At 53.7% G+C, this 115,343-nt stretch carries 100 protein-coding genes and 1 riboswitch (2 of these 101 running past the window's edge); of the genes, 46 read left to right on the top strand and 54 right to left on the bottom strand.

Going from position 1 to position 115,343, the window contains the following annotated elements; all coding sequences use genetic code 11:
- The 15 genes from U5L07_17240 to U5L07_17170 all read right to left on the bottom strand — a co-directional run.
- A protein-coding gene (locus U5L07_17240) for a cation-translocating P-type ATPase (protein ID MDZ7833493.1) crosses the window boundary here: on the bottom strand, positions 1–946 show its 5' portion. The gene continues 1,607 nt to the left of window position 1, outside the view; 946 of the gene's 2,553 nt are visible here — the first part of the coding sequence; the start codon lies at positions 944–946; its stop codon lies beyond the left edge, outside the window.
- Between the two features lie 169 nt (positions 947–1,115).
- A complete protein-coding gene (locus U5L07_17235; protein MDZ7833492.1) occupies positions 1,116–1,643 on the bottom strand; it encodes a c-type cytochrome in 528 nt (175 codons plus the stop codon).
- Positions 1,640–1,867 (bottom strand): hypothetical protein, encoded by a 228-nt coding sequence (locus U5L07_17230; protein MDZ7833491.1) that lies wholly within the window; start codon positions 1,865–1,867, stop codon positions 1,640–1,642. The genes U5L07_17235 and U5L07_17230 overlap by 4 nt, the downstream gene beginning before the upstream one ends.
- Positions 1,864–2,139 carry a hypothetical protein gene (locus tag U5L07_17225; GenBank protein MDZ7833490.1) on the bottom strand — a complete coding sequence of 92 codons (276 nt, stop codon included), beginning with the start codon at positions 2,137–2,139 and terminating at the stop codon, positions 1,864–1,866. The genes U5L07_17230 and U5L07_17225 overlap by 4 nt, the downstream gene beginning before the upstream one ends.
- A 14-nt stretch (positions 2,140–2,153) precedes the next feature.
- Positions 2,154–2,411, bottom strand: a complete 258-nt coding sequence (gene ccoS / locus U5L07_17220; protein ID MDZ7833489.1) for a cbb3-type cytochrome oxidase assembly protein CcoS — start codon at positions 2,409–2,411, stop codon at positions 2,154–2,156.
- A gap of 12 nt (positions 2,412–2,423) precedes the next feature.
- The gene (locus U5L07_17215) at positions 2,424–3,365 is read right to left on the bottom strand and encodes a cbb3-type cytochrome c oxidase subunit II (protein MDZ7833488.1); all 942 of its coding nucleotides are present in this window, start codon (positions 3,363–3,365) and stop codon (positions 2,424–2,426) included.
- Complete coding sequence (locus tag U5L07_17210; GenBank protein MDZ7833487.1) at positions 3,362–4,735, bottom strand: cbb3-type cytochrome c oxidase subunit I; 1,374 nt, start codon at positions 4,733–4,735, stop codon at positions 3,362–3,364. The genes U5L07_17215 and U5L07_17210 overlap by 4 nt, the downstream gene beginning before the upstream one ends.
- A 64-nt stretch (positions 4,736–4,799) precedes the next feature.
- The gene (locus U5L07_17205; protein MDZ7833486.1) at positions 4,800–5,429 is read right to left on the bottom strand and encodes a cytochrome c3 family protein; all 630 of its coding nucleotides are present in this window, start codon (positions 5,427–5,429) and stop codon (positions 4,800–4,802) included.
- A gap of 10 nt (positions 5,430–5,439) precedes the next feature.
- On the bottom strand, positions 5,440–6,633 hold the full coding sequence (locus tag U5L07_17200; GenBank protein ID MDZ7833485.1) for a hypothetical protein: 1,194 nt from the start codon (positions 6,631–6,633) through the stop codon (positions 5,440–5,442).
- Between the two features lie 3 nt (positions 6,634–6,636).
- The gene (locus tag U5L07_17195) at positions 6,637–7,149 is read right to left on the bottom strand and encodes a DUF3341 domain-containing protein (protein ID MDZ7833484.1); all 513 of its coding nucleotides are present in this window, start codon (positions 7,147–7,149) and stop codon (positions 6,637–6,639) included.
- A complete protein-coding gene (gene nrfD / locus U5L07_17190; protein ID MDZ7833483.1) occupies positions 7,142–8,455 on the bottom strand; it encodes an NrfD/PsrC family molybdoenzyme membrane anchor subunit in 1,314 nt (437 codons plus the stop codon). Before nrfD ends, U5L07_17195 begins: the two co-directional genes overlap by 8 nt.
- Positions 8,456–8,839: 384 nt before the next feature.
- Positions 8,840–11,779, bottom strand: a complete 2,940-nt coding sequence (locus U5L07_17185; protein MDZ7833482.1) for a 4Fe-4S dicluster domain-containing protein — start codon at positions 11,777–11,779, stop codon at positions 8,840–8,842.
- 2 nt (positions 11,780–11,781) lie between these two features.
- Positions 11,782–13,140 (bottom strand): isocitrate lyase, encoded by a 1,359-nt coding sequence (gene aceA, locus U5L07_17180; GenBank protein MDZ7833481.1) that lies wholly within the window; start codon positions 13,138–13,140, stop codon positions 11,782–11,784.
- Between the two features lie 19 nt (positions 13,141–13,159).
- Positions 13,160–14,758: a malate synthase A gene (gene aceB, locus U5L07_17175; protein MDZ7833480.1), complete on the bottom strand. Its 1,599-nt coding sequence runs from the start codon at positions 14,756–14,758 to the stop codon at positions 13,160–13,162.
- A 103-nt stretch (positions 14,759–14,861) separates the two neighbouring features.
- Positions 14,862–15,389 (bottom strand): four helix bundle protein, encoded by a 528-nt coding sequence (locus tag U5L07_17170; protein ID MDZ7833479.1) that lies wholly within the window; start codon positions 15,387–15,389, stop codon positions 14,862–14,864.
- Between the two features lie 113 nt (positions 15,390–15,502).
- Between U5L07_17170 and aceK the strand changes: the two genes are divergently transcribed.
- The gene (gene aceK / locus U5L07_17165) at positions 15,503–17,266 is read left to right on the top strand and encodes a bifunctional isocitrate dehydrogenase kinase/phosphatase (protein MDZ7833478.1); all 1,764 of its coding nucleotides are present in this window, start codon (positions 15,503–15,505) and stop codon (positions 17,264–17,266) included.
- Positions 17,267–17,360: 94 nt separating this feature from the next.
- Here the strand turns inward: aceK and U5L07_17160 are convergent, their stop codons facing one another.
- The 5 genes from U5L07_17160 to U5L07_17140 all read right to left on the bottom strand — a co-directional run bounded on the left by U5L07_17160 (position 17,361) and on the right by U5L07_17140 (position 21,901).
- On the bottom strand, positions 17,361–18,614 hold the full coding sequence (locus tag U5L07_17160) for a saccharopine dehydrogenase NADP-binding domain-containing protein (GenBank protein ID MDZ7833477.1): 1,254 nt from the start codon (positions 18,612–18,614) through the stop codon (positions 17,361–17,363).
- 73 nt (positions 18,615–18,687) lie between these two features.
- On the bottom strand, positions 18,688–18,816 hold the full coding sequence (locus U5L07_17155) for a hypothetical protein (protein MDZ7833476.1): 129 nt from the start codon (positions 18,814–18,816) through the stop codon (positions 18,688–18,690).
- Complete coding sequence (cydB, locus tag U5L07_17150; protein MDZ7833475.1) at positions 18,794–19,819, bottom strand: cytochrome d ubiquinol oxidase subunit II; 1,026 nt, start codon at positions 19,817–19,819, stop codon at positions 18,794–18,796. The genes U5L07_17155 and cydB overlap by 23 nt, the downstream gene beginning before the upstream one ends.
- Complete coding sequence (locus U5L07_17145; GenBank protein ID MDZ7833474.1) at positions 19,812–21,215, bottom strand: cytochrome ubiquinol oxidase subunit I; 1,404 nt, start codon at positions 21,213–21,215, stop codon at positions 19,812–19,814. The genes cydB and U5L07_17145 overlap by 8 nt, the downstream gene beginning before the upstream one ends.
- A gap of 176 nt (positions 21,216–21,391) precedes the next feature.
- Complete coding sequence (locus U5L07_17140) at positions 21,392–21,901, bottom strand: ferritin family protein (GenBank protein ID MDZ7833473.1); 510 nt, start codon at positions 21,899–21,901, stop codon at positions 21,392–21,394.
- A gap of 335 nt (positions 21,902–22,236) precedes the next feature.
- Between U5L07_17140 and U5L07_17135 the strand changes: the two genes are divergently transcribed.
- Entirely contained in the window at positions 22,237–22,917 is a 681-nt protein-coding gene (locus U5L07_17135; GenBank protein MDZ7833472.1) for an OmpW family outer membrane protein, read from the top strand.
- An 80-nt stretch (positions 22,918–22,997) separates the two neighbouring features.
- Here U5L07_17135 and U5L07_17130 read toward each other — a convergent pair whose 3' ends face one another.
- Complete coding sequence (locus tag U5L07_17130) at positions 22,998–24,329, bottom strand: FAD-binding oxidoreductase (protein MDZ7833471.1); 1,332 nt, start codon at positions 24,327–24,329, stop codon at positions 22,998–23,000.
- A gap of 62 nt (positions 24,330–24,391) precedes the next feature.
- On the bottom strand, positions 24,392–25,603 hold the full coding sequence (locus U5L07_17125) for an iron-containing alcohol dehydrogenase (protein MDZ7833470.1): 1,212 nt from the start codon (positions 25,601–25,603) through the stop codon (positions 24,392–24,394).
- A 426-nt stretch (positions 25,604–26,029) separates the two neighbouring features.
- Here U5L07_17125 and U5L07_17120 point away from each other — a divergent pair, with 426 nt between their 5' ends.
- On the top strand, positions 26,030–26,716 hold the full coding sequence (locus tag U5L07_17120) for a hypothetical protein (GenBank protein ID MDZ7833469.1): 687 nt from the start codon (positions 26,030–26,032) through the stop codon (positions 26,714–26,716).
- A gap of 35 nt (positions 26,717–26,751) precedes the next feature.
- Here U5L07_17120 and U5L07_17115 read toward each other — a convergent pair whose 3' ends face one another.
- Both U5L07_17115 and U5L07_17110 read right to left on the bottom strand, forming a co-directional pair.
- Positions 26,752–27,435, bottom strand: coding sequence for a hemolysin III family protein (locus U5L07_17115; protein MDZ7833468.1), 684 nt, complete (start codon positions 27,433–27,435; stop codon positions 26,752–26,754).
- A 52-nt stretch (positions 27,436–27,487) separates the two neighbouring features.
- Positions 27,488–28,042, bottom strand: a complete 555-nt coding sequence (locus tag U5L07_17110; protein MDZ7833467.1) for a gamma carbonic anhydrase family protein — start codon at positions 28,040–28,042, stop codon at positions 27,488–27,490.
- 228 nt (positions 28,043–28,270) lie between these two features.
- On the opposite strand from U5L07_17110, the gene U5L07_17105 reads away from it, so the two are divergent.
- A complete protein-coding gene (locus tag U5L07_17105) occupies positions 28,271–28,693 on the top strand; it encodes a hypothetical protein (protein MDZ7833466.1) in 423 nt (140 codons plus the stop codon).
- An 11-nt stretch (positions 28,694–28,704) separates the two neighbouring features.
- Positions 28,705–29,142: a hypothetical protein gene (locus U5L07_17100; protein ID MDZ7833465.1), complete on the top strand. Its 438-nt coding sequence runs from the start codon at positions 28,705–28,707 to the stop codon at positions 29,140–29,142.
- Between the two features lie 221 nt (positions 29,143–29,363).
- On the opposite strand, the gene U5L07_17095 is transcribed toward U5L07_17100, so the two are convergent.
- On the bottom strand, positions 29,364–30,254 hold the full coding sequence (locus tag U5L07_17095) for an EamA family transporter (GenBank protein ID MDZ7833464.1): 891 nt from the start codon (positions 30,252–30,254) through the stop codon (positions 29,364–29,366).
- Positions 30,255–30,462: 208 nt separating this feature from the next.
- Positions 30,463–31,674, bottom strand: coding sequence for a site-specific DNA-methyltransferase (locus U5L07_17090; GenBank protein MDZ7833463.1), 1,212 nt, complete (start codon positions 31,672–31,674; stop codon positions 30,463–30,465).
- A 156-nt stretch (positions 31,675–31,830) separates the two neighbouring features.
- Here U5L07_17090 and U5L07_17085 point away from each other — a divergent pair, with 156 nt between their 5' ends.
- From U5L07_17085 to U5L07_17065, 5 genes are all read left to right on the top strand, one after another.
- The gene (locus U5L07_17085) at positions 31,831–32,061 is read left to right on the top strand and encodes a helix-turn-helix transcriptional regulator (protein ID MDZ7833462.1); all 231 of its coding nucleotides are present in this window, start codon (positions 31,831–31,833) and stop codon (positions 32,059–32,061) included.
- Positions 32,051–32,647: a hypothetical protein gene (locus U5L07_17080; protein MDZ7833461.1), complete on the top strand. Its 597-nt coding sequence runs from the start codon at positions 32,051–32,053 to the stop codon at positions 32,645–32,647. Before U5L07_17085 ends, U5L07_17080 begins: the two co-directional genes overlap by 11 nt.
- A 27-nt stretch (positions 32,648–32,674) precedes the next feature.
- Positions 32,675–34,882 carry a DNA methyltransferase gene (locus U5L07_17075; GenBank protein ID MDZ7833460.1) on the top strand — a complete coding sequence of 736 codons (2,208 nt, stop codon included), beginning with the start codon at positions 32,675–32,677 and terminating at the stop codon, positions 34,880–34,882.
- A gap of 108 nt (positions 34,883–34,990) precedes the next feature.
- Positions 34,991–35,161 (top strand): hypothetical protein, encoded by a 171-nt coding sequence (locus U5L07_17070; GenBank protein ID MDZ7833459.1) that lies wholly within the window; start codon positions 34,991–34,993, stop codon positions 35,159–35,161.
- Positions 35,143–36,069: a hypothetical protein gene (locus U5L07_17065; protein MDZ7833458.1), complete on the top strand. Its 927-nt coding sequence runs from the start codon at positions 35,143–35,145 to the stop codon at positions 36,067–36,069. The genes U5L07_17070 and U5L07_17065 overlap by 19 nt, the downstream gene beginning before the upstream one ends.
- Before the next feature lie 8 nt (positions 36,070–36,077).
- Here U5L07_17065 and U5L07_17060 read toward each other — a convergent pair whose 3' ends face one another.
- Together U5L07_17060 and U5L07_17055 are read right to left on the bottom strand one after the other, a co-directional pair.
- Entirely contained in the window at positions 36,078–37,388 is a 1,311-nt protein-coding gene (locus tag U5L07_17060) for an SDR family oxidoreductase (GenBank protein ID MDZ7833457.1), read from the bottom strand.
- A gap of 12 nt (positions 37,389–37,400) precedes the next feature.
- Positions 37,401–38,468: a DUF2156 domain-containing protein gene (locus U5L07_17055; protein ID MDZ7833456.1), complete on the bottom strand. Its 1,068-nt coding sequence runs from the start codon at positions 38,466–38,468 to the stop codon at positions 37,401–37,403.
- A 352-nt stretch (positions 38,469–38,820) separates the two neighbouring features.
- On the opposite strand from U5L07_17055, the gene uvrA reads away from it, so the two are divergent.
- Entirely contained in the window at positions 38,821–44,151 is a 5,331-nt protein-coding gene (gene uvrA / locus U5L07_17050) for an excinuclease ABC subunit UvrA (protein ID MDZ7833455.1), read from the top strand.
- Between the two features lie 156 nt (positions 44,152–44,307).
- Here the strand turns inward: uvrA and U5L07_17045 are convergent, their stop codons facing one another.
- Both U5L07_17045 and U5L07_17040 read right to left on the bottom strand, forming a co-directional pair.
- On the bottom strand, positions 44,308–44,526 hold the full coding sequence (locus U5L07_17045) for a DUF2283 domain-containing protein (protein MDZ7833454.1): 219 nt from the start codon (positions 44,524–44,526) through the stop codon (positions 44,308–44,310).
- Complete coding sequence (locus tag U5L07_17040; GenBank protein ID MDZ7833453.1) at positions 44,523–44,765, bottom strand: hypothetical protein; 243 nt, start codon at positions 44,763–44,765, stop codon at positions 44,523–44,525. Before U5L07_17040 ends, U5L07_17045 begins: the two co-directional genes overlap by 4 nt.
- A gap of 407 nt (positions 44,766–45,172) precedes the next feature.
- On the opposite strand from U5L07_17040, the gene U5L07_17035 reads away from it, so the two are divergent.
- Positions 45,173–46,636, top strand: a complete 1,464-nt coding sequence (locus U5L07_17035) for a coniferyl aldehyde dehydrogenase (GenBank protein MDZ7833452.1) — start codon at positions 45,173–45,175, stop codon at positions 46,634–46,636.
- 74 nt (positions 46,637–46,710) lie between these two features.
- Here U5L07_17035 and U5L07_17030 read toward each other — a convergent pair whose 3' ends face one another.
- From U5L07_17030 to U5L07_17000, 7 genes are all read right to left on the bottom strand, one after another.
- Positions 46,711–47,811, bottom strand: a complete 1,101-nt coding sequence (locus tag U5L07_17030; GenBank protein MDZ7833451.1) for an isocitrate/isopropylmalate dehydrogenase family protein — start codon at positions 47,809–47,811, stop codon at positions 46,711–46,713.
- A gap of 190 nt (positions 47,812–48,001) precedes the next feature.
- Positions 48,002–48,127: a hypothetical protein gene (locus U5L07_17025; GenBank protein MDZ7833450.1), complete on the bottom strand. Its 126-nt coding sequence runs from the start codon at positions 48,125–48,127 to the stop codon at positions 48,002–48,004.
- 118 nt (positions 48,128–48,245) lie between these two features.
- Positions 48,246–48,593, bottom strand: coding sequence for an iron dependent repressor, metal binding and dimerization domain protein (locus U5L07_17020; GenBank protein MDZ7833449.1), 348 nt, complete (start codon positions 48,591–48,593; stop codon positions 48,246–48,248).
- Positions 48,594–48,822: 229 nt separating this feature from the next.
- On the bottom strand, positions 48,823–50,115 hold the full coding sequence (locus U5L07_17015; protein ID MDZ7833448.1) for a hypothetical protein: 1,293 nt from the start codon (positions 50,113–50,115) through the stop codon (positions 48,823–48,825).
- 20 nt (positions 50,116–50,135) lie between these two features.
- Complete coding sequence (locus U5L07_17010) at positions 50,136–52,118, bottom strand: TonB-dependent receptor (protein ID MDZ7833447.1); 1,983 nt, start codon at positions 52,116–52,118, stop codon at positions 50,136–50,138.
- Between the two features lie 333 nt (positions 52,119–52,451).
- Positions 52,452–52,656, bottom strand: a riboswitch (cobalamin riboswitch).
- Positions 52,657–52,675: 19 nt separating this feature from the next.
- On the bottom strand, positions 52,676–53,653 hold the full coding sequence (cbiB, locus tag U5L07_17005) for an adenosylcobinamide-phosphate synthase CbiB (GenBank protein ID MDZ7833446.1): 978 nt from the start codon (positions 53,651–53,653) through the stop codon (positions 52,676–52,678).
- Positions 53,650–55,170 (bottom strand): cobyric acid synthase, encoded by a 1,521-nt coding sequence (locus U5L07_17000; GenBank protein ID MDZ7833445.1) that lies wholly within the window; start codon positions 55,168–55,170, stop codon positions 53,650–53,652. The genes cbiB and U5L07_17000 overlap by 4 nt, the downstream gene beginning before the upstream one ends.
- Positions 55,171–55,582: 412 nt before the next feature.
- Here U5L07_17000 and U5L07_16995 point away from each other — a divergent pair, with 412 nt between their 5' ends.
- The 13 genes from U5L07_16995 (at position 55,583) to U5L07_16935 (ending at position 66,974) form a co-directional block, all read left to right on the top strand.
- Entirely contained in the window at positions 55,583–57,412 is a 1,830-nt protein-coding gene (locus tag U5L07_16995) for a hypothetical protein (protein ID MDZ7833444.1), read from the top strand.
- A gap of 149 nt (positions 57,413–57,561) precedes the next feature.
- Positions 57,562–58,170: a MotA/TolQ/ExbB proton channel family protein gene (locus tag U5L07_16990; protein ID MDZ7833443.1), complete on the top strand. Its 609-nt coding sequence runs from the start codon at positions 57,562–57,564 to the stop codon at positions 58,168–58,170.
- 14 nt (positions 58,171–58,184) lie between these two features.
- Positions 58,185–58,592: a biopolymer transporter ExbD gene (locus U5L07_16985; GenBank protein MDZ7833442.1), complete on the top strand. Its 408-nt coding sequence runs from the start codon at positions 58,185–58,187 to the stop codon at positions 58,590–58,592.
- Positions 58,593–58,595: 3 nt separating this feature from the next.
- A complete protein-coding gene (locus tag U5L07_16980) occupies positions 58,596–59,264 on the top strand; it encodes an energy transducer TonB (protein ID MDZ7833441.1) in 669 nt (222 codons plus the stop codon).
- The gene (locus tag U5L07_16975; GenBank protein MDZ7833440.1) at positions 59,261–60,178 is read left to right on the top strand and encodes an amino acid permease; all 918 of its coding nucleotides are present in this window, start codon (positions 59,261–59,263) and stop codon (positions 60,176–60,178) included. Before U5L07_16980 ends, U5L07_16975 begins: the two co-directional genes overlap by 4 nt.
- Before the next feature lie 243 nt (positions 60,179–60,421).
- Positions 60,422–62,455, top strand: coding sequence for a TonB-dependent receptor (locus U5L07_16970; protein MDZ7833439.1), 2,034 nt, complete (start codon positions 60,422–60,424; stop codon positions 62,453–62,455).
- 17 nt (positions 62,456–62,472) lie between these two features.
- Complete coding sequence (locus U5L07_16965; protein ID MDZ7833438.1) at positions 62,473–63,186, top strand: DUF4198 domain-containing protein; 714 nt, start codon at positions 62,473–62,475, stop codon at positions 63,184–63,186.
- On the top strand, positions 63,186–63,656 hold the full coding sequence (locus tag U5L07_16960) for a hypothetical protein (protein MDZ7833437.1): 471 nt from the start codon (positions 63,186–63,188) through the stop codon (positions 63,654–63,656). The genes U5L07_16965 and U5L07_16960 overlap by 1 nt, the downstream gene beginning before the upstream one ends.
- A gap of 129 nt (positions 63,657–63,785) precedes the next feature.
- Positions 63,786–64,418, top strand: a complete 633-nt coding sequence (gene cbiM, locus U5L07_16955) for a cobalt transporter CbiM (protein ID MDZ7833436.1) — start codon at positions 63,786–63,788, stop codon at positions 64,416–64,418.
- A gap of 4 nt (positions 64,419–64,422) precedes the next feature.
- Entirely contained in the window at positions 64,423–65,181 is a 759-nt protein-coding gene (gene cbiQ, locus U5L07_16950; protein MDZ7833435.1) for a cobalt ECF transporter T component CbiQ, read from the top strand.
- A complete protein-coding gene (locus tag U5L07_16945) occupies positions 65,163–65,906 on the top strand; it encodes an ABC transporter ATP-binding protein (GenBank protein MDZ7833434.1) in 744 nt (247 codons plus the stop codon). The genes cbiQ and U5L07_16945 overlap by 19 nt, the downstream gene beginning before the upstream one ends.
- 415 nt (positions 65,907–66,321) lie before the next feature.
- Complete coding sequence (locus U5L07_16940; GenBank protein ID MDZ7833433.1) at positions 66,322–66,567, top strand: ribbon-helix-helix protein, CopG family; 246 nt, start codon at positions 66,322–66,324, stop codon at positions 66,565–66,567.
- The gene (locus U5L07_16935) at positions 66,564–66,974 is read left to right on the top strand and encodes a putative toxin-antitoxin system toxin component, PIN family (GenBank protein ID MDZ7833432.1); all 411 of its coding nucleotides are present in this window, start codon (positions 66,564–66,566) and stop codon (positions 66,972–66,974) included. Before U5L07_16940 ends, U5L07_16935 begins: the two co-directional genes overlap by 4 nt.
- Before the next feature lie 12 nt (positions 66,975–66,986).
- Here the strand turns inward: U5L07_16935 and U5L07_16930 are convergent, their stop codons facing one another.
- Positions 66,987–67,460, bottom strand: a complete 474-nt coding sequence (locus U5L07_16930) for a SelB C-terminal domain-containing protein (protein MDZ7833431.1) — start codon at positions 67,458–67,460, stop codon at positions 66,987–66,989.
- 599 nt (positions 67,461–68,059) lie between these two features.
- On the opposite strand from U5L07_16930, the gene U5L07_16925 reads away from it, so the two are divergent.
- Positions 68,060–69,379, top strand: coding sequence for an alkaline phosphatase family protein (locus tag U5L07_16925; protein ID MDZ7833430.1), 1,320 nt, complete (start codon positions 68,060–68,062; stop codon positions 69,377–69,379).
- A gap of 22 nt (positions 69,380–69,401) precedes the next feature.
- Entirely contained in the window at positions 69,402–69,989 is a 588-nt protein-coding gene (locus U5L07_16920) for a nicotinate-nucleotide adenylyltransferase (GenBank protein MDZ7833429.1), read from the top strand.
- A gap of 86 nt (positions 69,990–70,075) precedes the next feature.
- On the opposite strand, the gene U5L07_16915 is transcribed toward U5L07_16920, so the two are convergent.
- Both U5L07_16915 and rsmG read right to left on the bottom strand, forming a co-directional pair.
- On the bottom strand, positions 70,076–71,779 hold the full coding sequence (locus U5L07_16915; GenBank protein ID MDZ7833428.1) for a YgiQ family radical SAM protein: 1,704 nt from the start codon (positions 71,777–71,779) through the stop codon (positions 70,076–70,078).
- A 182-nt stretch (positions 71,780–71,961) separates the two neighbouring features.
- Positions 71,962–73,428, bottom strand: coding sequence for a 16S rRNA (guanine(527)-N(7))-methyltransferase RsmG (rsmG, locus tag U5L07_16910; protein ID MDZ7833427.1), 1,467 nt, complete (start codon positions 73,426–73,428; stop codon positions 71,962–71,964).
- Positions 73,429–73,572: 144 nt separating this feature from the next.
- Between rsmG and U5L07_16905 the strand changes: the two genes are divergently transcribed.
- From U5L07_16905 to U5L07_16885, 5 genes are all read left to right on the top strand, one after another.
- Entirely contained in the window at positions 73,573–74,337 is a 765-nt protein-coding gene (locus U5L07_16905) for an RNA pseudouridine synthase (protein MDZ7833426.1), read from the top strand.
- A 310-nt stretch (positions 74,338–74,647) separates the two neighbouring features.
- Positions 74,648–75,214, top strand: a complete 567-nt coding sequence (locus U5L07_16900; protein MDZ7833425.1) for a porin — start codon at positions 74,648–74,650, stop codon at positions 75,212–75,214.
- Positions 75,215–75,384: 170 nt separating this feature from the next.
- On the top strand, positions 75,385–76,545 hold the full coding sequence (locus U5L07_16895; GenBank protein ID MDZ7833424.1) for a nitronate monooxygenase: 1,161 nt from the start codon (positions 75,385–75,387) through the stop codon (positions 76,543–76,545).
- Between the two features lie 137 nt (positions 76,546–76,682).
- The gene (locus U5L07_16890; protein MDZ7833423.1) at positions 76,683–77,048 is read left to right on the top strand and encodes a cytoplasmic protein; all 366 of its coding nucleotides are present in this window, start codon (positions 76,683–76,685) and stop codon (positions 77,046–77,048) included.
- A gap of 126 nt (positions 77,049–77,174) precedes the next feature.
- Positions 77,175–79,457 (top strand): Tex family protein, encoded by a 2,283-nt coding sequence (locus tag U5L07_16885; protein ID MDZ7833422.1) that lies wholly within the window; start codon positions 77,175–77,177, stop codon positions 79,455–79,457.
- A 60-nt stretch (positions 79,458–79,517) separates the two neighbouring features.
- Here U5L07_16885 and U5L07_16880 read toward each other — a convergent pair whose 3' ends face one another.
- The gene (locus U5L07_16880) at positions 79,518–80,021 is read right to left on the bottom strand and encodes a four helix bundle protein (GenBank protein ID MDZ7833421.1); all 504 of its coding nucleotides are present in this window, start codon (positions 80,019–80,021) and stop codon (positions 79,518–79,520) included.
- 101 nt (positions 80,022–80,122) lie between these two features.
- Between U5L07_16880 and U5L07_16875 the strand changes: the two genes are divergently transcribed.
- Positions 80,123–80,881 carry a hypothetical protein gene (locus tag U5L07_16875; protein ID MDZ7833420.1) on the top strand — a complete coding sequence of 253 codons (759 nt, stop codon included), beginning with the start codon at positions 80,123–80,125 and terminating at the stop codon, positions 80,879–80,881.
- 33 nt (positions 80,882–80,914) lie between these two features.
- On the opposite strand, the gene U5L07_16870 is transcribed toward U5L07_16875, so the two are convergent.
- The 3 genes from U5L07_16870 to U5L07_16860 form a co-directional block, all read right to left on the bottom strand.
- Positions 80,915–82,429: a PAS domain S-box protein gene (locus U5L07_16870; protein MDZ7833419.1), complete on the bottom strand. Its 1,515-nt coding sequence runs from the start codon at positions 82,427–82,429 to the stop codon at positions 80,915–80,917.
- Between the two features lie 327 nt (positions 82,430–82,756).
- Positions 82,757–83,431: a hypothetical protein gene (locus U5L07_16865; GenBank protein ID MDZ7833418.1), complete on the bottom strand. Its 675-nt coding sequence runs from the start codon at positions 83,429–83,431 to the stop codon at positions 82,757–82,759.
- A 187-nt stretch (positions 83,432–83,618) separates the two neighbouring features.
- Positions 83,619–84,104: a four helix bundle protein gene (locus U5L07_16860; GenBank protein ID MDZ7833417.1), complete on the bottom strand. Its 486-nt coding sequence runs from the start codon at positions 84,102–84,104 to the stop codon at positions 83,619–83,621.
- Between the two features lie 236 nt (positions 84,105–84,340).
- Between U5L07_16860 and U5L07_16855 the strand changes: the two genes are divergently transcribed.
- The 4 genes from U5L07_16855 (at position 84,341) to katG (ending at position 90,915) form a co-directional block, all read left to right on the top strand.
- Positions 84,341–84,916: a hypothetical protein gene (locus tag U5L07_16855; protein ID MDZ7833416.1), complete on the top strand. Its 576-nt coding sequence runs from the start codon at positions 84,341–84,343 to the stop codon at positions 84,914–84,916.
- A complete protein-coding gene (gene recN / locus U5L07_16850) occupies positions 84,906–86,627 on the top strand; it encodes a DNA repair protein RecN (GenBank protein ID MDZ7833415.1) in 1,722 nt (573 codons plus the stop codon). The genes U5L07_16855 and recN overlap by 11 nt, the downstream gene beginning before the upstream one ends.
- Before the next feature lie 268 nt (positions 86,628–86,895).
- Entirely contained in the window at positions 86,896–88,179 is a 1,284-nt protein-coding gene (locus U5L07_16845; GenBank protein MDZ7833414.1) for a citrate synthase, read from the top strand.
- A 537-nt stretch (positions 88,180–88,716) separates the two neighbouring features.
- Positions 88,717–90,915, top strand: coding sequence for a catalase/peroxidase HPI (gene katG, locus U5L07_16840; GenBank protein ID MDZ7833413.1), 2,199 nt, complete (start codon positions 88,717–88,719; stop codon positions 90,913–90,915).
- A gap of 132 nt (positions 90,916–91,047) precedes the next feature.
- Here katG and U5L07_16835 read toward each other — a convergent pair whose 3' ends face one another.
- A complete protein-coding gene (locus tag U5L07_16835) occupies positions 91,048–92,034 on the bottom strand; it encodes an MBL fold metallo-hydrolase (GenBank protein ID MDZ7833412.1) in 987 nt (328 codons plus the stop codon).
- A gap of 224 nt (positions 92,035–92,258) precedes the next feature.
- On the opposite strand from U5L07_16835, the gene priA reads away from it, so the two are divergent.
- Positions 92,259–94,709 carry a primosomal protein N' gene (gene priA, locus U5L07_16830; GenBank protein MDZ7833411.1) on the top strand — a complete coding sequence of 817 codons (2,451 nt, stop codon included), beginning with the start codon at positions 92,259–92,261 and terminating at the stop codon, positions 94,707–94,709.
- Position 94,710: 1 nt separating this feature from the next.
- Here the strand turns inward: priA and U5L07_16825 are convergent, their stop codons facing one another.
- Positions 94,711–96,615, bottom strand: a complete 1,905-nt coding sequence (locus tag U5L07_16825) for a cation:proton antiporter (GenBank protein MDZ7833410.1) — start codon at positions 96,613–96,615, stop codon at positions 94,711–94,713.
- Between the two features lie 256 nt (positions 96,616–96,871).
- Here U5L07_16825 and glgP point away from each other — a divergent pair, with 256 nt between their 5' ends.
- Positions 96,872–98,569 carry an alpha-glucan family phosphorylase gene (glgP, locus tag U5L07_16820; GenBank protein MDZ7833409.1) on the top strand — a complete coding sequence of 566 codons (1,698 nt, stop codon included), beginning with the start codon at positions 96,872–96,874 and terminating at the stop codon, positions 98,567–98,569.
- 6 nt (positions 98,570–98,575) lie between these two features.
- Here glgP and U5L07_16815 read toward each other — a convergent pair whose 3' ends face one another.
- The gene (locus U5L07_16815; GenBank protein ID MDZ7833408.1) at positions 98,576–99,724 is read right to left on the bottom strand and encodes a bifunctional oligoribonuclease/PAP phosphatase NrnA; all 1,149 of its coding nucleotides are present in this window, start codon (positions 99,722–99,724) and stop codon (positions 98,576–98,578) included.
- 243 nt (positions 99,725–99,967) lie between these two features.
- On the opposite strand from U5L07_16815, the gene U5L07_16810 reads away from it, so the two are divergent.
- Positions 99,968–100,459: a metallophosphoesterase gene (locus tag U5L07_16810; protein MDZ7833407.1), complete on the top strand. Its 492-nt coding sequence runs from the start codon at positions 99,968–99,970 to the stop codon at positions 100,457–100,459.
- A 28-nt stretch (positions 100,460–100,487) separates the two neighbouring features.
- On the opposite strand, the gene U5L07_16805 is transcribed toward U5L07_16810, so the two are convergent.
- Entirely contained in the window at positions 100,488–101,870 is a 1,383-nt protein-coding gene (locus U5L07_16805) for an MBL fold metallo-hydrolase (protein MDZ7833406.1), read from the bottom strand.
- A 293-nt stretch (positions 101,871–102,163) separates the two neighbouring features.
- On the opposite strand from U5L07_16805, the gene U5L07_16800 reads away from it, so the two are divergent.
- The 3 genes from U5L07_16800 (at position 102,164) to U5L07_16790 (ending at position 105,604) form a co-directional block, all read left to right on the top strand.
- A complete protein-coding gene (locus U5L07_16800) occupies positions 102,164–102,316 on the top strand; it encodes a hypothetical protein (protein ID MDZ7833405.1) in 153 nt (50 codons plus the stop codon).
- A 1,057-nt stretch (positions 102,317–103,373) separates the two neighbouring features.
- Entirely contained in the window at positions 103,374–104,468 is a 1,095-nt protein-coding gene (locus tag U5L07_16795; protein MDZ7833404.1) for a hypothetical protein, read from the top strand.
- Positions 104,469–104,488: 20 nt separating this feature from the next.
- Positions 104,489–105,604, top strand: a complete 1,116-nt coding sequence (locus tag U5L07_16790) for an NADH:flavin oxidoreductase (protein ID MDZ7833403.1) — start codon at positions 104,489–104,491, stop codon at positions 105,602–105,604.
- Between the two features lie 9 nt (positions 105,605–105,613).
- Here the strand turns inward: U5L07_16790 and glpX are convergent, their stop codons facing one another.
- Complete coding sequence (gene glpX / locus U5L07_16785; protein ID MDZ7833402.1) at positions 105,614–106,597, bottom strand: class II fructose-bisphosphatase; 984 nt, start codon at positions 106,595–106,597, stop codon at positions 105,614–105,616.
- 100 nt (positions 106,598–106,697) lie between these two features.
- Entirely contained in the window at positions 106,698–106,952 is a 255-nt protein-coding gene (locus U5L07_16780) for a hypothetical protein (protein MDZ7833401.1), read from the bottom strand.
- 369 nt (positions 106,953–107,321) lie between these two features.
- Between U5L07_16780 and U5L07_16775 the strand changes: the two genes are divergently transcribed.
- Both U5L07_16775 and U5L07_16770 read left to right on the top strand, forming a co-directional pair.
- On the top strand, positions 107,322–109,151 hold the full coding sequence (locus tag U5L07_16775; protein ID MDZ7833400.1) for a TonB-dependent receptor: 1,830 nt from the start codon (positions 107,322–107,324) through the stop codon (positions 109,149–109,151).
- 177 nt (positions 109,152–109,328) lie between these two features.
- Entirely contained in the window at positions 109,329–109,568 is a 240-nt protein-coding gene (locus U5L07_16770; protein ID MDZ7833399.1) for a MoaD/ThiS family protein, read from the top strand.
- A 31-nt stretch (positions 109,569–109,599) separates the two neighbouring features.
- Here the strand turns inward: U5L07_16770 and U5L07_16765 are convergent, their stop codons facing one another.
- From U5L07_16765 to U5L07_16750, 4 genes are all read right to left on the bottom strand, one after another.
- Positions 109,600–110,472, bottom strand: coding sequence for a pyridoxamine 5'-phosphate oxidase family protein (locus U5L07_16765; protein ID MDZ7833398.1), 873 nt, complete (start codon positions 110,470–110,472; stop codon positions 109,600–109,602).
- A gap of 189 nt (positions 110,473–110,661) precedes the next feature.
- On the bottom strand, positions 110,662–111,648 hold the full coding sequence (locus U5L07_16760) for a glycyl-radical enzyme activating protein (GenBank protein ID MDZ7833397.1): 987 nt from the start codon (positions 111,646–111,648) through the stop codon (positions 110,662–110,664).
- Between the two features lie 56 nt (positions 111,649–111,704).
- Complete coding sequence (locus U5L07_16755) at positions 111,705–114,221, bottom strand: pyruvate formate lyase family protein (protein ID MDZ7833396.1); 2,517 nt, start codon at positions 114,219–114,221, stop codon at positions 111,705–111,707.
- A 22-nt stretch (positions 114,222–114,243) separates the two neighbouring features.
- Positions 114,244–114,972 (bottom strand): FadR/GntR family transcriptional regulator, encoded by a 729-nt coding sequence (locus U5L07_16750; GenBank protein ID MDZ7833395.1) that lies wholly within the window; start codon positions 114,970–114,972, stop codon positions 114,244–114,246.
- A gap of 166 nt (positions 114,973–115,138) precedes the next feature.
- On the opposite strand from U5L07_16750, the gene U5L07_16745 reads away from it, so the two are divergent.
- Positions 115,139–115,343, top strand: the 5' portion of a protein-coding gene (locus tag U5L07_16745; protein MDZ7833394.1) for a hypothetical protein. The gene runs 44 nt beyond the window's last position; only the first 205 of its 249 coding nucleotides appear in the window; it begins with the start codon at positions 115,139–115,141; its stop codon lies beyond the right edge, outside the window.

Raw genomic sequence — 115,343 nt, 5'->3', positions numbered from 1 at the left:
AGAAGCTGCCCAGCTGGGCCTGAACCCGGTCCCGGGTCCAGCTCTCAACAGCCTTTCCGATAAGCACCAGGGTAATCAGCATGGAGGCCGTATCAAAGTAGAGATGGATGCTTCCCTGAAGCCAGTTATAGAAGCTGTAAAAAAAGGCGCTGGCCGCCCCGATTGTGATAAGCGCCTCCATGCCGGGGGCCGCGGCCCGCAGGCCGGCAATGGCTTTTCTGTGAATCGGGGCGCCGCCGTAGACAAAAACAATGCTTGCCATAATCACGATGGGCCATGAAATATTGGCGATGGCGGCTTTCGGGAGATCGGTAAAAAACCCGGAATACAGCGCAAAGGAGAGCATCATGACGTTCATGGTGAGAAATGCCGAAACGCCGAAACGGATGAAGGCTTTGCGCGAACGCTTCCGGCTGCTTTCATCCCCGGGCGGCATGGCCTGGTAGCCGAGCTTTTTGACCCTCTCCATGATGCGCTTGGGCGAGGTTACCACCGGATCGTAATCAAGCTTGACACGGTCCATTGAAAACAGGCAGTTGGCCGCTTTAATGCCTTTGGACTTATTTAAGGTTTCCTCGATTACCCAGGCACAGGCCGGGCACCACATCCCCTCGACGTGTAAATTAAGGGGCAGATAATCCCCTGAGCCCGCGGACGGCTCATCTTCATCCAGCGCTTTTTCCGCAGCCGGGGCCCGCTTTTCTTTTCCGCGGCGATCCTCCAAATCCTCGAGGGATCCCGGAATGATCCCCGCCGCCACGCAGCGCTGGTAAATTTCCGTCTCCCTGAATTGCGCGGGGTCCGCCGCATCGGTTGACTCCATGATCATTATATACACCTGGCGGCAGCCATAACAGCAGAACCGGAGGGTTTTACCGGAAATTTGGGCCGTGACCGCGCCGTATTTAAGCGGCAGGCCGCAGAGGTCGCAGCATTCGGTGGTCATGATAGGCTATTTAAATTCAATGATATTTGCAAAAGATTCCTTTTATCTCCTTCTCCCTCTGGGAGAAGGCCGGGATGAGGGTAAAATGGGGCTGGATGGATTTTTGTGAATATCGGAACCGGTCCATTTTATATAAGAGTAAGATTAAGACGGCAAATATGACGGCAATCTACTGAGGTTGACGGATGCCGAGGGACTTCACAAACGCAACGATGCGCCAGCGGTCCGCCGATGTGATGGTGCCGTGCAAGGCCGGCTGGCGGCCGCCCGGGATGCCATAGCTGATAGTGCGGAACATATAGGCTGCCGGCATGTCCTGAACAGCCGGGCTTCGAAGATCCGCGGGAAGGGGCGCAAAACTTTGCCCGACAGTCCCCATCCCGTCATAGTTTTTGCCGTGGCACATGACGCAGTAATACTGGTACTGGGTTTTGCCGGCGGCGATGATCTCCTCTGTAACTTCTTCAAATGGAGGCTTGAGTTCCTTATCGGGTGTGGCCCGAAGGATTTCTTCGCCCCCCGAAAACGGGACCACGCCATCGGCCATGGCCGGAATCGGCTCTTCCCGCGGCCGGATGACCGGGGTTTCCCACATTCGGCCAAACCGCATGTTGTTGTCATACACGGTAAGGATCGCATAAATCCCGACCAGAACGACCGAGGCAAAAAGCGCCAGAGCGACGATCCGCTTAATCATTCGCCCTTTGCTCCCCTGACGTGCTGCGGATGCGGCAGCAGTTCATAGTCGGCATACGGCGACGCGGCCGGCACGTCTTCCACCGCCCCGTAGTCCCAGTCCGGCATGCCGCGGTCGCCGATCACGGCAAACGCGTAAAACCCCATGGCCAGAATCAACACCACCATCAGGAAAATGTTGACCCAGGATCGAAACAGCGACCCCTGATGTGATAATTCCGTCATATTGCCACCTTAAATACCCCGATTGCCAGAATATAAAAAAACGCCCATACCACCGTCCCGATGATCGTAAGCGTCATGCCCAGCGGAAACGGGGCATTGCAGTCTTCAAACCCTTCCGGAAACCGGTGGATGATTTCCTTTTTCCGCTCTTCGGAGCGGTCTGAGAAAAAATGGGTGTAGCCCAGAAACAGCCCGAAAATAATAATAAAGAGCAGGGCCGGAAAAAAGTAGATGAACAGGTGCTGATGGGCCAGAAGTTCAAAAAAACGCATGGTTCATGCCTCTCCTATTGAAAAAAAAGCGCGAAAATGAGCACCGCCGCACTGGCCGAAAGCCCGGCGCACGCCAGAAATGCCAAAGCATAGATTTCATACCGGCTCATGCGGGAAGGCTTGACGGTTTTTGAATAATCCGTCTCCTCCAGCGGCAGAAACCGCGCCCGCTGCTGATCGCTGAACTGGCCGTTTCTGAGCGCCCAGATAAAAACGATCACCGACACCCCGATGCCCAAACCCATGTATGTGATAAAATACGGAAAATACATAACCTTCTCCTGTCACGGCTCATAGGCCGCATCAATCCCCTTGGGCTCCGCACCCGCATCACTCTGGTTGATAAAATACTCGGCCACGTAATTGCCGACCTCCCATATTTTCTCGGATTCGAGATCCTTCTTAAAATAAGGCATGGCGGTGCCGGTAATGCCGTTCATGATCTGGTAATAAAGAATTCCGCCGGAAATGCCCCGGTCCTTTAAAATGGTAAAATTGAGCGGCGGCGGATAGATATACGGCTGGGCCGGCCCCATGCCGTCGCCCACCGGTCCGTGGCAGCCGATGCAGAAATCCTGGTATACCTTGTGTCCCCGGGCCAGGCCCGCCTCACTGGTCGGATACGGGTTGGGCAGCTCCCGCCAGGGTTTGGGCACATGCTCATGAATCCATTCGACATTTTTCACCGGCCCCTTCTCATAGGCCTCAACCGCGGCCTCCTTCCATTTCTTCTGGCGTGCCACGCGCTTATCCGCCGCCTTGAAGCCGAGGCTCTGGACATAGGCCGTCAAAAGTTCCAATTTGTTCTCTCCCAGGAATTTAAACGCCGGCATTATAGACAGGGGGCTTGTATACCGGGGATTTATAAAATGTGCCATATGCCAGTCATCCGGATGCTCGCCCCCTTCCTGGGACAAATCCGGCCCGGTGCGCTGGGAGCCCAAAAGGATGGGCCGGTCGGCCACATAGTCGCCGGCCTGGGCGATCCGCTCCGCGCCAATGCCCCAGTCCAGAACCCGGATGGACTGGCTGTGACAGTATACGCACCCATTGGCGATATAGATCTCCCGGCCTGCGGCCTCGGCTTCGGTCCGCTCCCGATGAATCCCGGAGGGCGTGGTCTGGCTGGTGTGATAAAACGGAAGGACAATCACCACCGCCACCACGGCGGCCAGAATCATAATGCTTCCGATAAAGATTACTGCAGGGGTCATCTTCATGTTCATGCGGCCGATTCTCCTGCAGGCATCATAAGGCTTCGCATAATATTGTAAAACCCGATCAAGGCGGACGTAAAAATCATCAGCCCCAGTGCCGCCCGTATCACGTAGTACATGTGTACCTCAGGCAGCACCCGGTACACGGTTTCCCCGTTTAACCAGGCATTTCCCTGGATCAGGCCCGCAATGGTTAGAATAACGGTAAAGCCCACGGTTCCGATAAGAATCAGCCAGTATTGAAAATCCGCCAGAAACCGGCTGAACAAGGGCTTTCCGGTAATACGGGGCAGAATAAAGTAGAGCCCGCCCAGGGCGATCATACCGGAGAACCCGAGCACGCCGATATGGGCGTGCCCCACCACCCAGTTGTTGAAGTGGGTGACGCGCTGGACCTGGGGCAGCGACATCATGGAGCCCTGGATACTCACAAAAAAGTAGAAGATGGTGCCGGTAAACACGAACTTGGCGCCGATATCCGCATGAATGGCGCCCAGCTTGCCCTTGGCGGTGTACCAGATGTTAATCAGAAAGGCCATAACCGGAATGACCATGGCGATGCTATCCACAATGGCCACCACCTTAAGCCAGGTGGGCACCGGCACCTGGAGCAGATGATGGGTGCCGATATGGGCGTAGACCACGATCAGTCCCCAGAAGCCCAGCAAAGACAGGGTATGGCTGTATAGCGGCGCCTGGATGGCCTTGGGAATCACGTAATAGGCCACCCCGATGGCCAGCGGTGTTAACAGGAGCCCGAAAATGTTGTGCCCGTAAAACCAGAGCAGAATGGCATCCGGAATCCCTACCAGCGCGCCGACATTCGGCTCCCAAACCACATTGCCCAGGGCATAGGTAATGCCCGTCAGGACTGCCGCTGCGCAGGCATACCAGATGGACACGTAAATGAGCGGCTCTTCCCGTTTGGCAACCGTCATGGCAAAATTGGTGATCACCAGTATAAACAAAAATATGACCAGGATATCCACCGGCCATATCATCTCCGCGTATTCCCGTCCCTGGGAATGGCCGGAAAGAAGGGTGACGACCGAGGCCACCAGCATCACATTCCATAAAACGGCGGTCAGAACCCCCAGTTTTTCGCTGAACAGATCGGTTTTGAGCATCCGGGGAACATAGTAGAACGCCGCAGCCAGCAGCCCCGGTGTCACGAAGCCGAAAAGCACCAGGTTGACATGGGTCGGCCGCACCCGGCCGAATACCATGCCCCCGATGTTTTCCGTCATATCCGGCGCAATCAGCTCGGTTGCGCCCAAAAGCCCCATAAATGTGGCCACAATCATCCAAAGGGCCGAGGTAAAACAAAAGCTCTTGGCTGTTATGTAACTGCTGTCTACTGTCTTTTCTGTTTCAGGCAAACCAATATTTCCTTATTTTCCGTCCGTCTTAATCTTACTCTTACTCTTAATCTTAATCTATCTTTCAGTTATGGCACGCCAGCCAGCAGCCGATATTGGCATTACGCTCACGGTGGCATTCCAGGCAGAACCCCATCTTAAAATGCTTGCCTTTGACCCGGTCCATGGCTTCCACCTTACCATGGCAGGCCTCGCATTGAATCTCTTTTCGTATATGGCGCTGGTGGTTAAACAGCACATGCTCCGGCAGGTAATTCACCTTCCGCCATGGGGTCGGTGTATTGGTGTCGAAATACTCATGCTCCTTCCGGATTTCCGGGTGGTTGGCGATGATGTACTCATGGCAGAACAAGCATTTTTCCACCGGCGGCACACCGGGATACGTCGAGCGTTTCACATAGGGATGGCAAAAACGGCAGTCAATCGCCTTGTGCCCGGCATGCACCCTGTGGGAAAAGGCAATCGGCTGCTCAATGCCGGCGGTGGCCTGAGGGTAAATAAAAATCAGGTAAACAAAGACCAGGCTCACCACGGTTGCCAGGACGACGAAGAAAATCGGCGCCTTGTTCCGGCCGAGGACCGTCATGGTCTCGCCGAAGGCGGTAAAGAACTTCATGGGTTTGCCGCCGGTGCCGACAAGAATGCTGATCACAAGGATGGTTAATACGGTGGCTGTTATCAGAAGTATTTCCATAAATATACGATCACTCGGATGTCCCGGCGCCGGATTCCAGCATTTCCGGAAACTGGTTAAAATATGCAAAAACCGCTGCCATCAAAAGCCCGATAAACCCCAGTGCCACCCCGACCTCGACGGGCGCTACGGGCATGCTTGCCGCGTGGTGGGTAAGCGCCGGCCCCAAAAGCAGGTAGTGCTCAAGCCACATCCCCACAATGACAACGCTGCAAAGCGCGATCATGGCTTTTGGGACGGTTTTTATTTTTCGGTTTAGTAAAATCAGAAACGGCAGAATAAAGCACACGATAAAGACCGTCCAGGCGATCCGGTTCCACGGGGCCAGAACCGTGCGGGCAATGATATATGACGTTTCCTCGGAAATATTGCCGTACCAGATCACCACCAGCTGGCAGTAGAAAAAATCCGCCCAGGCCAGGCAGAATGCGAAAAAAAGTTTACCCATATCCAGAAACTCGGCCGAACTCAGCTCAAACGGCACATTTTTGCTTAAATGAAGAAAGGCCGCCAGAATAATCAACGCCCCGAAGCCGATATAGATCGCCTTGATAAACGCATAAGCCCCGAAAAGGGTCGAGTACCAGTGCGGCTCCGCCGCCATTACCAGATCGTAGCCGATAAGCGAGAGCACAACGGCAAACGCCAGCAGGTAAAGCACCCCGAAGACATAACGCCGATGTTCGTATTTTTCCGCATCCGGCCGGCGCTTCTGCCACCACCGGGAAAGCCGGTTTTTAAGCGCACTTCCCGACGTGTCCGGGCCTATTTTGAACCACAGGGCATAGTAGAGGTATATAAACCCCAGGCCGTACAAAATAAAAAGGGCGACCATATCCCTTGAAAACAAAAAGGGAACGTTTAACCAGACCTCCTTGCCGTGCAGATCATGGTGCAGCCAGGGAAAGACGTACTCCCTGCCGAAAAAGAGGCCAAGGAAAAGAATAAACGAAATCGGAAAAAACGCGGAAAAGGCCTCGGCAATATTGGCGAACCGCCGGCTCCACCGCGCCTGGACGGTATTCATCATGGCCGAAAACAGGACCGCCCCCTGGGCGATGGCCGAGAACAGCAGAAAATTGACGAGATACGCCTGCCAGGCGGTTTCCGGGTGCCCGGTCACCAGGGGCCAGGCAAACGCCAGAAGCCCGATAATCATCAATGCGGCGGCAATATGAAAAATTTTGGTCTTCCGAGGGTCCATGTTTTAATGCCCTGTTTCAATTTTAGCGCCCTGGTTCGCCAGAAACGTTTGAACCGAATCTTTTTCCGCATCCGCACAGGCCACCACCACGGCAAAATCCTCGCCCGAGGCGGCGGCGGAATATCCGGGCAGATCCCTGTAGGCGGGCAGCTGCATGGTCAGAATCAGGCCCACCACATTGCCGAAAACAGAAAACAGCACCGTAAATTCAAACCCCACGATAAAAAACGGAATATAGGCCATGACCGGTTTGCCGCTCACGATCAGCTCCCACCGCAGGGAGGTAAAGGCGGCCAGCAGGTAGCCGGTGATGAACCCGATGATTCCGCCGACCAGGGTAAACCAGCCCACCGGGCTCTTCTTGACGGCCAGGGCCTGAGAAATCATTTCACTCGGGATCGGGCCGTGCACATCCGCCAGCTTCCAGGCGCTTTTCCGAATGCTTTTGATCGCCGCGGCCGCCTTGCTCTCGTCCTTGAAAAGGCCGGTCACTCTCACCGGACTGGCATTATCCATGGGCCGCCTCCTCGTGGACTTTCTCCTTCATCTCGGTCATGGAAACCGACGGCAGGTGCTTTACGAACAGGAAGAATAAAAAGAAAAACAGGCTGAAACTGCCGAGCATGATGCCGAATTCCACCCATGTCGGAAAATACTGCCCCCAGGCATGGGGAATGAAATCATGGGCCACGCTGCTGATGATGATCACATAGCGCTCATACCACATGCCGATATTGATCAGGATGGAAATCGTAAACAGCCAGAAGATGGAGGTCCGGAAATATTTGAAAAAGAACAGCAGCGGGATGATGGTATTGCAGATCACCATGATCCAGAATGCGAGGGCGAATCCGCCGACCGCCCGGAAGCGGAAGATCTCCATCTCCACGGTGTTTCGGCTGTACCAGGCGATGAACTGTTCGGTGCCGTAAGCAAACCCCACGATCAGCCCGGTCAGGACGATGGTCTGGGCCACCCGCTCCAGGACCTTGCCGGTAATTATCCGCTCATAATGAAAAATTTTGCGCAAGGGGATCATCAGGGTCAGCACCATGGCAAGCCCGGAATGAATGGCGCCGGCCACAAAATACGGGGCGAAAATCGTGGTGTGCCACCCCGGAATCACGCCCAGGGCGAAATCCCAGGAAACCACGCTGTGAACCGATATCACCAGGGGCGTGGCAAGCGCGGCGAACAAAAGGTAAGCCCTTGAATAATGCCGCCATTGCTCATACTTTCCCGTCCACCCCAAAGACAGGACCCGAAAAACCTTTTTGCGCACCCCCGTAGCCCGATCCCTAACAATGGCCAGGTCCGGCATCAGACCCGTGTACCAGAAAAGCACGCTCACCGTGAAATAAGTACTGATGGCCACCACGTCGAACATGAGCGGCGACTGAAAATTCGGCCAGAGTGTGCGCTGATTGGGGATCGGGATCATGTAATAGACCATCCACACCCGGCCCAGGTGGATAAAAGGAAAAAGGCCGGCGGTCATCACCGCAAAAACTGTCATGGTTTCCGCCGCCCGCGCGATGGGATTGCGCCACTCGGCCCGTAACAGGTAAAGTATAGCGGAGATTAACGTGCCGGAATGGGCAATCCCCACCCAGAAGACGAAATTGATAAGATAGGTGCCCCAGTTGACCGGATTGTTCTGCCCGGCCACCCCGATGCCCAATAAAATCTGGTATGTCCAGCAGGCAAATCCCACTACCACGCCGGCGAACAAAAGCGTGACAATGGTCCAGTACATCCTTGTCGGCGGCTCAAGGGTGTTTAAAACCGTATTGTCTATTTCGGCGTATGTTAGCTTTTCCATTCTGCCGTCTTCGTCGCCTTAATCTTAATCTTACTCTTAATCTTAATCCTGCTCTTTTTGGTTTCGTAAAAAGCGATTTATGCCGCCATCACGGCATGTTTCGCAGAAAATAACTTTTTGTTCGTACCCGTACTCGTGCTGGTACTCGCAATCGATTGGTCATTTCGAGCGGCAGCGAGAAATCTTACAAACAAGATTCCTCGTCACTATCGTTCCTCGGAATGACAGCGGCGAAAGGGTCCGGAATAACGACATCTATTATTGTGTGCCTTGAAAGTTTCAAGGAACTCACGACCATTTTTTAGAGTAAGAGTAAGATTAAGATTAAGACGGAAAAATGATAAACCATTTCCCTACACCCTACACCCTATACCCTATACCTTGCTACCCCTGCACCACCTTCTTCAAATATATCACCGCCGGCTTGGTATTCAAATAGCCCATCACCTGGTAAGCCCGGCGGTCCCGGACCAGGCGGGAGACACGGCTGTATTCATCCATGAGGCTGCCGAAAACCAGGGCGTCCGTGGGACAGGTCTGCACGCAGGCCGGCGTGACTTCGCCGTCTTTTATCATGCGGCCCTCGTTTTTCGCCTGGTTATGGGCGGCCTTGATCCGCTGGATGCAGAAGGAGCATTTCTCCATCACCCCTTTGGTGCGCACGGTCACATCCGGATTTAACTGGAGATTCAGGGGCTCCGGCCACTTCCATTCAAACCAGTTGAACCTTCGCACCTTATACGGGCAGTTCTGGGCGCAGAACCGGGTGCCGATGCAGCGGTTGTAAATCTGGTTATTCAGCCCCTCCTTGTTATGATGCGGGGCATAAACCGGGCAGACCGACTCGCAGGGGGCGTTATCGCAGTGCTGGCAAAGCATGGGCAGAAAAATGAGTTTTTCCGGGGCCCCGATCTGCTCATAGCGCTCGATATGCATCCATGACATCTCCCGGCCGTTGATCACCTGCTCTTCCCCGACCACCCCGAGGTTGTTTTCCGCATAACAGGCCGCCGCACAAGCATTGCAGCCGATGCAGCGGTCCAGATCCACCACCATGGCCCAGCGGTAGTCCTCGTGGTCATGGGGCGGATAAAAATCGCGCTTCGGGTCATAGCCTTCGGGAAGCGGCAGGGTAAGCGGAAAATCATGCATGGTGAGCCCGTGCTTCTTCGGCAGCGGGGCATTCCTTAATTCGGAAAGCGCGGCGGTGAGCGCGATCTTTCGCTCATGCTGATCAATGCTGCCGTCTGTATGAGAAAGCGCCGGACCGGTTTTTAACTTCCGGATGGAAACCGGCGACGCACTTGCCAAAAGCTCGCCGGACGCGGGATCATATTCTCCGGCCAGCAGCCGGGCCGGATTGGCGCCGCGATTTTCGGCATACCGGCCGTATGCCGAGTGCCCCTGTCCCGTATGCATGGCAAAAACGCCGGGCATGACACTCTTGGTCTCATAAACCATGGCGGTTATCTTTTTATCCCCGGCGGCAATCTCAGCCCGGCTTGCGTGAAAGAGGCCGTTCTGTGCCGCGGTCTGCGGGTTAACCATCAGGGGGGTCTGCCAGGCGACTTTGGTCACGGGGTCGGGTATTTCGCAGAGCCAGGGCAGATTGGCGCCCCGGCCGTCGAAAAACCGCAGGGACGGCAGCGCAATAAAGTTGGCCCCTGCTTTCGCCGGCTCAATCAAGTCCTTAAAATAAGCGGTGAATTCGGTTTTTATGGAAACATCGGCTTCTTTGGCATCAGATGCCGGTGAGCTGAAAATGCCACCTTTCTGAATTGCCGCAAGCCATGCGGCTTGATCGGTGATTAATCCGCCTCCTTCCAAGCGCGCCAGCATATAATGCTTCATGGATTGATGGCGCGTTGTATCTTTTCCCAGAGTCTCTAAAAATAAATCGCCAACAGGCGGCGCCCCGGTTAAGGGGGGCATGGCCGGCTGCAGGGTGGAAAGCCGCGCGGACCCGCTGCCGTACTCGCCCCAGGACTCCAGGGCAAGCGCCGCGGGTATCACGAGATCCGCGGCCTGCGAAGTCTCATCCAAAAAGTTGGAAAAACTGACCACAAACGGCGCTTCCCTGCTTAATAAAGCCTCAATTTCAGTGCCCCCGGGCGTGCTATAGACCGGATTGACATTGTTTAAAATCAATACTGCCGGCGCGTCCTGCCTTACCTTTTCAAAAAAGTCGGCCGTTTCGGCATGTCCCCCGGCCTGCTCGACCCGGTGCCGGTTTTTAAAATCCAGAAGCCGAAGCTCGGGGTCCAGCAGGGCGTTTAACAGATTGACCGAAATATTGGCCTGAAGATCGGATTTGGAATGGGAAAGTGCCCCGGTGCCCAGCACCAGCGGTTTTTCCGCGGCCATCAGCCGGCGGATCATCGCTTCGAATTGGTCCATTGAAATTCCGGTAAGGTCTCTCACCCGGGATCGGGTATAGGGGCCGGCGATGCCCTGCATGGCATTCCGGATGCGGGGGGAAAGGCTGTTGCCGGACCCGGCATTCAGAATCGCGTTGATGATTCCCAGGCAGACGGCTGCTTCGCCCCCGGGCGGGCATTTGATCCATTCATCCGCATTGGCCCCGGTCAGGGTGCGGCAGGCGCCCACGTGATAAAACGCCCCTTTGCGGCCGTTTTTATAGGCATGCATGGCTTTGAACTGGCGGGCATATTCCACAGGCGAAAGCCAGGTTTCCAGAAAATCCGCGCCAAACCCCACCAGGCAGTCGGCCTGATCCATGCGGTAGCGGCAGAGGCCATTCACGCCGAACACAATCTGATTGGCTTTTTTGAGATTTTCATAGGCAAACGGTTCATAGATCAATGGCGGGGACGATTGCCAGGCATCCAGGCATTCGGCGAAAAGCGCCAGAAGGCTTTCGCCTTCCAGCCGGGTCATCATGCGGATGCGGTCCGCCCCGCCGGCGGCCGCGGAATCGACCTTTTCCCTGAAAAGCTGCCGGGCTTCCTGATGGCTGATGGGCTGAAACCCGCCGGCTTTTTTCAGAAGCGGCTGTTTAAGCCGGTCCGGATTATAGACGCCCTGCAGCGCCGCCTGGCCCCGCATACAGAGTTTACCTTCATTGACCGGATGAAGCGGATTGCCTTCCAGCTTAATCACACGGCCTTCGCGGTTTTTGGCGAGCACCCCGCAGCCGGCCGGACATTCCCGACAGGTTGAGGCGTACCAGTGGGCCTTTCCGGTCACCATATCCGAAGGGGTTTTGACAAGAGAATAAAGCTTTTTCTCGCTTTCCAGGCTGCAGCCGGCGGTAAAGGCCAGGCTGCCCATGCCGGCGATTTTAAGAAAGGTGCGACGGTTCATTATCAGTCGTCTTTTTTCTTTTTAAACTGCGCGGTTTCGGTTGAATCGGCCATGGCGCCGGTGGCTGATTTGCCGCTGGTGATGGTGTTCAGCACCCGGTCGAAATAGCCGGTGCCCACAAATGCCTGGTGCGTAATCGCGCGGTAGCCGCTTTTTTCCTCATCCGCAAATTCCTTCTGCTGAAACCGGGAATAGGCCAGCATCCCCTCATCCTTGTAGCTCTTGGCAAGATCGAACATGCCCAGGTTCAGGGTGTGAAATCCGGCAAGGGTCACGAACTGGAATTTATAGCCCATGGCCCCAAGCTCCCGCTGGAATTTGGCAATGGCGGCGTCATCCATGTGCGCCTTCCAGTTAAATGAGGGCGAGCAGTTGTAGCTGAGCAGCTTATCCGGGAATTCGGACCGGATGCCTTCGGCAAACTTTTTCGCCTGCTCAAGGTCCGGCTCCGACGTTTCGCACCACACCATATCCGCATACGGGGCATAGGAAAGCCCCCGGGCAATGGCGGACTCCACGCCGGGCTGCACCCAGTGGTAGCCCTCGTCGGAGCGCTCTTTGCTGATAATAAACGGCCGGTCCCGCTCGTCGATGTCGCTGGTGATCAGCTTGGCCGCATCCGCGTCCGTGCGGGCCACCAAGATTGTCGGGACGCCGCAAATATCCGCCGCGAGCCTTGCGGAAACCAGCTTGTTAATAAACTCCCGGGTGGGGACCAGGACTTTGCCGCCCATATGCCCGCATTTTTTGGCGGATGCCAGCTGGTCCTCGAAATGAACGCCTGCGGCGCCTGCATCGATCATAAATTTCATCAGTTCAAAGGCGTTTAACGGGCCGCCGAAGCCCGCCTCGGCATCGGCAACGATCGGCGCATACCAGTAGGGGGCGCTTTCCCGGCAGTCCAGCACCTTGATCTGGTCCGCCCGCTTAAAGGCATTATTGATGCGCCGGACCACGGAGGGAACGCTGTTTGAGGGATACAGGCTCTGGTCCGGATACATCTCTTCAGCCAGGTTGTTGTCCGCCGCCACCTGCCAGCCGCTTACATAAATGGCCTTAAGCCCGGCCTCCACCTGCTGGACCGCCTGGTTGCCGGTTAACGCGCCCAGGGCGGGAATGAAGTTTTCGCTGTGAAGCAGACGCCAAAGCCGAAGCGCGCCAGCCTTGGCGTAGGAGTATTCCACGTGCAGGGTGCCCCGGAGGTTTAAGACATCGCTTGCGGTATAGGGCCGCTCAATGCCTTCCCATCGGGGGTCTGTTTTCCAGGACTGCGCCAGCGCCTCAATTTCATCGTTGTTAATAAAATGGCAGGAAAGTCTGTCTTCAAGCTCAACCGCCTCTTCATTTATGGTCTTTGTCATATGCGTATCTCCTTTATTATTAATCAATATATTCATAGGCGCGTAAAGTCAAAAACTCCTCCAGCTCCGGATTTTCTATAATTTCGGTCAAAAGTCCGGCGGCCTTTTCATAATGGCCGCTGTTATATGCGTCCGCGCCGATCCGCTGCTTAATATTTTCCAGCTCCTCGTTTTTGATCTGCCGGAAGAGCTCCATGGTCACTTCCGGGCCTTCGGCCAGCTTTGCCTTTGGATGATGCACCCACTGCCAGATCTGGGTTCGGGCGATTTCCGCGGTGGCCGCATCTTCCATCAAAAAATTGATGGGTACACAGCCGGTGCCGGAAAGCCATGAGGCCAGGTACTGGACCCCCACGCTGACATTATTTCGCAGCCCCTGCTCCGTAATCGTGCCGCCGGGCAGTTTCAGCAGGTCATCTTCGGTCACCCGGATATCCTCCCGCAGTTTGTCGATCTGATTGGGCTTCGGCATGTTCTTGTCGAATTCCTCCACGGCCAGGCCCACCAGTCCCGGATGGGCCACCCAGGTGCCGTCATGACCGTCATTGGCCTCGCGGATTTTATCCTCCCGGACCTTTTGAATCGCCGCCTCATTGGCTTCCGGATCATCTTTTCTGGGGATCTGGGCGGCCATGCCGCCGATGGCATGAACCCCCCGGCGGTGGCAGGTGTGAATGGCCAAAAGGGAATAGGAATGCATGCAGTGCCGGGTCATGGTGATCTGGGACCGATCCGGAAACAGGTACTCCGGGATATTTTTAAACCGCTTGATAAAACTGAAGATGTAATCCCAGCGGCCGCAGTTTAGCCCGGCCATGTGGTCTTTAAGTTCGTAGATGATCTCGTTCATCTGGAAAGAGGCCAGGATGGTCTCGATCAGGACCGTGGCCTTGATGGATCCCTGCGGAACACCCAGCAGATCCTGGGCGCGCACAAAAATATCGTTCCAGAGCCTGGCCTCCAGGTAGCTTTCAAACTTCGGGAGGTAGAAATACGGGCCGCTGCCCTTGTCCAGCAGGGTTTTCGCGTTGTGAAAGAAGAACAGGCCAAAGTCGAAAATGCCGCCGGCCACGGGTTTTCCGTCAACCAGCATATGTTTTTCGTTCAGATGCCAGCCCCGGGGCCGGACGATCAGTGTGGCCGGATTGTCGATCAGCTGATAGTGCTTGCCCTCGGGCGAGGTAAAATCGATGTTGCGGTTCACCGCATCCCGCAGGTTGATCTGGCCGTTGATGCAGTTTTCCCAGGTCGGGGTATTGGCGTCTTCAAAGTCGGCCATGTAGGTTTTGGATCCGGAGTTTAAGGCATTAATCACCATTTTCCGGTCCACCGGGCCGGTGATTTCCACCCGCCGGTCCTGGAGATCGGCCGGCACCGGCGCGCATTTCCAGTCGCTTTCCCGAATCTCCCGGGTCTCCTCCGGAAACCCCGGAAATTTGCGATTGTCGATTTCCGCCTGGACTTTTTTTCTGCCTTCCAGGATGCTGTGCCGGCGCTCATCAAACTCCCGGGCGAGCGCTGCCACGAAATCGAGGGCCTCCGGGGTCAGAATTTCCTTGAACGCGTCTTCTGCCGGGGCTTTGATGTCTATGCCGCCTGCTTGAGTGGATTCAGCCATGCTTGCCTCCAAATATTATTTGTTTTTGAATGAGACGATTCCCCTTTGCTTGACAGGGCTAATTTGTTCTAACCGCAAAATCCATACCCCGGTCCTGTTAAAGCTAAGGTTGGGATTCGTTTTCTGCGTTATCGGGATCGAAATCGGGATCGAAATCGGGATCGAAATCGCTATCGGGATCGAAATCGGGATCGAAATCGATGCTGTAGACTTCCTGATCCTCTCGAACTTGGTATCCTCTTCCGCCGAGACGGCTGAGCATCGCGGCCATACGGTCGAGTTCATCCTTGCGGTTCCGGCTTTCCATCTTGTCCAGCGCCTTGCCGACAACCAGCACATCTTGAATCGCCGCGCACTCAAGCGCGGAGCCACGAGCGATTTCGAAATAACGCCTTCGGTCGGCTTCCGCGGTCTTGCCATTACCTTCGGCGATATTGAGCGGTATCGACTGGCTGGCCCGAAGCCATTGATCCCGGGCGGGCCGATGGACTCCGTTCAGGCTGTCGGTCTTCTCGTAAATCCATGCAACGTAGCCTATTGAAAGGCGATAGACGTCCAGTTTTTCACGTCCAAGGGTCATATTTTTTTCGATCCCGATCCCGATAGCGATTTCGATTTGGATACAGAACAAATTAGCCGTGCTTTGCTTGACAGGGGTTATGCTGCCCGATTAAGATAAACATAAAATTCTTTCGTTTGGCGCTCGGCGCCCCATTTTGACCCATTTGACGGAAAGCTCTGATAATGCCCCCTGACGCCCGCTTCTTTGCCGAATACCTGCTTAAGGCCTTTGACGCCTATCATGAGACTTTTAAGGCCATTACCCGAAAAGCCGGCGAGCGTTTCAGGAACGCGGACTGGCAGGGCATCCGAACCGATGCGGTGGAGCGCCTGCAAATCTATTCCCGCACGGTCGACCGCACGGTTGCCGAAATAAACAACATGATCGGGGATACCGGGCCGGACGAGGCTGCCTGGCGCGCGGTTAAAACCGAATTTATTGAAATCATCAGGGACCGATATGAATACCAGCTTGCCGAGACCTTTTACAATTCGGTCATCCGGCGGGTATTCGCGGTGGCAGGCGTCAATCCGGCGATCGAATTTACGATTTCCGATTTTAAAATCCCGATCATTGAGGAAAAGCCCTGCCCGATCTGTTCTGCCTATATTAACGCGGCGTCGGGCCGCGATCTCGATACGCTCATCGACAAAATCCTTTCGGATTTCAGCGCCCAGCTGCCGTTTATGGACAGGGATGGCGACAGCCGGAGGATCGCCCGGGCGATCGGAGATGACCTGAGCAGACAGGGAATTCCGGTCGGAAATATCAGCATTGAAATGGCCGATCCGGTCTTTTACCGGAACAAAGGCGCCTACCTCATCGGCCGCATGCAGGCCGGCGAACGGATAATGCCGCTGGTGTTCTGTATTTTGCACATTAACGAGCGGATTTTTGTGGATGCCGTGCTGCTGGAACCCGCCGAACTGAGCATCCTGTTCAGCTTTGCCAACGCTTACTTCCATGTGGATATCGCAAGCCCTGAGGAGATGATCAATTTTCTGAAAAGCATGATGCCGGAGAAGCGGGCATCTGAAATCTACACCTCGCTCGGCTACCACAAGCACGGGAAAGCCGAACTTTACCGGGAGCTCGTCCGAAGCCTTGGGCAAACCGATGAGCGGTTTGAAATCCCCCCCGGTGAAGAGGGTATGGTGATGCTCGTATTTACCATTTCGTCCCTTAACGTGGTCTTCAAAATGATCCGGGATCAGTTCGATTATCCCAAAAAAACCACCCCCGATTACATCAAAAATCGCTATCGACTGGTATTCAGGCATGACCGGGCCGGACGGCTGGTGGATGCCCAGGAGTTCGATCATCTGAAATTCGAAGCGTCCCGGTTTTCCGAAACGCTTATGGAGGCGCTTAAAGAGAAGGCGGCGAAAAATATCCGCTTCCAGAACGGGCAGATCGTTATCCGGCACCTCTACACCGAACGTCGGCTGACGCCGCTGGATGTCTATATCCGGGAGAATCCGCCCGAGGCGGTGAAAGACGTGCTCATTGACTATGGCTGGGCCGTCAAGGAGCTGGCGGCTAGCAATATCTTTCCGGGGGATCTGTTTTTCAAAAACTTCGGTGTCACCCGCTGGGGGCGGGTGGTGTTTTATGACTATGACGAATTGGGGCTTCTTACCGACTGCAGCTTCAAAAAAATCCCCGAGCCTGAAAGCTATGAGGAACTCATGTCGGATGAGCCATGGTTTTCGGTATCTGAAAACGATGTATTCCCCGAGGAATTCAGAAAATTTCTGCATTTTCCGGATCATGTGCGACCGATCTTTGAAGAATTGCACGGCGACCTTTTTGATGTTTATTTCTGGCAGGATATGCAGGAAAAGATCAATTCCGGCATCCTGATTCACATCCTGCCCTATAAAAACCACCGCCGCTTTGATCATCAGATTCTCGAGGCCTCAGGCATTTACTACACCCGCCAGTAACCTAATCGGCGTCGGCCACTTCGAAAGGCAGGCACGGTGGCCTGCCCTACGTAGGGTCGGCCACTGTGCCGACCATGAAATTCAGGTTTCCAAATCATTCGGCTTCCGCCACTTCGAAAGTCAGGCCCGCATTCTCGGTGAGGCGACGGATAAGCGGCTCGCCCATGGCAGTAGCCGGCGTCCAGAAGCCGCCTTTTACGTCCTGCTTTGAGATCTCTTTTAACAGGCAGACGGCACTTTCGCCTAACATCTTGCGGGTCGAGCCGTAGCCCGGGTCCTGATCGCCCGTGACATTCACGTCCAGTCGATTGCCCGCATCGTCTTTTCCGATCAGAAGCAGCTTATAAAACCCTTTTTCCTGCTTTTCAGGCGACGGGCCCTCCCCCGGTTCCGGCAGAATCGTCTTTTTCATCAGCGCCCGGCTCGGCCCAAACGCGCTGCCCGCCATAAATGCGCCCAAAACACCGGCAAGAGAGGCCGCACGGAAACGCCCCTTCATGCCGGTGCCCATCATCATGGCCTCATCATATTGGAACTCCCGGCCGTAGGCATAGTCCATCAAGGCATTGGTGCGATGCACGATCCGGGTATTCACGGCGGCCATGACAAATGGCGCCAGCCAGTTTCGAATGTCCGGGTCATACTCAAAGGTCGATACATTGGGCTGGCGGATGCCGGTGCGACGGCCTTCCGGGGCCAATGCATAGGGGTTTTTGGCGGTTTTGGCCACCGCCGGATCACGGCGCGCCTCTTCGATAAAATTCAGAATGCTGGCCACCGTGCCGCCGCTGGCCCCGCCGCGCATGATTTTCACCCGGAGTTTGACCTGGTTCATGAAATGGCCGAACCGTTTTTTGGCTTCGTTTTGAAGAAATAAGACGCCCAGATCCGAGGGAATCGAATCAAACCCGCAGGAATGGACAATCCGCGCGCCGGAAGCGGCCGCTGTTTCCTGATGGGTATCGATCATTCGCTGCATCCACTGGGGCTCGCCCGAGAGGTCGCAGTAGTCCGTGCCGTTCGCCGCGCATGCCGCGACCAGGGCAGATCCCAACTTAGCATAGGGCCCGACGGTGGAAACCACCAGCTTGGTGTGTTTTACCATCTCATTTAAAAACGGCTCGTCAAAGGCATCCCCCACAATCAGCGGCAGGTCCTCGCCGGCCCCCAGATCTTTGCGGACCGCCTCAAGCTCTTCCCGGCTGTTTGCGCCCAGGGCAAACCGGATTTTACCGGTGGCACCGTAGCGCGGCCACAGATAGCCGGCCAGGAGGCTTCCGATAAAGCCGGTAGCTCCCCAGAGGATCATGTCAACTTCCGGAATTTGTGCGGTATTGCCGTCGCTCATAAGCCTCCCCCTGTTTTAAAACGTCATGGGTTACTTTCCGCAAAAATGCCGCGCCGGCGGCATTAACCGCTTTTTATGAAGCCATCCTTAAAATCAGGCGCACGGCATAGGCCAAAATCAGGCAGGCGGCAAGCCCGGCGCACCAGAGTCCTGCAAACCACAGCCACTGCCGCTTTTTCTCAGTAGGCGCCTTCGTGCTCATGGCTCGCTTTTCCGCGGAAGAGATAATAACAATAGGCCACATAGCCGAGTATCACCGGCAGAAGAATTACCGTTCCCACCAGCAGAAGGGACTGGGATTCGGGCGCAGCCGCCGCCTCGGTGTAAGTTATCTCAAACGGCACTATATACGGCCACAGACTGATCGCCAGGCCGATATAGCCGGTAAAAAACAGGCCAAAACTCAAAAAAAACGGGCGATATTCATTGCCGTTGTGCAGGTCGCGCCAGATAATAATCAACAGAATCAGACTGAGAATCGGGATGGGCGCCAGAAAAAAGAAGTTCGGGAGGCTGAACCAGAGCTCCCGGATATCGGCATTCATGATGGGCATGCTGATACTTACGACGGCCAGAAAGATTGCCTGGTACCAGAGGGTGTAGGCGGCGGTTTTACGGGCCCAGGCCTGAGTTTCGTCCTCGGTTTTCATCACCAGCCATGTGCCGCCCAGCAGCGCATATCCGAAAATAACCGCCACCCCGGTCATCAGGCTGTAGGCGTTTAACCAGTCAAATGTGCCCCCCGCAAAACTCCGGCCCGAGACCTCGATGCCCTGAACCACGGCGCCGACGATCACGCCCTGCATAAAGGCCGCCAGAAGAGAACCGAAATGAAAGGAGTAGTCCCAGATTCGGCGGGTATTCTCTTCGGCCTTGAAACGGAATTCAAACGCCACCCCCCGGAAAATCAAGCCCAGCAGCATCGCAATGACCGGTATATAAAGCGCGGGCATGATGACGGCATAGGCCAGCGGGAAGGCGGCCAAAAGCCCGCCGCCGCCAAGCACCAGCCAGGTCTCATTGCCGTCCCAGAAAGGGGCCACGGAGTTCATCATGCGGTCGCGGCATTTGTCGGTGGGGGCAAAGGGAAACAAAATCCCCACGCCCAGATCAAACCCATCCAGCAAAACATAAAGGAAAATCGCTGTCCCAATCAATCCGTACCAGATCAAGGGGAGATCCAGAAATCCTTCAAAACTAAACATGACGGCCTCCTTTTTTGCGGGCCCCACTGGTCACAAGCGGCGGCTCCTTCATCCCGTGGGCGCCATAGGGTTCATCTTCTGTTTCCGGCCCTTTGCCGATCAGCTTCAGAATATAGTAACTGCCGGCCCCGAACACGAAAACATAGACGACAATAAACGCCGCCAGTGAAATGGCCACAGAGGTCCCCACAACCGGGGATGCGGCATCCTGGGTCCGCATCAGGCCCTGCACGATCCAGGGCTGGCGGCCGACTTCGGTGACAAACCACCCGGCGAGCACCGCGATAAATCCGGCAGGGGTCAGCGCCATGCACCATAGCTGAAACAAACGGCTGTCAAACAGGCGTTTTCTTAGGTAAAGGACAATCGCGGCCAAGCCCGTGACAATCATTAAAACTCCCAGTCCCACCATGATCCGAAATGTCCAGAAGACCAGCGCGGCCGGGGGGCGGTCTTCCTTCGGCCAGGCTTTCAGGCCCTTGACCTCGCCGTCAAAGCTGTGGGTGAGAATCAAGCTGGAGAGCTTGGGGATTTCGATGGCATACTTGGTGGTTTCTGTTTGCCCGTCCGGCCATCCGAAAAGGACCAGCGGGGCGCCGGTGGTGGTCTCCCACAGCCCCTCCATGGCGGCTACCTTGGCGGGCTGGTACTCGAACGTGTTCAGGCCGTGCATATCCCCGAACAAGAGCTGCAGCGGTGCTACAAAGATGGCCATGATCATGGCCATGCCGACCATTACCCGGGCATGCTGTATATGCCGGTTCCGCCACAAGTAATAGGACCCGATCCCCGCCACAGTGAAGGCTGTCGTCAGATAGGCGGCGGTCACCATGTGAATAAAGCGGTAGGGAAAGGATGGATTAAATATAATTTCAAGCCAGTTGGCCGGAAACAGAAGGCCCTCTGCGCCCACCCGAAAGCCGGCCGGCGTATGCATCCAGGAATTGGCCGAGAGAATCCAGAATGCCGAGGTCAGGGTGCCCAGGGCGACAATCAGCGTGGCCGCGAAATGCATCTTGGGGCTCACCCGGTTCCAGCCGAAAAGCATCACCCCTAAAAACGAGGCTTCTAAAAAGAAAGCCGTCAAGACCTCATAGCCCAGCAGGGGTCCTAAAATATTTCCCCCGGCATCAGAGAAGACGGACCAGTTGGTGCCGAACTGGAAGGACAGCACCACGCCGGAGACAACGCCCATACCGAAGGTAACGGCAAAGATTTTGACCCACATTTTATAAACTTCGGCATAAACCTGTTTTCCGGTTCGAAGCCACCGCCATTCCAGCACCGCCAGCCAGCTGGCCAGACCGATGGTAAATGCCGGAAAAATAATGTGGAACGAAACGGTAAATGCAAACTGAATGCGCGCCAACAAGGTGGGATCCAGATTTTCAAACATGATCGGCCCCTCGGTCATCTAAGGTTTGAAAGAAAAGTGCCTGAAGCTGAAATAACATCTCATCATTATTCGAAAAATGCAAGCATCTCGTTGGTTTGTTCGTACGTATTTACTAAATATAAAAACGGAAATCCGGAGTGCAAAAAATTTCGCGCAAAGGGCCGAGAGCCCCATTTTCAATCAGCCTCAATGGTTTTAAATTTTTCCTTCGGGGCTCCGCAGATCGGACATTTATCCGGTAGTTTGGTACTGGTCACATAGCCGCAGACCTGGCAGACATGATAGGCCTTGGTTTCATCCCGGATCACATGATAAATGGCGCGCTCATAAAGCTTGGCATGATAAGCTTCCGCGTCCCGGGCCTGGCTGAATGTCATGGCCGCCGCCTGCTCCCCCTCTTCTTCAGCCGCCTTGATGAACTCGGGATATTCATTCTCGCTGATTGATTTCTCGCGCTTGAAGGAATTTTTCAGGTTCGTATCCGTATCCTTTACGATTAAATCCTTGACCAGATTCATATGCCGGTTGGCATGCACCCGCTCTGCCTCGGCAATCGCCCGAAACAGAAGCGCAATTTGGGGCACCTCCTCCTCTTCGGCTTTTTCTGCATAGGCCAGCAGCCTGAAATAGGCCTTTGCCTCCCCGATAAACGCGGTATAGACATTCTCCTTTGTTTTCTCCTTCATGCGACAGCTCCTTTTTTAAGCCCGGATTGATTCTCAACTGAAGTCTTTCCGATTATCTTAATTCTACCTGCATTAAAATTCAAGGATCGGACGAATGCGTGTCGGCAAAAAACAATTCTAGCAAATCCTTATGGAAGCTTTACTATTGACATCAATACGAATTTATCTTATTAAAAAGTAGGGGTAAAAATTATTTCAGCTCTCAACCCGCTTCTATCGAACCCGGCGCCGGCATCTGCTCGATATGTTTTCTAGGATAATGGGTTTGTCTAATCGCCTGATTACAAATCAGGGGATTTTTGTTTACCACAATAATCATGGAGAAGGAGGGGGCTATGAAAAGTAAAACCAATCCCACCAAACTCATTATCTTACTGGCTACAATTGCTTTACTGTTTGGAGGGGCATTCACTGTCTATGCGGAAAGTGATGTGCCGCTGACCATTCGCGTCCGGGGGCTCGGAATTTTAACGGATGTGGACAGTGATCCTATTAAACCCTTGCTGGAAGGCGAAGCCAATGTAGACAATTCCGTCGGTGCTGAAATTGATTTCACGTATTTCTTTACAGAGAATATTGCCTCTGAATTAGTGCTCGGTGTCGCCCAGCATAACGTAAGCGCCAGAGATACAAATATAGGGGCTGTACTAGGAACTGAACAAAAAGATTTTGATTTGGGTGACGTCTGGCTGATCCCTCCCACACTGACCCTACAGTATCATTTTATGCCGGACGCCAAAATTCGGCCCTATGTAGGGGCCGGTCTCAATTACACCATTTTCTTTGAAGAAAACGAGGGATTATTCGTAAATGATACCAGTTATGACAATAGCTTCGGTTATGCGCTCCAAGCGGGTGTAGATATTGGGATCACCGAAAAATTTGCATTTAATATCGATCTCAAAAAATTGTACTTAGAAACCGAGGCTGAAGTAAAAGCGCTGGGAGAAACTTTTAAAACCGACGTAGACATCGACCCCTGGCTGCTTGGCTTCGGCATTGCCTATCGGTTCTAAAAAAACACCTGACACAGACTAAAAAACGGGCGGGCTCTTGAACAGGGCCCGCCCGTCTTCTTTTAAGCCCGCCCTCTGAATCATTTATAAATTACCTTATCCTCCATCCGCATGAATCCCCTGACAGCCCTGGCAAGGCCGTAGCTGACCAGATCCGGCGGCCAGGAAAAGACCTTGCGGCCCACAAAAAACATCTCCGTCCGCTCGGTCTGATGGCCGGTAATCAGCTCGGCAATTGTGCGGCCGTTCAAGGTGGTCATGGAAACCCCGTGGCCGATGCAGCCCACGGAAAAAATGGCTTTCCGGTCTTGCCCGAGGTATCCGATAACCGGCGCCATGTCCAGGGTCACTGACACCGGGCCGCCCCACTGATGGGTGAACCGCAGGCCTTTAAGCTGAGGAAAAACCTCGGTCACATGCCGCCTGAGATGGGCAAAGGTCTTTTCATTATAGTCCCTGTCCAGATCCGCGCCATAGCCGATGGACACATCCCCGCCGCCCATGGCAATGCGGTTGTCAGCGGTCAGCCGGTAATAATGGATCAAATCCCGGGCATCCTCGATACCGGCCCGGTTCTTCCACCCGATGGCGTCATACTGCTCCGGGCTGAGGGGCTCTGACAGCACGATATGGGTGAACGCCGGATACTGGAGTTTTTTCAGTTCCGGAAAAAGAACCGAATAGGCGTTGATCGCCAGAACCAGGTATTCGCTTTCGATTTCGCCGGTTTTGGTTTTAACGACGAATCCGCCGGCAGTCTTTCGGTTAAAACTTTTTACCGGTGAATCTTCATAGATAATAACGCCCTGATCTTCCGCGAGGCATTTCAGCCCCCGGGCCAGCTTGGCGGGGTTTAAAATCCCGCAGCGGGGTTCAAACCAGCCCAGCTTGTAGTAGTCGGTGTTAAACTCCTCGGCCAGGCGGGCCCGGTCCCAGCGCTCCACCCCGCCAAGACCCCATTCTTCCATGATCTTGAAATCATGTTCCACCCGTTTAACCTGGGCCGGGCTGGTGCCCACCAGCAGATAGCCGGTGCGTTCATAGTCACAGTCTATCTGATTGCCGGTAATCACCTCATGCAGATAATCCACCGCGTTTTGCATATAGATATGGGCGGATTTGGCCTTTTCATCATCAAAACGGAATTTGGTAATCCCCTTGGTAAGGCCGAACAGGGTCATGGAAAAGCCCCCGTTCCGCCCTGAAGCGCCGTAGCCGCAGATATCGGATTCAAGCAGGCGCACATCCATATCCGGCTGAAACTTTTTAAGATGGTATGCGGTTGAAAGACCGGTATAGCCGCCGCCGATGATAACTACATCCGCTTTTTCCTTTTGCGCCAGGGCCGCGTTGGGGTGGATGTCCTCAGACAGGGTCTCCAGCCACCAGCTTTTTTCCCGATAATCAGCCATATGCCACCTCCTTGAACCCAAATTGAGCGTTACAAATTTTTAAAACGCGGAATTTTTACAAATCAGGGCAGGAGTCTTTGGATCAGGTCCTCGCATTCCTTCCGGGTCATGATCCTGGGCACCGGATAGTCGGGATGGGCCTCATCCAGAGCGCGCCTGGCGATCAAGGGAATATCTTCTTCCTTAAGCTCCTTTATATAATCCGGAAGACCCATATTTTTGTTCATGGTTTTTATTTTTTCGATAAACCGGTGGGAAAGCGCTTCCTCGGATTCGTCCGGGTTGCCGATGCCGCCCGCAATCGCCAGGCGGGCCAGTTTTTGCTCGGCATCTTTTCGACAAAAATCGAGGACATGGGGAAGGATAATCGCATTGGCCAGTCCGTGGGCAACCCCATAGAGGCCGCCCATGTTATGGGCGATCGCGTGCACATACCCCACATACGCCCGGGTAAAGGCGGTGCCTGCATAAAAAGAAGCCAGGGCCATGTTATGTCTGGCTTCAAGGTTGGCCCCTTCCTTATAGGCGGTTTCAAGGTTTTCAAATATCAACTGGGTCGCTTTTTCGGCATTTTCATCCGTAAACCTGTTGCCGTTTACTCCGATATAGGCCTCAACCGCATGGGTCAGGGCATCCATGCCGGTCGTGGCGGTAATATGCGGCGGCAGCCCCACCATGAGTTCCGGATCCAGGACCGCAATTTTGGGGATCAGCTTAAAGTCATTAACCGAAAACTTTTCATGGGTATCCGGATCGCTAATGACCGCGGCAACAGTAGTTTCAGAGCCGGTCCCCGCGGTGGTGGGCACGGCAAAAAAGGGCGGAATCGGCAGAAACACCCGAAACATGCCCTTCATTCTCCGGACGCTTAAATAGGGATTGGAGATTCTTGCCCCGATAATCTTGGCGCAGTCAATGGGGGAGCCGCCCCCAAAGCCGACAATACTGTCGCACTTGTTCTCCTTGTAGAGCTTCCGGCCCTCCTCCACATTTTCAATGGTGGGATTGGGCTGCACCTCATCAAAAATGGTGTACTCCACCCCGTTTGCCGTAAGGGCGGAGAGCAATCCTTCCGGCAGCTTCAAATCCATCAGGATCCGGTCTGTTACCACCAGCACATGCTTTAAGCCCCGGATTTTTATGTTTTCAGCCAGCTGCCCCACACTGCCCGGTCCGGTCAAAAGCGCCGGCACCGGAAAGGGAAAAACCCCGGCAACGACTTTCATCACCCCGTGCTGGGCCCGATACATTTTTTTCTTTACTGTCCAGATCATTTTTTCTGCCCCCATCGGCGATCAATTTTAATGTGTTTTTAATCCGTTAAAATAATACGATTCTTGCGCATTGCGGATTTCCTGTAATCCCTATCCGAATATCAAACCCGTACAGCCGGCGCAACTGATTTGAAAAAATCAAATTTATCAATCCTTATTGGGCCGGGGCCTCGCTGTACAAGGCCTGGTCCGCCTTTTGCGTTATTCGCATTTTTTTGATAATATTGCCAGCGATTTATCAGCGGCCGCAAAGCGTCTTCTTGATAACTTGAGGTTCAAAGTTCACGGTTCAATGTTTAAAAACTCAGTGCCTTAGTGCATTTAAAATTATTTTTAGGCTCGATCCCGGGCGCACGGCCAGGGAGGATTACTTTTGCCCAAATTGAGCGGACAAGGGAAAATAAAAAAAGCGATAAAGGATCAAATATGGTGGATCAAATCTGTATTGACTGGCTGAGTATCGGGCCCGAACTGGATCTGACCTTTTCCGGGCCGGCTGATTCTGCTCTCGCACCGGCGCGCCGAACCGCCTGCCGGCAGCATATCGCCAAAATCGCCGGAAAAATCTTTGAAAAGCGATACGGGGCAGTCTTCAGCATACCCGTATCCTTTGACGACGAATCCTTATTGATCCGCGTCAAGCCAAAGATAGAAACCCTGCCGCAGCTATTATCCGTTTATGTCAGTCAACCGGAAACCACGGGGTATCTGGCCGCAGATATCCGCTGGTGCTGGGCGCAGCTTGCCCCGATGGCAAAAAAAGTGCTGACTTCAGAAAACCGGGCCATAGAGGTCCAACAAAGCGAACAGGTTCAGGGCGCCCTTGAACGGCTGGATGCCATCAGTTTTGCCTGCGAGAAAAAGGGCCAATGGGAAGACCTGGATCTGGCCGAGGCCAAAAGCAATCTGTCGGTCATCTATTTTTCCCGCAACCGCGACGAGCTGGTGCCGGCCATGAACGCCTACTTTGAAACCAAATACCCGGGGGACGGGGACAGCCATAAAGGGACGCAGCCGGCATTTGACTTTCTCTCCGGCCTGCTCCAGGAAGAGGCGCGGCGCAGGCAGAATGGATTGAGTAATAAAATCGGGGCCAGGTCCGCCCTGGAATAAAAAATATCAAGTATTACAGAAATCCCGGGGCTTAACTATCCCACCCCGCCATAGGGCAGATAAAACAGCAGACCCAGAAAATGCAGCACGCTGCCCGCCAGGACAAAGACATGCCAAATGGCATGGTGATAAGGCAGGCGCTTGCTGACATAGAAAACAATCCCCGTGGTATAGAGCAGTCCGCCGGCAACAATATAGATCAGCAGCCCCTCAGGCAGCATGGTGAGCATCGGCTTGACGGCAATCACCGCCAGCCAGCCCATGCCGATGTAGATGGCCAGCGATATTTTTTTAAACCGGCCCAGAAACGCCAACTCAAAGATCAGCCCAACCAGCGCCAGGGTCCAGATCAGCCCAAAGAGTGTCCATCCCCATGGGCCCCGCATGGCTACCAGCAGAACCGGTGTATAGGTGCCGGCGATCAGCATAAAAATGGCGGAATGATCCATTAAGCGCAGAAAGTGCTTGATCCGGCCGTTGGGAAACGCGTGATACAGGGTGGATGAGAGATAAAGCATGAACAGGGACGCCCCGAATACTGAAAAGCCCACCACCCGCCAGATATCCCGATAGTTGCCGGCGTAAAGGATCAGCATAATCAGTCCGATAACAGCCAGGACCGCCCCGACCCCATGGGTGACGCTGTTGACGATCTCCTCGCCAAGGCCGTATTTCGGTGGCTCTTTTTCCGTATGGGCGGATCGATTCTGGGAACTCATAAATTGGCCTTGTTCACCCTATACCTGTTATAATCAATTCTGCAGCTGGCTATTATAATCCGCCCGCCGGTTTTCTACCTGAAACGCCGGTGATTTCGCCCATCTGATACCGCTTGACCAAATCCTTGTAGATATCGATGGCCACCTGATTGAATCCGAGTTCATCCTCGGTCAGCTCCCGCACCGCTTTGGCCGGGGCTCCCATAATCAAGGACCGGGGTGGAAACGATTTGTGATAGGGGATGAAGGCATTGGCTCCGACGATGCTATGTTCGCCGATCTCCACATGCGACATGATGGTTGCATGCATACCGATCATCACATCCGCTGCGATCCGGCAGCCCCGGACCACCGCGCCGTGGCCCACCGTAACGCGCTCACCAATGACAACCCCGGCTTCCATATCGCTGTGAATGACAACATTATCCTGGACATTGGTATCTTTGCCAATCTCAATCCGTCCCTCGTCGCCCCGCAATACCGCATTAAACCAGACACTCGCCCCTGCGGCAATAACCACCTCCCCGTAAATCCGGGCGCCTTCTGCGATAAATGCGGATTCATGGATATCAGGCCCTAAGGCGCCGCCGCTATTGCGCTGTTCCATCCCCTTTTGCCTCACGTGTTTGGGTTATAGACAAGTCCATGTTGACCATCTCTTAAAAAGCGGTTTCTGGTTTGTTGCGACCTGTTCCATAAAAATTAAAGCTGAAAATACAACTCACAAGTAAGTTAGTCCCGGGATGCGGTCTTTCTTAAATTGACAAAGCCGCCCATGGTTGATAAATACGCATATTTTCTAACATAAATTTTTCTAGTTAAAAAGGAGTTTGAAATGAAGCATGCCCGATTTTTATTCATCTTAGTTCCTCTAATGCTCATTATCAGTTGTGCCCCAAAAACCTTTGTAAAGACCCTGGAGCCCACCTGGGCCACTACTGAACTGCGGAAAGACATCTCCTACGAAGAGGCTTGGAATACGGTGGTTGATACGCTGGTCAAAGATTTCGATATGGAAGTATTATCCAAACGCGATGGCTACATCCGGACGAATTGGCTCTATACCTGGACCGGAAAAGTCAACCAGCGATATCGCGTCCAGGTTACCTGTAAGTTTACGCCGGACAAAGAAAAACTGGAAATGAAATCGGAGGCTGAATATAAAGGCCCGGGGGGATGGACCCGAGGCTATGACACCCGCCTACTTTCGACCCTGAAATCCGATATCATGGGCAAAATTGGGCGAGCCACCCGATAGGAAATTATGGAATGCGAAAATACATTACCCCCTTTATCCTCTTAATGGCATTGATCCTGATCTGCGGGTGCGGAAAAAAGCGGCCACAGACATTTAACCCCGTGTCCAATCCGAGTTGGAGCACTTTTGAAATTCGTGAGGATATTAATTTCAGCCAGGCTTGGCAAACAATTAATGATATCCTGATCGATAATTATCAGTTGGAATTTATCAATAAAGATATAGGCTATGTAAGAACATCCTGGCAGTATGGATACAACGAAGATTACGAAGGAAAATATCGCAGTATGGTGGAAATAAAATTCAGCCCTGACCAGAATACGATTAAAATCAGAACTACATCGCATTTTAAAGAAGATGATGATTATTGGGTGGAGGGCACAGACTCCAAACTGATCTCATCATTGAAATCAGATATTTTAGGCCACATTGGGCGAACTTCACGTTAAGAGAATACTCTCAACCTACTAAACCTTCGGCTTTTGCGATTAGCCCTGGACGGCTTGCCCGGCCGGGGCTATTTGTATCAATATCCCAAAATGCGAGGCAATCATCATGCTGAAGCGGGAGCACCGCACTACCAACCCGCCCAGATCTGCAGAATGCTGCCGCGAATGGCCGGCACGGCGAGATTGTAATTGATTTTCATCGGGACCATTTCCAAAATCCCTTATAGTGCCTTGCGGGCGGCAAGCAGGCCGATGCCGCTTAGAATGGCCAGCCCGCAAAAAATCAACACCATACCCACCCCCTCCCAGAACAGAGGCACTTCACCCAACTGGAGCCAGGCGGCGAGCACCCCCAGCACCGGGGTGGCCAGGGTCCCGAGTCCGGCCATGCCGGCGGGCATCTTCTGCAGGGCGAAAAACCACAAGGTCCACGCCACGGCCGTGGCCAAAACGGCGTTGTAGATCACGGCGGCTATAAAATACGGCGTCCAGGCAATCGGCCGGGATTCAACGAACACCGCGATTAAGAGCAGCGGCACCGCTCCAATCATTAATTGCCAAGCGTTTAAAGCAATTAGATCCACCTGCACGAGTGACCGGAAACACTTGTTCCAAACTCCGGCAAGCGCCCAGGAAAATCCGGCCAGACAGGCCAGGACCGTACTTGCGAGATACGGATGGGTCTGCCAGGGATGGAACAGACAGATAAGCCCAACAAAGGCGAGCCCGGCAGCCAGCCACTGCCCGCGACGCATGCGCTCGTCCAGAAGCAGCCAGGCAAACACAATAAGCCAAAACGGCATCGTATAGACCAACACCGCTGTTTTCCCGGCCCCGCCGCTGACCAGTGCCCAGATAGAGAAACCGAAAAATCCGCTTGTCTGCAAAAGCCCCAAAAGAAAAACCCCGGGCAATGACCCGGGTGAGAGCCCCCGGCCGGAATAGGCGGCCACCAGAAACAGCACGCCACTTCCGATCAACGCGCGCATAGCGCCGAAGGCAAACGGCCCGCAAAAAGCCAGCGCGGTTTTCATCACGACCCAATTATAGCCCCAGATGCAGGCGAGAACGCCCAGGCCGATTACCGGAAGCCATTTGCTGTCATTTCTCATTGATTGATCCGCCATAAACCCGAAATAAGATTGATACTCTGTTCAATTTACGGGCAACTCTAATACCCTGCAAATAAAAAGGGGCTCTGCTGATGCAGCAAAACCCCTTAGCGGTTGTCCGAGCCGTTTCACCGGCGCCCGTGCCGATTAGTAAAGGAAAATACAATGAAAGCGGTATGATGTCTGTATAAATTTAATAATTATGGAATCAAGTTTTATACCCCATCCTTTCTTTTACCTTTTTTCTTACCGAAGCTGGCGTCCACCAACTATTCTCTATTCTTTTTTCCAAGTCTTCATTTGAAATTAGACAATTAATATTTTGTCTTATCTTACTCAGATAAGTTCGATCTTCATTAATATTTTCAAGTCGAGTCACAATGTCTTCAACAGGACCAATCTCCATACCGATCCAGCGGCGGTTTTTTATTTCCGAGACAGCATAGGTTGTTCCTGATCCACCAAAGGGGTCAAATACCAAATCACCGCTGTCCGAGCCCAACTCGATAATACGGTCTAAAAGTTTAATTGAAAGTTCATTCGAGCCATTTCTTCTTTTGTATTTTTTATGCCTGACAGGCGGGATATCCAACCAAACATCAGTTAAATTAACGCCATCCGGATTCATTTTATGCTTATATCCCCCATAATCCTTCAAATCGCCGGAACAGTGCGGGCAAATACTCATAGGCAAACGATCCGGATGAAACCGGTTGGGCTTATCCCCTTTACAATAATATAAAAGGGAATAATGAGATGGATAAAGCCGGCCTTTAATTGGCAAGCTATACTTGATATCCACGGCAATCCAATGCCGGAATGTCAGCCTATCATTTAAGTAGGCGGACATATATGTATTCCATTTCGGCAAATTCCAGATAAATAGGCTTCCCCCCGGTTTCAGTATACGGATACATTCCTCAGCCCATCTTTCGCACCACATGAGATACTGGTCACTTTTTAAATCGTCATCTATATTTGAGGGGTAAAGTTTTTTTAAATTAAATGGAGGGTCAGCAAATATTAGATCAATGGTGTCATCATCGATATTTTTCATCAGGTCCAAACTGTCGCCTTGGTATAATCTTCCCAAGCCTGTCTCATATACCGGAGCAGGCATCGGGAGCCTTTCATTTTCGCTTTCGACCTGGGAGCTGATGAGAGAATAGATCTGATCTGCGTTCTTTCGAAGTACAGAAGAAAGCCGGCTGTCAAGCAGCCCCATTTTAAGCATCAGCTCTTCCTTATTTATACCGGTGGCATTATATATGAGTTTCATATCACTCCCGGTGGGAAGTTTATTATTATCGTTAAAATACCTTAGCCTTTCCAAAGGCATCCCCACCTGCCGAGCAAATTTTTGTGCGGATTGACCGTCCTTACTTTTTATTCCGAGCGCTTCAAAAAATAAGCCCTTCATATGCCGCCTATATCTGTCTTAAAATAGTTTATTCGCACCATTCAGTTAATAAATAACATAAAATAATAAGCTGATCAATCAATTTTTGAGGACTATAGTCTGTAGATAAAATAGCCTTTTTTCCTGTATGTATTTGTTTTCAAGGAGGGTTTCTTATTGAAGCCGGAAATTGCCTTTGGCCTGACCTTACGCCATTATAGAAAAAAAATAAAACTTTCCCAAGAAAAGCTTGCCCAGGAGAGCGGTTTGGACAGGAGCTATATTTCTTTGTTGGAAAGAGGCCTGAGGCAGCCTTCGTTGATCAGCATTTTGAAACTCTCCAAGGCTTTGAAAGTTTCACCGACTGCTATCATTTCAAAAGTTGAGACCTACCTCAATGAAAATTAAAAAAATTGATTTTCTCATCCAATCGGGAAATTTCGGCGCTTCCAGAGAATTCGAAAATATTTTGGATGAAGTCAAAAAGGCGATTTATGCAGTTGTTTGGCCGGAAAAAAACGACCTTTTTTCGCTTTATCCGGAAAAAATGGCAAACGGCGTGGTACCGATAAAACACGGATTCCTCCTTCTTCTATCGGAATTCGGCTGGAAACTTGAGCAACGAATGTCCATTGTATCCAGGCTTCGGCCCGGCCCCATAGATGCCTTAAAAAAATTATCTACTGAAAAATTTTTTGCTGTTGAATGGGAAACCGGCAACATCTCATCCAGTCACCGTGCCTTAAATAAAATGGCGGTGGGGCTTTTGGACGGCATATTGGCAGGGGGCATTCTAATACTGCCTTCACGGAAAATGTACAAATATTTAACCGATAGAATCGGCAATTACGCGGAAATCGAGCCTTATTTTCCTGTATGGCGAAACTTGTCAATTAATGAAGGGGTCCTGATTGTAATAGAAATAGAACACGATGAACTGTCATTTAATAGTCCACCCATAAAAAAAGGCACTGACGGCAGAGCACTTAGATAAAACGAAAACCCGCATTGGAATGATTGGATGAAAGCTGAAAAAAAATGGATCGATTTAGGGTGGCGCCACCCCTTGTGGAACATTATAAGAATGATCCCACCTGAGAACAAAACAAATATTAAAAAAGATTTTGAGCATAATCTCAAAAGATCCGGAAAAATTGAATTTGAGGGGCACGAACCGCTAATAATCAATGACGAGATTATTGAGTTATATTCTGAATATCAAAGAACACAAGGCGAGCTATTTCAAATTGCCTTTGAAAAACTCCGTGATGAAGATGAGGCGGTGGATTATTGCGAAAAGAATTGTTTCCCGGTAAAAAAAACAGAAACTAGAAATAAAACTCATCATCAATCCTCTGCAGCAATGGTTTCTGCGGTTACTTCTATTGCAGAAAATGTTTGTTCAACAATCGGCTTGCCAATCAATTCTAATCCCCAAGGTCGATGTGCGTGGCATCACAAAAATGAAATACTTGTTTCAGGAAGAAACCTCGATGGCGCAATACCTTCTTTAATTAATCCAGAAATAATTTGGGAAATAAAAGAATATTGGGGGAAAACCCAAGGTGGCAGCAAAATGAGTGACGCGTTATACGAATGCCACCTTATCGGATTGGAACTGAGGGATTACGAAGAAAGGGTGAACCAAAAAATTAACCATATTGTTTTCCTTGATGGAAAAGCGCAATGGAGCAGCAGGAGATCAGATCTCAGGCGGTTTATCGATATCATGAACCAGGGATTGATCGATTATTTGATTATTGGAAAAGAGGTTGAAAATGATTGGGAAGAAATACTTGAACAAATTTTAACAAATAATTTCTCGGGTTCTTATCCAAAAATAAAACCAAAAATTAGTGATAATGATTGCATAGAGCCCGAAAACGTCCTCTCCAAAGGCATGTTTCATTGCCTTTTTCCGCAGAATGTGGTTCTCACGCCACAACTAAATGAAGTATATGAACTTGCCCTCGCATATTACGAAAGCAGAATATTAAGCGAAGAAGAACTCATTCAAAATGGCGCATATTTTTCCCGCATCGGGGATCAGTTCACCAATCATTACCTTATGTGCACCGGCGAATCCGTCCGCCTGCCTCATTATTCCTCATCCCGCCTGAAATCCTTTTTTCAAAAGAATCAGTTCAGAACGGGCTATGCGACACATGGATTGTTTCCTTACAGGGGAAAATTTCATCCCCAAATGATTAAAGCCCTGATAAACGTCATGGGCTTAAAAGCCGGTGATACCGTATTGGATCCCATGATGGGATCAGGCACCGTTCCCATAGAAGCCAGCCTTATGGGAATCAGATCAATCGGAATCGATGCCAGCCCTTTTTGCCGGTTCATGACCCAAGTAAAATACAATTCACTAACCCTGCCCACCACCCCCTTGGATCGCGCAATAGAGAAAACCAAAAAACTGTTTGAAATTTTTTCTGATTTTGCAAATCAATCCGATCAGACCAGCAAAACAGAAAGTGGGACACATTCTGTTTTACCTGCACAGCAATCCCTTATGGCTGAAAAAGAGAATACTCTAAATCAGGTAGCCAACCTTATCGGCGATGACCTGCCGGAAATTTTTGATTTTTTATTTTTGGCATACCTGGACAGCGCTGGATATGCCGAAAGAAGCAAGAAAAAATCACCTTTGACCTTATTTCAGGCTATTCTTGAACGCTATGTTTTTGTAGTTAAAAAAATTCAAGATGTGATGCACAATTTCAATCTCACCCCTTCAACCGCCCTGATATTGGAAGGGGATTCCCGTCATATGGCGATCGAGGATTGCAGCACAGACGGCATAATATTTTCACCCCCGTACAGCTTTGCCATCAATTACCTGGAAAATGATGCGTACCACCTCAATTGTATAGGGGCAGATATTGATCAACTCAAAGAACGGATGATAGGGCTTCGGGGAAAAACCGTAAAAGAAAAATATGAATCATACATTGAAGATATGGATAAGCTTCTTTCAGAATGCGCCCGCGTGTTAAAACCCTCCTGTTTTTGCACGATGGTTATTGGCACCAATGATAATCAATTGAGCAAAGCGCTCGGGATTCCAAAGGAAAAAGTAAAAGGACTTCATAAAATTATTGTTGAACTTGCTTCAAACCATGGATTCACAACTGTCAGGACGCTTGCGCGGCAGATTTCTGGAATATCCAATACGATGAGGAATGAATATATCCTTTTTCTAAAGTTAAAGGATTCATAAAGGCTGATTCCGACGATCCTCCTGGCGTTCTGCCTGCTTGGCCCCCCTGCCCATTGCAAATCCGCCTTTTCCCTTGACTCCGGCGGGCATCTGCGGCTGCGGGGCTCGGTGAGTGATCCGGCGGCCGGCTCCCGGCTGACCATCCTGGAGCGGGAGCGTTTGCATGACGCGGCTTTTGAATTTCGGTCCAAGCACAGTGCACGCTTTAAACAAATCTGGCAGGTGGATCTTCATTATGAAATGATCGGCACCGGCGGCTCATGGATCTCACCCACGTGATCACCGCCCACACGGATTACCATATCTACCACCGGCTTGACCGGATAACCGTGACCGCTCGGTGGGACTGGGGCTCTCTCCGGGTCGGCCGGCAGGCGCTGACCTGGGGAAACGGATTTTTATTCAACTCCATGGACCTGTTCAACCCGTTTTCCCCGACGGATGTGGAGCGCGACTACAAAGTCGGCGACGATATGGCCACAATCCAGACCTATACCGGCGCGACCGGGGAAATTCAGGCACTTTACGTGCCGCGCCGGGACCCGAAAACGGGGAATGTCGAGTGGGAAGAATCCTCGGCTGCAGCCAAGTACCACACTTACGTGGGGCGCCTGGAGATGGATGTCATGGCCGGCGTCCATTATGAGGACATCGTGGCCGGCATCGGCTGGATCGGATACATCGGCAGTGCCGCCTGGCGGCTGGATGCGACCTATACCTGGATAGATGATGAAAGCGAAGAAAGCGGCTTTGCGAGCATTGCCGCCAACCTGGATTACTCCTGGGTCTGGTGGGGCAAGAACATGTACGGCTGGATCGAGTGCTTCTACACCGGCCTGGGGACCAGAGAATATGAAAATGTCTGGTATGACCGGGACCTCATTGACCGGATTGAGCGCGGGGAGCGGTTCACCGTGGGCCGCGTCTATTTCGACGCCCACCTCCAGGTGGAGTTGCATCCCCTGTTAGACGGCCATATCACCGTAATCACCAACCCGCGGGACCCCTCGGGCGTTTTTCAGCCCCGCCTGAGCTGGGACCCGGCCCAGAACCTGCAGATCACCGCCGGCGCAAACGTTTATTATGGGGGTTCCGATACGGAATTCGGCGGCTTCGACCTACCCGTCAACTCTTTTCAAGAAGCACCGGCGGATAATATATACTTATGGATGAGCTTTTTTTATTGAAATCAGTATTATTTGCGGGACGTACTATATGCCGCCTCGGGACTTTTGTACGCCGCGGTCTTTCTCTCCAGGCGCTCAAAATCGACCAGTCCGCCCCAGCCGGTATCCAGGGTGTCTGCCATAATCTTTTCCAAATACCCTTTTTCAACCAGATTGCCGTTTTCATCATAAATATCCTGGAGCGGGGGCGCCTTGGTGCAGTCCGTGTATTTTTCGATAAGGGCCAGGCTCCCGGCGTTTTCAAATTTTTTGTAGCCGGTAATATAAGGGAAATACCCCTCCAGCAGGCTGATCCCCTTGATCAATTTCCGGTAGCGCTTATTTCGGGAGACCCAATACAGGGCCCGGTAGGCGGATTTCTGGAGCAGCACCAAGGACAGGAAGGCCCAGTGCGGCACAAACCTAATTTTTGGTATGACGTGACCCGGAACAGGATCATTTTTCACATAGTAATCATAGCCCACGTCATGCAGGGTCCGGATACTGATCGCCTCATCGCCGCTGGCCAGCCGCAGGCTCCCCTGGTGGAACTCGTCTTTTGCCATGATATCCGAGACCACCGCCGCCACCCAATCCACGGGGACTATATCTAAAGTGTTGTTGGGGGTGGTGAGGAAGGGGAGTTTGCCCAGGTAGCCAAGCATCATGACTGTATAATGCAGATTGTAGGCCCGGGTCTTGCCGGTTCTGGCGGACCCGCCGATGATCGTGGGCTCAAAAATCACGATCCGGTCGTTGAATTCATTGATTTTGTCCAGCATGAACCGCTTGGCCTCAGCCTTGGTCCGGGCATAGGTGTTGTCCGGTTCTCCCGGATGAAACTCCGGAAAATCTTCGGGGATAGGCTTTTTGTAAATACCGTACGAATAGCCGGTGCCGATGTAATATAATGTGGCCTCTGTTAAGCCCGCGGATCTTCGATACTGCTTAATCGCATCAAACAGCCCGTATATTTTTTCGGTAAATTCCACATTGGGAATCCGGATGCTGTCATAGGGCTGGTCAAACCGCACGTCGGCCGCACCGTGAAGGATCTTTTCCGTGTTTTCAACAAGCTCCTGATAAACATCCGGAGCGATGCCCAGCCGCTCTTTTTTCACATCAATTTCAACCAGTTTGGAGCGTGCGGAGAGCTTTGCCCGGGCAGCCCGGTCCATGTCCATTGCCTGGACCAGCTTGTCAAAGCGGGCCTGAATCGTTTCCCCGTTCGACCCGTTTCGGATGGCAAAATAAAATTGCGGTTCCGGATCTTTTGTCATTAATTTTTCGATGATCACAGGGACCACAGTGCCGGTGATGCCGGTTACGAAATATTTCATCACTCCCCCTTATCAGAAGACATTGGCCAGTTTGAAAACCGAGATCAGTTTTATCGCCGGCAGAAAGCCCTTATGGGCGCAGTAGAACCGGTTTGTCCGCCCCTGAAACCGGGATTTGGTAAATTCAATACCCTTAAAACTATAAATAAAATTGCCGTACCTGTATATCAGCCGCTCAATGTTCTTTAACACCCGGGATTCATGGGGCCTGTCGTCGTCATTTAAGATCAATATGGAAAGCCCCAGATTAAGTTCTTTGATGCCCTCGGACTTAAATTTCTCCATTGCGTAAGTCATAATCGAGTAAAAGATCCCCTGCCGGAATGAATTCGAAAATCTTGATATATTGGGGACATAGCTGATAATTTCCCCGTCCTTGTAAACCGGGTCAAAAAAGATGAACCCGATGAGCTCATCATTTATATAGGCAAAAAATTTGCGCGTATCCGGCTGATGATCCATTTCCATGGGCCGGATCAAAAACCCGATTTCCCGGTTTTTTATTTTTCGCGTCGTTATCCATTGATCGGAGAGTTCACGGTAATTGGTGTCATTGCTGCCTTCCCGGATCGCCACGCCCTTTTTGCGGGCTTGATTGACCGCGGTTCTGAGAACCTGCTTTTTTTTGCCGGACAGGGTCCAGTTTTCCAGGTCCACCACGGTTTCAATGCCAAACTGGGTGGCATAGAAGCCAAACGCCTGATTCATCAACTCGGCCACCGGTTCCGTAATCTGCACAAACCCGACATTCCGATAGCGGGACAGAAATTCGCCGATCAGGGTCTCCCGGTCCTTCTCATCGCAGACCGGGTCGGCCAGCGTCATCTTGGCCCCCCATTTAGACCGATACGCGATAAAGCCCTTGCCCGGCATGTCAAAATATTCCATTCCCGGCTGAAGCAATGAGGACGACATGCAGTGGCTGCCGTATGCCCGCAGATATTCCATCCGCTCATCAAGGCTGAACCCCCTCGCTTCTGTGGTTGGCATGGCCCTTTTTGCCGTTGACGGCAGGCGATACGTGCCCTGCATAACATCACCCGGATTCATGACTTTTGACGAAAAATCAAACATCGGCATAAACAGTTCCTTTTTGAAATAAAAACATGAGGGTCGATAATGATAAAAAGCGATTTAAATGCCGCTACAAACAAACCCGCCTAAAAATCCTTTTCCCCCCACTCGAAATGTAAGTGTAAATATGACACAATTTTAATCAAACGCAATTCGAAAAGAACCCGAGTCTATCACTAGCTAAACTCTAGTGACTTTACATCTGTTCGTATAATGAACCGTGTTTAATGCATTTTTTAATCTTTACGTGGATTTTCCCGAATCCGTTATTATTTTCGGTGTTGGGTATTTACCCTAATACCTAATACCCAACACCCGAAGTTACCTAAAATAGCTTAAATCCGGAGTATGATAATATATGCCCCAGAATCCCATTCGGGTTGTCAATGCCAGACAGAACAACCTGAAAAATATAAATGTCACTGTTCCCGTGGGCGCGGTCACGGTCGTCACCGGCGTGGCCGGCGCAGGCAAATCCTCTCTGGCCTTTGAGGTGCTTTATGCCGAGGGATACCGCCGGTACGTGGAAACCTTTTCCCCTTATGCCCGGCAGTTTCTGGAACGTCTGGACCGGCCGGATGCCGACCGGATTGACGGCGTACTCCCCGGCATTGCCATCGGCCGCACCTCGCCGATTCAGACCTCGCGCTCGACCGTGGGAACGATTACCTCGATAGATGACTACCTGAGATCCCTTTTCGCCCGGGCGGCCACACTGTATTGCGAGGGCTGCGGCAAGCCCGTCCGGCGGGACACCCCGTCCAGCATTTTCGAGGATATTTTGGCTGCGGCGGAAGGCGAAGCCGCCCTTATCGGATTTACAAGGGATTTCGGGGATGCGAGCGCCGAAGCCATCCGGGACACCTTACGGCAGGCCGGCTTTTCCCGGGTGCTTGAAGAGGGCCGGGCTGTACGGCTGGAAACGGCCGGCCTGGATGCCGGCGGCGTCGTGACCGTAATTTTAGACCGGGTACGCATTGCCCCGGATCGAAGAAGCCGGCTGATTGACTCTGTCGAATCCGCCCTCCGGTTCGGCGGCGGCCGGATGGAGGTGCGCATCGACGGCCGGGAAACGCCGCTTTATTTCAGCCAAACCCTTCACTGCGCGGCCTGCGATATCGCCTATGCCGACCCCGTGCCGGCGCTTTTTTCCTTCAACAATCCCATCGGCGCCTGTGATACCTGCAACGGGTTCGGCCGGATCATCGACATCGACCCGGACCTGGTTATTCCGGACGCCTCGCTTAGCGTTGAAGAGGGCTGCATCCGGCCGTTTCAGACCCCGACCTTTTCCGCATGCCAGGAAGACTTGATGGATTTCATGCGCCGCCGCAAACTGCCAGCAAACATGCCCTGGCGGGATCTTTCCGGGAAGGTCAAAGACCTGGTCTGGAACGGGGACCCCAAGGGCGCATGGTACGGCATCCGGGACTTTTTTGACTGGCTCCAGCGCAAGCGGTATAAAAAACACGCCCGGATTTTTCACTCCCGGTTCCGGCAGTACCTCACCTGCCCGGCCTGCCACGGTGCCCGGCTAAAACCTGTGGCCCTGCAGTTTCGCATCGCCGACCAGACCTTTGCCGACATCCAGCAGATGCAGATCTCCAATGCGGCGGATTTTTTCCGGAGCTTTACCCCGGAATCCCCGGACCGGGCCACAGATATGCTGTTAGATGAAATCCGCAGCCGGCTGCGCTTCCTGCGGGATGTGGGCCTGGACTACCTGACACTCGGCCGCCAGTCCCGGACACTCTCCGGCGGCGAGACCCAGCGGGTCACTTTGGCCACCGCCCTGGGGACCTCACTTACCAACACCCTCTATATTCTGGATGAGCCGTCCGTGGGCCTGCACCCCCGCGACAAGACACGCCTGGCCCGGGTACTGTCTAAGCTGGCAGCGGACGGCAATGCTGTGGTGGTAATTGAACATGATCCGGCTTTTATTCAAACGGCGGACCGGATTATCGACCTGGGGCCCGGCCCGGGGCTTGACGGCGGCCGCATTGTCCACCAGGGGACCCTCGCCGGCCTTATCAAGCGCCGGCAATCCCAAACCGCCAAATATCTCAAGGGGGATTTAAAAATTCCCCGGCCTGAGAACCGGCGGCAGACAACGCAAAATAAGCTCCGGATAATGGGAGCGGCTGAAAACAACCTGAAAGATTTAAACGTGGACATTCCCCTGGGCATGCTGGTCTGCATCACCGGGGTGAGCGGATCCGGAAAATCCACCTTGATTGATCAGGTTTTGTATCGAAATCTGCGCCGGCAGAAGGGGCTTGAGGTCATGGAGCCGGGCCGATGCCGGGAAATCCTGGGTGACCAGCAGATCGCCGAGACGGTTTTTGTCGACCAGGCCCCGCTCTCCAGAAACGCGCGGATGAACGCCGCTACCTACATGAGCGTGCTTGATCCCCTGCGATCGGTATTTGCTGCTACAGAACAGGCAAAGACCATGGGCTTTACGCGATCGGCATTTTCCTTTAACACCGCGGCCGGCGCCTGCCCCCATTGCCAGGGCGCGGGATTTGAACGGGTGGAGCTGCAGTTTCTGCCGGATGTCTACGTGAAGTGCCCGGGCTGTGACGGCCGGCGGTTTTCCCCCGAGGTGTTAAATATCCGGCATAACGGGTATTCCATTGCCGATGTGCTGGCCATGCCCGCCCGGGATGTGGCGGCGCTTTTTGCCGACAATGCGAAAATCACTGATGCCCTGCAGCCCATGATCGATATCGGTTTGGGCTATTTGACCCTTTCCCAGTCCGCGCCCACGCTCTCCGGCGGCGAGGCCCAGCGCCTGAAACTCGCCCGGCACCTCGCCCGGGCCCGGCAGTCCGAAAACCTCCTCTTTTTGATGGATGAGCCCACCACCGGACTTCATCCGGCCAATGTATCCGAACTGGTGGCCGCCCTTCAGAAACTGGTTGCAGCCGGCCACTCCGTGGTAGTGATCGAGCATGACATGGACCTTGCGGAATCCGCGGACTGGATTATCGACATGGGTCCGGGAGGCGGGGAAAAGGGCGGCCGCATCATTGGCCAGGGGCCGCCTGAAACAATCGCCGAAATGGAGACACTCACCGGAAAGGCCCTGCGGCAGGTTTCCGAACGCTATTTCGATCCCTCAATGAATAAAAAACCGGCGGCCGCCAAAACCGACAAAAGCATCCGCATCTCCGGCGCCCGGGAGCACAACCTGGACAATGTGTCGGTTGACATCCCAAGAAATCAATTGGTGGCAATTACCGGGGTGAGCGGGTCCGGCAAATCCACCCTGGCGTTCGACGTCCTTTATTCCGAGGGAAGGGAGCGCTTTTTGGACTGCCTGCCCGCCTATGCCCGGCAATACATGCAGCCGCTGGCCCGCGCGGACGTGGACCGGATCGATTCGCTGCCCCCGACCGTGGCCCTTGAGCAGAAAGTCTCGCGGGCCGGCGCCATGTCAACGGCGGGGACCATGTCTGAAGCCTATCACTATCTGCGGCTGCTGTTTGCCGCCCTTGGCACCCCCTTCTGCCCGGAATGCGGCGTGCCCGGAAAGGCGGCCAATACCCAGGAAATCACCGGCCAGGTGATGGCGCATTTCCGCGGCCGGCAGGTTTGGGTCCTGGCCCCGCTTATCCGCAAACGTAAAGGCTATCACGAAGACGTCATCAAGCGGGCGGCCAAAAACGGATATTCAAAAGTCCGGATTGACGGAGAAATATATGAATCCGCGCATCCGCCCAAGCTTGACCGGTACCGGATCCACGACATTGAAGCCGTGGTAGCCAACCGCTCGATAGACAAAAAGCATGAAGCAGATATCCGGGCAGACATCCAAAAAGGCCTGGAAACCGGGGCCGGCACAATTATCGTCACCCCCAAAGGATCCGGTGCGGATCATTTCTACTCAACCCGCCGGGCTTGCCCGGAATGCGGGGCCGGGCTGCCGGTCACCGATCCGCGGCTTTTTACATGGAGCCAGAAATTCGGCGCCTGCCCGGTCTGCGAGGGGAGCGGACGAACTGTAAATGACGAAGAAAACGGCGACGCAGAGCCCCGCCCCTGCCCGGCCTGCGGTGGTACCCGCTTAAGGCCCGAGGCCCTGGCAATCAAAATCGGCGATTTTCATATTGGTAATGCGGCCGCACTTCCGGTTTCCGAGATCCTGGACTGGCTTTCCGGTTTAAACACCGGGGCAAATGACATCACCCGTCAAATTATTCCGGAACTGATGACCCGGCTCTCCCTGCTCAATTCCCTGGGGGTGGGCTATCTATCCCTGGACCGGGCCACCAACACCTTGTCCACCGGCGAGGCCCAGCGCGTGCGAATCGCCGCAGAGCTCTCCTCCAACCTGCGCGGGGTCTGCTACGTGCTGGACGAGCCCACTGTGGGGCTTCACCCCCACAATGCCCTGGCCCTGGTAAAGGCGCTTTGCGATCTGCGCGACCGCCAGAATACCGTGGTGGTGGTCGAACATGAAGAGCCCGTGATCCGGGCCGCGGACCACGTGATTGACCTGGGGCCGGGCGCCGGAACTTACGGCGGCCGGATCGTCAACACCGGCACCCCTAAAATGCTTGAAAAAACAAAGGACTCCGTCACCGGCCAATGGCTCAAGGGTACCGACAAAATGACGCCGGCCCACCGGCGGCCCCTTGAAGACGCCGGCCATCTCACCGTAGCCGGGGTGGACTGCCATAATTTAAAAGACCTTACCGTTAAATTTCCCCTGGGCCGGCTGGTCTGCGTCACCGGCGTCAGCGGGTCGGGCAAGTCCACCCTGGTCCGGGACATTACTTACCGGGCGATCAGGGCCAAACTGGCCGGGAAAAAACTGCCGCCCTTGCTTTCCAATCTTTCCGGCGCAGAATTAATCAAAAGCGTCAAGGAGGTTGATGAATCACCCATCGGCCGAACGCCCCGCTCGGTGCCGGCCACCTACGTGGGTATCATGGACGCCATCCGGCAAGTTTTTTCAAGAACCCCGGAAGCCCGGGCCCGGGGCTACACCGCCGGCCGTTTTTCCTTCAACGTCTCCGGCGGCCGATGCGAGGCCTGCAAGGGCCAGGGCCGGCACCGGGTGGAGATGCCGCTTCTGCCGGTCATTCACATTCCCTGCGATGTGTGCGGGGGAAAACGCTTCAACCCGGACACCCTGGCGGTGACCTTCAAAGGCCGCTCCATCGCGGATGTGCTCGCATTGACCATGGATGAAGCGCTGGATCTTTTTTCCGCATTTCCGGACATGGCGCGGCCCTTGAGATTTTTATCAGACATCGGCCTTGGCTACATCCAGCTCGGCCAGCCCAGCCCGACGCTCTCCGGCGGCGAGGCCCAGCGCATCAAACTCGCCTCGGAACTTACCGCCCGCCAAAGCGCCGGCGGCTTCTACATCCTTGATGAGCCCACCACCGGGCTTCATATGGCGGACGTGGCCAAGCTCCTCTCTGTTCTGCAGCGGCTGGTGGACCGCGGAGACACCGTGGTGGTGATCGAGCATGACATGGACGTGATCGCCGCGGCCGACTGCATCATCGACCTCGGCCCGGAAGGCGGAAAAAACGGCGGCCAGGTGGTAGCCTGGGGGCCGCCGGAAACCGTGGCGGAAGCTGAAAACTCGCTTACCGCCCGATACCTCAGGCCGTATTTAGAGCGCCATCGAGTCGTTACAAGTAAGAAGGGGGCAAAAGAGGCAAAATAACATTTTTGACTTTTTAGGTATATATGCGGCAAAAGATATAATGCGCCATATTGGCGGGATCATCGTCAAGGATCAGTATCTTCTTTATGGCATGGGCTCTGCGGAATAGGAGGATTTATATGAAGCAGAGGGGGCTGCCAGCAAGTCGATCCCCCTTCAAGCAGATATTTTCTGAATATGAACAGGCAGCTTACTAATTATGATTTCAGTTAAATCAAGCTTTTTACGGGCATTGTCAATATCGATGCCAGTCAAATTGCCATCTTCATCATAATCCAAAACAATCCCTTCTGAGACAGCTTTACTTTCAACGCTCGTTTTTGATGATAAATCAATATATAAAGAATCCGTCTCTTCATAATAATTTAAATTCATGGCTTAAACCCCCTATCCGGAAAGGCATTATGAATTGTTTTTTTATCTGCCAGGGTCACAACCCGCAAATACTTATCCCCAAGCTCGTCAATCTTTCCCCAAAAACGAAACCGATTGTGCTCTTGAGGCTCCTCGATGATTGGATTCTCAATAACCCTTACACACCACTCCTTTTTCAAGTAAGGCCTTTTTCTGAGCACTTCATCCTGGAAATATTTCGTAAATTGATATGTCTCCATGCTTTTAAATTATCATAAAACCTGAATTAATACAAAAACAAGCGCAACAAATATTGATTTTGTCAGGCGGCGATATAAATTTTAAGCATTGGCCTCGAAATCACAAAGGAATACAGGCCTGTTTTTACAGACCCAAATTGAGCTGGCAAGACGGCTGCACAGTTGTTATTTTAGTATATCGGAAATTTTGATCTTTAGAAGTAATCCCCCCCGGGCCGTGCGCCCGGGGCCGAACCTAAAAGGAGCTTAAGGATATAAATTTGCCGTAAATTCAATTCCTGCTGGTTCGTGCTCGTACTCATGCTCGTAATCGGCTTTTAATTTTTTCGAGTACGATTACGGGAACGAGAACCGTCCCGCTTACGCGGGACTGAGTACGATTAAGATCCATATAAAGGGGAAAAATCATGCCAAATAACGCCGAAACCGTGAAGGGCGCAGAAAGCCCCGGCCGGCCGGAAAACCCGGAATTTGCCGAAATAGACCGCATTTTTGAGGCCCAGAAAAACGCCTTCCAAAAAGCGCCAATCACACCGGCAGAGCAGCGAATTGCCCATCTGAAGCGGCTTAAAGCCGCGCTGATCGAGCGGCAGGCGGAATTCGTTCAGGCCGTTCATGCGGATTTTGACGGCCGGGCTGCGGATGAGACGCTTTTGGCCGAATTTTTCCCGTCCGTGGAAGGCCTCCGGTATGCCGCAAAACGGGTGAAACGCTGGATGAAGCCTGCCCGCCGCCGCGTCAATCCCGCCTTCATGCCCGGCCGGGCCCGCATCCAATACCAGCCATTAGGGGTGGTGGGCATTATTGTACCATGGAATTATCCGATTTATCTGGCAGCAGGGCCCTTAACCTATGCCCTGGCCGCGGGCAACCGGGTGATGATTAAAATGAGCGAATTCACACCCAACACCTCGGCGCTTTTTCAGCAGATGATCGCCCGGACATTCAGGGAAGACCACGTTTCGGTGATCACCGGAGAAGCGGACGCGGCGGCGACATTTTCCGCCAAGCCCTGGGATCATCTCCTGTTTACCGGCTCCACCGCCATCGGCAGACATGTCATGCGAGCCGCAGCCGACAACCTGACTCCGGTCACTCTGGAGCTGGGCGGCAAATCCCCGGCCATCATCGGCCCCACAACGCCCGGCATGGACGCGGCCGAACGCATCGCCTTCGGCAAGCTCCTAAATGCCGGTCAAACCTGCATCGCCCCGGATTACGTGCTCTGCCCCGGACAGCGCATAGAGGCATTTGTGGCGGATCTTAAGACCTGTACCGCCAAAATGTTTCCCGCCATGAAAACCAATCCCCAGTTTACCGCCATTGTCAATGATCGCCAGTATCAGCGGATTCAGGGGCTGCTGGAAGATGCCCGGGAAAAGGGGGCGCAGATCACCGCAATCAACCCCGCGGCTGAGGATTTCACGGGTACGCGCAAAATGCCGTTTTATGTACTCCAAGGGGTGACGCAGGAAATGCGCGTGATGAAAGAAGAAATCTTCGGACCGCTGCTTCCGGTTCTGCCCTATGATACGCTGGGTGAGGCGATCGCCTATGTAAATGCCCATCCCCACCCGCTGGCGCTCTATTACTTCGGCTATGACCGCCGGCGAATTGAGCATGTGCTGACCAATACCCATTCCGGCGGCGCGGTGGTAAACGACACCTTATTCCACGTCGCCCAGGACGATCTGCCTTTCGGCGGCGTGGGCGATTCCGGGATGGGCCGCTACCACGGCCGGGAAGGCTTCGTCAGTTTTTCAAATGCCCGCGGAGTATTATACAAGCCGCGGTTCAACAGCACCCGGCTGATCTATCCGCCCTACGGCCGGTGGATTCATCGGTTCATCTATAAACTGCTCATCCGGTGACAGCAAAGAAGCAGAGACCGTAACGGAAATGCTTTGCGCGCCTGGCAGATTGGCGAACGGATTAAGCCTCGGAATTATATGGACCGAATCTTTTCAACGATCGCCTCGCCCATGGCCCGGGTGCCGACCGGCGGCGCGGGGTTGTCCCTTCCCTTAAGGTCCGCGGTGACCTTTTCACCTTCTTTTAAAACCGCCGCAACCGCCTGCTCCAGCTTTTTGGCCGCATCCATCTCCCCGATGTGCTCAAGCATCAAAACCGTTGAGAGCAGAAGCCCGGTGGGGTTGACCATATCCTTTCCCGCAATATCCGGGGCGCTGCCATGGACCGCTTCAAACACGGCATATTCCTCGCCCATATTCGCGCCCGGGGCAACACCCAGCCCGCCCACAATGCCGGCGGCCAGGTCTGAGACAATGTCGCCGTATAGGTTGGGCAGCACCAATACATCGTATTTTTCCGGATACTGCACCAGCTGCATGCACATGTTGTCCACCAGCTTGTGCTCATAGGCGATTTCCGGATATTTTTGGCTCACCGATTCAACCGTTTTCATAAACAAGCCGTCAGAATATTTCATGATATTGGCCTTGTCCACGCCGGTCACCTTTTTCCGGCCGTATTGCCGGGCATATTCAAAGGCGAATTTACCGATCCGCTCGGAGGCCCTGACCGATATCGGCTTGATACTCAGGCCCGTGTCACAGTCCAGCTCCAGGCCCTTCTGCTCCTGCAGAAATTTTAAAAACGGGGTGTCCAGGCCGCAGGACTCCATGAACTCGATGCCCGCATACAGATCTTCGGTGTTTTCCCGGACAATGACGATGTTGATGTTCTGGGGATTCGTGATGCGGGTGTGGACGCCTTCGTAAAACTTGCAGGGTCTGACATTGGCGAAGAGGTCCAGCTGCTGACGAAGCTGAACATTGACGCTTCTGAAGCCCTTTCCGATGGGGGTCTCCACCGGCCCTTTGAGCGCCACCTTGTTTTTCCGGATGGAGTCAATCACCCGCTTCGGAAGCGGCGTATTTTCCTTTGCGATCACTGCGGCGCCCGCCTCCTGCAGATCCCATTCAATATCCACCCCCAGTGCAAAGATGCAGGATTTCGCCACCTCGGAGATTTCCGGTCCCACGCCGTCACCGGGTATCAGGGTTATTACCTTGCTGCTGCCCATAAAGCCTCCCTATCTGCTGACCCGCTATAGAAGTTTTTAAGTAAACGGGTATTAGGTATTAGGTATTGGGTATCAGGCTCGATCTTCCCCTGAAAGGGCCGCAAGGGGAACTCTTCAGACGCCATCATAAAATTTAATATGGCCGCAAAATGCCGGGATGTCAAATAATTGCAATATCGCCGCGCCCCGCTCAAAATTCAACGGCCAGCTGCGCGGTGATCACATCGGCCGCGTCATCGTTTTCATACTCGTCATGGAAATATTCCAGGGCCAGGTTTGTTGCTTCAAAGATATCGCAGCCGATAGTTCCCATCATGCGGGTTTTTGGCAGAAAATCGCCGGCCTTGTCTGTTCCCTGATATGCCAGCCCGGCATTGGCAGGCTTTCCCGCAATCTCGGCGTCATTTCATAACTATACCACCCCATCGCTTTTCTTATTTGCCAGATCCACCGCCTTCATCAGAATCCCTATGATCAATCCGTTCTTTCAACTCGCAGGCGAATTCACCGCTCCGCGATTTGCACTTTTCCGGCTTATAGCCCTGGACGCGGTATTCCTCAAAGTTCTGCAGCCAGGACTCCCCGGCCCGCGGGCATTCCTGAATAAAAACCATAAAATCCGTCAGGCTGTCCAGTGTGGCCTCGCTCAGGGTATGCTCCATTTTGCAGGCTTCCTCGTCCGCCGTATCATCCCTGATTTTCAAAATATTCGTCAAGAATTTAATTTGTGGTATAGCGCTTTGTCCAGAAAATTTTCCCCGCTTTAAAACAAAAAAAGCCACGAAAGCCCTTCCTTCTTTTGGAAGGTCATGCCTTCGTGGCTTTTATTCGAAATATGGACGGATTTCCCTTAGATCACGGGAAACCCGATTTTGTTTTTTGCAGGATGTTTATTTAAATCCTGCCAATGACGGATTCTTCCGCCGATTTAACGTCTATTTTTATCGAACTTCCTTTTTTGCTGTCAAGCGTTTTTGGAATTATACGGATGATATCGCACTGTCCCGCATTCTATTTCAACCCCCCGATAAAACAGCCGCTGCTGCTGCTGCCGCCGTCATCGTCGGCTTCCTCCCCATCATCATCTCCGGTCCCATCATCATCTCCGGACCCGTCATCATTTGTCCCGCTTCCGGTAAACGCCACCTTAAGCGGGTTCAACTCTGTGGAAAGGCTCTCATCAATGGTATCATCAGCCGGATTCAGAATATCCACCCGGGGATTTTCCTGGCTCTGGACACATATCCAGGCCATCCCGTTTTCATCCGTATAAGCGCCGGATTCCATGCCGGCGATGCTGATATTTTCAAAACCGGGCACCGGGCCGATGCCGCATCCGGTATCGCAGCCCGGATCAAAGGTGTATAGCGTATTGTCTCCCCATCCGGCATACCCGATAAAATAGCCCTTGGTTTCAGATACCACCACCATGCCGGTTACCGCCCCGTAAACGCTGAAATCATCTCTCAGAACCACGTCTGTTTCATAGGTGTCCGGGTCAATGCGGACGATGCCGCCCATGGGGGCGCCTTCTGTCTGATCATAATCGCCCATGCCCTGGACGTAGATCCTGTCGGTGACATCCAGATACTGAATGGCGCCCAGATTGGTAATCTCCGGGATTTCAATCCCCTTCATCTCACAGCCGCAATCCAGGACATCGATCTCTTCGTCCGTTTTTGTGTCGAAAACAGCCACATACGGGGTGTTGTATTCCACGTCGGAGAAGCCGGCGGAATAATCCACCCGCTGCAGGGTGATAAACAAGCGGTCCCCGACCACCATGCCGGAGTGCATTTCCGGGACGCCATCGGTATCTGCATATGCGCTCAAATCCAGCTCTCCGGTTTTAAACGCATCTTCCGTCTCTGCCGATGGATTCACGATCCAGGCCGTATCCGAGCCGTAGCGTAAAAGATAGGCTTTTTCGGAATTCACAAATACGATATCATGGGGGTTGCTGTTCTCATCACGGCCTTCCGTGGAATACTGCCAGATCACTTCCGTCGGCGCATTCACATGATACTTGCTTATGTTGTGGGCACCGCTCCTTTCAAGCCGGTAAAAATATTCCCCAAAAGCCGTCACCGTGATATCCGAGCCGGTCGGGGCCAGGTTGGTCTGAATATCCCGGGGTCCGCCCAGGGGCTCCACGGATGCAAGGGCATGCGCCCCGCTTTCATAGTCGGGGGACACGGTGGCTATCACCGCCTTCTGCCCCGCATGGCCTGCTGCGCAAAGCCCGCAGATCAAAAAAATGGTTAATAAAATGTTGATGCCTGTTTTTGTTTGAATGTTTGACATAAATTCTCCTTTCAATCGGTTTATAATGAATATTTAATGCTTGCAAAAAAAGAGCGCCCGGGCAGCGGATAGCCGTTAAACTCCTCATAACGGTCATCACCGATATTTTTGGCTTCAAGGCTGATACGCCAGGAATCCATGAGGTAGCTCAAGCCGCAGTTGACCTCGGTCTTCGTGGGCGCTTCCAGCAGATTGGCCGAGTCGTAATACATGTCCGATTCATTGATGTATTCGGTGTAGAGTTTTAGCTGCCGCCAGTTGTATTCGATCCGTCCCAGCCAGGAATGCCTGAACTTACCGGGCAGCTGATTGCCGTCAAAGGATGCGATCCGGCTTTTGTTTTCCGCGTCCTGAAAGGTGTACTGGCCGATCAGGCGGAAATTCCCGAAGACTTCCGCACTGATGCGGGTTTCAATGCCGTTGATGGATGCCTCTGAAATATTGTCCGCCTTGCCGATACCGCGGGCGTTATAGGTGCGCGTAATCATGTCATCCACCTGACTGTAGAAATAGACCGCTTTTGCGGACAGACGGTTCAGCCGGCCCTCCGACCACTGGCGAAAATACTGAAGGCCGATGTCGAAATTGACCCCCGATTCTGCCTCCAGCTCCGGGTTGCCAAGGAATATGCCCCGGTCCCCGAAGAGTTCAAAAAAGGAGGGCTCACGAAAATATTTGGCCAGATTGGATTTTACGGTGACCTGATCGCTTGCCTGAAATTTGACCCCGATCTGCGGCATGAAGTGATCGTTGGTTCGGGCGTCATCCACCGGATCGATCCCCAGGGCATCCCCGTCTGCTGAAAAATCATCCGAAATATGCGTATACCGGACAGCCGGGGTGATGCTCAGCCGGTCATTGGCAAAAAACACCGTATCCTGGATGCCCGCGGAAAAGCTGCGGCGGTCGCTGTCGTTGGTCTTTTCGCCGTTTAACTCGTTTTCTGCCTCATAGGTTTCATTCAGGGCTTCTAAAGTCAGACGAAGGGAGTGCCGGTCACTCAGCCATTCGGCAAAAAAGCGCCCGCTTAAACGATCCGTATCGTAGCGGTTTTTCTGCCGGCCCAGCCCGATATGGTTGTCGGCGTCGTCATATAACTCCTCCTTGACCAGGTAGTCCACCTGGGTGCTGGTGTTTAAATGAAGCGGGGTGATATCGTTTAAGGTCAATTTAAGCGTGCTGATGTTCCGCTCCGTGTCCAGTTCGGTTTCTGTCCGCGGGCTGTTGTTCCAGGAGGGGATGCCCTGGTCTTTGGAAAACCACTTGTTCATAATGTCCAGCCGGGCATTTTTCGTGAAATCATATCCGAGTCGGGTAAGAACGTTGGCCTGGTCAAACTGGGCATTGTTTCGATCCTCTGTCCGGTCATCCGCCGGGTTTTGCGGCGTGCCGTTGTCATTTTCGATCTCAAAATCATTATCCGAATCCATGTAATCCGCGGAAATCAGGTAATCCCATCTGCCGGGCTTGTGATTGATAAATGCGGAAAGTTTCCGGGTGTTAAAAGAGCCGTAGCCGGCGATCGCGTTGGCATTGAATCCCTTTTTCGAACGCCGGGTCTGGATGTTGACCACCCCGCCGATGGAGGCCTTGCCGAAGTTTATCGGACTGGTGCCCTGGTAGATTTCAACCGAATCCACATCCGCCAGGGCAATGTTGCTTAAATCCACCCCGCCGCCCGAGGCGTCGTTTAAAAGCACCCCGTCCATGAAGACCATGACCTGGTCACTTGAGGCCCCGCGCATGGAAACCGTGGAAAAGCTGCCCAAACCGCCGGACTGACGGACCTGAATGCCCGCCTGGCTTTCAATTACCTCGGAGAGGTTCTCCATTTTGCCTTCAAACTCATCCCGGGTGATCGTGGAAAAAAAAGACGGCGTGTTCACTTGATCCACATCCCCGGTCTGATAATCCGACTGCTGCCCGCGGGCGGTGACAACTACCGGATCCAGGGTAAAATTCGTCTGTTTTTCTTCCGCAAAACCGGAATCAAACAAAAACAATAGGATACCTGAAATTAAAATAATACATCCAGCTAAGTGCGCTTGCTTTCTCATATGCGTGCCTGTCGTTTTCGATTCTCCATAAAAAAAATGGCCATAATCCGGATGCCGTCAGCCATGGAGGCTGTCTTCGGCTGAAGATTTAGGGTTTGGTCTTTTAGCCAACGGAACCCGGAAAATGACCAAGTGGGTGGCAGCTGTATTCTTTTAAATGCGCCTTAAAATAAAAAAAGCCCTCCGGAGGCGACGCATCGCATCCGGAGGGCTGCACCCAGTTTTCTTGGCCCTCGCATGTATCAATACAATAAATCCGGCGCCTGTTATCCCGCAGGTCACCGATGTATCGGTTAAGGCAGGTCTTCTGGCTCCCCCGCCTTTTCAGCGGCCTTCCCATCCGGCTTTGGCCGAAAAGTGGCATCAAGGCTGAAAAGGTTTTCGTCAAGCAAACGAATCGGGGTTACAGCGGCGGGACCACTCCCGACTTTCACGGGATTCCCTATTAAGCGTATTGCATTGCACCCTAACATTTATTTTTATAGTAAACAGAAAAGAGACTGTCAAGATGAAAGCAAATAAATTCCAAACACCACTACATGCAAGCCCGTCATCAATACCGCGCTGAGCAGGGTGGAAAGCATCATCAGGTGGCCCGCCTTTAAGATGTCCGAAGGCACGGGCGGCCTGAAATTTTTTCCGATCCAGGGTTTATCCACATACCGGCCATGGTAGATATTGGGCCCGTTTAGTTTCACGCCGAGCGCGCCGGCAAATGCCGCCTCAGGCCTTCCGGCGTTGGGGCTCTGGTGGTTTTTGCCCTCATGCCGAGCGGTTTGTAAGGCGCGGCCGCCGGTATCAAACAGCATGCGCGCGGCAAGCGCGATGATCGGCAATGAAAGCCGTGCCGGAATCCAGTTTAGCAGATCATCCAGGCGGGCCGAGGCCCTGCCGAAATCCTTGTATCGCTCGTTTTTATAGCCCACCATGGAGTCCAGGGTGGAGGCCATTTTAAAGGCTGCCGCGCCCGGCGCACCCAGCAGGGCGGCATAAAAAAGCGGGGATAATACGCCATCCACAAAATTTTCCGCCACGGTCTCAACCGCTGCCCGCGAAATGCCGGTGTCATCCAGGTGCCTGACATCGCGGCTCACCAGCATCCCGATCCGGGTCCTGGCATGTTCAGTCTCTCCAGCGGCAAGGGATCTGCGCACATGCATGGCCTCATCATACAGACACCGGGGAGCCAGGCATATATAAATGATAAGAACCTGGCTGATGCCACCCAGCACCGGATGCACCCAAATAGCCGCCGCCACCAGGGCAAAAGCTGCGAGAAAAGCGGCGCCCACCATCAGCGCGGCAAACAAAAACCCTGAAACCGTCAAAGGAAGTTTAAGCTTTCGGAAAAGCGGCTCCAGCCGGCTGATCCCCCATCCCATCAGCCGAATCGGGTGGGGAAGCCGGGGCGGGTCTCCGGCCGCCAGATCGATCACCAGGGCCAGGGGAAGCAGAACCCATCCAAAAGCAAAGCCGGTCATGCGCCTTCTCCCGCGGGAATAAGTTCCATCACGGCCATCAGGGCCTCAACATCCGCATGGGCTTCAAAATGGTTTGCCAAAAGCGCGTACTGGGCATCTCTTGCCGCGTACCCGGCCAAATTTGGAACTTCCGCATCCGGCAGACCGATCCGGATCAGCCATTTTTTAAGCACCCCTGGCTCATCAAACAGGCCGTGGATGTAGGTGCCCAAAACCCGGCCGTCTTCTGATGCACATCCGTCCCTAAAATTAACGACTTCGCCATTCTGTTCAATCACCGTAAGCCAGCCGGTCCCGCCGATAATTTCCGTCCGGCCCATGTGGATCTCATAGCCGGTGCCCTTGCTTTCATCCCATTTAAACCGCGCCCGGGTGGTGGTTTTGGGGGCGGTGAGCCGCGTTTTCACGGGCAATAGGCCGAGACCGTTCATTTCTCCGGACTCGCCTTCCAGGCCGTCGGGATCGGAAATGTCTCGCCCCAGCATCTGGTAGCCGCCGCAAATCCCCAGCAGATGCCCGCCCCGATCATAATACCGCCGGATGTGATCCGCCCATCCCAGATGTTTCAGCCAGTTTAAATCCGCCCGGGTGTTTTTCGAGCCCGGGAGGATCACCGCAGAAAAGCCGGAAAGATCCTGCGCCTGCTCCAGAAAATGCACACTCACGCCGCCTGCCGCATCCAGGGGATCAAAATCCGTAAAATTGGATATGTGCGGCAGCCGGATAACAGCGATGCCGGGCGCTTCAATGGCAGCCCCGGCCACCGTTTTCGGCCGTTCAATCACCACCGAATCCTCGGCCTCGATCCGGATGTGGTCAAACCAGGGAATCACGCCGAAACAGGGCTTTCCGGTCTTTTGCGTCAGCCATCGAACGCCCTCGTCAAAAAGGCTCGCATCCCCGCGGAAGCGGTTGATGATAAACCCCTTGATCTGATCCCGCTGCTCCGGGGCCAGGCATTCCAGGGTCCCCACGATCTGGGCGAACACCCCGCCCTTATGGATATCCGCCACCAGCACCACCGGCGCATCCGCATGGGCGGCGATGCGAAGATTGACGAAATCATGGGCCATTAAGTTCACCTCGGCGCAGGAGCCCGCTCCCTCCATAATCACCGCGGCATACTGCGCCCTCAGACGATCCAGGGCGTCTGCGGCAATGGCGAAAAGATCATTTTTGGCTGTGTAATACTCCCGGGCCTGCTGGTTGCCCACAGCCTTTCCCAAAACCACCACCTGGGAGCCGCTCTCGCCTGTGGGCTTTAAAAGCACGGGGTTCATATTGACGTGCGGGGCCAGGCGGCAGGCCTCGGCCTGCACAATCTGGGCGCGTCCCATTTCCAGCCCTTCCGGCGTCACCCCGGAATTGTTGGACATGTTCTGGGCCTTATACGGCGCCACCCGCACGCCGCGGTCAGCCAGCACCCGGCACATGGCAGTGGCCAGCACGCTTTTTCCCACATCCGATCCCGTGCCCAGAAACGCCAGGCAGGGTGTTTTTTTTGTATCCGCACGCATTTAAAAATCCGCTTTAAATAATCGCCTTTTTTGATGCCATATCATTTTTTCGTGTCAAGCGAACCATACTTTTTTATTGACAGCAATCCTGTTTTTGCATAAATAAAATTTTTTAGGAAAATTAAAGATGCCAGCATCAGCCATTGCCGAAGCATGGCAAGATGCCGAAACAGACATAAACAATAAAGCCACGAAGGTTAAGACGGATGGATATCTGCGCTTTCTTTCGTGGCTTTTTTGCTTTAAAGCGCGGCCGGCTGTCAGTTTAGCGCCTGGATGCAACCAAGACCTCTCCTTTCTCCCCTTTACCCCCAAAGGTTTCAATGCATCCAGGCGCTAATTAACCATTCTGAAAAACCGGGAAAAATTTATCCTCCTGCCGCCGGCATGGGGAAAAAGGATCAGCCAAACGATGCATCATAAACAAGAAAAACTGTTTCCCATACGAAGGCCTGGGATCGGACTGTTTTTACTGCTCGCTGTCCTGTGCATTCTGTCCGCGAACCAGGCAGCCGCAGAGGGTGAAACCGGCAAAAAGATCGAAAAAGATACCAATGACGACGGCAATATTGACCGGATCTCTTTTTTTGATGAAAAAGGCCGCATCCGGCGGCTTGAGATGGATACCAACAAAGACGGCCGAATGGATCAATTCCAGTTTTATGAAGCGGAAACCATCGTCCGCCTTGAAAAAGACAATGATTACGACGGCCAGATTGACTCCATCGACTATTTTACCGACGGCCGGCGCATCCGCCAGGAACGCTTTAGTGAAAACCGGGAAATCAACCGCGTCATCTACTTTGATGAAAATGAAAAACCCCTGAAAATGAAGGCCGACACCAATGACAGCGGGTTTTTTGACACGATCTATTATTTTGAAGATGGCGCACTGAATTTTTCCACCAAGGACACGGATGAAAACGGCCGCATTAATATCTGGCAGACCTATCATTCTGATTTGCCGCTAAGCCGCCTGGCAGATCAGAATGAAGACGGCCGACTAGAGCAAGTTTTCCTCTATGATAAAAACGGCCAGCCGGCCGAGAGCCGGCATGATCTGTCCGAAGACGGAAGGATGGAGACGACCCGCTATTATGACAACGGCGAGGTTTCTATTCAGCAGAAGGATACCGATGATGACGGCCGGATGGATTCAATCACCATTTTTGAAAACAGCGAGCCCATCCGTCAGAAAAAGGACGCCAATCTGGACGGGCGGTTTGACATATTCACCCGGTTTGAAGCCGGCCAGCCAATCACCCAGGAAAAGGACAGCAATCATGACGGCACCCGCGATACCTTCACGTGGTTTGACGCGGAGAGCCAGGTCAAACGGATTGAAGAGGACTCCCGGCATACGGGTCATATCGACCGCATCCGCTTTTTTGAAGACGGCAAACAGATACGCATGGAATATGATGCGGACGGCGACCGGTTTCTGGAAACCGTAACCTATTTTAAAGACGAAAAAATCCACCGGCAGACCCGGGATGATAACCAGGACGGCACGCCGGATACCACGGTCTTTTTCAATGAAGACGCGGAAAAAGAAAAAGTCGAAAGCGATACGACCTATAACGGGGCCGTGGACACCTGGCAGTTCTATGAAAACGGACAGCTGACAAAGGTTGAAAAGGATGAAAACGGCGACGGTGAAATTGACCTCCGCGCTATTTATAAAAATGAAGAAAAACAAAAGATTGTCAAGGACTCCGACCATGACGGGCATTTTGAAATCACCCAGTGGTTTGACCGGCCCGAATGGGCCATGGTCATGGAGCAGGACGCGGATGCGGACGAGCAGCCCGAAGCCCGGTTCTGCTACCAGGACGGGGTATTAAGGCGAAAAGCCATAGATGAGGACGGGGATGGGCGCATGAACTACCGCGAGTATTATGATGCCGCGGGAAAGCTGACCAAGGCCGTGGAATACGCGCAAAACACCGATGACTCGGACCTGGTATGGTTTTATGATGAGGCGGAGAACCCCATCCGGGCGGAAAAGGACAAAGATGGAGACGGCCAAACCGACGTCTGGTTCTATTACACCGAGCGACGTGTCACCCGGGTCGAAGAGGACACCAACGGCGACGGGGCTCCGGACCTCTGGGAGCACTATGATGAATCCGAGGCCCTGGTGAAAACGGAAAAAGATCTCGACTACGACGGCAAACCGGATATCGTGGAAGAAGAAGAAGAGGGTGCTGATACCAGCACTTCAAAACAAATCAGCGAATAATCCATATAAACTTGATAGATTCGTAAAAAATGAAGGATTTTCAAGTTTGCCGCAGATACAAGGAAAATGATGTCGAGCTATAGTTACCTATGCGAGACAACATTTGACGCAGTAGATGCGGTGAAATTGGAAATTCTTGAGGAGGATCAATGATCGAATTCTTAAGCAAAGGCGGGGTGCTGGTCATCCCGATCCTGCTCTGCTCCGTGCTGGCGCTGGCTATCTTCGCCGAGCGGCTGATCCATTTTACCCGGCTGAGAAGCCGGGGCGCGGGACTTACGGAAAAAGTTGTGGCGCTGATCCGGCAGGGTAAGGACCAAACCGCCTACGACACGGCCGTTAACAGCCGCTCACCCATGGGCCAGGTCCTGGCCCAGGCCATGGGAGTCAGAAACCAGGACCGGGATATGCTCGAATCGGTGATTACCCATGCCACGGACACGGAAGTCCGGAAGCTGTCCTCATACACCCAGGCGCTGGCCACCATCGGCAATGTTGCGCCGCTTTTGGGGCTTTTGGGCACGGTCATCGGCATGATTAAAGCCTTTATGGTCATCCAGCAGATGGGCGGCAAAGTCAATGCCGCGGTTCTGGCCGGCGGCATCTGGGAGGCCATGCTGACCACCGCGCTGGGCCTGGCCGTGGCGCTGCCCACCATGGTTGCGCATTCTTATGTGCTCTCCCGCATAGAAAAATATGAGGCCAAGCTTCAGGAAGGTTCGGTGGCCTTCCTCAAAGCGATCACCGCCAAGCAATAGCAAGGAGCCGATCGATGGCATTAACCTTTAAAAAACGCGAACCATACCAAATCCAGGCGCCGCTGACCTCGCTGATCGATATCGTCTTCATGCTGCTGATCTATTTCTTGCTGACCACGAATTTTATGGTGGATGAAGGCATCAAGGTCAAGCTGCCCCAGGCCAAGGCGTCTGCGCCCCAGGTGCAGAAAGAGATTACGATTTATGTGGATGAGTCCGGACAGGCCTATCTCATGGACCAGCCGGTGGCACTTGATCAATTGTTCACCCGCCTTAAGAACATGATCGGCAGCGACGAGAACCGCCTCGTGGTGGTCAAGTCCGACCGCCGGGTAATTTTGAACAAGGCCGTCAAGGTCATGGATATTGCCAAGGCCGCAGGTGCCGGTAGATTGTGTCTGGCGACGGAAAAGGAATTTTAACCGGTGACGGCTGAAAACGGCAAAAAACAGCCCAACTGGGTCCTCCGCGGCATGCTGGTGATTTCCCTGGGCATCCATGTGGTGATCTTTATGCACATTGCCGGGCTTTACCGCTCCAATGCTTTGAATGTCATTGAACTGACGGTAAGGGAAGAAGAGCCGCCGGCGAGGTCCATTCCGCGGCCCCGGATGCGCCACAAAACCCCGCAGGTAAATGATGTCAAGAAAATCCAGGTGCCCAAACCGCATATGCCGAAGATGAAGATGGATCAAATTGAGGCCGACAGCCCGGATACCATTACCGAGCAGATTGCCATGCCCGATACGTCCGGGCTTTCCGCCGATGTCGCGGAGTGGTCGCCGCCCGGAGCGGCCAACTATCTGACCAAGGGTGATTACTTTGACATGCTGCGGCTTAAAATCGAAAGCAAGAAAAAATATCCCCCATCCGCCCAGAAAAGGCAGATCGAAGGCCGGGTGGTGGTCGGCTTTACTATTGATCCGGACGGCCGGGTCACATCGGCTGAAATCGTCCGGTCCTCGCGGCATTCAGCCCTGGATCGGGCGGCGCTTGACGCGGTCAAATCGGCGGCCCCCTTTCCCCGGCCGCCATCAAAAATGTTTGACGGGCCGCTTGAGATGAAAATCACCATCATGTTTGAACTGACATGAAAAACAGTCTAAACGGCGACGGCCTGAAACGCGAGATCGGCCTTTTTACCGCCACCGTGCTGCTTATCGCCAACATGGTGGGAACCGGGATTTTCGCCACTTCCGGCTACATTATGACCGAGCTGGGCCATCCCCTGACCCTGCTTTTGTGCTGGCTTTTCGGCGGCCTTTTTGCGCTTTGCGGGGCGCTGTGCTACGGCGAACTGGGGGCCCGGTTCCCGAGGGCCGGCGGGGAAATCAAAAACCCGCAGAAAAACATCCGCGTCTCCCTGGCGGTCGGCACCCTGGCCGTGATGGGCCTCTACCTTTTGATCAACGCGGTCTACATCTATGCCATGCCCGCTGCTGAGATGCGCGATGTGCTGGATATTGGGGCCAAAGCCGCGGTTAATTTGTTCGGCGATCAGATCAGCCGGTATTTCAGCGCGGCGGTTTCCCTGGGCATTCTCTCGGTGTTAAGCGCCATGATCATGACCGGCCCCCGGGTCTATTATGCCATGTCCAGGGACGGGGTATTTTTTACGCCCTTTGCCCGGGTCAACAAAAAGCGCCATACACCGGCCGCCTCCATTTTTCTGCAGGGAGCCATTGCCGTTTTCCTGGTGTTGACCTCTGTTTTCAATGCCCTTCTGATCTATATCGGCTTTACCCTATCCATTTTTGCCGTCCTCACTGTTATCGGCATGATATGGCTGAGATACCGCCGGCCGGACCAAAGCCCCGCCTATAAGACGTTTGGCTACCCCATCACCCCGCTTTTGTTTATATTCGGCAATCTCTGGATTATCATATACTCTGTCAAGAGCCGGCCGCTCAGCACCTTGTTCGGTCTGGCCACGATTGCCGAGGGCATCCTGCTTTATCTCTACCTCAACAAAAGAACAATGGCATTTAACCGTGGAGAAAACAGTTGACAAACTTCTTTCTGAACGGATATGAAATAAAATTTAAAACAATGAGCTGAAGCTCTTTTTAAGCGGTTTTTAAAACGCACCATCCGAACATAAACAACTTGGGCCACGAAGGTCTGCTTTTTTCCGTACAAACGGAAAATGCGTCTTTCGTGGCCTTTTTTTTGCCCGAAAGACCTGTGGATCATTTTCCCGGCCCGCCGATGCAGGCGATTCCGGGATTTTAGACGAAAAAGGAGTACAGGCATGAAGGGCTTGAAGGCTTTAACAGTAATGATTTTATGGGCGATTATGGTGCTGCCGGCGGATTCGGTTTTTGCCGGGGAAAAACAGACGCGCTACCGCCTGGATGACGTGGTTGTATCAACCTCCCGATCAGAGGTGACGCCGAGTGATGCGCCCCGGAGCATCAGTGTGATTTCGGAAGAAGAGATCATGGCCACCCCGTTTGACAGGGTTGAGGATATTCTCCGGTTTTCCGCGGGCATCCAGGTAACCCAGCACCACGGGCAGCAGACAAGCGGCATTGCGGGCCATCTCACCATGCGGGGAACCGGGCGCAACCGGGTTTTGATGATGCTTGACGGCGTTCCCCTAAACGACAATTTCAGCAACACCATCGCCTGGGTGGCCTGGGGCCTGATCCCCAAGGAAAGCATCGAGCGGATCGAAATTCTGCGGGGGCCTTCCTCCGCATCCTACGGCTCCGAAGGACTGGGCGGCATTGTCAACATTATCACAAAAAATCCGGACGAAAACCGGGAAACCAGCGTACGGGCAAAAGCAGGCTCTGCCAGCACCTATATCGGCTCCGGACTGCATTCCCAAAAATTCGAGCGGTTTGGGTTTCTGCTTTCAGGTGCCTATGAGGACAGCGACGGATTTTACATGATCGATCCGGAGGGTATTGAAGAATACACGCAGAGGCGATACCGTGAAATCGGCAAGGGATTCGGCAAAGTCACCTATTCCCCGGGGGAGAGGACCGATATCTCTTTTAGCGGCTTGTATTATGACCATGAAATGGGAAAAGGCCGGGACTATTTCTATGATGACCTGACTCTGGACCAATACCGCCTCGGCATGACCCATCGCGGGGATTTAATGAATTGGAAAGCCGTGGCTTATTTAAATCGGGGGGATAAAACAGCCTACCAGGACGTAAAGGAAAAAGGGGAGTTCCGACCCGACCGCAATGAAAGATTCCCTGATAATAAAGTATGGGGGGCGGAAATCCAGAACACCCTGCCGTTGTTCGAAACGGCAGAACTCACAACCGGCGTGGCATTTAAACGGGTGTCAATGGGCTACAAGGAAATTCAGCTGGTTAATTTTGACCGGGATGTCAACGCTTCCGGAGAGCAGCGGTTCATATCGCCTTTTGTTGAAGGAACCGCGCGTTTTATGGACGACCGGCTTGTCGTCAATGCCGGGCTTCGCTACGACAATGTGCGCAATTATGACGGAAAGGCAAAGGATGCCGATCCCTTCAGGGGCAGAGCGCCCTATGATGAAACCTATGACTCCGAGACATGGGACAACTTCTCCCCGAAGATAGGCCTCGTTTATCACCCGGATGAGCTGACAACCCTGAGAACATCCTTTGTCTATGGGTTTCGAACGCCCACTTTGTTTGAGCTCTACAAACCGCACGTGCGGGCCGGCGGTCGTTTTCTGCGGCGCGCCAACCCGGAACTGGACCCTGAAGAAATCCAATCCTGGGAAGCCGGTGCCGAGCGCGTCTTTTTCGACAGTCTATGGCTCCGGGCGACCTATTACCACTCACAAGTATCGGATTATATTGAAAGCGCAACGATCGCTTTCAATGAAGATACCGGCGCCAGGGATACGGAGAACCAGAACAAGGCAGAAGTCGAAATCAACGGGGTTGAAACCGAGCTGGAATATTTTATCGGCCGCGGCCTGAGCACCTTTTTCAATTACACCTATAACCTCTCCAAGATAGAAGATGATGATGAAAACCCGGACCGGGAGGGCAATTATCTGGCCGGCGTCCCCCGGCATAAATTCCGCTCCGGCATCACCTATCAAAACCCGGCTATCATTAATGCATCCGTTATGCTAAGGCATGACCGGCACATATACACAAACGACCTGAATACAGATAAAGCACCCAACTATACGACCATGGACATTTCATTATGGCGCCGGGTTTTTGACCTTGCGACCCTGCGGTTCACCATTGAAAACGCAACGGATGAGACGGAATATATTGAAGACGGAAGGATTTATTACGGCTCCGTACAATTTGATTTTTAAAAAAAGGAAAATTACAAATGCGATTGCTAAGCAAACTGCTAATATTTGTGCTGCCGGTGCTGCTTTTAAGCGTGCCGGCTTTCGGCCATCACCTCTGGGTCTCTGCTGAGGATGGAAGTTACACGGTCAACCGCGGCATCATTTCGGAGCGCACTTCCGCCTATGATCCCGCCTGTGTTGAGGCAATCAATGCGTATGGTCAAGACGGCGCGCCGCTTTCAATAGAGCGCATCAATGACGCCGAACAGGTGCGTTTTCAAACAGAGGCCCCGGCTGCAATGGCCAGTGTGGTCAGCAAATGGGGGGACCGTGTCAACACCACGCGCGGCAAGAAACTGATGAGCCGATCGGAAGCTGAAGAGGCGGGGTTGACCGTGATCAGCGCGTTTTTTTCAACCCATTTTTCAATAGCCCTTTTTAAGCCCTCCGATCAGAACACCAGGCCGCTGGGCCTGAAGTTTGAAATCCTGCCGCTTGATAATCCCCTGGCGGCCAGACCGGGCGAGGCGGTCTCCTTTAAGCTTTTATTCGACGGCAAGCCACTGGGTCAGGCTGCTGTTTACACGCTGGATGACCGGGAGATCAAAACCGATAAAAACGGGGTGGCCCGCATCGCCTTTGAAAAAAACGGCGTCCACCTCCTTTATGCCAGTCACCAGAGCCCTGCGAAAAATGACAGCGGACTGGATTATTTGAAATTTATGACATTTTTAACATTTGAGGTAAAATAATGAGGCGATTGATTGTATTGGCATTTGCCATGATCTGGATGACCGTCCTGCCTGAAGGCGCGGCCGCCCATGGCACGGATTACCGCGTCATCGAGGAAACGCCGGTGATTGCTGCGGAATTCTTCTATTCGGACAAAAAGCCCATGCGCTATGCTGAAGTGCTGGTCTTCAGTCCCGAAAACGACGTGGTTGAATATCAAAACGGCCGAACCGATCAAAACGGAAGGTTTGCCTTCTATCCGGAAATGCCGGGTAACTGGCTGGTTAAAGTTAACGACGGCATGGGCCATGCGGTCCGGGCAGAGATCAGCGTCAAGCCCGCCGAAACTGCCGGGGGCACCGCTGAAGTCCCGGCGGAACCAAAAAGGCAGCCGACTGCGGACGCATCAATGATAATGAAAGCCCTGCTGGGATTGAGCCTGCTGCTGAATCTTTTTTTGGGAATGTATGCGTGGAAAAGCAATCACTGAAAAATCAGGGCGCATTAACTAAGGATTTCCGGGAAACGGATGAAAAATGGCTGGATCTGTTCATCTCCGGCAAATGCGCAAAGCAACTAAAAACGCAGCTTTTTATAACATTGTCAAGGGGTTAACTCGATGCATATATCCGAAGGGGTTTTATCCGCCCCGGTGCTGGCTTCGGGCGCGGCCTTTGCCGCCGCGGGCATTGCGGTGGGACTAAAAAAACTTGATAATGACCGCATTCCGCAGGCCGGTATCCTGGCGGCGGCATTTTTCGTGGCCTCGCTGGTGCATGTGCCCATCGGCCCATCCAGCGTGCACCTGGTGTTAAACGGCATCGTGGGGCTGCTGCTGGGCTGGGCCGCCTTTCCGGTCATTGCCGTGGCCCTGGTGCTGCAAGCCGTCTTGTTCCAATTCGGCGGCATCACGACCCTGGGGGTCAATACCCTGATCATGGCCGGTCCGGCAGTGGCCTGCTACTATCTCTGCGGGCCGTTTGTCAAAAAGGGAAATACCATCGCCCTGGCCGGGGCGTTTGCCTGCGGCGCCCTGGCCATCCTCTTGTCAGCGCTGTGTGTGGCCGGCGCGCTGGTGCTGACGGGCGAAGCTTTTATTGAAATCTCAGTCGCGCTGGTAGGCGCCCATATTGTGGTTATGTTGATTGAAGGCATTGTCACCATGTTCTGCGTGGCGTTTTTAAAAAAGGTACAGCCGGAGATGCTGCCAATGGCCCAAACCCGGGGAAAAATCCCGCAAGGAAAACCTTAAATTCATGATCAGCGAGACCTTTGCATTCGGCGACAGCCCGGTCCATCGCCTGGATCCCCGGCTTCGAGTTGTTTTCGCGGTGCTGTTCAGCGTGTTGACCGCGATATCCAACCGCTTTCCCGCGGTATTTTTTGCCCTGTTTCTGGCGGTCTGCCTGGTGGGCTTATCCCGGATTCCGGTAAAAAAGGTTCTGGTCCGGCTGGCCCTGGTAAACGGCCTGGTATTGTTTATATGGCTGGTTCTGCCCTGGACGTATGAAGGCACGCCGGCCTTGGAAATCGGGCCATTGGTCGGATCGTTAGAGGGGATACGGCTGTGCGCCCTTATCACAATAAAATCCAATGCCATCATTTTAGCCCTGATTTCCCTCATATCCACCATGCCTGTTGCCACGCTGGGCTATGCGCTGCATCATCTGCGCCTGCCGGACAAGCTCGTGTATCTCCTTTTGATGACATACCGCTATATTTTCGTCATTGAAACCGAATACCAGCAGCTGGCCCGGGCGGCCCGCGTGCGCTGCTTTACGCCCGGCACCAACCTGCACACCTACAAAACCTATGCCTATCTGGTGGGGATGCTGTTTGTCCGCGCTTCAGCGCGCGCCCAGCGGGTGCACCAGGCCATGGTCTGCCGGGGATTTGCCGGCAGGTTCTATTGTCTGCATGAATTTGCCTTTAAAAAATCAGACTGGCGCTGGGGCGTGGGCATGGCGGTCGGTTTAATCGCACTGGGAGGACTCGAATGGGTGCTGATCATTTAGTCATCGATTTGGAAAATATCCGTTTCACCTATCCGGACGGCCGATCCGTGCTTAAAGAGTTGTCTTTTAAACTGGCCGAGGGCGCCCGGGCCGGGCTTATCGGCCCAAACGGAAGCGGCAAAACCACCCTTCTGCATATGCTTATGGGGCTCATACCGCAAACTGAGGGTACTATCCGCCTTTTCGGGCGGGAAATGCAGTCGGAGACGGATTTTCGCGAATCCCGAAAAAAAATCGGCCTCGTTTTCCAGAACGCCGATGACCAGCTGTTTTCCCCCACGGTTTTGGAAGACGTGGCGTTCGGTCCTTTAAACCTGGGGGCCGGCCCTTCAGAAGCCAAAGAGATAGCGATAAAGACCCTCAATGATCTCAATCTAACCGGTTTTGAGGACCGGATCTCCTACCGGCTCTCCGGCGGTGAAAAAAAACTGGTGGCCCTGGCCACCGTTCTTGCCATGGACCCGGCGGTGCTTGTCATGGACGAGCCGACCACCGGCCTGGATGAAGAAACCAACGACCGGATTGTCAACATCTTAAATACGCTCGACAAGACCCTGCTCATTGTCTCCCACGAATATGACTTCCTCGCCCGCACAACCCGTAATTTTTTTAGCATGCGGCAAGGCCAGGTCTTTGATGCAGGAGATTCCAGCAAACTTCACACACATATCCATGCACATATAGAAGGCGGCTTGCCCCATAAGCACCGAAACCTAATTAAATGAAGCGAATCCTGACCCTCTGCTTCAACAGTAAAGAGCCGATACAGGCAGTTTAATAAAGGAATACGTATGCAGGCTTCATTAAAAGGCAAGACGGCTATTGTAACCGGATCATCTCGCGGGATAGGAAGAGCAATAGCTCTGAAACTCGGTCAATTTGGAGCCTCAGTTGTGGTTGGGACAAAATCAGGGGACAGCAAAATCACTATTTATTTTTTTTCGGTCTTCGCCCCGGTTTTTTGGGCTTCAAAGGCCGGTCTAAAAGTCTCTCAGTCAGTCCAGTCCCTTTCTTTGTCAATAACCTCCCCACAATACTCCCAATCAATCACAATCACATGCAAAAAATCATCTATTGACATAGCGATTGAGCATGTATAGATTGTTAATACAATATAATATTATTGACGGAGGGTTCAAAGTGAGTACGCAAATGATTGTTCGAATCGATCCTGAACTAAAGGCAAAACTTAACAGTTTCGCGCGTACTGACGGAAAAAACGTCAGCCAGGTAGTCCGTGAACTTGTGGAAGCCTATGTGAAAGACCGTGATATCGGCGCCTATGTGGATGATCTGTGGAATCGGGTCGGCAATAAACTTAAAGCAAAAGGTTCCGGCCCTGACGACATCCAGCGGATCATTGATGATGTGAGAGCCGGCAAATGATCAAGGTCGTAGTGGATACCAATGTATTTGTTTCTTCTTTTTTTGGCGGAAATCCCCGAAAAATTATTGATTTATGGAGAGACGGAACGATTCATCTGTGTCTTTGCAGAGAAATTATAGGCGAATATATTGAAGTGCTCCAGCGCATGGGACTCCAAGATGAAAAGGAACTTGAGGAACTGCTGGATCTATTTGCCAAGGGTTTCCATGTCGTCTTTACAGCACAACCACCCACGCTTCAAGTGATTGATAAAGATCCGGATGATAATAAGTTTATCGAATGCGCCGTGGCATTAAAAGCCGCCGCCGTCATTTCCGGAGACAAGGCCGTTCTTGATGTAAAAAATTACATGGGAATTAAATTTCTTACACCAAAAAAGTTTCTGGATTTATTTATCAAAAAATAAAGACCATTCATTTCATTCACGAAGAATACGGATATTTTCCTGTCTGACGGTAAAACCGATTTCGTCCAGGTATTCCAGAACCACGACGGCCTGAGACCGGCCATAGCCAAAAACGGTTTGGCAATCCTGCATGGAAAAACAGCCGTTTTGGTGGATAAAGCGCTGCAGGCGATCCTTTATATTCGCAATGGCCCAGGGCGTGATAAATCGTCTGTCATCTAAAAGGATCAACTGATTTTTCGATTTCAGGTGCCACAGCAATTTTTCCACTGTTTTTTTGCCGAATTTGTTTTGGTGGATTTTGCAGAAGTGGCCGGCGGTGATGGCAAAGTCCATCAATAGCCTTTGCAGCTTTTGTTGATCGGCGGATAATTGCATGGCCTGGTCCGGCATTTGGTAATGCCCGTTTGAAAACAAGAGCCGGCCCTGGCTGTAGAGCGTTTCCAGTACGGATCGAAGCACGGCCGATGATATACTGGTTTCCATTGAGTCGGCGATCTCATTAACAGAAAACTTTGATTTCAGTGTTTTTTTGGCAAGCCGGCATTCTATCGTTTCGATAACCAGTTGCAGAAAAATGCGGCAATTTTGGGTTCCCAGTTGTTCATCGATCCATCTCCTTTAATCCTGATTTGTACAAACTGTTTGTGGTGTTTGCCGGAATTCGGCATCCCGGATCATGGCCATGATCTGCTCGTCCTCAAACCCCTTGAGCCGGATGGCCCCGGAACGGCAGGAAGCAACACAGGCGCCACACCCTTTGCTAAATGAAATTAATCTCTTAAAAAAACGTCAGACAAAACGCATTCAACCCGAAGCCATTGGCAATGCTTGCATGAACGGCGATTTCGATCGGAATTTGGATACCGGTGGCGGGGCCTGTCTGACATGTCAAAACAGGCCCCAAGAAAATGAGCACCTAAAGACGAGGGGCGGCAAGCCGATTCCTTAGCCCGTGCATGCGCCTACCAATCCCGGGTAGATATGCGGTGGCGCGCTCATGTAAAGCCGGGGAATCGTCTTATTCTCATGAGGGGTTTTCTAATTGCGGAAAATCATTTTTAATTCTTTTGAAAGGACGCGACGTGCCAAAAAAGTGCATTCTGCTATTACTGGACGGTCTGGGCGACCGCTCCTATGAAAGCCTTGGCGGACAGACGCCGCTGCAGGCAGCCCATACCCCGACCCTGGATAAGCTGGCAGCAGATGGTTCCAGCGGACTTTATCATCCCACCGTCCAGGGGCAGGCGCTGCCCAGTGAAAATGCGCATTTTTCCCTTTTCGGCTATGATATGGCGGATTTCCCCGGGAGGGGCGCTTTGGAAGCGCTGGGCGCCGGGGTTGATTTATTACCCTCCGATGTTGCGCTGCTGGCCCATTTTGCAAGCATTTCCCAGAGAAACAGGGTCCTTTGGCTCGATAACGAAAAGCCGGATGTGGATGCGAAATCGCTGGCCGGTTTAAACGATTGTATGTCATTTTTTGAAAGTGACGACGTGGCTGCGTCGTTTCATTCCACCGGGGGGATTCGCGGTATCATAAGGCTTCGCGGAGACGTATCCCCGTTTGTCACCGATTCGGATCCGATTACGGCCGGGCGTCCCCTGTCGGCTGTGCTGCCCTGGCAGGACTGCGGAGAGGACATGGCGGCCGCCCATAGAACAGCCAACGCGCTTCGGGGCTACCTGGTGTGGGCTTATGGGCGGCTTTCCGCCCACAAAGTAAATCATGCCCGGAAGCAGAAGGGGCAGGCGCCGGTCAATGGCCTTGTCAGCCAGAGGGCCGGCCGCTTAAAAAAGGTGGTTCCCTTTCGCCGAAAGTATGGGCTGCGGGGCCTTAGCATGGCATCGGGGCTGGTTTACCAGGGACTTGGCACATACCTCGGCATGGATATTAAAAAGGCAGCGGACACCGATGATGCCGGAGCCGATATCGAAGGCCGCCTGCGGACGGCCTTTGCCGGTATCAAGGACTATGATTTTTTCCATATACATACCAAAACCCCGGATGAAGCCGCTCATGAAAAGGACCCCATGCTGAAAAAAACGGTGATTGAATCGCTGGATGCAGGGATCGGCCGGGCTATCAGCCCGATGATGGATGACCCGGATATCCTCCTTGTGGTGACCGCAGACCACTCCACCCCGAGCGGCGGGCCCCTGATTCATTCCGGAGAAAGTGTTCCCCTTATCATGGCCGGCAGAGGGGTCAGAAAGGATACCGTATGCCGGTTTGATGAAATTCATGCCGCCCATGGCGCGCTGGGCGGGCTGCGGGGAAAAGAAATCATGTATTTGATCCTTAATCATCTGGATCGCGCCAAGCTTGGCGGACTTATGGATACCCCGGCGGACCAGCCATACTGGCCCGGGGATTATGAGCCGTTTCGCGTGGATTTTTCTTGAAATGTAAAATGCGGGTGAACCGATGAATAATACGCTTCAAACCAACGGGGCCGCAGCTTTTGATGTGGGCGTCATCCATGGCCGTTTTCAGATACTGCACAATGATCATCTGAAATATCTGCTGGCCGGGAAAGAAAAATGTGCGCATCTGGTCGTCGGCATCACCAATCCGGATCCGGTGCTGACCAAAACGGAGAACAGCGCCCCGGGCAGAGATGATCCGGCTGCCAATCCGCTTACCTATTATGAGCGCCAGCTTCTGGTCAGAACCGTTTTCCGCGAGCAGGGCATTTCTTCTGATGCATTTTCGATCGTGCCGTTTCCCGTTAATTTTCCCGACCTCTACAAGTATTACGTGCCCATGGACGCCGTGTTTTTTCTGACCATCTATGACGAATGGGGAAAAAGAAAGCTGGGGTATTTTTCCGACCTAGGCTTGGCCACGCATGTGCTTTGGGAGGTGCCGCCGGAGAAAAAGGGCTTGAGTGCCACTGATATTCGAACGCGAATGCTCGAAAAAGCGCCCTGGACCCACCTTGTGCCGCCGGCTGCGGCAAGACTTCTTACAGATTGGGATATCCGTGAACGCCTGGTCTATCTGACCCAGTAATCATAAATTAAGGCTTCAATCATTTGAAGGGATACGGATAATGCGGCCGGCAGAATTTCTCCAAGAACAGCACCAATAATACAGTTTTACCGCTTCCTTTTCTGATTTCCGTTTAGAATCACCTGCTTCTGCTTCTCCTTGCCGGCGGCTGTTTTCTCAACGAAAATGGGGCGGCCGGACGGCCAATCAGCCTCGGTGTGATACATCAGGGTGGCGATGGTTGACGGCGACGGGGTAAAAATCTGAACCTGCTCGGGCGTAAATTTAAGTTCAGTGCGGGCGAAATCCTTCAAACGCTGCATGTCTTTCAGGGTGCAGCCCGGGTAGGCGGCGATAAAATAACAGGTCAGAAACTGCTTTTTCCCTATTTGTCGGTTCTTTTTATGAAACCATTGGATAAATTGCCGGGTCTTTTCAATGTCCGGCTTTCCCATAAGCGACAGGATATGATCCTCTGAATGCTCCGGGGCGATCTTTAACTGGCCGGAGATGTGATGCTTGATCAGGGTTTCAAGATATCTATTCCCCTGATTGCGATCTGCCAGGATCAGGTCATGGCGGATGCCGGAGCCCACAAAGACCTTTTTGACGCCCGGAATTTTACGGATTTTCTCAAGGAGGCGCACCTGGCGGGTGTGATTGACCGGCATGTGCTTACAGGGCTCGGGCGTCAGGCAACGCTTGTTCCGGCAGGCCCCCTTTTCCAGCTTGCGCTTGCATTCAAAGCCATACATGTTGGCGGTCGGGCCGCCCACGTCCTGAATAATGCCTTTAAACTTTAGATGTTCGGTCAATTCCCGGGCTTCCCGCAATATCGAGGCCTCGCTTCGCCCTATAATTGTGCTCCCCTGGTGCACGGCAATGGCGCAGAAATGACATTCACCGTAGCAGCCCCGGTGGGTGGTGATGGAAAACCGGATGGTGTCCATGGCCTTGACGGCACCGAATGATAGATAATACGGGGCCACCTCGCGCTCATATCCGGCCTCGTAAATTCGGTCCAGTTCATCCGTGCTTGGCAGCACCTGCGGCGGATTGTGGACCAAGCAGCGGGTATCCTGCTGCTGCACCAATCCCTTTGCAGAAACCGGGTCATTGTTCTCATAAAAGGCCTGAAACATGCTTTGAAACGCCGATTGATCGGTTTTCACCGCTTCATGGCCGGGCAGTTCAATAAATCCCGCAGGCTTTTTTCCTGAAATATAGCAGATCCCCCGGATATCGGTCACCGGTTCGGCGGCTGCCAGGCGCGCGGCCAGATCAAGTACCGTTTTCTCCCCCATGCCGTAGACCAGGAGATCCGCCTTGGCATCAAACAAAACCGAACGACGGATGCGGTTGGACCAGAAATCATAATGCGAGATCCGCCGCAGGCTTGCCTCAATGCCACCCAACACAATAGGGACGGTCTGTTTAAAATACCGGCGGATCAGGTTGGTGTAGACGATGGTGGCCCGGTCCGGACGGCGGGTGTTCTGCCCGCCGGCAGTCAGGTCATCTGCTTTGCGCGGCTTTTTGGTGGGCGTATAGTTGGCGATCATCGAGTCCATGCACCCGGCGGTGACCCCCCAGAAAAGGGCCGGCTCCCCGAGCCGGGCAATATCCGCATCCGAATCCTTGTCCGGCTGGGCGATGATGCCCACACGATAGCCAGCATTCACAAGGGTTTTCCCGATCACCGCCACCCCGATATGCGGGGCATCGATGTAGGTGTCACCCGTGATCAGGATCACGTCGAGGCGCTCCCAGCCCAGGGCTCTCATCTCTTTTTTCGTGGTGGGCAGAAACATGGGTTTCCCTTAAAAAGCGATTTATGCCGCCGCGTCGGTATTTTTGCAGAAAGTAACTTTTGATTCGTGCTCGTACTCGTAATCGGCATCGAATATTTTCGAGTACGATTACGAGTACCGTCCCGCTAACGCGGGACTGAGTACGATCAAGTGCCTTAAAAGTCGATTGTGTGATGACGCGTTTATCTTTTAACCGACCGGGACCAGAGATACAGCGCAATGCCCGCGGCGGTGGCGGCATTAAGGGATTCCACACAATCGCTGACCGGAATCGCGACGCTGTTGGCCCGCAGATGTTTCGGCAGCCCGGTTCCCTCAACACCGGGCAGCAGGCCAAAAGCGTCCGGAAACACAAATTCGGAAATATCTTTTCCTTCGCCGGATAAAGCCGCTATCGGCAGATCAGCGGGCAGATCCGCAATGGACGGCCCCTGGTAAAGGCTGGCATAGAGCACTGCGCCGCCGGAGGCCCGGATTGCCTTCGGATGATAGGGATGGGCGCTTTCAGCCAAAAGAACGATGGTTTTGACCCCAAAGGCCACCGCGGAGCGGATCACCGCCCCCACATTTTCTGGATCCTGAAACGGCACCAGAAGCGTGCAGCCGCCCGCAAACCCCTCCTTTACATCCCATTTGCCGATGCGCGGGGTGGTGACCAGAAGCAGCGGCGACTGGGTGCCGTTTACGTCAAGGTCCTGAAAAAGCCTGGGGCTTAACTGATACCAGGAGAGAGCGCCCGGCGCTTCTTCCGGCGACGGCAGATGCTCGCCTTCGGAGATCCAGGCATCGCAGCGGTCCGGAAAATCCCTCATAATCTCCCGGACCTGCTTGGCGCCCGCAATCAACGCCTTTTCCTGTTTTTTAATGCCCCGGCTGGTCAACAGTTTTTTGAGCTCCTTAAACGTATCGTTCTGCTCGCTTTCAATTTTGCGAGCCGCATGTTTGCTCATGGCCCTTTTCTCCTTCTCCCACCCCGGCGCATCAATCCGCCGAAAAACCACCAGGCGCCGGTGATGCGGAGTATCAGGAATCTGGTAGGATTGATTTATCAGCAGCGTATAGGATTGGTTGAACCGGTCGCCGGCAGCGGAAATCTCATCATCACAGGCCGGCCCCTTCATAAAGACGGCCAGTCCGTCCTCGGCCAGGCACCCGTTGATGCGCAAAAGGGTTTTTTCAATGGACTCCACCGCCCGGGTAATCACGCCGGATACGGGCCGGGCAAATTTCGAAGTAATGCCATGGCCGACCACTGATATACTCTCAAGATTCAAAGTAGTTATGACGGTTTCTAAAAACTCCGCCCGGTGCTGCCGGCTTTCCGCCAGGATGATTTCCAGGTCCGGAAATACGATTTTCAGAGGAATCCCGGGCATACCCGGGCCGGTGCCGATATCTAAAAGCGGCGACGGGAGCTTCACCATCTGGCCGGGCAGGATGGAATCCACATAGAGCTTTTGCACCATGTTGGTGAAATTATGAATCCGGGTGAGGTTTAACTCCGGATTGTAACGGCGCAGCAGGTTGTGATAGGACCATAACTGATGCAGCTGGGCATCGGACAGAAAAATCCCGGCGCCCTCCAGCAGCACGGCCATGTCGGTCTGGCTGTGTTTCTTGGTATTCTGAAATTTGGATGGTTTTTTCATCAATATTTCTCGATTTGACCCCCACTTTAAAAAATCAAGCTTAACGCAATTGACAATAATGTCAAAACAGCATTACTTTCCTATTATTACCTAACCAACTCAATCAAAAATCACCATTTTAAATATTTACTGAACAACTAATCCATGACGTCTTCTGATTCTTATTTCTTTATACCCAGCTGGCCGGTTTTTTATGAAGACAACCATCTCCTGACCTTATATAAACCGGCCGGCCTGCTGGTGCAGGCGGATCAGACCAAAGATCCGTCACTCCTGGAGCTTGCCAAGAGCTGGCTGAAACAGCGGCATGAAAAACCCGGCCGGGTGTTTCTGGGGCTGGTCCATCGCCTGGACCGCCCGGTGGCCGGCGTCATATTATTTGCCCGCACATCAAAGGCGGCCGGCCGGTTAAGCGAACAGTTCCGGAGCGGGATAGTGGAAAAAAAATACACGGCTATTGTGGAAGGCACTATCAGGCAGGCTGCCGGTCATCTGGTACATTCAATTGAGCGCATCAACGGCAGATCCAGCCGGATCATGGACCAGCCCACCCCGAAATCCCGGGAAGCCCGGCTTTCTTATCAGGTGCTTGATACCGGCCAATCAAAAAGCCTGGTTGAAATCAACCTGGAGACCGGCCGGCACCACCAGATCCGGGCCCAGTTTGCCCATATCGGCCATCCCGTGCTGGGCGACCTCCGCTACGGCGCAGGCGCGCCGCTTCCGGAAAAACAGATCGCCCTTTGCGCCACCGAACTCTCGATCCTCCATCCGACCCTCAAGGACACCCGAACATTTACCGCCCCTTACCCCCATTGCTGGCCCTGGCCGACCCTCGACGACGATCAAAACGCGCCGCCCTGGAACTGGTCGGCCATTGCCCCACAAATAAAACCCTATATCGGCTGATTCAATAAAGCTCCCAAAGAATAGAATTTTTCTATTTCTGCGCACCAAATCATAGATATTAACAATTTGTAATATAGAATTTTATGATGTAAACGATTTTTTTTAACTATGGCACGATACATTTGATCTAACCTAAACCCCACAAACCTTGGGCTTATCACACGGGGGGGGGCGTTGGCCGCATTTATCGGTCGGCACGGTGGCCGACCCTACGAAATGCCGGCATGCCTTCGAAGGGCAGGCCACCGTGCCTGCCTAAAAAACAGAACAATGAAAGGCGGGAGGTTATGAAGAATTTTTTTGCTACACGATGGGGAATCATTGGCGTCGGGGCGTTTATCGGTGCCGTCGCACCTACTTCAGCGTCAAGGGGACTGCCACGCCGGAGCTTAGCTTTTTCATGCATTATGCCGCCGACCGTATCGGCCAGCAAGGGCGCGACAATTCGGGAATGGGCCTGGGCACGGGACTGGCTGTCCGGGATGCCTGGGTGACATACAAGGTTTTGGGCAATGACCTGATGATCCAGGCAGGGCGCATGTATATTCCGTTTACCCGGAATTACGGGACCACCTCCACCAAGGCGCTTTTAACCACGGAGCTTGATTGGGGTCAGGGCGGCATCCGGAGCGGGATTTTTTATCCCAGCAAGGTTGGCCGGGATGACAGCGTCACCCTATGGGGCAATGTGCTTGCGGAAGTTGTTATGCCGGATGCAAGCGGGGCTGAGGACACCAATGTTTACGGCGCTGGGTTAAATTACTATATCAAGGGCCTGGCCAACAAGCTGACCGCTGAATACACGCGGGTGGACAGCGACAATGACGAGATCGGCGAAACCGATATCATTACGGTCCAGGCGGCCTTCGGTTTTTAGTAGAAAAATATCGGTTTGATATGGCTAAAATTCAGAAGGAACTTGAAGAAGCAATCAACGCATAGCTTTACATACAAGTCGAGTCCTGCTATACAGTTTGACATCAAAAACAAATTGTCAGAGTTCTTCCTTCAGACCTGCCAAACCATTTCCCATACGAGGAGACCATCATGAGCAGACATGTACTAAAGACCCCCTTATGCGATATGCTGGGCATTGAATACCCAATTCTGAGTGCCGGCATGGGCCCCACACTGATCGGCGAAAACACCGGCGCCCCGGTGGAGCTGGTGGTGGCGGTATCCGAGGCCGGCGGTCTGGGCGTCCTGGGCGGCAGCGGCTTTACCGTCGAAGAACTTCGCGAGGCCATTCGGGAAATCAAGGCCCAGACGGACAAGCCGTTCGGCGTGGATCTGCTGCTGCCCAAAAGCCTGTCGGCGGAAGCCGATGCTGCGGCCTCCGGCGGCGGTCCCACGGAGATGCCCTTAAAAGATATCATCCAGACGATTCCGAAAGAGCACCTGGACTGGCTGAACCAAATGATTGAAGAGATGCAGCTGCCGGACGTGGACACCATCCTCCGCTTAAACACCACGACCATGCGGCCCAAGGAGGCGGTGGACGTCTGCATCGAAGAGAAAGTGCCCTTGTTCTGCGCAGGCCTTGGAAATCCGGGATTCATGGTGGAACGGGCCCATGCCGTCGGAATGAAAGTGCTGGGAATCACCGGCAATTCAAAAAACGCCAAACGCATGGCCGATTCCGGCATTGATCTGCTGGTTGCCCAGGGCCACGAAGGCGGCGGTCATACCGGGCGCATCGGGACCATGGCGCTTTTACCTGCGGCCATTGACGCGGCCCACCCGGTACCCGTGCTTGGCGCCGGGGGTATCGGAGACGGCCGCGGCGTTGCCGCCGCTTTGGCCATGGGATGCACCGGCGTCTGGATCGGCACCCGGTTTCTGGCCACCGAAGAGGGCGGCGCCCTTGATATCAACAAACAATTGATTGTCAAATCGACCGATGAGGACACCCGGGTCAGTACCGCCTATACAGGCAAAACCCTGCGGGCGAACTACAGCAAATTCCATGATCTTTGGAATCAGTCAGGCCTGGAGCCGCTGCCGTTTCCGGCCCAGGTGGTTGTCTCCTCTTATCTTCTCTCCGCCTTTATTGAAGCCGGCAAAACCGATTATGTCGGGGGACTGGCCGGTCAGGTCTCGGGGATTATCCATGACATCAAGCCCGCCCGGCAGGTTGTGGAAGAGATGGTAGCCGAGACCGTGGATATCCTCTCCCGGAAAATGCCGGAAACTGTCCGGATGGAATAAAAAACCCAAAGAATTTAAATGCATAATAGTCTTCTATGGTTATGTTTTAATATGTTTGCCCGAAACAACGATTCAATTTGACAACACCTGATAATTAATTGTAGGTGTCCGAAAACAAAAAAACAAGGAGGTTAATTATGAACGGCGTGAACTCAGCCAATGATATTGATTTTACAATTGATAAGGACAATCTTTACCGGGAAGAATCCATTACCGATCTAAAAGTGGCGTCCATCCGGAAAATGGTGCCGGTTAACCCGGACGGCACGGAGGATACCAACCGGAACCCGGTATTTATCGGCAACTCGCAGCTCATGACCCCGGAAGGGCCGCTGCCGCTCCAGGCCAAACTAAACGCCACTACCATGGATGAGGCCATGAAGGAGTTTCCGCAGGCCATGAAGCAGTCGCTGAATGAAACAATCGAACACCTGCGAAATATGCAGCAGGAACAGCAGCAACAGCCTCAGCAGAGCGATTCCCGGATTATTACCCCCCGGTAAGCCTGAAAGTTCGGGGGTATGGCTGACAGCTACCCCCGTTCCTTGCCCGTCCGGCGTAATTACACCCGCTTTTCGGGATACCATCCCTGCATCCAAAAACCGCAAACAAACCGATTAAACGAGCGTATGGAAACAGATCGCTTTATTGCCGCTATATCCGAAGAATTAACGCTCAACCCCGGTCAGGTCGAAGCAGCCGCCTCCCTGCTTGAGTCGGGCGCCACTATCCCGTTTATCGCCCGCTACCGGAAGGAGGCCACCGGCAGCCTGGATGAAGTGGCGGTAACCGCTATTCGGGACCGGCTGAACCAGCTGAAAGAGTTGTCGGACCGAAAAGAGACCGTGCTTAAATCCCTTGAGAAAAACGGGCACCTGACCGATGAGCTCAAGCAGAAAGTCCTTGCGGCCGATTCCCTGGCCACGCTTGAAGACCTGTATCTGCCCTACAAACCCAAGCGCCGGACCAAAGGGGTCATCGCCCGGGAAAAAGGGCTTGAGCCGCTGGCCACAGCTCTTTTCGAGCAGACCGGCAAGGATCCGCAGGCGGCGGCCGACCCCTTTATTGATCCGGAAAAAGGCTTTAACACCATTGACGAGGCCCTTTCCGGCGCCCGGGACATCATCGCCGAAACGGTCAATGAAAACGAGGACGCCCGGGCCGCCCTGCGGGAGATTTTCTTTACCAAGGGAATCATTAAAAGCTGGGTTGCCGCGGATATGGCGGAAAAAGGCGCCAAATACCGGGATTATTTTGACTGGGAAGAACCTTTGACCGCTATTCCCTCGCACCGGATGCTGGCCATCCGGCGGGGGGAGACCGAGGATATTCTCCATTTCCGTATTCAGCCGGATGCGGACCAGGCGACGGCCCTGCTTGAATCGCTTTTCGTTAAAGGCGACGGCCCGGATGCCGAACAGGTGCGGCAGGCGGTTAAAGACGCCTATAAACGGCTGCTTTCCAATTCCATGGAAACCGAAGCCCGGATCCGGGCCAAAAAAACCGCAGACACCGAAGCCATACGCATATTTGCCGAAAACCTCCGGCAGCTCCTGCTGGCCCCGCCCCTGGGCACCAAACGGGTCATGGGCATTGACCCGGGCTTTCGCACCGGCTGCAAGGTGGTCTGCCTGGACGCACAGGGCAAGCTCCTGCTCACGGATACCATCTATCCCCATATGTCGGAAAAACAGAGAGCCGCCGAAAGAGACAAAATCAAGTCTTTATGTGAGACGTATCAAATTGAAGCGGTGGCTGTGGGAAACGGTACAGCCGGCCGGGAAACCGAGGCCTTTGTCAAGGCCATTGAGTTCTCCCCGCCCCCGCAGGTGGTCATGGTCAATGAAAGCGGGGCGTCGGTCTATTCCGCATCCGAGGTGGCCCGGGAGGAATTTCCAAATCACGACTTGACCGTCCGGGGCGCGGTCTCCATCGGCCGCCGGCTCATGGATCCCCTGGCGGAGCTGGTCAAGATCGACGCCAAATCCATCGGAGTGGGCCAATATCAGCATGATGTGGATCAGAAGGCCTTAAAGCAGGCCCTGGATGATGTGGTGATGAGCTGTGTGAACGCCGTGGGCGTTGATTTAAACCGGGCCAGCGCCCAGCTCTTGACCTATGTTTCCGGATTAAACGCCGCAATTGCGAAAAACATTGTCGCATACAGGGAAGAAAACGGCCCCTTTGCTTCCAGGCAGGCACTGATGAAGGTGTCCCGGCTGGGACCCAAGGCGTTTGAACAATGCGCCGGGTTTTTGCGCATTCCGGACGGGGACAATCCCCTGGACGCCAGCGCCGTGCATCCGGAGAGCTATCCCATAGTGGATCAAATGGCGGCTGATCTGGGCGCTGCCGTGAAGGATCTGATGCATAGTCAGAATTTACGGGAAAGAATCGATATTTCCGCCTATGTAACAGATGCAGTGGGCCTGCCGACGCTCCGGGACATAATGGCGGAGCTGGCCAAGCCCGGCCGCGATCCGCGGGAAAAATTCGAGGCTTTTTCCTTTGCCGAAGGCGTGGAAACCCTGGATGACCTGAAACCCGGTATGAGGCTTCCGGGAATTGTGACCAATATCACCGCATTCGGCGCGTTTGTGGACATCGGCGTCCACCAGGACGGCCTGGTCCATATCAGCCAGATGGCCGACAGATATGTGAAAAACCCGGCGGACATCGTCTCGGTGCATCAAAAAGTCCAGGTAACAATCATAGATATTGACCGGCCGAGGAACCGGATTTCTCTGTCTATGAAAACAGATGCGGGGCTGTCCCCCGCCCCGGACCGGGGAAATACCGAAAAAACGGAAAAACCCCGGAAATCCCGTCCCCAAAAAAAGCCGAAAACAAATAAGCCCGAAACCTTCAATAATCCGTTCGCTGATGCCTTCAGAAAAAAGGGGTTGAAATAATCTTCAGATCACGGCTAATTTGTTCTAACTGCAAAATCCATACCCCCGGTGCTGTTAACGCTAAGGTTGGGATTCGTTTTCTTCGCTATCGGGATCGAAATCGGAATCAAAATCGCTATCGGGATCGAAATCGATGCTGTAGACTTCCTGATCCTCTCGAACTTGGTATCCTCTTCCGCCGAGACGGCTGAGCATCGCGGCCATACGGTCGAGTTCATCCTTGCGGTTCCGGCTTTCCATCTTGTCCAGCGCCTTGCCGACAACCAGCACATCTTGAATCGCCGCGCACTCAAGCGCGGAGCCACGAGCGATTTCGAAATAACGCCTTCGGTCGGCTTCCGCGGTCTTGCCATTACCTTCGGCGATATTGAGCGGTATCGACTGGCTGGCCCGAAGCCATTGATCCCGGGCGGGCCGATGGACTCCGTTCAGGCTGTCGGCCTTCTCGTAAACCCATGCAACGTAGCCTATTGAAAGGCGATAGACGTCCAGTTTTTCACGTCCAAGGGTCATATTTTTTTCGATCCCGATCCCGATAGCGATTTCGATTTGGATACAGAACAAATTAGCCCTGATCTTCAGATAATCCTGCTTGACTAATAAGCCCGTTATTGCATAAACTAACGAAAATAATCAATGCCAACCGCCAACCATGGGATGACATTATGGCTGATACCAATTACCGGGTGTTAATGACAGGCGAACTAAGCCAGGGCAAATCCATTGAAGAGGTCAAACCGCGTCTGGCCAAACTCTTTAAAACCACGCCTGAAAAAATCGACGGGCTTTTAAAGCGCAATAATGTCGTTATCAAAAAGGATACCGACATTGAAACCGCCCGGAAATACGTGCGGGCCATTGAATCCGCGGGCGCTGTCTGCCGCATGGATCCGCCGGCGCCGGAAGCCGTGACACCCCGGCAGCAGGCGGCGGCCCCGCCTGAGGAACCGGCGGCCAGGACAGAACCCCGCGTGGTGCCCATCCACTTGAGACACAAAGAGGAAGAACGCTTTTCCCCGCAAATGCTGGATAAGATATCCGCCTCAGCCAACGGCCTGAATTTAAATATACCGGATTTTGAGGATGTGGCCTATGATCGGATCACCGCCCTAACCGCCTATACGGTGGATGATAAAAACACCCTGCTCCTCTTTATTGACGAACAGGCGCGGCCTGTAGCCTGCCATATCGAAAACATCAAGTACGATGATTTTCCCATTAAACAGCTGGAAAAACCCATCGCCTTGTTTCGAAACTTTCTCTATTACCTGTGCCGGCAAAACCCCTCGCTCTTTCTTGAGGAAACCACATTTGACTTTTTATCCGGCAGTCAGCTGCAAACACTGGATGCGGCAAAAGTGAAAAAACTCGCCACTAACATGGGCATGCTGATCGAGTCCGGGGATATGGCCGGCCAGGCATAAGCTGCACCGGCCGACCAGGCGGCCCTGGGTCGATCAAACCTCTGCTGCCGGCAGATAAAGGGTCACGGTGGTGCCTTCTCCGGGTGTGGAGTCCACTGTAATGCCGCCTTTATGCCGCTTTATTGTGGCGTATACGGTGGTAAGGCCCAAACCCTGGCCTTTGTTGGCGGGGGTTTTTTGAGTGGAAAAATAGGGGTCAAAGATTTTATCGATCTGCTCCGCCGGGATCCCCACCCCGGTGTCTGACACATTGATCTTTACATACTTGCCCGGTGCCAGGGGTTTGCCCTTATCCGGAAGACCGTGCTCCAGTTCGATGTTTTTGGCGGTAACCGTGATGGTGCCGCCATCGACCAGGGCGTTTTCCGCATTGGACAAGAGGTTTTCCATCACCTGCAGCATCTGATCATAGACAAAGGCCGCCCGGTAGAGGCCGCCGGCGATCTGGAGTTTATAATGAATCCGGTCCGAGGTATCGATCCGGCTGCTCAGGGCGTGCTGTATCATCTCGGCAATGGAACCCTTGGATTTTGCAGCAGGCGGTCTTTCGGAGAGCTCAAGGAACCGCCGGATCAGCTGCTTGGCTTCCAGGCAGGCCCGGTAGGCCCGATCGAGCTGTTTTGCCTGGCCTGTATCCGTAAAACTCTGGGCCAGCTCGATGCTTCCCATGATGGTAAAGAGCAGGTTGTTAAAATCATGGGCAATGCCGCCGGAGAGTTTGGCCACCGCTTCCATCTTCTGGGCCTGCCGGAGTTCGGCCTCCAATAGGTTCTTCTGCTCCTCCGCCTCCTTAAGCTCGGTCACATCATGGATGGTTCCCTGGTATCCGCAAATGCGGCCGCCGGCATCCTTTACCGGCAGGGCGGTGATCAACGCGTGGACCACCGAGCCATCCTTTCGCAGCAGATCAACCGGAAAGCGATCCGCCATCCCCTCCCGCGCAACCTTTTCCTGAAGCCGTTTCCGGTCCTCCTGATTTTTATACAGATTCTGGACCGGCACCTGCATGAATTCCTCTTTGGAGGCATAGCCAAACATGTCCAGGGCCGCATCATTGGACTCTAAAATGGTGCCGTCCAGCGCGGTAATATAGATACAGTCCAGGGCGGTTTCAAAAAAATTGCGGTACTTTTGCTCACTTTGCCTCAGCTCATCCTGCATCTGCTTGATCTCGGTAATATCGGTGGCATACCCGATAATGGCGATGATCGTCCCGTCCGTATCACGGAAGGGGAATTTATACGTATGCGCCCAGCGCTCGCCGGCAGGGGTTTCATAGGAGAGAAACATCCGTTTTTGGGGGGTTCCGGTCTCAATAATATCCGCATCATTACGCATCAAATGACCGGCTGTCCGGGGAAACAGGTCTTTAACCCGTTTTCCCTCAAAATCGGCTTTTTTCATATTAAATTGCGCCACAAATGTTTCGTTGACGCAAACAATGCGGCCCTGGGTATCCTTGCAGTAGATCAGTGCGGGAAGCGCATCAAAAATGCTCTCAAGGGAGGCTTTATGGGCTAACAGGGTTTTGACCCGGGGCGCGTGCATAAATAATCACCGCTGAATATGAGGCAACTGCATAGTACGGTAAATCAGCTCTATTAACATTCCAACTCAGTAATTAATAAATTTCGCCCCTTTTTTCAAGGAAAAAAAGAAAATATATGCGTAAAAATCTATTAGTCAATTTACACGTGACCGAGTACGAACAATCAGTTGATGGACTCGTGAAAAGTCGATTCTGGGACGGCAAAGAAAAAAGTTCAAGATCGCGGCGCGCAAATCCCGAGGAATGCAGAGTACTTACTCGTACGTAAAATTCCGAGGGATGCAGCGCAACAAAGATATTGGACTTTTTGCGAAGCCGTCAATCAGTTACAAATCCGGCACCGATTCAGGATACACCTGCCCGCCGGCGCTGATTTTAAAGACATAAATCAGACCGGGCCGAAGTTTTTTATAAACCGCATTGCCGTAAACCGCCTTGATCCCATGTTTTTCCAGGGCTTCCGGATCATTGGCCAGATTCCAGATCGCATCCCAGAACATCTCCTGCGCATCCACCGGCAGCTGATCCAAAAAATCCGCATACCGGGCCGGCGCCCGGGCGGCCGTCTCTATGGGATATCCCTCGGAAGGCGCCATGTACTCGCCGTAAACCCTTCGCCATAAGTACAGGGCCCGCTTGCCGCCGCCCATCACCATCTGGTCATCAAATGTCACGATGAGCGCATCAAAGTGCACCACATCGCCTTCAATGGTATACTGCCGCGTAAGCACCTGCTCCTGCTTGTTGTCCCGGGCGGTTTCCACAAACCGGAGCGTGGTATAAAGGGTGCCGTTTTTCGTTTCCTGACCAATCACCTTGGCATAGCCGATCTGATCCGTATGGGTCAGGTTGGCAATGGCCTGCTTGAGTTTCCGGTTGTTTTCAAACAGGTCATGGACCGTTTTGGTGCCGTAAAACAGGGCGCCCCCGAAAATTCCGGCCAGTACCAGAAGAAGCAGGATCACCACCCGCATAAACACGGCCCCCCTATTGCTGCTCATTTGCATCCGACATCCCCACTTTCTTGAAACTGGCCTTCATACGGGGTCGCTGATACAGATACGACGCCCTAAAATTTAGAGACGTATATTTTACCGCCATTACCAGGCTATTGTAAAGCACAAGGCGGCAAATCGGCACGGCTAATTTGTTCTAACCGCAAAATCCATACCCCCGGTCCTGTTAACGCTAAGGTTGGGATTCGTTTTCCTCGGGATCGAAATCGCTATCGGGATCGAAATCGATGCTGTAGACTTCCTGATCCTTTCGAACTTGGTATCCTCTTCCGCCGAGACGGCTGAGCATCGCGGCCATACGGTCGAGTTCATCCTTGCGGTTCCGGCTTTCCATCTTGTCCAGCGCCTTGCCGACAACCAGCACATCTTGAATCGCCGCGCACTCAAGCGCGGAGCCACGAGCGATTTCGAAATAACGCCTTCGGTCGGCTTCCGCGGTCTTGCCATTACCTTCGGCGATATTGAGCGGTATCGACTGGCTGGCCCGAAGCCATTGATCCCGGGCGGGCCGATGGACTCCGTTCAGGCTGTCGGCCTTCTCGTAAACCCATGCAACGTAGCCTATTGAAAGGCGATAGACGTCCAGTTTTTCGTGTCCAAGGGTCATATTTTTTTCGATCCCGATCCCGATAGCGATTTCGATTTGGATACAGAACAAATTAGCCCTGGGCAAATCGGACGGTAAATTTTTCAGGCAGGCAGGGCGGCCGCATAACGGGCTTTTTCAAAAAATCCGGCGGTTTCGCTTTGCTTGACAATCTCATTATATTCCATATAATAATAAAGTTAATTGAAATCCTGGTAAAATAATTTTATCGGGAGGCCACCGGCCGGTTCGCCGGCCAAATTCAATTCTTTGCCCAATAACGACAAATATTTAAAGAATACCCCCTATTGAATTTTCACCCGGACAACTGTGAATGCTTCTTCTGCACCACCACCGTGCACGCCGGATTTATTTCCACCCGGATCGCGGGGACCGACGGCGTGTCCCTGGAAACCCTAAAATTGGCTAACGTCCTTGAAAAACAGGGGATAAAATCCTTCTATTTTGCCGGGGAACTCGAGACCCCGTCCCAACGCTCCTACCTGTGCGAAAAGGCGCATTTTAAAAATCCCCCGCCCCAGCCGGATGAATTCGCCTCGGATGTCCGGAAGTCCTTTGGCATCAAAGACGATGAATACTTTATTCTGCAGCCCACCCGGGTGATCAAGCGAAAGGGCATCGAGCTTGCCATTGAACTGGACGGCTATGTCAATACCAAGGCCATTGAGCAGGCCAAAAGGGTGCTGAAGGATGAAATGTATGGCAAGCACATGGTCGAGCATAACTATAATGTGGCCAGCCGCTTTTACTCCTATGCCGTGCTGGAGCAGAAGCTCTCAGGCGTCATCCAGTCAGTGGCACCCCTGCCGCAGTTAACATGTGATAACCAACCGGCCAAAAACCCGAAGCAAAATGCTCAGTGAGCTGACCATCAAAAATTTCGCCATCATTGATGATTTGACCATCCGGTTCTCGGATGGACTCACCATCCTAAGCGGCGAGACCGGGGCGGGCAAATCGATTATTATCAATGCGGTAAATCTGCTTTTGGGCAGCCGGGCGTCGGCCAGGATGATCCGGACCGGGGCGGAAACTGCGGAACTTTCGGCGCTGTTTCATCTTCCGGAAAACAGCCCGGCCCGGCAGGTGCTTTCGGAAAACGGCTATGAGGAACCGGAGGAACTCCTGATCCGGCGGATTATCTCCAGCCGGGACCGGCATAAAATTTATATCAATGACCGGCTTGCCACCATGCAGCTGCTCTCCGCGGTTACGGACAACCTGGCCGCCATCTCCGGGCAGCACGAGCACCAGCGGCTGCTCAAAGAATCCCAGCATTTGTTGATTCTGGATCAGTTTGCGGGGCTGATGCCGCTTCGCAAAAAAATTTATGATAGCTATCACGACATCGTTCCCCGGATTGAAAAACTAAACGATCTCAAAAATTCCCGGCAGCAGCAGGATGAACGCATTGAACTGCTCAGCTATCAGAAGCAGGAGATCGATGATGCCGCCATTGCCGCGGATGAGGATGCACAGCTAAAAGACGAGCTTTCCCGGCTAAAACATGCGGAGATGCTTTATCAAACAGTCTGCCAGGGGACGGAGACCCTATACAGCGCGGAGGGCGCGGTGTATGAGCGGCTGTCTGAAATCTGTAAATCCCTTGAAAAGGCTGCAGACATTGATTCCGGACTCTCCCCATCATCGGAGGCCCTGGCGGATATTGCCTTTCGGGTGGAGGATGTGGCCGATCAGCTGCGGGGCTATGCCGACCGCATCAGTTTTGACAACCGGCGGCTGGAGGAAATCGAGTCCCGGCTGGATTATTTGACCCGGCTTAAGCGAAAATACGGGGGGAGCCTTGAGGCGATATTCGATTACCGGGAAAAAATTGAACATGAGCTCTCCGACCTGGAAAACCTATCGGGCGAGATTTCCGAAACGGAAAAGGCAATAGAAACAAAGAAAACGCATCTGGCACAGCTCTGCCAAACCCTCTCCGAACATCGCCGGCAGGCAGCCGATGGGCTTTCCAGAAAAATCGAGGCCGAACTCCACTCCCTTAAAATGAAAAACACCCAATTTTCCGTTGTGTTTGAAGAAATCCCAGCCAGCCAGGCCCAATCCCCGTATTTGCGCGTGGACCAGACCGGCATCTCCGAGACGGGGATGGAACGGGCCAAATTCATGATCGCCCCCAATCCGGGGGAGGACCTGCGGCCGCTTTCCGCCATTGCCTCGGGCGGTGAGCTCTCCCGCGTCATCCTGGGGCTTAAGGCCATCATGGCGGATACGGACACGCCATCGACGCTTATCTTTGACGAAGTGGACGCCGGCATCGGCGGCGAAGTAGCGGAAATGGTGGGCAAAAAACTGGCCGAGCTCGCCCGGCTCCATCAGGTGGTCTGCATCACCCACCTGGCCCAGATCGCCAAGTTCGGTGACCATCACCACAAAATATCCAAGGAAATCCGTGCCCGCCGAACCCGGACCCTTATCCAGGAGCTTTCCCACGAGGAGCGGGTGGAGGAGACTGCCCGTATGATCAGCGGCGCGGAAATCACCCAAACCACGCGCCAGCATGCCCGGGAGATGCTGGACAAGCGGAGAAAAGTCTCAAGCATAAACTAACTCATCCGTTAGCATGTAACGGCACGGTGGCCGACTCTACAAAATGTCGCCAATCGCGAAGGGAGGGCCAGCGTGCCTGCCTGAAAAATTGGTGGAAGCAATTTACCGTGCTGAAAATGCATCTTCCTCGCCCCGGGAAGGCAAAAATTATCCGGCCCTGCCATAAACCCTTGACCCTTTATCCAGGGTAGGATATAAATATTTGTTTTTTAGCTTAAATGATTGTTTTGTCAACCATCAAACAAATCAGCGTTCAGGGATATCCAAGATGACTGAGTACGCCACACTGACAATTGACGGAAAAACACTGGAGCTGCCGGTCATTACCGGTACGGAAGGCGAAAAGGCCGTTGACATTCGGGCGCTTCGGCAGAAAACCGGATATGTGACCTTTGACCCCGGCTACGGCAATACCGGCGCCTGCAAAAGCCAGATCACCTTTATGAACGGAGAGCAGGGTATTTTGCGCTACCGCGGCATTCCCATCGAGGAACTGGCCGCAAACTCAACCTTTGTGGAGACCGCCTATCTCCTGATCAACGGCCGGCTGCCGACCCGCAAGGAGCTGACCCGGACCAGCGTGATGTTAAATGACTTTTCCCTGGTTCACGAGGATATGCAGAATTTCTATCAGAACTTTCCCCGGGCCTCGCATCCCATGGGGATTCTGTCCGCCATGGTCAATGCGCTGCGAAGCTTCTACCCGGAACTGGTGGAAACCGACGAGCAGGTTGAATTGATTTTCCTGCGCCTTCTCTCCAAGGTGCGCACCATGGCGGCCATGTCCTATAAAATATCCCGGGGGCACAAGGTGATCTATCCGCGCCCGGATTACACCTATTGCGCCAATTTTCTCCACATGATGTTTGACACGCCGGTCAAGCCCTATGTGATCGACCAGGACCTGGTGCAAGCGCTAAATGTGTTCTGGATTCTGCACGCCGATCATGAACAGAACTGTTCCACCTCAGCGGTCAAAACCGTGGGCAGCGCCCAGGCCAATATCTTTGCCTCGCTGTCCGCCGGCATTGCCGCGCTTTGGGGGCCGCTGCACGGGGGCGCCAACCAGGCGGTGGTGGAGATGCTGTCCAAAATCTGGCAGGAAGGACTGGCCATTGAAGAGGTGATCACCCGGGCCAAGGACAAGACCGATCCGTTCCGGCTCATGGGATTCGGGCACCGGGTCTATAAAACCTATGATCCGCGCGCCAAGATCATGAAAACGGTGTGCGACAAGGTGCTGCCCAAGTTAAATATTAAAGATCCGCTGCTGGACATCGCGAAAAGACTTGAAGAGATTGCATTGAGCGATGCCTATTTCATCGACCACAACCTGTATCCCAACGTGGACTTCTACAGCGGTATTCTGCTTAGAGCCATGGGGATTCCCACCAACATGTTCACCGTGATGTTTGCCATCGGGCGGCTGCCGGGCTGGCTGGCCCAGTGGAAGGAAAACCGGGTTGATCCGGAACAGAAGCTCTGCCGGCCCCGCCAGATCTACACGGGCCCCAATCAGGCGCCGTATATACCGATCAAGGATCGGGCGTGATTTTTAATGGACTCGTAAAAGGGCGATTCCGGGACGGCAAAGAAAAAAACTGAGATTGATGGAAGCCATTTGGAAAGATTTGACAAGATAAGTGGGCTCCATGGAATCTAAACCTCCTTATGCAACCTAAATTGCCTCAGCCCCACGGTAAATTTGTTCTATCTATTTTTCAGGCGGGCACGGTGGCCCGCCCTTCGCGACAATGCCGACATTTTGTAGGGTCGGCCACCGTGCCGACCTTACATGCGAGAAACCCCATGGTTATGGGGTTGTTCGCCAGAACAAATTCACCGTGGCCTCAGCCCAGTCAAACAGAAAAGCCCGTAATCCGGGACTCTGCCCCATCCCCTTAAGTCACCCCCACATCCTGTGCTTCCCCATTCTTGACGGCTTTTTACGAGTCCATCATTCTTACTGATTAATATTTTTTCCACAAATGCTTTTGGTGAACCTAAATTTATTGGATAGACGGACTCAGAAGAACTATATTCATAAAATGACGGACCATAATTTCGCACAAGGTAAGGAGAAAAATTTATGAATGATGATAACAAACAACTGGTTATGGGATCCACTGCCAAGGGCGGCATGTCGAACCGGGACTGGTGGCCGAACCAGTTGAACTTAAGGATTCTTCACCAGCATTCTGCCAAGAGCACCCCCATGGGCGAGGCATTTAACTACTCTGAAGAATTCAAGAAACTTGACCTGTCGGCCTTAAAGAAGGACCTCTATGCGCTGATGACCAACTCGCAGAACTGGTGGCCGGCCGATTACGGTCACTACGGGGGGCTCTTCATCCGTATGGCATGGCACAGCGCAGGCACCTACCGAATGGGCGACGGCCGCGGCGGCGGAGGGACCGGAAACCAGCGCTTTGCGCCCCTCAACAGCTGGCCCGACAACGTAAACCTCGACAAGGCGCGCCGACTGCTCTGGCCCATCAAGCAGAAATACGGCAGGAAAATCTCCTGGGGCGATCTCATGATCCTGGCCGGCAACTGCGCACTCGAGTCGATGGGATTCAAGACCTTTGGTTTTGCCGGCGGGCGTGAGGACATCTGGGAGCCGGAAGAAGATGTCTACTGGGGCGCCGAAGAAGAATGGCTGGCTACGAGCGACAAGCCCAAGAGCCGTTACAGCGGTGATCGGGATCTGGAGAACCCCCTGGCGGCCGTGCAGATGGGCCTGATCTACGTGAATCCCGAAGGCCCGGACGGAAATCCGGATCCGGTCGCCTCCGGCCATGACGTCCGGGAGACCTTCGCCCGAATGGCCATGAACGACGAAGAGACCGTCGCGCTTGTCGCCGGCGGGCATACGTTTGGAAAATGTCATGGCGCAGGTGATGCCGCGCATGTGGGTCCTGACCCAGAGGCCGCCCCCATTGAGGAACAGGGACTCGGCTGGAAGAGCAGCTTCGGCAGCGGCAAGGGCGGCGATACCATCGGCAGCGGCATCGAGGGCGCATGGAAACCGAACCCCACCCAGTGGGATATGGGCTATCTGAAAGTGCTGTTTAAATATGAGTGGGAACTGACCAAGAGCCCGGCCGGGGCGAATCAATGGCTGGCCAAGGACGTGGATGATGAAGACATGGTGGTTGATGCGCACGATCCCTCGAAGAAACATCGGCCGATGATGACCACCGCGGACCTCTCGCTGAAGTTCGATCCGACCTACGAGCCGATCGCCCGGCGCTACCTGGAAAACCCCGAGGAATTCGCGGATGCATTCGCCCGCGCATGGTTCAAGCTGACCCACCGCGACATGGGCCCCCGTTCGCGCTATCTCGGCCCGGAGGTCCCGGCTGAGGAACTGATCTGGCAGGACCCGGTACCTGCGGTCGATCATGAATTGATCGACGCCCAGGACATCGCAGACCTCAAGGGCAAACTCCTTGGCTCGGGCCTGTCGATCTCCCAGCTGGTCTATACCGCCTGGGCGTCGGCGTCAACATTCCGCGGCTCCGACATGCGCGGCGGCGCAAACGGGGCGCGTATTCGTCTGTCGCCGCAGAAGGATTGGGCAGCCAACCAGCCCGAACAGCTTGCCTCGGTGCTGGAAACCCTTGAGGGCGTCCAACAGGCGTTCAACAGCGCTCAGTCCGGCGGAAAGAAGGTGTCGCTCGCTGACTTGATTGTTCTGGGCGGCTGTGCCGGTGTCGAGCAGGCGGCGAAGAATGCCGGTCACGATGTGACCGTTCCATTCACCCCGGGACGTACGGATGCCTCCCAGGAGCAAACGGACGCGGCGTCATTTGCGGTGCTCGAGCCTGCTGCTGACGGATTCCGTAATTACCAGAGAGCCAAGTTTGCCGTATCGGCCGAGGAGCTGCTGATTGATCGGGCGCAGCTGCTGACGCTGACAGCTCCTGAGATGACGGTTCTGGTTGGTGGTATGCGCGCTTTGAATGCCAACTTCGGGCAGTCCCCGCACGGCGTCTTCACCAAGCAGCCGGAGTCGCTCACCAATGACTTCTTCGTAAATCTGCTCGATATGCGCACGGAGTGGCAGTCAACCGGCGAAGACGCAGACATATTCGAGGGGCGTGATACCGAAAGCGGCGAACTCAAGTGGACCGGCACCCGCGTTGACCTGATCTTCGGTTCGAACTCACAGCTCCGCGCCATAGCAGAAGTCTACGCATGTGAGGACGCCCAGGAGAAGTTCGTACACGACTTTGTAGCGGCATGGAACAAGATAATGAACCTTGACCGTTTCGATCTTGCCTGATCGCAGGCAGAAACGCTCACAGAAGCTGTCAGTAACATATGAGCGCGGCGTTTCAATACAATGTGAAAGGCCGCGCTTTTTTTGACATAGCCTCCCTGCTGCCATTGATCTCCGGGGCATAACCTCAACAGATCATTCCCAATGACTGTCCGCCAGGGCATAGGTAATCACCGGATCATCGGTCATCCGGGAAATCCGGCCGGCGTTTTCCAGATAGCGCAGGTGGGAAATCGCTTCCCCCGTGGCAAACCACTTCTGGGCCGGGGGAAAGGCCTCCCAGTTTTCGGCCTCAATATCCCATGTCATGTAAGAAGCTGTCTCAAAACCGTTTAGCGGGGATTTTTCAGCCAAAATCTCGATCACCTCTTCCAGACGATTGTAGTGGTGGGCTTTTAACTCATCAATGCGCGCCCGGCAGTCTTCAAACAGCCGGCGATGGCCGGGCAGCACCATATCAACATCCAGGGCGCGGGTCTTGTCCAGGCTTTCCAGGTAGCTTTCCAGGGGATCGTCTTCTTCTGTCCAGCACTGAATATTGGGCGTGATATCGATTAAAATATGATCGCCGGCGATTAAAATCTTTTTTTCCGGTTCATACAGGCACATATGGCCCCGGGTGTGACCCGGCGTGTGCAGGCAGGTAAATTGATAGCCGCCCACCTGCATCTGCTGGCCGTCGGTCAGAATGCTAAGCGGCGGCCGCCAGTCCGTGCCGAATTTGCGGCCCGGGTGTTTGTTGAGCGATTGCCGCAGGGTCTCCTCGGACAGGCCGTTTTTTACGGCATATTGGATCATCGGCTCAAACCCCTGCCAGTTTTCGATGATTTCCGCATCCGGACGGTTGAAAAACACGCGGGTGTTTTCATTGGCCAGTTTAGCGACCAGGCCAAAATGATCCGCATGCAGGTGGGTGATAAAAATATCCGCCTGATTGAGGTCCAGGCCGATTTCGGCCAGACCCTCGTGCATGGCGGTCAGGCATGCGTCATGGTTCAGCCCCGTGTCTATGATCAGGCTGCGCGGCTCTGCCTTTATCACATATGAGTTTAAATATTTGAGCGGGGTATCGGGCAGCGGGACCTGTATCCGAAAAAGATTGGGAAATATTTCTTCTGCCATGGGCTGGCGCTCCTTTTGGGTTTTAGAATAAATGGTAAAAAATTAAATACGCCGAATCCGCTTTTTTTTCAACCGCCATCTTTTTTTGAACGGAATTCAGTTCTTGCCCCAATGAATCCCTGTTGAAAATTTTGCATAGATCCATTACTTCATCCGTTAAGGTTTTATCATATTTTTACCAATCCCTCTGCGCTCTTAGAGTCTTTGCGGGAGCAAGTTATCAGATGAGCCCCATGACCACGGACTATTCATACATCACAGTCGCCGTCCCGCTGCCGGTTTACGGCACTTATACCTATGCGGTCCCCGAACCCATGCAGCCCCTGATTGATAAGGGCAAACGCGTGCTCGTGCCCTTCGGCAGCCGGAAAGTGAGCGGTTATGTGATCGGCCCGGCCGAGCCCCCGGAGGTTGCCGGCATCAAGCCGATTGAAGACATCCTGGATGCCACGCCCTTGTTTCCGGCGGAGATGCTCCCGTTTTTTCAATGGATTGCCGATTATTATGTGCATCCCATCGGCGAGGTGATCTCAGAGGCCCTGCCCGGCGGGATCAACCTCGGGGAGTACCTGACGCTCACCCGCACGGAAGCCGGCCAAAAAGCGGCCGCGGATAACTCAACAGCCGATACCGACCGCGAAATCTTAAACGCCATCGGCAATCAATCCCTTCGGATAACAGAAATCGAAAAATGCCTGGGCTTAAATATTTCCCAGGCCGCCATCCACCGGATGGAAAAATACGGCTGGATAGAACGCCGCCGCGAAATCCGGGGCGGCCGCACCCGGCCGAAAACCGAACGCCATGTCGCGCCCAGCCCGAATATGCCGGATACGGCGGCGCTATCCGAGGCCAAACGAGAAATCCTTGAAACGATTCAATCCACAGGCGAAATTTCCACGCAGTCGCTCAGCCAGAAAGCCCCTAACGCCGGCCGGCATTTAAAAGCCCTTCAGGAAAAGGAATTTATTCAAATTTTTGAAAAAGCCGTTTACCGGGACCCGTTCGGCGAAACGGTCACGCCGGACACCCCGCCGGCCCTTACCCTGGATCAGCAGCACGTGCTCTCGGAGGTTTCCCGGGAAATCGGCAAGGGATTTTCCGCCTTTCTGCTGGCCGGGGTGACAGGGAGCGGCAAGACCGAGGTTTATATGCAGGCCGCAGCCAATGCCTTAAACTTAGGCTTCAACGTCCTTATCCTGGTGCCGGAGATCGCCCTGATCTCGGAAATTGAGCGCCGGTTCCGGGCCCGGTTCGGGGAATGCGTGGCGGTGCTTCACTCCGGGCTTTCCGCGGGCGAACGCTATGACCAGTGGATGCGGATCGTAAACAAAGAAAGCCCCATTGCCATTGGCGCCCGCTCCGCCATCTTCGCCCCGTTTACCGATCCGGGGCTGATTATCGTGGACGAGGAGCACGACGCCTCATACAAGCAGGAATCCCGGTGCCGCTACAATGCCCGGGACCTGGCGGTGGTCCGGGCCAAGCAGGCTGACGCGGTGGTTCTGCTGGGATCGGCCACCCCGTCCATCCAATCGATCTATAACGTGGCCGCCCGCAAGTTCCGCGAGGTGAACCTCAAACACCGGATCTACCGGCAGCCGCCCCCGGATATTCAGCTCATTGATCTGCGGGAGCACCAGGACATGCGGGGCATCCGGCGCATCATCACCACACAGATGATTTCAGCCGTCAGAGAAACCCTGGCCCGCGGCGAGCAGGTGCTGCTGTTCTTAAACCGCCGGGGGTTTGCCAGCTTTCCGGTATGCGCCGTCTGCGGGGAGGCGGTAAAATGCAAAAACTGCGACATCACGCTGACCCTCCACAAAGGCATCAACGCGTATAAATGCCATCTTTGCGGCTATACCCGCCCATCTGCGGCCAAATGCGAAATCTGCGGAGCGCCAAGCATCAAGCAGCTGGGTCTGGGCACGGAAAAAATCGAGGAAATGGTCACCAACCTCTTTCCCGAGGCCCGGGTGGCCCGAATGGATCGGGATACCACAAAGCGCAAAGGTGCCCTGGTCAAAATTTTAAAGGATCTGCGGGAGCAAAACATCGACATCCTGGTGGGCACTCAGATGGTGGCCAAGGGCCATGATTTCCCGAACATCACCCTGGTGGGGATTATCTGCGCGGATCTGTCGCTTAATTTTCCGGATTTCCGGGCCGGAGAGACCACCTTTCAAATCCTTGCGCAGGTGGCGGGCCGGGCCGGCCGCGGAACACAGCCGGGAACCGTGCTGCTCCAAACCTATAACCCGGAGAATTTCAGCATTACCGCGGCCCGGCACCAGGATTTCATGAACTTTTACAAGGAAGAGATCAAGTTTCGAAAAACCTTCAATTACCCGCCCTATGCCCGGATGATCCAGCTTAAAATCTCCGGCCGGGATTTCGAAAAAACAAAAACGCACGCGGCCGCCATCGGTGAAAAGTGCCGAAAGCTTAAGCAGTCCGCGCCCGCTTTTCAGAATACGATCCAGGTGTTCGGCCCCATCGAAGCGCCGCTCTCGCGCATCGCCAACCGCTACCGATGGCAGATCCTTTTAAAATCCGCCTACACAAAACCGCTTCACGAATTCATCCGCTCCCTGATCTTTGAAAACGGCGTTGCCTTAAATCATAAGGATGCCCGCATGGCCATCGATGTGGATCCGATGATGATGATGTGAATTAACGGTTTTCCACAAGTTCGCAAATAGAGGTTGAGAAGTACTCTTCGGTCTGCCGCTCCAGCGGCTCCCAGCCGGCGCCTGACAAATATTCATCCACCGCTTCCGCATCCGGCTTATAAACAAAAAAATACGCTTCATCCCCTTTTTTCAGCTTCAGCCAGCTGCCAACCGGCCACAAGGCGCCGCCGCGGAACACCCCGGCGAGAATAAGCGATTTGGGAGAATATTCAAGCACACTGAACTCTTCCGCGGAACCGCCGGCATACGCACATTTTTGAAGGAGCACCTGCCGCTGCTGAAACCGGTGCGTCCACAGATCCACGTCCACCGGCACCCCAAACACCACTTCCGTGCTATAGCGGCTGATCATCTCCTCGGTAAGCGAGGTGCTGCCAGCCTGAAGCGCGGAAAAAAGATAGATCTCCTTGATTTCCGCTTTTACCCGCTGAAGAAACAGATAGTTCACCTCTTCGTTAGGGGTCAAGGCGATGGCCCCTTTTCGGGTATCGATTTCCGCCCGGGCCAGATAACGGGCATGCAGGGCGTTACCGCATATCACCCGGGTACAGTCCCCTTCCGCGGCCCGGCAGTGCTGGGTGTTGGCGTCAATACAAAGCACCTCCTGGCCGGATTCCTTAAGGAGCTTTGCCACCGCCCGGCCGAGTTCATTGGCGCCCATGATCACCCAGCCGAAATTGCTGGGCCGGCGCACACCCAAGATGGAGGCAACGATTCCGCCGGTCAGTCCGGCGGATAACACCGTGGCCGCAATAACCAGAAACACCAAGGCTCTCAGTTCATAACCGCCCGGCATTCCTCTGTTAATCAAACCGGCGGCAAAAAGCGAGGCCACCGCCGCGGCCACAATGCCCCTCGGGCCGATCCAGGCGATAAAGAGTTTCTCGCGCCAATTAAGCTCAGAGAGCTGGGTGCCGGCAAACACCGCCGCCGGCCGGACAACCAGCATAAGGGCTAAAACCGTGGCCACTCCAGGCCAGCCCAGCGCCTGGACCTGCTCCATCCGGACATCTGCGGCCAAAAGTACAAACAGCATGCCGATCAGCATGACTGTCAGCTCTTCCTTAAACTCCGACAAATCCTCCAGAAAATGGGTGCCGAAGTTACCCACCATAACGCCCGCCATGGTAACCGCCGCAATGCCGCTTTCCGGCAGGATGGCATTGGAAGCCTGATAGAGCCCCAAAACCGTGCACAGGGTAAACACATTTTCCGTGCCCTCCGGAATGAGCCGGCGCACACGGAAAGCCCAGACCAGCACCATACCGATAACCGCCCCGCAGATCATGCCGAAGCCAAGCCGGGAGATCACATGCCAAAGCCATATGGCCGGGCTGCTGTGCGCGGGGCTTAACGCCGCCTCCAAAGCCACAATCGCAACCACCGCCCCGATGGCGTCAATCATTACACCTTCAGCTTCCAGGACAGTGGCCACGGATCGCTTGACTTTCAGCCGTTTTAACAGCGGATTGATCACCGTCGGCCCGGTCACCATCACCAGGGTGCCGAAAAGCGCCGCGGTCTGCCAGGGCCAGCCCAAAATAAACCTTGCGGAAACCGCACCGCCGGCCACCGTAATGGCGCCGCCGATCAGAATCAAATACCGGATGGAGCGGCGTTCCTGCTTCAAACGGCTGAACCTGAGGCTTAGGCCGCCTTCAAACAAAATAACGGCCACGGCAAAGCCGATGATGATATTAAGTGCAGGGCCCAGTGTTTCCGGCCGGATTATCCCGAGGCCGTCCGGGCCGCAGACCACCCCGGCGGCCAGCAGCAGCACAATCCCCGGCACCCGGATATGATGGGCGATTGCCTGCATCCCGATACCCACGACCAGGGCCAAAGCAATCGTTAACGCAGGATTGTTAAAAATAGCAGCATCCATAATGACCAGATCCAAATTTTGGAATGATTTTAATTAAAAAATAGGATATCATTTGGCCGGTTTCGCAAAAAGCGATTTATTCCGCTGCGCGGCATTTTTGCCGGAAGGAGCGTCTAATTCCTAATCGTACTCGTTTTCGTTCTCGTAATCGGCTTTTGATTTTTTCGAGTACGATTACGAGTACGAGAACCGTCCCGCTCACGCGGGACTGAGTACGATTAAGTTACTCAGAAAAAAGACAAAAAGGACAACCCCAATGAATCCATACGCCCAATATAATCCCCAGGAGCGAAAAGTCGCCTATTTTTCCATGGAAATCGGCCTGGCCGCTGAACTGCCCATCTATTCAGGCGGGCTTGGCGTGTTGGCCGGAGACACCATTAAATCCTTTGCCGATCTGGGTATTCCGGCGGTCGGCGTATCGCTTCTTTACAAAAAAGGCTATTTCCACCAGGAAATCGATACATCGGGCAATCAGATCGAAATCCCCGTGGCATGGGACCCTTCGGAATATATGACCCTGCTTCCGGAAAAAATCACCATCACCATTGAGGACCGGACCGTGATTATTCAGGCATGGGTCTATGACGTCAAAGGCATCAAGGGCGACAGCGTGCCGATTCTGTTTCTGGATACGGATATTGAGATAAACGCTTCGCAAGACCGCGAAATTGCGGCCTACCTCTATGGGGGCGAAGAACGCTACCGCCTGAAACAGGAAATGGTTTTAGGTTTCGGCGGGGTTCGAATCCTCCAGCTCCTGGGTCACGACAACCTTGAGGCGTATCACATGAATGAGGGGCATTCCGCGCTTCTCACTTTAGAGCTGATGGACAGATTGCAGGATATCGAAACCGTCCGCGAAATGTGCGTATTTACCACCCACACGCCGGTGCCGGCCGGCCATGATCGGTTCCCCAAGGATATGGTACGCGAGGTGTTCGGCGAGAACTTTGATGTGGAAAGCCTGGATCACGACAATATTATTGATGACCAGGCGCGCCTGAACATGACCTACCTGGCCCTTTATCATTCGGAATACATCAACGGGGTGGCCAAAAAGCACGGGGAAACTGCCCAGAAGATGTTTCCCGAATACCGGATCGATGCCATCACCAACGGCATCCATACCCGGACCTGGGTGGCGGAGTCCATGGCCAGGCTTTTTGACCGGTACATACCGAGCTGGCCCAACGACCCGTCCGCGCTTCGAAACGCCTTAAACATCCCCCGGGAAAAAATCTGGGCCGCGCACACGGCGGCCAAGCAGGAGCTCCTGGATTTTGTCAATGAACGGTGCGGATTAAGCATGCAGCCGGATGTCCTGACCATCGGTTTTGCCCGCCGGGCGGCGGCCTATAAACGGGCGGATCTTCTCCTCTCCGACACGGATCGGCTGATAAAGCTCGTGGATACGCATGGCCCGATTCAGATCCTTTATGCCGGAAAAGCCCACCCCAAAGATGAAAAGGGGAAAGCCCTGATTAAAGCCATTCATGAAAAAATGGATGCCATAAAGGATAAGATCGACATCTGTTATCTGGAAAACTATGACATGTACCGGGCCAAACTCCTGGTCGGCGGTGTGGATGTCTGGCTTAACACGCCGCTTCGGCCCATGGAGGCATCAGGGACCTCGGGCATGAAGGCTGCGCTTAACGGCGTGATCAATCTGTCTGTTTTAGACGGCTGGTGGCTGGAGGGCCATATCGAGGACTTTACCGGCTGGCGCATCGGCAGGCGGCAGCGGGATGAGGGGGAAGAACCGGAAAACTCCCGGAAAAAGGATGCGGCCGACCTTTACGCCAAACTCGAGGACAAGGTGCTCCCCTATTTCTATGAAAACCGCGAACACTGGCTGGATATGATGGCCTACAACATTGCGTTAAACGGCTCGTTCTTCAACACTCACCGGATGGTCTCCCAGTATGTGATGCAGGCCTATTTTCAGTAGCCGCTTTTACTGTTTGTTCTCCTCCTTGGCTTTATCGGGCTTGGCCCCGATTTTGGCGAAAATCTTCTTTTTGATCTGCTCATCAAAAACCTCCCATTTCTGCTCCCGGAATTCCTCTTCATTGCTGCCGGAGAGAAAGCCGATGGGGATATGAAACCCGCCGGCCGAAACCTTGCCGCCACCGAAATACTGGCCCTTGGCATCCTTGCCGAAAACTTCCTTGATAAACTGATCCGGGTCCAGGGTGATCCGGTTGGTCCGAAGGGAGCCGATCACGGCTTCCGCCCAGTCCTCCCCGGTCACAATCCCATAAACAATGGCGGTGTGCACGTTTTCCTCGGTGATCAGAAAATCCGCGGCCTGGGGGATGGCGTCCCGATCTTCGGCCCGCAGATAGCCGATGCCGGCAATGGAGAAGCTCTCCACCGTCTCCCGGGAGCCCAGGGCCCGGTGAATCACCTTCATGGACTGTTTGGAGCGGTCCTGATTCATGATCTGATCCAGCAGTTCCGAATCCCGGTAGCCGGAAAGAAATGCCGCTGCCTCAAAATCCTCCGGCCGTGCCTGGATAAAGCCCCGGGTGTCGGTCATGATACCGTGGGTTAAGGCGGTGGCCATCATGGTGTGGATTTTATTGGTTTTATCAATGTCGATGATGCCATCCTGCAGATACTGGGTATAGATGGTGGCGGCGGCCCCGATATCACGGCGCACGTCCGAAAACTCCGGGGAGAGCCGGTCCTGGGACTCATGGTGATCAACCACCACCAGCGGGGGCACGGCTTTTTCCTCCAGGGCATCCGTGATGGCACCCGCCGAAGTGCCCTGGTTGTCCACAAAAACGGCCCCGTCATAGCCGGAAAGATCCACGGATGAATCAAACCGGGTCATTTCAATCCCAAGCAGCCGCACCAGGGCCAGATTTTGCTGATGGCTGATCCGCCCGCTGTATAACATGTCGGTTTCAATATCAAAATGGCGGCTGATGCACTGATGCGCAAATCCCGCGGCAATGGCATCCGGATCCGGAAACTCCTGGAGCACGATCACATGATGCTCACTCTTGTGGGATTTCAAAAATTCGGCCAGTTTCGCACCCGCAGCCGGTTTTTCGGTTTTTGCCGCCGCCTTTTTACGGGAATTATTTTCTTCCATAATCTCCGGCTCCATCGGTTATTTGAGAAAGTCATAAAAAGTCGATTTCGGATGCCACAGCTCATTATATCAAAAATAAACCGGACAGCTATAATATCAAATATTTTCCTGACTTCCCGGTCAGCGGCCGCCCGCCAAACCGGATAATTTGAAAAATTCCATACGAACCCCTATTTTTTTAATGCGAATACATTTATTATATAGGGCAAATATATCAAACAGTACAGGAGGAAAACACAACCAATGCGGATTGCGGTAATGAGCGACAGCCATGATCATCTGGAAAACCTGAAAAAAGCCCTGAATCTGATCAAAGCCGAAAACGCCGAACAGATCATCCACTGCGGGGATTTTGTGGCCCCGTTTGTGCTGAAAGAGCTGATCGCGGCCGGCATTGCCGTAAACGGCGTATTCGGCAACAATGACGGGGATCAGTTTCTCCTCACCCGGACCGCCATGCAGTCAGACGGGCTGTTCCGCCTGGCCAGCCTGATCGGAGAAACAACCGTCAACGGCCTCCGTATCGCCTACACCCATCAGTGGCCGGTGGCCGAAGGCCTGGCCGCTACGGGCAAGTATGATCTGGTCTGCTTCGGCCACTCCCACACGTTTTTCAAAGACCAAAAAAGCGACACCCTGATTCTCAATCCCGGCGAAATCATGGGAAAAGACGGCGATCCGGGCTTCTGCATAGTGAATACGGAAACCCGGGATGTCCGTCGGATCCCGATTTAGGCGATTTCCGATTTAGGCGATTTCCGATTTAGGCGGAAAGCCCGTAGCCCGCATTTTGCCAGGCGGTAAGTCCACCGGCGAGGCTGTGCACGTGGGTGAAGCCATCCTGCTTTAGCCGGCTTGCCACGATATTGGCCCGGTAGCCGGTGCCGCAGACCGTGATCACCTCCTCGGTTTTGGCAATATCCAGGCTTTGGGCCAGAATGTCGGTCATGGGCACATGGGTGGAGCCCTGAATATAGGCTTGGGCGCGTTCTTCCGGGGTGCGGACGTCCACGATATGGCCGTATTCCCGGCGGTCGAACTGCTCCTTTAAAGCCTGAACGGAAATGGGGGAGAGGCTGTCAATCGGCATGCCGTGGGCGATCCAGGCCGACATCCCGCCGGAAAGCCATCCAAAGACGTTGTCATAGCCGATCCGATGGAGCTCGGTGGTCATCTGATCATATTTTTCCCGGTCATCCACTACGAGAAGAAGGTTTTCCGTTGGATCGATCACCATGCCGATCCAGTTGGCCATCTGCTTTTCAAACCCGATGTTAATGGCCCCCGGAATATGAAAACCGCCGAATGAAGCCGTATCCCGGGTATCGATAATGGTGGCCCCCTGCTTGCGGATTTTGTCGAACTGATCCGGATTCAGGGTCTGCTCCAGGGGGCAGCGCTCCAGAAGCGGCACCCCCTGGGTATTGGTATTGATGATGTGGGTAAAACTCTTCGGCCGCACCGGAAAAGCACCGGCAATCTCATCGTGGAATGCGTCGAAGCCGGAAAATTTCAGCACCGGCTGGGTCCGGCGCTCATAGCCCAGGGTGCTGCTCGACTTGGCGCTAAGCCCCTTGCCGCAGAGCGATCCCTGGCCGTGGGCCGGATAGACCTCCAGGTGATCGGGCAGGCGATTTAGCTTTTCATAAAGCGAGTTATAGAGATTTTTGACCTGATCCTCCAGGATTTCCTCGCCGGCGAGATCCGGCCGCCCGATGGAGCCCACGAACAGAAGATCGCCGGTTAAAATCATCCAGGGTTCATCCGCGCGGGCCTTGTCTGTTACCAGGATGGATATGGAATTCGGCGTATGCCCGGGCGTATTCAGGATTTCCAGTTTCACCATGCCGAATTCAATCACATCGCCCTCCTTTAACTTTTTGTGGTCAAAGGCCACGGGCGCATGCTCGCTGTAATAGATATCCGCGCCGGTGCGGGATTTTAACTCCTGGTTGCCGCTCACGTGGTCGGCATGCACGTGGGTTTCGATGATGTGGGTGATTTTCATCCCCTCGTCCCGGGATATATCCATATAATCCTGCACGTCGCGCTTCGGATCCACAACCACCGCCTGCCTGGCCCCGGGGCAGCCGATAACATATGAGTTGCAGCCCAGACCGGGGACGGTAATCTGTTTGAAATACATGCGCTACCTCCTTAAATTAAGCTATTTGGTTATCTGTTTGACTCCAGTGGAAATTGTATCGGGATCGAAATCGCTATCGGGATCGGGATCGAAACATTTCGATTTCGATAGCGATCCCGATCCCGATTTGGATCAACCATTCCCATCATTTTTCTGACTCGCTGATTCCTTCGCACTGGAGTAAATCGGATAACCGGATTAAACTATTTGGCCCAAATTGACGCTTGACTTATAAATTATCATTTATGAGCATTATCTCAAATTAAATTTTAAACGATTTGAATGGAGGCATTATGACTGCAGGCGATCAGAGTCCGGCTGGCTTTACCATTTACCCGGTGGGCGTAATTAAAAGCGAGATCAAAGAACCGTCTCTTGGCGCCACGGACAATGGCATCGAGCTTAAAGAACATATGAAAAATATCCGTAAACAGCATCAGCGGTAGCCAGAACCCGTGCAACACTCTTTACATGCAATTCGAACCTTGTTATATATTTCAGCATTAAAACAATTTACTTAATAGCTTGAGTATTTTTACACAACATAATGAGTAAAATGCAAAACACAGAACAACTTCCTGAATTTGAAAGAAAAAAAGTCGACACTCTTATTAAAAGACTTCAGGAACCGCGCCCGCTCATCCAGGTTATTATCGGACCGCGTCAGGTCGGAAAAACCACGGCATTGCTCCAAATTATCAAAAAATGGGACGGCCCGGCGATATACGCTACGGCAGATGGTCCTGCCCCGCCGGGCCCGGACTGGATTGAAAGGATGTTTTACTGCTGCACCGGGTAGAAAAACCGGCCCTGCTCAGGCAGTTATACGCCTTCAGCTGTGACTATGCCGGGCAAATTATTTCTTACCAAAAACTTACCGGGCAGCTCCAGGATGCGGGTAACACAACAACACTTGCGCATTATCAAAGGCTTCTTGAAGGCGCATTTCTCATTAGGGGCCTTCCAAAATGGCACGGAACAAAACTGCGAACCCGTGCTTCAAGCCCTAAATGGCAGCCTCGAAATACCGCCCTTGTCACCTCACAGTCCGGATTATCCCTTGACCATTGGCAAGAGGATTCGAAACGATGGGGTCGTCTGATTGAAATTGGTGTTGGCGCCCATATCGTCAATCAGGCTGAAGAAAAGGGAATTAATGTCTATTACTGGCGTGAAAGAGATAAAGAAGTTGATTTTGTTCTCTCCCGCAAAAATGACGTCGCCGCAATTGAGGTAAAAAGCGGTGCTTTTGAAAAGCCTCATTCCGGGCTTCAGCTTTTCCGTAAACGCTGGCCAACAGCAAAAACCTGGCTCATCGGGCCGGGCGGCATTGAATTAAAAGATTTTCTGCAAAGCGATCTGGAATTTCTTTTTTAGCTAAGCTATCCTTTTAAAAATTTATGTAAAAATACCTCTTTCTTACTTTTACATAATATGTGTTGTTTAAGTGTATTTTACAAAAAACCATCCACTTAAAAATCAATAATTCTTTTGGAGGCAATTATGGCAGAGCAAAGTCCAGGGGAACCCAACGAAATTCCGGACATTTCCATGGCCAACACCAAAAAAGAAATGCTCCAGGCCTACCAGCAGTTAAAAGAAAAGCTGGAAGCCCAGGCGAAAACAGAGCTGAAGCCGGAAAAGGAGCAGAAGGCGAAAAAGGAAAAAACCGTCATTGAGGCCGCGGAAAAATCCGTGGAAAGCGATGTCAGCAGCCGGATTACGGGTTTGAAGGATGAAATCAGCCGATTCCTGACCGGTATGGCCGATAAAATCGAATCGGAAAACAAGCGCTATGAAGACGTCAAGGCGGCCATTGAGGCCAAGAATCAGGAATTAAAAGAGATATATGACATTGAACAATCCGCCTATTCCCTGGCGGCCCTCCTGGAGGCCCAGAAGCAGAAGAAAGCGGAATTTGAAGCGGAAATGGCGCAGCGCCGCCAGGAACTGGAAAAGGAAATCCAGGAGACCCGGAACCAATGGGAAAAAGAAAAGCAGGCGCGAAACCAGCAGCTTAAGGAGGCCCAGGCGGAAGAGGATAAACGCCGGAAGCGCGAAAAGGAAGAGTTTGAATATGCCTTTAATCGGGAAAAAGAGCAGAAAAAGCAGGAAGTAACGGATGAGCTGGAAAAATTGAAAAAATCGCTAACTGATCGGCAGGAGGCGTTTGATAAGGAGATAGCGGAACGGGAAAAAACGATTCAGGAGCGGGAAACCGTTGTTGCCGAGCGAGAAAAATACCTGGACGAACTCCAGCAGAAAGTGGCCCAATTTCCGGAAGAGCTCAAAAAGCAGGTGGATAAGGCGGTTGCTGAAACCACTGAGCGGCTTCAAAATGAGGCCAAAAAGAATGAACAGCTGCTGCAGAAGGAATTTGAAGGGGAGAAAAATGTGCTGCAGACCAAAATTGACTCCCTTGAAAAATTGGTGGCAGACCAGCAGAAACACATTGATACGCTTTCCAAACAGATCGATACCGCCTACGGCAAGGTTCAGGAAATTGCCGTTAAGGCCGTCTCCGGCAAAGGCCAGGATACGCTGCAGCCAATGGCGAGAGAACATCGCGATCAATCTGAAAGCGGTTCCAGAGGATAAGGGGATAAGGAGCAATTGATATGAGTAAGCCATTCGAGCCGATTGTTATAAACGGCATGGAAATCCCGAACCGGTTCGTCCGCTCGGCCACATGGGAAGCCATGGCCACAGACGACGGGGCCGTGACCCCGAAACTGATCCATACCATGAAGGAACTGGCAGACGGCGGTGTCGGCCTGATTATAAGCGGCCACGCCTATATTCTGCCGGAGGGGCAGGCTGGCCCCTGGCAGATGGGCATTTACAAGGACGACCTGATTGCCGGGCTGCGCGGGATGACCAAGGCGGTGCATGATTCCGGGGGAAAAATCGTGGCCCAGCTCGCCCACGCCGGCACCCACGCGGCGGAGCAATTATCCGGGCATACCCCCATGGCCGTGTCGGTGTTCGACGGACTGGCCGACGCCCCCCGGACCGAAATCACCCAAGAATATATCGACACCCTGACGAAAGCGTTTGCCGATGCCGCGCTTCGGGCAAAAACCGCCGGGTTTGACGGCGTGCAGATCCATTCCGCCCACGGCTATCTTCTCAGCCAGTTTCTCTCCCCCGATTACAACCGGCGGGCGGACGCATACGGCGGCAGCATCGAAAACCGAACCCGGATCCACCTGGAAGTCTTAAACGCCGTCCGGAAAGCGGTGGGAGACGATTATCCGATTCTTATCAAACTCAACTGCCGGGATTTTACGGACGAGGGGCTTTCCCCGGAAGACTCGCTGGCGGCAGCAAAAATGCTTGAGGAAGGCGGGCTTGACGCCCTTGAATTAAGCGGCGGGGTGGTGACCGGCGCCGGCACATCCCTGCCGAGCCGGACCGGCATCAAATCTGAAGAAAAAGAAGCCTATTTCAGCGATGAAGCCCGGAGTTTCAGGGATAATATCGATATTCCCTTGATCCTGGTGGGCGGGATGCGCTCCTTCTCCGTTATCCGTGAGGTAATAGAAGGCGGCGCGGCCGATCTGGTATCGCTGGCCCGCCCCCTGATCCGGGAGCCGGACCTGGTCAACAGGTGGAAGGCCGGGGATTTAAGAAAAGCGGAATGCAATTCGGACAACCTGTGCTTCGGACCGGCCCTTAAGGGCGAAGGGATCTATTGCGTCTCCCGGGAGCGCGAGCAGAAGGAGACGGATTAGGAATCCCTTTCAATCGTATTTCACCGCGCTGAAGCGCATGAGTTTGCTCCAGTTGTGGCGGGATTCAATGTAGCGGACGGTGCCGGTTTTACCCCGGATGACCAGTGAATGGGTGATTGCGCCGGTGCCGGTATACGTCACCCCTGCGAGAAAGCTTCCGCCGGAGATACCGGTGGCGGCAAAGAACACATCGTCGGTTTTGACCAGGTCGCTGACCGAAAATATGCGCGAGAGATCCGTACCGGCTTCGGCAAGCGCCTTCTTTTCCCAGTCCTTCTGGGGATCCAGGCGGCAGCGCATCTCCCCGCCCATGGCCCGTATGGCGCAGGCGGACAACACCCCCTCGGGGGTGCCGCCGGTGCCCATCATCACATCGACTTCCGAATTCGGATCAACGGCCATGAGTGAACCGGCCACATCGCCGTCCGAATGCAGCTGGATGCGCGCACCGGCCTCCCGGATCGTGTTAATCAGGTCCTTGTGCCGGGGTTTGTCCAGCACAAATACCACCAGGTCACCGACATCCTTGCCCAGCGCCCTGGCGATGTTGGACAGATTCGCCGCCACCGGTGCGGAAAGATCAACCGCATCGCGGGCTTCGGCGGAGACCACGAGTTTTTCCATGTAGTAGCTGGGCCCGGGATCAAACATGGTGCCGGCCGGCGACACCCCGACAACGGAAATGGCATTGGGCCGGCCGTATGCCAGAAGGTTTGTCCCCTCCACCGGGTCCACGGCCGCATCCACCTGCGGCCCCCGGCCTGTACCCAGCTTTTCGCCTTTAAACAGCATCGGGGCGTTATCCTTTTCCCCTTCACCGATGATCACCGTGCCGTCGATATCCAGGGCCCCGAAAGAAAGGCGCATGGCTTCCACCGCGGCCATATCCCCGGCCTCTTTTTCGCCCCTGCCCAGCCACCGGGCGGAGGCCAGGGCCGCGGCCTCGGTGGTCCGCACCAGGTCAAGGGCCAGATTGCGCTGGGGTGCTTCCATCAGAATACTCCTCCCTAAATATACTTTTTACCCTCATCCCGGCCTTCTCCCGGAGGGAGAAGGAGGCAAGCGGCGCCTTAAGCATAGGGTTTTTACGCCGCTATTCCTGTTTCTGCACCAGTTGGATCCGGACGATCTCGCCCCTGCCGGCAGTCCGCATGGGCGGCCCCCAGGAGCCGTTGCCGCTGGTGGTGTAGAGCTGAAATCCGCCGTCCGTGCTTAAGCCGTAATCATGGCCGGCATACAACAGCCGGGTGATGTTGAAGAAATAAATGCAGGACCTGAAAAAGACGAAATGCAGGCCGAATACCAGGGCAAAGGACAGGAGCAAGAACAGAATGAATTTCAGATGCATAGGGTGTCTTTCTCTCAGCGTGAATTGGGCTTTTCAAGGCGCCGGAGCGAATCGCTTCCGGAATCAGAAGCCATATTCCCGTTTAAATGCAAAATTGACTGCTTGTCAAAAGATTCCTTTAAATCCCCCCAATCCCCCCCTTTTTCAAAGTGGGGGATTGGGGGCGCCGCTTATCGCAATTTAGATCCTATTATCAGAAAAACAAAATGATCGAGTGTAGGGTTAAGACAGTACTGCAGGAATTCTGTCATCGCCCAACAGGTTAAGACTTGCCGGCAAAACCCAAATTATCTTGTCCGGTGCCGGAAAAACATGCTACCGGGAGGATTCAATAACAGGCGGCGAAGATTTTTTAATGCACGGGAATTCATGTACAGACTATTTGCAGCGATAATCCTGATATGGCTGGCAGGCATTATGCCGGTTAAGGCGGAGCAAGCCGCAAAACGATACCATGAGCTCGACCCGGTGGTCGTGACCGGCAGCCATGCGCCCGCCCGGCTATCGGAATCCGGTGTCTCGGTATCGGTCATCACCCGGGAGGATATCGCGGTGCTGCCGGCGGATAATGTTACAGATGTCCTGGAGTATGTAAACGGGGTGGATGTGCGCCAGCGCGGGGCCGGCGGCGTCCAGACAGATATCGGGATCCGGGGCGCCTCCTTTGAGCAGACCCTGATCATGGTGGACGGGGTTGCTATAAGTGATCCGCAGACCGGCCATCACAATATGAATCTGCCGATAAATCTTTCGGATATCGAACGCATTGAGGTGGTCAAGGGGCCGGCGGCACGGATTTACGGGCCCAATGCCATGGGCGGGGTCATCAATATCATTACCCGGGACGTAAAAGAGAATGCTGTAGGCGGCCGCGCAGCCTATGGGGAACACGGCTATTATGATATAGGCGGCTATGCGGCGGTGCGGCGGGGGAACATATCCAGCCGGCTGTCGACAGGCCGCCGGTCAGCATCCGACTATCTCAGCGGAAAAGATACGGATTTTGACATTAAAACCATCAATTATAAGGGCGTTTTTGAAAACGATCCCAACACCTTCCGGCTGGGCGCCGGGTTTACGGACAAGGATTTCGGCGCGTATAAATTTTACAGCGACGCCTTTCCGGAGCAGCGGGAAAAGACGGAAACCCTTCTGCTATACGGCGATGCGGATCTATACATGGCAGATGCGGAAATTACCCCCCGGCTTTACTGGCGCCGGCATGAGGATGAATTTAAAATCAATATCAACGGAAACTGGAACGTCAACGACCACCAGACGGATGTATTGGGCAGCCGGGTAAAAACCCTGATCCGTTCTGACTGGGGCGAAACCGCCATCGGCGCGGATGCTGAACGCGAAGATATAGAGAGTTCAAGTCTTGGGGATCATGACCGCAGCCGCCGGTCCATTTTTCTGGAACACCGGTTTAAGCCGCTTGACCGGGTAAACATCGGCGTGGGCGCCTCGGCCGTCCATTACAGCAGCTGGGGCTGGGAATACTGGCCCGGGGCGGACGTAAGCCTCAAGCTGATTGACGGGTTAAGCTGGTTTACTTCTTTTGAAAACGCATTCCGGGTGCCCACGTATACGGAACTCTATTATTCCACGCCGGCCAACCGGGGAAATCCAGATTTAAAGCCCGAAGAGGCATGGACCGCGGAAACCGGGCTGCGGTGGCTGAGCGAGGGAATCTCCGCGGATCTGAGTTTCTTTTACCGGGATGCGGAAGATGTGATCGACTGGTCGCGCGAGCCCGGGCAAACCGTCTGGCAGGTCACAAACATTTCAAGCGTTGAGACAAAAGGCGGGTCTGCCGGCGTTACGGTTTATCCGCCCGCTTTTTGGGATATGGATTTTTTTTCATCCGCGGGCATTGCCTATACATATCTGGATTCCAAGCGGCGCACGCACGGCTTAGAATCCAAATATGTGCTGGATTACTTAAAGCATCAGGTCAACGGGTCCCTGGTATTTAAATGGCTGCCTGCGTTGACGCATGTCGTCAAAGCCAGATACGGCGAGCGGATGGCCGGGGACAGCTATACGGTGGTGGACACACGGCTGGCTTATACGGTTTCAGATTATGAGGTCTTTGTTGAGGCCGCCAACCTGTTTGATGAAGACTACATTGAATCCGGTTTCACGCCCATGCCGGGCCGGTGGATTAAGGCCGGGGTGAAATTCAGCTGGGATTAGGCTTGTGCCGCTGCAACGGCATTTTGCAGAAAACAATTCTTAAATTTAAATCGTACTCGTTCTCGTTCTCGTTCTCGTACTCGTAATCGGCATTTAAAACTTCCGAGTACGATTACGAGTACGAGAACCGTCCCGCTCACGCAGGACTGAGTACGAACAATTCTTTCAAGAAGAAAAATGGAAATTACCGTCCGCCTGCATGTATCCCTGACCAAATTTCTGCCTGAAGGGGCCCGGCAGAAAACGGTTTCCGTGCGGCTTCCGGACGGGGCCGAAGTCGCGGATATCGCGGATCAATTAAATATACCCGCGCGATACGTCAAACTCATTTTCGTAAACGGCGGGCGGGCGAATAAGCAGACCCGGCTCTCAGACGGGGATGCGGTAAGCCTTTTCCCGCCGGTCGGCGGAGGATAAGATCAGCCTCCGGTGAACGGACTTTCAGGCGTCAGGCAGTCTTTCGGGGAAAATCCGGCCACTCGGTGACTGGCTCCAAAGGTTTTTGCGGATAAATCTGCCCGTGGGCCGGCGGCATGGAATTATACACCCAGTTGATGTCAACGCTGCCGGCATGGACCATGCGATGTTTTGAAAACCCGTTGAATGTCCCGCGGACCAGGACGTCCTCCATCTTCATGGAAAGACAGAATACGGCCACGGGTTGGCCTTCGGGGATTTGACATAGTTCCGACTTGTAGGCAGTTTGGGAAAACACCAGCCGGCGGCTGTCCGCGGCCTGGCACTGCAAAAGCGGCATCAGGACCGGGAATCCGTCGGTCCCTATGTAACTTAAAAATTTTAAAGTGCCCAGCTGGTTGAAGAGGCGCTCGGCAAACGGCGTTAGAATCCGCTCCGCGCTGCCGGTGGTCAAAGCCCCGCGGGAAAACCGCGTCATCAGGGTGGCCATCAGGATCCTTGGAATCGGCAGCCCCATGGGCCCGGCAACGGAAACCAGGTCCAGGTAATGCACGGTGTTGATGCCGAAGTACGCATTGTACCGGAACATGGGCAGGTCATTGTAGGATTGATATTCCGGGCCGTCTTTTCGAAAATGGGTCCACCGGGCGGTTCCCCGCCACATCCGCTTGTCCATGGTCAGCACCATGAATGCGATTTCCGGATTCTCCTGGATAAAAGCCTTGCTGTTTCCCCGGCAGAACTCACCCAGGGTGAGCTGGCGCTCATTGTTCGCCCGGATGGATGTGATCAGGGTGATGTGGGGCAGCCCGTCCGGGTTGACCGAGGCCACGACACCGATCTTTTCCGCCGGGAAAAACGCCTGGATGTCTTCGGCATTAAATGCCGTCCGCTGATTTGCCACCCGCTGCCTCCTTTCCTGATTATCAATTTGAATATCATTTCAGTTTTGTTAGAAACTGAGCTGAAAAAGGCTTATAAAAAGATTCCTTTAAGTCCCCTTTAAAGGGGGATTTAGGGGGATTTCTCAGCCTTTGAAAATCGAAATCCCCCCACAGCCCCCTTTTAAGGGGGGCCAAGATGATAGAGCCCTTTACGAAGCCATCAGCTTTGATGAACCCGTCCAACATACCTTTTCTTTGGATATCCCGGCTGCCACAGCCGTGCGGACATAACCGTCCAGTTCCGCGTTAGTGAGCAGTTCAGCCGCCTCAAACGCCCATTTCTGCCCGAGCCTCAGGTACTTATCCCGGCACAGGTTGTTGAAGGCGCAAAGCTCCCACCGGTTGACCACGTCGGAGATTTCCGTGGAAATAAACCGGGCAATCCGGTCGATGTTGTCGTGATCCGCGGTTGCCCCCGGAATCAGCGGGGTGCGGATCCATAGCGCGCTCGGGTGAACATGGGAGCGGATAAAATCGGCGATATACAAAAGGTTTTCCAAAATCTTCTGGTTGTCATGCCCGGTATACTGCCGATGCCTCTCGGGATCCATCACCTTGATGTCAAACAGCACCATGGCCGCATACGGCAGTATCCGGTCAAGGGCGGTTTTTGAGCAGTAGCCGCAGGTATCCAGGGCGGTGTGGATGCCGCGGCCCCTGAGAACTTTGAAAAACTCGCCCACAAATTCGGGCTGCATGGCCGGGTCTCCGCCGGATGCGGTGATGCCGCCGCCCGAGGTTTCAAAATAGGCCCGGTCTTTGAGCACCTCGGTCACAAGGCCGCCAAGCTCCCACCGGGTGCCCAGAAGCTCCAGGGCGGTTCCCGGGCATTCCGCCGCGCAGGTCCCGCAGGCACGGCAACAGTCCCGGTCGATGTGCACGCCGGTATCGTCAATCGTCAGGGCCTCATTGGGGCAGATGTCCTCGCAGGTGCGGCACCCGATGCACCGGTTAGCAAACCAGCACAGCTGGGGCTTTGCCGATATGCTCTCCGGGTTGTGGCACCAGGCGCATCTGAGCGAGCACCCCTTGAAAAACACGGTCGTGCGGATACCCGGCCCGTCTTCGGTGGACATGCGGACAATTTCAAGGACCGTGGCGTATTTGGTTTCCTGGGTCATGATGGATTTCTTCATTGCTGCTCGTACTCGTTCTCGTAATCGAAGTTAAACCCGAGTACGAGTACGATTTATCAAAACCGGCTATGGCTCAGCCGCGCAATCACCTCGTTCTGCAGTTCTTTCCCAACAGCCGTGAAATAGGCATTGTATCCGGTGATGCGTACCAGCAGGTGCCGGTAGTTCTGGGGATTTTCCTGGGCATCGCGCAGCATGTCCGGATCCAGCATATTCACCTGGAGCGATGTACCCCCGTTTTCCGCATATCCCCGCAGAAACGCCTTGAACTTCTCCTTATGTTCCGGGTCTTTTATGATTGACGGATTAAAGGTGATGGTATGGCTTGCCCCGTTGGGCAGGCTGTTCAGATAGCCGTCCCAGTCTCCCTGATCCGGCCCGGTTTTTCCGCCCAGGGCTTTTCCCACGGAGTTGGCATTGGCGGTCGGGCCGTTAATATCCGCGCCGTTTGACGGGCAGATCGCGTTGGACAGAAACTGGCCCTTTTTCCGGCCGTCCGCGCTGGCGGCCATCACAAAGCCGTCCCCCGCCCAGTAGTTCCAGCTGAGCATCCCGGGCCGGAACTGCCGATTGGTGGACTGGGTTTTGTGCCGCCAGGTCGCCTCGGTCCAATAATCCATCACCTTTCGGGCCATCTTATCCGCCGCATCATCATCCCGGCCGTACTTGGGCGCCTTGTTTCTGGCAATGGCCTGGAGCTTTTCATGCCCCTCCCAGTTGTCCTTCAACGCCCGGACAAGCTCGACCATGGTGCATTTCTTCTCGTCAAACACCAGATACTTAACGGCCAAAAGCGCATCCACCGTGGTGGCAAAAGTTACCGCCTCAAGGGTGGTAAAACTGAGCTCCGCCCCGCCCTGCGTGATATCCATCCCCTTTTCCGCGCACCCCCGGACCAAGCAGGAAAGATAAGGGGTGGGGAAATACTTGGCCCGGAGTGATTCGGAGCGCTCGTAAAGATCAACACACTTTTGAATGATATACTCAGTCTGCTCCTGATAGGCCTTCCAGAAATGTTCCCAGGTGGCAAAGGTTTCCGAATTCCCGGTATTCGGCCCGTCCTGCCGGACCCTATCGGTTTTTCCGGTCATGGGGTCGAAAAACGGCACCAGGTCCCGGCCCCCGGCAAGCGCCAGTTCAACCGCCTTTAACAGGTTTAGGTTGTTGTCCACGGTGCCGGAGCGGTCGTTTCCGCACATGGTGTTCTCCAGGCATCCCACCGGCGAATAGTCATGAACGTTATCCTCTCGGATCAATTGGGTATTGCCGCTTTTTTTCGCCTCGCGCAGCATGCCGGCCATGGACCGCTCGTCAAAATTTAACAGAAACGGCGCGCCCTGGCTGGCGGAAATCATGTCCGCCGCTTTATCCAAAAGCGCGTCCGGAGTGTTTTTGTGCAGCCGCACGTTCGGCTTGGGCTCAAGAATAGGGCTCATTTCATCGATCACCTCGAGCATGGCATAAGTGAGGTCATTGGCCATGTCTTTGCGGTCCGGACCTACGCCGGCCAGGGTGATGAGTTGCCCGAAGCCCGATGTGATACCGTCGTTTCCGTTTCGGATCATGGCGTCATAGACCGTATTGCAGTGAACCCAGAAGCATTTGAGAATCTCTTTTCCGAATTCGCGGTCCATGCCGTTTTCAATGGAATACTGCCAATAGGGATAGAGGTACTGGTCGATCCGGCCGAAGGAAACGCCCGGACCGGGGTAGTTTTCATCGCTCATGATCAGCATGTGGGTAAGCCACAGCGCCTGGACCGCCTCCCAGAAGGTTTTCGGCGGCGCCCAGGGTACCCGGCGCAGGTTCTCGGCCATCTGCCGAAGCTCATTTTTTCGCGCCGGGTCTGCCTCGTCTTCAGCCAGCTTTTTGCACAAATCGGCATACTTTTCCGCCAGGTCGCGCGGCATGGCGGCGGAGGTCATCATGGCGGCAAGCTGAGCGCCTTTTTCCCCGCGCTTTTCCGCTTCTGAGAGCTTATCGTATCGGGCCTTGAGATCATCATGAATCCCCTTCCACCCTATGGAGAGCGCCCTTGGATAATCCGGCACCAGGTGGCCGCAGGTGGCGCCGGAATTTCCGTACCCGTGGTCGTGAAACCACTTAACCGCTGCCCGCCCCCCGTTTCTGCCCATGGTCAGCCGGTCAAATGCCTTCTGCGCCTTTTCCGTGAGGCAGAGCGAGGTCTGGATGTTAAAGCGGCCGCCCGCAATCAGGTCGCCCGGGAGGATTTCCTGTGGGAGATAATTGACCATAACCTCCCGCACAAACCAGGCGCGGCGCCTGACCTGCGGCCAGTCCCAGAACTCCGCCGGCAGATCCACCGGCCGCGCCGCCTGCCGGTAGGAGCTTCTTAGCGTCTGGAGCAGCAGGTAGGTTTCCGGGACGATGTAATAGGTCGTCTCGTTGAACTGGACATCCCATGGCGTGCCGGTGCTCCAGGCGGTGTATTCGTTGTTCCACTGCCGGCAGGCGCCCATGAAATAATAATCGCGAAGGTTCGCGATCCTATCCGAAAGCCCTTCGGGTGCCTTGATCGGAAAACGCTCGGTTACTGCAGCAGCCGCTTTCATGGGCCACCTCCCTGTTTAAAAACTATGTCTGTTTGGCGATGATTTGGCGCAGACGGTCCTCGCCGTTTGCGAGCATCTCCCGCATCACGGCTTCGGCCAGTTCACCGTCACCGGCCTCGATGGCCGTCGCCAATTGCCCGTGATAGTCAAACACGGACGCCACCACCTCCGGGTTCCGGAAAAACTGGCGGGCCAGGTTGGTATAGATCGGTTTGAAGGAATTGAGCAGCAGGGGGTAGAGCAGGTTGTCCGTGGCCATGGCGAGCAGCAGATGAAATTCAAAATCAAGCGCCACCAGTGCATCCACATCATTGGCAGACGCCCCGGCCTCCCGCTTTCGCAGCTCGCGAAACTGTTCCAGGTGCTCATCGGTCCGGTTTTTCGCGGCAAGCCGGGCGTTTTCCGTCTCAAACAGCATCCGCATGTTCAGGAGCCCGTCCAAAAGCTTGGGGTCGAGTTTCCCCTCGTTGTAATTAAGCAGCGAATTTAAAAGTGTAAGCGACCCTTCACGGCGGTAGTCATTGACCACCGCGCCCTGGCGGGGAATCATTGAAATCAGCCCCTTGGCCGAAATATCGACAAGCGCATCGTGCACCACCGGCCGGCTCACCCCCAGCTGCTGGGCCATATCCCGCTCCGGCGGCAGCTTTTCCCCCACCCGGACCGCCCCGGACAGGATCAGCGCCTCAAAGCGGGCAACGCAAACATCCTTTAAACGCTCTGTTCTGACTGGCTTTAATCCGTCTAACATGAACACTCCTTTTTTGGCTGGTGGTAATACCATATCACCAAAAAGGCAGATACACAAAGAAAAAAACAAATCCAAGCATTTTTATGGATTTGCGGGAGCATCCGATATGGTTACACTTTGTTTATAAAGCAAAACCCTTGTCAACCCCTTAACAAAGGAGAATCAAATGAGCCTGCAGGAAAAATTAGATGCCCAAAGAAATGAACTGGAATCCGCGGCGCCCAAGGAGGCGGTGGCAGTCATGCACCGGGCGACCGAGGATTTGGCAAACTCGGAACTGGTGAAACAGGCCAAGAAAGAAGGCGACAAAGCGCCGGACTTCACCCTCAATAATGCGAAAGGCCAGCCCAGAGGCCTTGACCAGATGCTGT

The organism is Desulfobacterales bacterium (assembly GCA_034520365.1).
Lineage (GTDB): Bacteria > Desulfobacterota > Desulfobacteria > Desulfobacterales > Desulfosalsimonadaceae > M55B175.
This window is presented reverse-complemented; position numbering and strand designations above follow the sequence as displayed.

What these genes read in the sequence shown, in the direction of transcription:
- U5L07_16915 (MDZ7833428.1), bottom strand. Translation starts at nt 71,779, where the DNA reads ATGTTTCTGCCCACCACGAAAAAAGAGATGAGAGCCCTGGGCTGGGAG.
- U5L07_16985 (MDZ7833442.1), top strand. Translation starts at nt 58,185, where the DNA reads ATGGCATTAACCTTTAAAAAACGCGAACCATACCAAATCCAGGCGCCG.
- U5L07_16870 (MDZ7833419.1), bottom strand. Translation starts at nt 82,429, where the DNA reads ATGCACGCGCCCCGGGTCAAAACCCTGTTAGCCCATAAAGCCTCCCTT.
- U5L07_17080 (MDZ7833461.1), top strand. Translation starts at nt 32,051, where the DNA reads ATGAAAATTAAAAAAATTGATTTTCTCATCCAATCGGGAAATTTCGGC.
- U5L07_17215 (MDZ7833488.1), bottom strand. Translation starts at nt 3,365, where the DNA reads ATGAACATGAAGATGACCCCTGCAGTAATCTTTATCGGAAGCATTATG.
- U5L07_16900 (MDZ7833425.1), top strand. Translation starts at nt 74,648, where the DNA reads ATGGGGAATCATTGGCGTCGGGGCGTTTATCGGTGCCGTCGCACCTAC.
- U5L07_16750 (MDZ7833395.1), bottom strand. Translation starts at nt 114,972, where the DNA reads ATGTTAGACGGATTAAAGCCAGTCAGAACAGAGCGTTTAAAGGATGTT.
- uvrA (MDZ7833455.1), top strand. Translation starts at nt 38,821, where the DNA reads ATGCCCCAGAATCCCATTCGGGTTGTCAATGCCAGACAGAACAACCTG.
- U5L07_17230 (MDZ7833491.1), bottom strand. Translation starts at nt 1,867, where the DNA reads ATGACGGAATTATCACATCAGGGGTCGCTGTTTCGATCCTGGGTCAAC.
- U5L07_17115 (MDZ7833468.1), bottom strand. Translation starts at nt 27,435, where the DNA reads ATGAGTTCCCAGAATCGATCCGCCCATACGGAAAAAGAGCCACCGAAA.
- U5L07_17200 (MDZ7833485.1), bottom strand. Translation starts at nt 6,633, where the DNA reads ATGGACCCTCGGAAGACCAAAATTTTTCATATTGCCGCCGCATTGATG.
- U5L07_17075 (MDZ7833460.1), top strand. Translation starts at nt 32,675, where the DNA reads ATGAAAGCTGAAAAAAAATGGATCGATTTAGGGTGGCGCCACCCCTTG.
- U5L07_16935 (MDZ7833432.1), top strand. Translation starts at nt 66,564, where the DNA reads ATGATCAAGGTCGTAGTGGATACCAATGTATTTGTTTCTTCTTTTTTT.
- U5L07_17105 (MDZ7833466.1), top strand. Translation starts at nt 28,271, where the DNA reads ATGAAGCATGCCCGATTTTTATTCATCTTAGTTCCTCTAATGCTCATT.
- U5L07_16755 (MDZ7833396.1), bottom strand. Translation starts at nt 114,221, where the DNA reads ATGAAAGCGGCTGCTGCAGTAACCGAGCGTTTTCCGATCAAGGCACCC.
- U5L07_16890 (MDZ7833423.1), top strand. Translation starts at nt 76,683, where the DNA reads ATGAACGGCGTGAACTCAGCCAATGATATTGATTTTACAATTGATAAG.
- katG (MDZ7833413.1), top strand. Translation starts at nt 88,717, where the DNA reads ATGAATGATGATAACAAACAACTGGTTATGGGATCCACTGCCAAGGGC.
- U5L07_16800 (MDZ7833405.1), top strand. Translation starts at nt 102,164, where the DNA reads ATGACTGCAGGCGATCAGAGTCCGGCTGGCTTTACCATTTACCCGGTG.
- U5L07_16990 (MDZ7833443.1), top strand. Translation starts at nt 57,562, where the DNA reads ATGATCGAATTCTTAAGCAAAGGCGGGGTGCTGGTCATCCCGATCCTG.
- U5L07_16805 (MDZ7833406.1), bottom strand. Translation starts at nt 101,870, where the DNA reads ATGTATTTCAAACAGATTACCGTCCCCGGTCTGGGCTGCAACTCATAT.
- glpX (MDZ7833402.1), bottom strand. Translation starts at nt 106,597, where the DNA reads ATGGAAGCACCCCAGCGCAATCTGGCCCTTGACCTGGTGCGGACCACC.
- U5L07_17160 (MDZ7833477.1), bottom strand. Translation starts at nt 18,614, where the DNA reads ATGAGCGACGGCAATACCGCACAAATTCCGGAAGTTGACATGATCCTC.
- cbiM (MDZ7833436.1), top strand. Translation starts at nt 63,786, where the DNA reads ATGCATATATCCGAAGGGGTTTTATCCGCCCCGGTGCTGGCTTCGGGC.
- U5L07_17235 (MDZ7833492.1), bottom strand. Translation starts at nt 1,643, where the DNA reads ATGATTAAGCGGATCGTCGCTCTGGCGCTTTTTGCCTCGGTCGTTCTG.
- U5L07_17015 (MDZ7833448.1), bottom strand. Translation starts at nt 50,115, where the DNA reads ATGTCAAACATTCAAACAAAAACAGGCATCAACATTTTATTAACCATT.
- U5L07_16760 (MDZ7833397.1), bottom strand. Translation starts at nt 111,648, where the DNA reads ATGAAGAAATCCATCATGACCCAGGAAACCAAATACGCCACGGTCCTT.
- U5L07_16875 (MDZ7833420.1), top strand. Translation starts at nt 80,123, where the DNA reads ATGGCTGATACCAATTACCGGGTGTTAATGACAGGCGAACTAAGCCAG.
- U5L07_16845 (MDZ7833414.1), top strand. Translation starts at nt 86,896, where the DNA reads ATGACTGAGTACGCCACACTGACAATTGACGGAAAAACACTGGAGCTG.
- U5L07_16780 (MDZ7833401.1), bottom strand. Translation starts at nt 106,952, where the DNA reads ATGCATCTGAAATTCATTCTGTTCTTGCTCCTGTCCTTTGCCCTGGTA.
- U5L07_16810 (MDZ7833407.1), top strand. Translation starts at nt 99,968, where the DNA reads ATGCGGATTGCGGTAATGAGCGACAGCCATGATCATCTGGAAAACCTG.
- U5L07_16945 (MDZ7833434.1), top strand. Translation starts at nt 65,163, where the DNA reads ATGGGTGCTGATCATTTAGTCATCGATTTGGAAAATATCCGTTTCACC.
- U5L07_16995 (MDZ7833444.1), top strand. Translation starts at nt 55,583, where the DNA reads ATGCATCATAAACAAGAAAAACTGTTTCCCATACGAAGGCCTGGGATC.
- U5L07_16825 (MDZ7833410.1), bottom strand. Translation starts at nt 96,615, where the DNA reads ATGGATGCTGCTATTTTTAACAATCCTGCGTTAACGATTGCTTTGGCC.
- U5L07_17055 (MDZ7833456.1), bottom strand. Translation starts at nt 38,468, where the DNA reads ATGCCGATGTTTGATTTTTCGTCAAAAGTCATGAATCCGGGTGATGTT.
- U5L07_17130 (MDZ7833471.1), bottom strand. Translation starts at nt 24,329, where the DNA reads ATGGCTGATTATCGGGAAAAAAGCTGGTGGCTGGAGACCCTGTCTGAG.
- U5L07_17045 (MDZ7833454.1), bottom strand. Translation starts at nt 44,526, where the DNA reads ATGAATTTAAATTATTATGAAGAGACGGATTCTTTATATATTGATTTA.
- aceK (MDZ7833478.1), top strand. Translation starts at nt 15,503, where the DNA reads ATGCCCCCTGACGCCCGCTTCTTTGCCGAATACCTGCTTAAGGCCTTT.
- ccoS (MDZ7833489.1), bottom strand. Translation starts at nt 2,411, where the DNA reads ATGTATTTTCCGTATTTTATCACATACATGGGTTTGGGCATCGGGGTG.
- U5L07_17120 (MDZ7833469.1), top strand. Translation starts at nt 26,030, where the DNA reads ATGGTGGATCAAATCTGTATTGACTGGCTGAGTATCGGGCCCGAACTG.
- U5L07_17185 (MDZ7833482.1), bottom strand. Translation starts at nt 11,779, where the DNA reads ATGAACCGTCGCACCTTTCTTAAAATCGCCGGCATGGGCAGCCTGGCC.
- U5L07_16970 (MDZ7833439.1), top strand. Translation starts at nt 60,422, where the DNA reads ATGAAGGGCTTGAAGGCTTTAACAGTAATGATTTTATGGGCGATTATG.
- U5L07_16960 (MDZ7833437.1), top strand. Translation starts at nt 63,186, where the DNA reads ATGAGGCGATTGATTGTATTGGCATTTGCCATGATCTGGATGACCGTC.
- U5L07_16790 (MDZ7833403.1), top strand. Translation starts at nt 104,489, where the DNA reads ATGAGTAAGCCATTCGAGCCGATTGTTATAAACGGCATGGAAATCCCG.
- U5L07_16895 (MDZ7833424.1), top strand. Translation starts at nt 75,385, where the DNA reads ATGAGCAGACATGTACTAAAGACCCCCTTATGCGATATGCTGGGCATT.
- U5L07_17225 (MDZ7833490.1), bottom strand. Translation starts at nt 2,139, where the DNA reads ATGCGTTTTTTTGAACTTCTGGCCCATCAGCACCTGTTCATCTACTTT.
- cbiQ (MDZ7833435.1), top strand. Translation starts at nt 64,423, where the DNA reads ATGATCAGCGAGACCTTTGCATTCGGCGACAGCCCGGTCCATCGCCTG.
- nrfD (MDZ7833483.1), bottom strand. Translation starts at nt 8,455, where the DNA reads ATGGAAAAGCTAACATACGCCGAAATAGACAATACGGTTTTAAACACC.
- U5L07_17125 (MDZ7833470.1), bottom strand. Translation starts at nt 25,603, where the DNA reads ATGATCTGGACAGTAAAGAAAAAAATGTATCGGGCCCAGCACGGGGTG.
- aceB (MDZ7833480.1), bottom strand. Translation starts at nt 14,758, where the DNA reads ATGGCTGAATCCACTCAAGCAGGCGGCATAGACATCAAAGCCCCGGCA.
- rsmG (MDZ7833427.1), bottom strand. Translation starts at nt 73,428, where the DNA reads ATGAAAAAACCATCCAAATTTCAGAATACCAAGAAACACAGCCAGACC.
- U5L07_17040 (MDZ7833453.1), bottom strand. Translation starts at nt 44,765, where the DNA reads ATGGAGACATATCAATTTACGAAATATTTCCAGGATGAAGTGCTCAGA.
- U5L07_16975 (MDZ7833440.1), top strand. Translation starts at nt 59,261, where the DNA reads ATGAAAAACAGTCTAAACGGCGACGGCCTGAAACGCGAGATCGGCCTT.
- U5L07_17135 (MDZ7833472.1), top strand. Translation starts at nt 22,237, where the DNA reads ATGAAAAGTAAAACCAATCCCACCAAACTCATTATCTTACTGGCTACA.
- U5L07_16835 (MDZ7833412.1), bottom strand. Translation starts at nt 92,034, where the DNA reads ATGGCAGAAGAAATATTTCCCAATCTTTTTCGGATACAGGTCCCGCTG.
- U5L07_16775 (MDZ7833400.1), top strand. Translation starts at nt 107,322, where the DNA reads ATGTACAGACTATTTGCAGCGATAATCCTGATATGGCTGGCAGGCATT.
- recN (MDZ7833415.1), top strand. Translation starts at nt 84,906, where the DNA reads ATGCTCAGTGAGCTGACCATCAAAAATTTCGCCATCATTGATGATTTG.
- U5L07_17145 (MDZ7833474.1), bottom strand. Translation starts at nt 21,215, where the DNA reads ATGTTTGAAAATCTGGATCCCACCTTGTTGGCGCGCATTCAGTTTGCA.
- U5L07_17140 (MDZ7833473.1), bottom strand. Translation starts at nt 21,901, where the DNA reads ATGAAGGAGAAAACAAAGGAGAATGTCTATACCGCGTTTATCGGGGAG.
- U5L07_16795 (MDZ7833404.1), top strand. Translation starts at nt 103,374, where the DNA reads ATGGCAGAGCAAAGTCCAGGGGAACCCAACGAAATTCCGGACATTTCC.
- U5L07_17065 (MDZ7833458.1), top strand. Translation starts at nt 35,143, where the DNA reads ATGGATCTCACCCACGTGATCACCGCCCACACGGATTACCATATCTAC.
- U5L07_17035 (MDZ7833452.1), top strand. Translation starts at nt 45,173, where the DNA reads ATGCCAAATAACGCCGAAACCGTGAAGGGCGCAGAAAGCCCCGGCCGG.
- U5L07_16965 (MDZ7833438.1), top strand. Translation starts at nt 62,473, where the DNA reads ATGCGATTGCTAAGCAAACTGCTAATATTTGTGCTGCCGGTGCTGCTT.
- U5L07_16905 (MDZ7833426.1), top strand. Translation starts at nt 73,573, where the DNA reads ATGACGTCTTCTGATTCTTATTTCTTTATACCCAGCTGGCCGGTTTTT.
- U5L07_16885 (MDZ7833422.1), top strand. Translation starts at nt 77,175, where the DNA reads ATGGAAACAGATCGCTTTATTGCCGCTATATCCGAAGAATTAACGCTC.
- U5L07_17095 (MDZ7833464.1), bottom strand. Translation starts at nt 30,254, where the DNA reads ATGAGAAATGACAGCAAATGGCTTCCGGTAATCGGCCTGGGCGTTCTC.
- U5L07_17060 (MDZ7833457.1), bottom strand. Translation starts at nt 37,388, where the DNA reads ATGAAATATTTCGTAACCGGCATCACCGGCACTGTGGTCCCTGTGATC.
- glgP (MDZ7833409.1), top strand. Translation starts at nt 96,872, where the DNA reads ATGAATCCATACGCCCAATATAATCCCCAGGAGCGAAAAGTCGCCTAT.
- priA (MDZ7833411.1), top strand. Translation starts at nt 92,259, where the DNA reads ATGAGCCCCATGACCACGGACTATTCATACATCACAGTCGCCGTCCCG.
- U5L07_17110 (MDZ7833467.1), bottom strand. Translation starts at nt 28,042, where the DNA reads ATGGAACAGCGCAATAGCGGCGGCGCCTTAGGGCCTGATATCCATGAA.
- U5L07_16920 (MDZ7833429.1), top strand. Translation starts at nt 69,402, where the DNA reads ATGAATAATACGCTTCAAACCAACGGGGCCGCAGCTTTTGATGTGGGC.
- cbiB (MDZ7833446.1), bottom strand. Translation starts at nt 53,653, where the DNA reads ATGACCGGCTTTGCTTTTGGATGGGTTCTGCTTCCCCTGGCCCTGGTG.
- U5L07_16865 (MDZ7833418.1), bottom strand. Translation starts at nt 83,431, where the DNA reads ATGAGCAGCAATAGGGGGGCCGTGTTTATGCGGGTGGTGATCCTGCTT.
- U5L07_16930 (MDZ7833431.1), bottom strand. Translation starts at nt 67,460, where the DNA reads ATGGAAACCAGTATATCATCGGCCGTGCTTCGATCCGTACTGGAAACG.
- U5L07_17155 (MDZ7833476.1), bottom strand. Translation starts at nt 18,816, where the DNA reads ATGAGCACGAAGGCGCCTACTGAGAAAAAGCGGCAGTGGCTGTGGTTT.
- U5L07_17205 (MDZ7833486.1), bottom strand. Translation starts at nt 5,429, where the DNA reads ATGGAAATACTTCTGATAACAGCCACCGTATTAACCATCCTTGTGATC.
- U5L07_17090 (MDZ7833463.1), bottom strand. Translation starts at nt 31,674, where the DNA reads ATGAAGGGCTTATTTTTTGAAGCGCTCGGAATAAAAAGTAAGGACGGT.
- U5L07_17100 (MDZ7833465.1), top strand. Translation starts at nt 28,705, where the DNA reads ATGCGAAAATACATTACCCCCTTTATCCTCTTAATGGCATTGATCCTG.
- U5L07_16815 (MDZ7833408.1), bottom strand. Translation starts at nt 99,724, where the DNA reads ATGGAAGAAAATAATTCCCGTAAAAAGGCGGCGGCAAAAACCGAAAAA.
- U5L07_17000 (MDZ7833445.1), bottom strand. Translation starts at nt 55,170, where the DNA reads ATGCGTGCGGATACAAAAAAAACACCCTGCCTGGCGTTTCTGGGCACG.
- aceA (MDZ7833481.1), bottom strand. Translation starts at nt 13,140, where the DNA reads ATGACAAAGACCATAAATGAAGAGGCGGTTGAGCTTGAAGACAGACTT.
- U5L07_17025 (MDZ7833450.1), bottom strand. Translation starts at nt 48,127, where the DNA reads ATGATGGGAACTATCGGCTGCGATATCTTTGAAGCAACAAACCTGGCC.
- U5L07_17030 (MDZ7833451.1), bottom strand. Translation starts at nt 47,811, where the DNA reads ATGGGCAGCAGCAAGGTAATAACCCTGATACCCGGTGACGGCGTGGGA.
- U5L07_16770 (MDZ7833399.1), top strand. Translation starts at nt 109,329, where the DNA reads ATGGAAATTACCGTCCGCCTGCATGTATCCCTGACCAAATTTCTGCCT.
- cydB (MDZ7833475.1), bottom strand. Translation starts at nt 19,819, where the DNA reads ATGTTTAGTTTTGAAGGATTTCTGGATCTCCCCTTGATCTGGTACGGA.
- U5L07_17195 (MDZ7833484.1), bottom strand. Translation starts at nt 7,149, where the DNA reads ATGGATAATGCCAGTCCGGTGAGAGTGACCGGCCTTTTCAAGGACGAG.